General features: G+C 58.7%; 119 protein-coding genes, 1 tRNA gene and 1 pseudogene (1 of these 121 only partly in view). 37 read left to right on the plus strand and 84 right to left on the minus strand.

The window, feature by feature from the left end:
* Positions 1–503: 503 nt before the first annotated feature.
* Positions 504–1,457: a DNA cytosine methyltransferase gene (locus RWV98_RS00005; protein WP_317865802.1), complete on the plus strand. Its 954-nt coding sequence runs from the start codon at positions 504–506 to the stop codon at positions 1,455–1,457.
* A 55-nt stretch (positions 1,458–1,512) separates the two neighbouring features.
* Positions 1,513–2,619, plus strand: a complete 1,107-nt coding sequence (locus RWV98_RS00010) for an MvaI/BcnI family restriction endonuclease (protein WP_317862925.1) — start codon at positions 1,513–1,515, stop codon at positions 2,617–2,619.
* Positions 2,620–2,642: 23 nt separating this feature from the next.
* Here RWV98_RS00010 and RWV98_RS00015 read toward each other — a convergent pair whose 3' ends face one another.
* The 5 genes from RWV98_RS00015 to RWV98_RS00035 all read right to left on the minus strand — a co-directional run bounded on the left by RWV98_RS00015 (position 2,643) and on the right by RWV98_RS00035 (position 7,443).
* Positions 2,643–4,283 carry a recombinase family protein gene (locus RWV98_RS00015; RefSeq protein ID WP_317862927.1) on the minus strand — a complete coding sequence of 547 codons (1,641 nt, stop codon included), beginning with the start codon at positions 4,281–4,283 and terminating at the stop codon, positions 2,643–2,645.
* 231 nt (positions 4,284–4,514) lie between these two features.
* Positions 4,515–6,200, minus strand: a complete 1,686-nt coding sequence (locus RWV98_RS00020; protein WP_317862929.1) for a recombinase family protein — start codon at positions 6,198–6,200, stop codon at positions 4,515–4,517.
* Positions 6,201–6,351: 151 nt separating this feature from the next.
* Positions 6,352–6,549, minus strand: coding sequence for a hypothetical protein (locus RWV98_RS00025; protein WP_308589420.1), 198 nt, complete (start codon positions 6,547–6,549; stop codon positions 6,352–6,354).
* 104 nt (positions 6,550–6,653) lie between these two features.
* Positions 6,654–7,043 (minus strand): recombinase family protein, encoded by a 390-nt coding sequence (locus RWV98_RS00030; protein WP_317862933.1) that lies wholly within the window; start codon positions 7,041–7,043, stop codon positions 6,654–6,656.
* Between the two features lie 13 nt (positions 7,044–7,056).
* Complete coding sequence (locus RWV98_RS00035) at positions 7,057–7,443, minus strand: type II toxin-antitoxin system PemK/MazF family toxin (RefSeq protein WP_317862935.1); 387 nt, start codon at positions 7,441–7,443, stop codon at positions 7,057–7,059.
* A 367-nt stretch (positions 7,444–7,810) separates the two neighbouring features.
* Here RWV98_RS00035 and RWV98_RS00040 point away from each other — a divergent pair, with 367 nt between their 5' ends.
* Positions 7,811–7,987 (plus strand): hypothetical protein, encoded by a 177-nt coding sequence (locus RWV98_RS00040; protein ID WP_317862936.1) that lies wholly within the window; start codon positions 7,811–7,813, stop codon positions 7,985–7,987.
* Positions 7,988–8,092: 105 nt separating this feature from the next.
* Here the strand turns inward: RWV98_RS00040 and RWV98_RS00045 are convergent, their stop codons facing one another.
* The 3 genes from RWV98_RS00045 to RWV98_RS00055 all read right to left on the minus strand — a co-directional run bounded on the left by RWV98_RS00045 (position 8,093) and on the right by RWV98_RS00055 (position 16,272).
* Positions 8,093–8,503 (minus strand): sigma factor-like helix-turn-helix DNA-binding protein, encoded by a 411-nt coding sequence (locus RWV98_RS00045; protein ID WP_317862938.1) that lies wholly within the window; start codon positions 8,501–8,503, stop codon positions 8,093–8,095.
* A gap of 492 nt (positions 8,504–8,995) precedes the next feature.
* The gene (locus RWV98_RS00050) at positions 8,996–9,691 is read right to left on the minus strand and encodes a response regulator transcription factor (protein WP_317865804.1); all 696 of its coding nucleotides are present in this window, start codon (positions 9,689–9,691) and stop codon (positions 8,996–8,998) included.
* Between the two features lie 92 nt (positions 9,692–9,783).
* Positions 9,784–16,272 (minus strand): leucine-rich repeat domain-containing protein, encoded by a 6,489-nt coding sequence (locus RWV98_RS00055; RefSeq protein WP_317862940.1) that lies wholly within the window; start codon positions 16,270–16,272, stop codon positions 9,784–9,786.
* 305 nt (positions 16,273–16,577) lie between these two features.
* Here RWV98_RS00055 and RWV98_RS00060 point away from each other — a divergent pair, with 305 nt between their 5' ends.
* A complete protein-coding gene (locus tag RWV98_RS00060; protein WP_270810235.1) occupies positions 16,578–17,273 on the plus strand; it encodes a response regulator transcription factor in 696 nt (231 codons plus the stop codon).
* Here the strand turns inward: RWV98_RS00060 and RWV98_RS00065 are convergent.
* Positions 17,270–18,865, minus strand: coding sequence for a hypothetical protein (locus RWV98_RS00065; RefSeq protein WP_270810233.1), 1,596 nt, complete (start codon positions 18,863–18,865; stop codon positions 17,270–17,272). The genes RWV98_RS00060 and RWV98_RS00065 overlap by 4 nt on opposite strands.
* Positions 18,866–19,074: 209 nt before the next feature.
* On the opposite strand from RWV98_RS00065, the gene RWV98_RS00070 reads away from it, so the two are divergent.
* Complete coding sequence (locus RWV98_RS00070; protein WP_317862943.1) at positions 19,075–20,853, plus strand: sensor histidine kinase; 1,779 nt, start codon at positions 19,075–19,077, stop codon at positions 20,851–20,853.
* A 192-nt stretch (positions 20,854–21,045) separates the two neighbouring features.
* On the opposite strand, the gene RWV98_RS00075 is transcribed toward RWV98_RS00070, so the two are convergent.
* From RWV98_RS00075 to RWV98_RS00290, 44 genes and pseudogenes are all read right to left on the minus strand, one after another.
* Positions 21,046–21,303 carry a helix-turn-helix domain-containing protein gene (locus tag RWV98_RS00075; protein WP_317865806.1) on the minus strand — a complete coding sequence of 86 codons (258 nt, stop codon included), beginning with the start codon at positions 21,301–21,303 and terminating at the stop codon, positions 21,046–21,048.
* Positions 21,304–21,314: 11 nt separating this feature from the next.
* Positions 21,315–23,156 carry a VirD4-like conjugal transfer protein, CD1115 family gene (locus tag RWV98_RS00080; RefSeq protein WP_317862944.1) on the minus strand — a complete coding sequence of 614 codons (1,842 nt, stop codon included), beginning with the start codon at positions 23,154–23,156 and terminating at the stop codon, positions 21,315–21,317.
* A 12-nt stretch (positions 23,157–23,168) separates the two neighbouring features.
* The gene (locus RWV98_RS00085; RefSeq protein WP_317862945.1) at positions 23,169–24,191 is read right to left on the minus strand and encodes a toprim domain-containing protein; all 1,023 of its coding nucleotides are present in this window, start codon (positions 24,189–24,191) and stop codon (positions 23,169–23,171) included.
* Positions 24,192–24,205: 14 nt separating this feature from the next.
* Positions 24,206–27,029 (minus strand): annotated as a pseudogene (gene mobP3, locus RWV98_RS00090) (MobP3 family relaxase).
* Between the two features lie 18 nt (positions 27,030–27,047).
* Entirely contained in the window at positions 27,048–27,464 is a 417-nt protein-coding gene (locus RWV98_RS00095; protein ID WP_442872086.1) for a hypothetical protein, read from the minus strand.
* A gap of 369 nt (positions 27,465–27,833) precedes the next feature.
* Complete coding sequence (locus tag RWV98_RS00100) at positions 27,834–28,094, minus strand: DUF6103 family protein (protein WP_317862947.1); 261 nt, start codon at positions 28,092–28,094, stop codon at positions 27,834–27,836.
* 16 nt (positions 28,095–28,110) lie between these two features.
* Positions 28,111–28,947, minus strand: a complete 837-nt coding sequence (locus RWV98_RS00105) for a hypothetical protein (protein ID WP_317862949.1) — start codon at positions 28,945–28,947, stop codon at positions 28,111–28,113.
* Positions 28,948–29,024: 77 nt separating this feature from the next.
* Positions 29,025–29,306, minus strand: a complete 282-nt coding sequence (locus RWV98_RS00110; protein WP_317862951.1) for a hypothetical protein — start codon at positions 29,304–29,306, stop codon at positions 29,025–29,027.
* A gap of 77 nt (positions 29,307–29,383) precedes the next feature.
* Positions 29,384–30,430, minus strand: coding sequence for a C40 family peptidase (locus RWV98_RS00115; RefSeq protein ID WP_317862953.1), 1,047 nt, complete (start codon positions 30,428–30,430; stop codon positions 29,384–29,386).
* Positions 30,431–30,434: 4 nt separating this feature from the next.
* Positions 30,435–30,944, minus strand: coding sequence for a gamma-glutamylcyclotransferase family protein (locus tag RWV98_RS00120; RefSeq protein WP_317862954.1), 510 nt, complete (start codon positions 30,942–30,944; stop codon positions 30,435–30,437).
* A gap of 18 nt (positions 30,945–30,962) precedes the next feature.
* A complete protein-coding gene (locus tag RWV98_RS00125; RefSeq protein ID WP_317862956.1) occupies positions 30,963–31,559 on the minus strand; it encodes a hypothetical protein in 597 nt (198 codons plus the stop codon).
* A 33-nt stretch (positions 31,560–31,592) separates the two neighbouring features.
* Positions 31,593–32,657, minus strand: a complete 1,065-nt coding sequence (locus RWV98_RS00130; protein WP_317862958.1) for an amidoligase family protein — start codon at positions 32,655–32,657, stop codon at positions 31,593–31,595.
* Positions 32,658–32,691: 34 nt separating this feature from the next.
* Positions 32,692–33,480 (minus strand): hypothetical protein, encoded by a 789-nt coding sequence (locus tag RWV98_RS00135; protein ID WP_317862959.1) that lies wholly within the window; start codon positions 33,478–33,480, stop codon positions 32,692–32,694.
* Positions 33,477–35,240 (minus strand): VirB4 family type IV secretion system protein, encoded by a 1,764-nt coding sequence (locus RWV98_RS00140; protein WP_317865810.1) that lies wholly within the window; start codon positions 35,238–35,240, stop codon positions 33,477–33,479. Before RWV98_RS00140 ends, RWV98_RS00135 begins: the two co-directional genes overlap by 4 nt.
* Before the next feature lie 155 nt (positions 35,241–35,395).
* Positions 35,396–36,181 (minus strand): Fic family protein, encoded by a 786-nt coding sequence (locus RWV98_RS00145; RefSeq protein ID WP_317862961.1) that lies wholly within the window; start codon positions 36,179–36,181, stop codon positions 35,396–35,398.
* Between the two features lie 87 nt (positions 36,182–36,268).
* A complete protein-coding gene (locus RWV98_RS00150) occupies positions 36,269–36,862 on the minus strand; it encodes a hypothetical protein (RefSeq protein WP_317862963.1) in 594 nt (197 codons plus the stop codon).
* Positions 36,855–37,121 (minus strand): hypothetical protein, encoded by a 267-nt coding sequence (locus RWV98_RS00155; RefSeq protein WP_317862965.1) that lies wholly within the window; start codon positions 37,119–37,121, stop codon positions 36,855–36,857. Before RWV98_RS00155 ends, RWV98_RS00150 begins: the two co-directional genes overlap by 8 nt.
* A gap of 59 nt (positions 37,122–37,180) precedes the next feature.
* Entirely contained in the window at positions 37,181–37,489 is a 309-nt protein-coding gene (locus RWV98_RS00160; protein ID WP_308588742.1) for a 4-oxalocrotonate tautomerase, read from the minus strand.
* 130 nt (positions 37,490–37,619) lie between these two features.
* On the minus strand, positions 37,620–38,189 hold the full coding sequence (locus RWV98_RS00165) for a DUF7768 domain-containing protein (protein ID WP_317862968.1): 570 nt from the start codon (positions 38,187–38,189) through the stop codon (positions 37,620–37,622).
* Positions 38,186–39,088 (minus strand): conjugal transfer protein TrbL family protein, encoded by a 903-nt coding sequence (locus tag RWV98_RS00170; protein WP_308588743.1) that lies wholly within the window; start codon positions 39,086–39,088, stop codon positions 38,186–38,188. The genes RWV98_RS00165 and RWV98_RS00170 overlap by 4 nt, the downstream gene beginning before the upstream one ends.
* Positions 39,089–39,139: 51 nt before the next feature.
* A complete protein-coding gene (locus RWV98_RS00175) occupies positions 39,140–39,478 on the minus strand; it encodes a DUF3852 domain-containing protein (RefSeq protein WP_317862970.1) in 339 nt (112 codons plus the stop codon).
* A gap of 81 nt (positions 39,479–39,559) precedes the next feature.
* The gene (locus RWV98_RS00180) at positions 39,560–41,260 is read right to left on the minus strand and encodes a hypothetical protein (protein ID WP_317862972.1); all 1,701 of its coding nucleotides are present in this window, start codon (positions 41,258–41,260) and stop codon (positions 39,560–39,562) included.
* A 69-nt stretch (positions 41,261–41,329) separates the two neighbouring features.
* A complete protein-coding gene (locus tag RWV98_RS00185) occupies positions 41,330–41,920 on the minus strand; it encodes a DUF6550 family protein (protein ID WP_317862973.1) in 591 nt (196 codons plus the stop codon).
* Between the two features lie 96 nt (positions 41,921–42,016).
* On the minus strand, positions 42,017–42,565 hold the full coding sequence (locus RWV98_RS00190) for a hypothetical protein (protein ID WP_317862975.1): 549 nt from the start codon (positions 42,563–42,565) through the stop codon (positions 42,017–42,019).
* 22 nt (positions 42,566–42,587) lie between these two features.
* Complete coding sequence (locus tag RWV98_RS00195; RefSeq protein ID WP_374044788.1) at positions 42,588–42,995, minus strand: DUF4320 family protein; 408 nt, start codon at positions 42,993–42,995, stop codon at positions 42,588–42,590.
* Positions 42,989–43,369 carry a DUF3848 domain-containing protein gene (locus RWV98_RS00200; protein ID WP_317862977.1) on the minus strand — a complete coding sequence of 127 codons (381 nt, stop codon included), beginning with the start codon at positions 43,367–43,369 and terminating at the stop codon, positions 42,989–42,991. Before RWV98_RS00200 ends, RWV98_RS00195 begins: the two co-directional genes overlap by 7 nt.
* 13 nt (positions 43,370–43,382) lie before the next feature.
* Positions 43,383–44,252: a secretion protein F gene (locus RWV98_RS00205; RefSeq protein WP_317862978.1), complete on the minus strand. Its 870-nt coding sequence runs from the start codon at positions 44,250–44,252 to the stop codon at positions 43,383–43,385.
* Between the two features lie 7 nt (positions 44,253–44,259).
* Entirely contained in the window at positions 44,260–45,189 is a 930-nt protein-coding gene (locus tag RWV98_RS00210) for a type II secretion system F family protein (protein WP_317862980.1), read from the minus strand.
* A complete protein-coding gene (locus RWV98_RS00215; RefSeq protein WP_317862982.1) occupies positions 45,186–46,760 on the minus strand; it encodes a CpaF/VirB11 family protein in 1,575 nt (524 codons plus the stop codon). Before RWV98_RS00215 ends, RWV98_RS00210 begins: the two co-directional genes overlap by 4 nt.
* A complete protein-coding gene (locus tag RWV98_RS00220) occupies positions 46,754–47,566 on the minus strand; it encodes a nucleotide-binding protein (protein WP_317862984.1) in 813 nt (270 codons plus the stop codon). The genes RWV98_RS00215 and RWV98_RS00220 overlap by 7 nt, the downstream gene beginning before the upstream one ends.
* Positions 47,567–47,568: 2 nt before the next feature.
* Positions 47,569–48,417, minus strand: coding sequence for a Flp pilus assembly protein CpaB (cpaB, locus tag RWV98_RS00225; protein ID WP_317862986.1), 849 nt, complete (start codon positions 48,415–48,417; stop codon positions 47,569–47,571).
* 182 nt (positions 48,418–48,599) lie between these two features.
* A complete protein-coding gene (locus RWV98_RS00230) occupies positions 48,600–49,040 on the minus strand; it encodes an A24 family peptidase (RefSeq protein ID WP_317862988.1) in 441 nt (146 codons plus the stop codon).
* Positions 49,030–49,260 (minus strand): DUF6133 family protein, encoded by a 231-nt coding sequence (locus RWV98_RS00235; protein WP_317862990.1) that lies wholly within the window; start codon positions 49,258–49,260, stop codon positions 49,030–49,032. Before RWV98_RS00235 ends, RWV98_RS00230 begins: the two co-directional genes overlap by 11 nt.
* Before the next feature lie 39 nt (positions 49,261–49,299).
* Positions 49,300–49,650, minus strand: coding sequence for a SpoVG family protein (locus tag RWV98_RS00240; protein ID WP_317862992.1), 351 nt, complete (start codon positions 49,648–49,650; stop codon positions 49,300–49,302).
* A gap of 32 nt (positions 49,651–49,682) precedes the next feature.
* Positions 49,683–49,880, minus strand: a complete 198-nt coding sequence (locus RWV98_RS00245; protein ID WP_442872127.1) for a DUF6133 family protein — start codon at positions 49,878–49,880, stop codon at positions 49,683–49,685.
* Between the two features lie 92 nt (positions 49,881–49,972).
* Complete coding sequence (locus tag RWV98_RS00250; RefSeq protein ID WP_317862995.1) at positions 49,973–50,530, minus strand: YodL domain-containing protein; 558 nt, start codon at positions 50,528–50,530, stop codon at positions 49,973–49,975.
* Positions 50,531–50,534: 4 nt separating this feature from the next.
* Complete coding sequence (locus RWV98_RS00255) at positions 50,535–51,095, minus strand: hypothetical protein (protein WP_317862997.1); 561 nt, start codon at positions 51,093–51,095, stop codon at positions 50,535–50,537.
* Between the two features lie 3 nt (positions 51,096–51,098).
* Positions 51,099–51,386 (minus strand): AbrB/MazE/SpoVT family DNA-binding domain-containing protein, encoded by a 288-nt coding sequence (locus tag RWV98_RS00260; protein WP_317862998.1) that lies wholly within the window; start codon positions 51,384–51,386, stop codon positions 51,099–51,101.
* Entirely contained in the window at positions 51,373–51,810 is a 438-nt protein-coding gene (locus tag RWV98_RS00265; protein WP_317863000.1) for a hypothetical protein, read from the minus strand. The genes RWV98_RS00260 and RWV98_RS00265 overlap by 14 nt, the downstream gene beginning before the upstream one ends.
* Before the next feature lie 20 nt (positions 51,811–51,830).
* Positions 51,831–52,784 (minus strand): DNA adenine methylase, encoded by a 954-nt coding sequence (locus RWV98_RS00270; RefSeq protein ID WP_442872128.1) that lies wholly within the window; start codon positions 52,782–52,784, stop codon positions 51,831–51,833.
* Positions 52,742–53,185, minus strand: coding sequence for an LPD28 domain-containing protein (locus RWV98_RS00275; protein ID WP_317863003.1), 444 nt, complete (start codon positions 53,183–53,185; stop codon positions 52,742–52,744). The genes RWV98_RS00270 and RWV98_RS00275 overlap by 43 nt, the downstream gene beginning before the upstream one ends.
* Before the next feature lie 24 nt (positions 53,186–53,209).
* Positions 53,210–54,826 carry a hypothetical protein gene (locus RWV98_RS00280; RefSeq protein WP_317863004.1) on the minus strand — a complete coding sequence of 539 codons (1,617 nt, stop codon included), beginning with the start codon at positions 54,824–54,826 and terminating at the stop codon, positions 53,210–53,212.
* The gene (locus tag RWV98_RS00285) at positions 54,820–55,227 is read right to left on the minus strand and encodes a hypothetical protein (protein ID WP_317863006.1); all 408 of its coding nucleotides are present in this window, start codon (positions 55,225–55,227) and stop codon (positions 54,820–54,822) included. Before RWV98_RS00285 ends, RWV98_RS00280 begins: the two co-directional genes overlap by 7 nt.
* 47 nt (positions 55,228–55,274) lie before the next feature.
* The gene (locus tag RWV98_RS00290; protein WP_317863008.1) at positions 55,275–55,502 is read right to left on the minus strand and encodes a hypothetical protein; all 228 of its coding nucleotides are present in this window, start codon (positions 55,500–55,502) and stop codon (positions 55,275–55,277) included.
* Between the two features lie 649 nt (positions 55,503–56,151).
* Here RWV98_RS00290 and RWV98_RS00295 point away from each other — a divergent pair.
* Both RWV98_RS00295 and RWV98_RS00300 read left to right on the plus strand, forming a co-directional pair.
* The gene (locus RWV98_RS00295) at positions 56,152–56,442 is read left to right on the plus strand and encodes a type II toxin-antitoxin system RelB/DinJ family antitoxin (protein ID WP_317863010.1); all 291 of its coding nucleotides are present in this window, start codon (positions 56,152–56,154) and stop codon (positions 56,440–56,442) included.
* Positions 56,429–56,707 carry a type II toxin-antitoxin system YafQ family toxin gene (locus RWV98_RS00300; protein WP_317863012.1) on the plus strand — a complete coding sequence of 93 codons (279 nt, stop codon included), beginning with the start codon at positions 56,429–56,431 and terminating at the stop codon, positions 56,705–56,707. The genes RWV98_RS00295 and RWV98_RS00300 overlap by 14 nt, the downstream gene beginning before the upstream one ends.
* 61 nt (positions 56,708–56,768) lie before the next feature.
* Here the strand turns inward: RWV98_RS00300 and zwf are convergent, their stop codons facing one another.
* The 3 genes from zwf to RWV98_RS00315 are packed head-to-tail and all read right to left on the minus strand — an operon-like array spanning position 56,769 to position 60,564.
* Positions 56,769–58,157: a glucose-6-phosphate dehydrogenase gene (gene zwf, locus RWV98_RS00305; protein ID WP_317863013.1), complete on the minus strand. Its 1,389-nt coding sequence runs from the start codon at positions 58,155–58,157 to the stop codon at positions 56,769–56,771.
* The gene (gene gndA / locus RWV98_RS00310) at positions 58,154–59,566 is read right to left on the minus strand and encodes an NADP-dependent phosphogluconate dehydrogenase (protein WP_317863015.1); all 1,413 of its coding nucleotides are present in this window, start codon (positions 59,564–59,566) and stop codon (positions 58,154–58,156) included. Before gndA ends, zwf begins: the two co-directional genes overlap by 4 nt.
* 11 nt (positions 59,567–59,577) lie before the next feature.
* Positions 59,578–60,564 (minus strand): lactonase family protein, encoded by a 987-nt coding sequence (locus RWV98_RS00315; protein ID WP_317863017.1) that lies wholly within the window; start codon positions 60,562–60,564, stop codon positions 59,578–59,580.
* Between the two features lie 451 nt (positions 60,565–61,015).
* Between RWV98_RS00315 and RWV98_RS00320 the strand changes: the two genes are divergently transcribed.
* Entirely contained in the window at positions 61,016–61,984 is a 969-nt protein-coding gene (locus RWV98_RS00320) for a helix-turn-helix transcriptional regulator (RefSeq protein ID WP_317863018.1), read from the plus strand.
* A gap of 422 nt (positions 61,985–62,406) precedes the next feature.
* On the opposite strand, the gene RWV98_RS00325 is transcribed toward RWV98_RS00320, so the two are convergent.
* The 6 genes from RWV98_RS00325 to RWV98_RS00350 all read right to left on the minus strand — a co-directional run bounded on the left by RWV98_RS00325 (position 62,407) and on the right by RWV98_RS00350 (position 68,817).
* Positions 62,407–62,790, minus strand: a complete 384-nt coding sequence (locus RWV98_RS00325) for a desulfoferrodoxin family protein (protein ID WP_280961380.1) — start codon at positions 62,788–62,790, stop codon at positions 62,407–62,409.
* Positions 62,791–62,812: 22 nt separating this feature from the next.
* Positions 62,813–63,301, minus strand: a complete 489-nt coding sequence (locus RWV98_RS00330; RefSeq protein WP_280961381.1) for a deoxycytidylate deaminase — start codon at positions 63,299–63,301, stop codon at positions 62,813–62,815.
* A 35-nt stretch (positions 63,302–63,336) separates the two neighbouring features.
* A complete protein-coding gene (locus tag RWV98_RS00335) occupies positions 63,337–63,993 on the minus strand; it encodes an ABC transporter ATP-binding protein (protein WP_280961382.1) in 657 nt (218 codons plus the stop codon).
* A gap of 59 nt (positions 63,994–64,052) precedes the next feature.
* A complete protein-coding gene (locus RWV98_RS00340; protein ID WP_317863020.1) occupies positions 64,053–65,393 on the minus strand; it encodes an MATE family efflux transporter in 1,341 nt (446 codons plus the stop codon).
* A 401-nt stretch (positions 65,394–65,794) separates the two neighbouring features.
* Positions 65,795–67,288, minus strand: a complete 1,494-nt coding sequence (locus RWV98_RS00345) for a Na+/H+ antiporter NhaC family protein (RefSeq protein ID WP_442872087.1) — start codon at positions 67,286–67,288, stop codon at positions 65,795–65,797.
* A 107-nt stretch (positions 67,289–67,395) separates the two neighbouring features.
* A complete protein-coding gene (locus RWV98_RS00350; protein ID WP_317863021.1) occupies positions 67,396–68,817 on the minus strand; it encodes an alanine/glycine:cation symporter family protein in 1,422 nt (473 codons plus the stop codon).
* A 250-nt stretch (positions 68,818–69,067) separates the two neighbouring features.
* Between RWV98_RS00350 and RWV98_RS00355 the strand changes: the two genes are divergently transcribed.
* The 6 genes from RWV98_RS00355 to RWV98_RS00380 all read left to right on the plus strand — a co-directional run bounded on the left by RWV98_RS00355 (position 69,068) and on the right by RWV98_RS00380 (position 75,693).
* Positions 69,068–69,781, plus strand: coding sequence for a radical SAM protein (locus RWV98_RS00355; protein WP_317863022.1), 714 nt, complete (start codon positions 69,068–69,070; stop codon positions 69,779–69,781).
* A 2-nt stretch (positions 69,782–69,783) separates the two neighbouring features.
* Complete coding sequence (locus tag RWV98_RS00360) at positions 69,784–70,500, plus strand: queuosine precursor transporter (RefSeq protein WP_280961386.1); 717 nt, start codon at positions 69,784–69,786, stop codon at positions 70,498–70,500.
* A gap of 59 nt (positions 70,501–70,559) precedes the next feature.
* Positions 70,560–71,369: an NYN domain-containing protein gene (locus tag RWV98_RS00365; RefSeq protein WP_280961387.1), complete on the plus strand. Its 810-nt coding sequence runs from the start codon at positions 70,560–70,562 to the stop codon at positions 71,367–71,369.
* Between the two features lie 127 nt (positions 71,370–71,496).
* On the plus strand, positions 71,497–73,836 hold the full coding sequence (locus RWV98_RS00370) for a M13 family metallopeptidase (protein WP_317863023.1): 2,340 nt from the start codon (positions 71,497–71,499) through the stop codon (positions 73,834–73,836).
* Between the two features lie 22 nt (positions 73,837–73,858).
* Positions 73,859–74,545: a response regulator transcription factor gene (locus RWV98_RS00375; protein ID WP_317863025.1), complete on the plus strand. Its 687-nt coding sequence runs from the start codon at positions 73,859–73,861 to the stop codon at positions 74,543–74,545.
* Entirely contained in the window at positions 74,542–75,693 is a 1,152-nt protein-coding gene (locus RWV98_RS00380; RefSeq protein ID WP_317863027.1) for a sensor histidine kinase, read from the plus strand. Before RWV98_RS00375 ends, RWV98_RS00380 begins: the two co-directional genes overlap by 4 nt.
* Before the next feature lie 75 nt (positions 75,694–75,768).
* On the opposite strand, the gene rpsR is transcribed toward RWV98_RS00380, so the two are convergent.
* Genes rpsR through rpsF form a run of 3 tightly spaced genes read right to left on the minus strand, consistent with a single transcriptional unit; the run spans position 75,769 to position 76,844 of the window.
* Positions 75,769–76,035, minus strand: coding sequence for a 30S ribosomal protein S18 (gene rpsR, locus RWV98_RS00385; protein WP_280961391.1), 267 nt, complete (start codon positions 76,033–76,035; stop codon positions 75,769–75,771).
* Between the two features lie 20 nt (positions 76,036–76,055).
* Positions 76,056–76,535, minus strand: coding sequence for a single-stranded DNA-binding protein (locus tag RWV98_RS00390; RefSeq protein ID WP_280961392.1), 480 nt, complete (start codon positions 76,533–76,535; stop codon positions 76,056–76,058).
* Between the two features lie 12 nt (positions 76,536–76,547).
* Complete coding sequence (gene rpsF / locus RWV98_RS00395; RefSeq protein ID WP_280961393.1) at positions 76,548–76,844, minus strand: 30S ribosomal protein S6; 297 nt, start codon at positions 76,842–76,844, stop codon at positions 76,548–76,550.
* Positions 76,845–77,138: 294 nt separating this feature from the next.
* On the opposite strand from rpsF, the gene RWV98_RS00400 reads away from it, so the two are divergent.
* The 3 genes from RWV98_RS00400 (at position 77,139) to RWV98_RS00410 (ending at position 78,140) form a co-directional block, all read left to right on the plus strand.
* Positions 77,139–77,214, plus strand: a tRNA-Thr gene (locus tag RWV98_RS00400).
* Between the two features lie 56 nt (positions 77,215–77,270).
* Positions 77,271–77,441: a hypothetical protein gene (locus RWV98_RS00405; protein ID WP_317863030.1), complete on the plus strand. Its 171-nt coding sequence runs from the start codon at positions 77,271–77,273 to the stop codon at positions 77,439–77,441.
* Between the two features lie 231 nt (positions 77,442–77,672).
* Positions 77,673–78,140 (plus strand): Fic/DOC family protein, encoded by a 468-nt coding sequence (locus tag RWV98_RS00410; RefSeq protein ID WP_317865815.1) that lies wholly within the window; start codon positions 77,673–77,675, stop codon positions 78,138–78,140.
* Between the two features lie 73 nt (positions 78,141–78,213).
* Here RWV98_RS00410 and RWV98_RS00415 read toward each other — a convergent pair whose 3' ends face one another.
* From RWV98_RS00415 to trkA, 3 genes are all read right to left on the minus strand, one after another.
* On the minus strand, positions 78,214–79,134 hold the full coding sequence (locus RWV98_RS00415; RefSeq protein ID WP_317863032.1) for an AEC family transporter: 921 nt from the start codon (positions 79,132–79,134) through the stop codon (positions 78,214–78,216).
* 184 nt (positions 79,135–79,318) lie between these two features.
* A complete protein-coding gene (locus tag RWV98_RS00420; protein ID WP_317863034.1) occupies positions 79,319–80,764 on the minus strand; it encodes a TrkH family potassium uptake protein in 1,446 nt (481 codons plus the stop codon).
* On the minus strand, positions 80,761–82,137 hold the full coding sequence (gene trkA, locus RWV98_RS00425) for a Trk system potassium transporter TrkA (protein WP_317863036.1): 1,377 nt from the start codon (positions 82,135–82,137) through the stop codon (positions 80,761–80,763). Before trkA ends, RWV98_RS00420 begins: the two co-directional genes overlap by 4 nt.
* A gap of 309 nt (positions 82,138–82,446) precedes the next feature.
* On the opposite strand from trkA, the gene RWV98_RS00430 reads away from it, so the two are divergent.
* Together RWV98_RS00430 and licT are read left to right on the plus strand one after the other, a co-directional pair.
* On the plus strand, positions 82,447–83,193 hold the full coding sequence (locus tag RWV98_RS00430) for a copper homeostasis protein CutC (RefSeq protein WP_317863037.1): 747 nt from the start codon (positions 82,447–82,449) through the stop codon (positions 83,191–83,193).
* 28 nt (positions 83,194–83,221) lie between these two features.
* The gene (licT, locus tag RWV98_RS00435; protein ID WP_317863038.1) at positions 83,222–84,061 is read left to right on the plus strand and encodes a BglG family transcription antiterminator LicT; all 840 of its coding nucleotides are present in this window, start codon (positions 83,222–83,224) and stop codon (positions 84,059–84,061) included.
* 231 nt (positions 84,062–84,292) lie between these two features.
* On the opposite strand, the gene RWV98_RS00440 is transcribed toward licT, so the two are convergent.
* From RWV98_RS00440 to RWV98_RS00510, 15 genes are all read right to left on the minus strand, one after another.
* Entirely contained in the window at positions 84,293–84,748 is a 456-nt protein-coding gene (locus RWV98_RS00440; RefSeq protein WP_317863039.1) for a chemotaxis protein CheW, read from the minus strand.
* The gene (locus RWV98_RS00445; protein ID WP_317863040.1) at positions 84,745–86,652 is read right to left on the minus strand and encodes a chemotaxis protein CheA; all 1,908 of its coding nucleotides are present in this window, start codon (positions 86,650–86,652) and stop codon (positions 84,745–84,747) included. Before RWV98_RS00445 ends, RWV98_RS00440 begins: the two co-directional genes overlap by 4 nt.
* A 17-nt stretch (positions 86,653–86,669) precedes the next feature.
* Positions 86,670–87,605, minus strand: coding sequence for a GGDEF domain-containing response regulator (locus RWV98_RS00450; protein WP_317863041.1), 936 nt, complete (start codon positions 87,603–87,605; stop codon positions 86,670–86,672).
* Between the two features lie 24 nt (positions 87,606–87,629).
* Positions 87,630–88,115 carry a chemotaxis protein CheD gene (locus RWV98_RS00455; RefSeq protein WP_317863042.1) on the minus strand — a complete coding sequence of 162 codons (486 nt, stop codon included), beginning with the start codon at positions 88,113–88,115 and terminating at the stop codon, positions 87,630–87,632.
* On the minus strand, positions 88,105–88,728 hold the full coding sequence (locus RWV98_RS00460) for a chemotaxis protein CheC (RefSeq protein ID WP_280962974.1): 624 nt from the start codon (positions 88,726–88,728) through the stop codon (positions 88,105–88,107). Before RWV98_RS00460 ends, RWV98_RS00455 begins: the two co-directional genes overlap by 11 nt.
* A complete protein-coding gene (locus RWV98_RS00465; protein ID WP_317863044.1) occupies positions 88,725–89,114 on the minus strand; it encodes a response regulator in 390 nt (129 codons plus the stop codon). The genes RWV98_RS00460 and RWV98_RS00465 overlap by 4 nt, the downstream gene beginning before the upstream one ends.
* Positions 89,111–90,799 carry a methyl-accepting chemotaxis protein gene (locus tag RWV98_RS00470; RefSeq protein ID WP_317863046.1) on the minus strand — a complete coding sequence of 563 codons (1,689 nt, stop codon included), beginning with the start codon at positions 90,797–90,799 and terminating at the stop codon, positions 89,111–89,113. The genes RWV98_RS00465 and RWV98_RS00470 overlap by 4 nt, the downstream gene beginning before the upstream one ends.
* Positions 90,800–90,813: 14 nt before the next feature.
* Positions 90,814–91,200: a response regulator gene (locus RWV98_RS00475; protein ID WP_317863047.1), complete on the minus strand. Its 387-nt coding sequence runs from the start codon at positions 91,198–91,200 to the stop codon at positions 90,814–90,816.
* A gap of 69 nt (positions 91,201–91,269) precedes the next feature.
* A complete protein-coding gene (locus RWV98_RS00480) occupies positions 91,270–92,277 on the minus strand; it encodes a CheB methylesterase domain-containing protein (protein ID WP_317863049.1) in 1,008 nt (335 codons plus the stop codon).
* On the minus strand, positions 92,237–93,091 hold the full coding sequence (locus RWV98_RS00485; protein WP_317863051.1) for a CheR family methyltransferase: 855 nt from the start codon (positions 93,089–93,091) through the stop codon (positions 92,237–92,239). The genes RWV98_RS00480 and RWV98_RS00485 overlap by 41 nt, the downstream gene beginning before the upstream one ends.
* Positions 93,072–93,368: a chemotaxis protein CheW gene (locus RWV98_RS00490; protein ID WP_317863052.1), complete on the minus strand. Its 297-nt coding sequence runs from the start codon at positions 93,366–93,368 to the stop codon at positions 93,072–93,074. The genes RWV98_RS00485 and RWV98_RS00490 overlap by 20 nt, the downstream gene beginning before the upstream one ends.
* Complete coding sequence (locus RWV98_RS00495) at positions 93,365–93,847, minus strand: chemotaxis protein CheW (RefSeq protein WP_317863054.1); 483 nt, start codon at positions 93,845–93,847, stop codon at positions 93,365–93,367. Before RWV98_RS00495 ends, RWV98_RS00490 begins: the two co-directional genes overlap by 4 nt.
* Before the next feature lie 146 nt (positions 93,848–93,993).
* Positions 93,994–95,727 (minus strand): DUF342 domain-containing protein, encoded by a 1,734-nt coding sequence (locus tag RWV98_RS00500; protein WP_317863056.1) that lies wholly within the window; start codon positions 95,725–95,727, stop codon positions 93,994–93,996.
* A 34-nt stretch (positions 95,728–95,761) separates the two neighbouring features.
* Positions 95,762–96,385, minus strand: a complete 624-nt coding sequence (locus tag RWV98_RS00505; protein WP_317863058.1) for a late competence development ComFB family protein — start codon at positions 96,383–96,385, stop codon at positions 95,762–95,764.
* Positions 96,386–96,388: 3 nt separating this feature from the next.
* A complete protein-coding gene (locus RWV98_RS00510) occupies positions 96,389–97,156 on the minus strand; it encodes a ParA family protein (RefSeq protein WP_280962964.1) in 768 nt (255 codons plus the stop codon).
* Between the two features lie 207 nt (positions 97,157–97,363).
* On the opposite strand from RWV98_RS00510, the gene RWV98_RS00515 reads away from it, so the two are divergent.
* From RWV98_RS00515 to RWV98_RS00545, 7 genes are all read left to right on the plus strand, one after another.
* Positions 97,364–97,687, plus strand: coding sequence for a hypothetical protein (locus tag RWV98_RS00515; RefSeq protein ID WP_280962963.1), 324 nt, complete (start codon positions 97,364–97,366; stop codon positions 97,685–97,687).
* A complete protein-coding gene (locus RWV98_RS00520; protein WP_280962962.1) occupies positions 97,684–98,148 on the plus strand; it encodes a flagellar protein FlgN in 465 nt (154 codons plus the stop codon). Before RWV98_RS00515 ends, RWV98_RS00520 begins: the two co-directional genes overlap by 4 nt.
* Positions 98,149–98,188: 40 nt before the next feature.
* A complete protein-coding gene (gene flgK, locus RWV98_RS00525; protein WP_280962961.1) occupies positions 98,189–99,730 on the plus strand; it encodes a flagellar hook-associated protein FlgK in 1,542 nt (513 codons plus the stop codon).
* 22 nt (positions 99,731–99,752) lie between these two features.
* Complete coding sequence (locus tag RWV98_RS00530) at positions 99,753–100,793, plus strand: flagellin N-terminal helical domain-containing protein (RefSeq protein WP_280962960.1); 1,041 nt, start codon at positions 99,753–99,755, stop codon at positions 100,791–100,793.
* A 30-nt stretch (positions 100,794–100,823) separates the two neighbouring features.
* Positions 100,824–101,411: a DUF6470 family protein gene (locus RWV98_RS00535; RefSeq protein WP_280962959.1), complete on the plus strand. Its 588-nt coding sequence runs from the start codon at positions 100,824–100,826 to the stop codon at positions 101,409–101,411.
* Between the two features lie 72 nt (positions 101,412–101,483).
* On the plus strand, positions 101,484–101,918 hold the full coding sequence (fliW, locus tag RWV98_RS00540; protein WP_317863061.1) for a flagellar assembly protein FliW: 435 nt from the start codon (positions 101,484–101,486) through the stop codon (positions 101,916–101,918).
* The gene (locus RWV98_RS00545) at positions 101,912–102,160 is read left to right on the plus strand and encodes a carbon storage regulator (protein ID WP_280962957.1); all 249 of its coding nucleotides are present in this window, start codon (positions 101,912–101,914) and stop codon (positions 102,158–102,160) included. The genes fliW and RWV98_RS00545 overlap by 7 nt, the downstream gene beginning before the upstream one ends.
* On the opposite strand, the gene RWV98_RS00550 is transcribed toward RWV98_RS00545, so the two are convergent.
* Positions 102,157–102,807, minus strand: coding sequence for a hypothetical protein (locus RWV98_RS00550; protein ID WP_317863063.1), 651 nt, complete (start codon positions 102,805–102,807; stop codon positions 102,157–102,159). The genes RWV98_RS00545 and RWV98_RS00550 overlap by 4 nt on opposite strands.
* 97 nt (positions 102,808–102,904) lie before the next feature.
* Between RWV98_RS00550 and RWV98_RS00555 the strand changes: the two genes are divergently transcribed.
* The 11 genes from RWV98_RS00555 to fliI form a co-directional block, all read left to right on the plus strand.
* Positions 102,905–103,378: a hypothetical protein gene (locus tag RWV98_RS00555; protein ID WP_280962955.1), complete on the plus strand. Its 474-nt coding sequence runs from the start codon at positions 102,905–102,907 to the stop codon at positions 103,376–103,378.
* 74 nt (positions 103,379–103,452) lie between these two features.
* Positions 103,453–106,245, plus strand: coding sequence for a flagellar filament capping protein FliD (gene fliD, locus RWV98_RS00560; protein ID WP_317863065.1), 2,793 nt, complete (start codon positions 103,453–103,455; stop codon positions 106,243–106,245).
* A gap of 26 nt (positions 106,246–106,271) precedes the next feature.
* The gene (gene fliS / locus RWV98_RS00565; RefSeq protein ID WP_280962953.1) at positions 106,272–106,652 is read left to right on the plus strand and encodes a flagellar export chaperone FliS; all 381 of its coding nucleotides are present in this window, start codon (positions 106,272–106,274) and stop codon (positions 106,650–106,652) included.
* A 17-nt stretch (positions 106,653–106,669) separates the two neighbouring features.
* Complete coding sequence (locus RWV98_RS00570; RefSeq protein WP_317863066.1) at positions 106,670–107,017, plus strand: flagellar basal body rod protein FlgB; 348 nt, start codon at positions 106,670–106,672, stop codon at positions 107,015–107,017.
* A gap of 13 nt (positions 107,018–107,030) precedes the next feature.
* Complete coding sequence (gene flgC / locus RWV98_RS00575) at positions 107,031–107,480, plus strand: flagellar basal body rod protein FlgC (RefSeq protein ID WP_317863067.1); 450 nt, start codon at positions 107,031–107,033, stop codon at positions 107,478–107,480.
* On the plus strand, positions 107,477–107,959 hold the full coding sequence (locus RWV98_RS00580; protein ID WP_317863068.1) for a hypothetical protein: 483 nt from the start codon (positions 107,477–107,479) through the stop codon (positions 107,957–107,959). Before flgC ends, RWV98_RS00580 begins: the two co-directional genes overlap by 4 nt.
* Before the next feature lie 326 nt (positions 107,960–108,285).
* A complete protein-coding gene (gene fliE, locus RWV98_RS00585; RefSeq protein ID WP_317863070.1) occupies positions 108,286–108,582 on the plus strand; it encodes a flagellar hook-basal body complex protein FliE in 297 nt (98 codons plus the stop codon).
* Positions 108,583–108,635: 53 nt separating this feature from the next.
* Entirely contained in the window at positions 108,636–110,258 is a 1,623-nt protein-coding gene (locus tag RWV98_RS00590) for a flagellar M-ring protein FliF C-terminal domain-containing protein (protein ID WP_317863072.1), read from the plus strand.
* A complete protein-coding gene (gene fliG, locus RWV98_RS00595; protein ID WP_419196011.1) occupies positions 110,255–111,298 on the plus strand; it encodes a flagellar motor switch protein FliG in 1,044 nt (347 codons plus the stop codon). The genes RWV98_RS00590 and fliG overlap by 4 nt, the downstream gene beginning before the upstream one ends.
* Positions 111,291–111,983, plus strand: a complete 693-nt coding sequence (locus tag RWV98_RS00600) for a FliH/SctL family protein (protein WP_317863074.1) — start codon at positions 111,291–111,293, stop codon at positions 111,981–111,983. The genes fliG and RWV98_RS00600 overlap by 8 nt, the downstream gene beginning before the upstream one ends.
* On the plus strand, positions 111,970–113,196 hold the 5' portion of the coding sequence (gene fliI, locus RWV98_RS00605) for a flagellar protein export ATPase FliI (protein ID WP_419196010.1). Its footprint extends 93 nt past the window's final position; only the first 1,227 of its 1,320 coding nucleotides appear in the window; it begins with the start codon at positions 111,970–111,972; its stop codon lies off the right edge, out of view. Before RWV98_RS00600 ends, fliI begins: the two co-directional genes overlap by 14 nt.

A 113,196-nucleotide genomic window follows, 5' to 3' on the forward strand; every position in this document is an offset into this window, starting at 1 on the left:
GCGTTTTACAAATATGCTTCCAGCATGAAGCCGATATGCAGGTAAGGCGCGAAGATTATATTGCGGCGATGGAAAAGCTGCATGCGCTGGAGCTTTCGGCCAGCCAACGCGATTTTATGCAAAAAGCGTTATTGGAAAATAAGAACGACGTACCCAATCGCATGCTGCAAACGTTTTGCGCCGCCCTATCCGATATGTTTGTCGAAGCGTTCAGAAATAATAAGGAAACGCCGGAAGACGATAGAAACGTGATACGGCAAGCGCTGAATTTGATTGCAAGAGAGGATAACATCACCCATATCCGCGACAAAGTGAAGTTTGAGATCAACACCAGCCATTTGAACCGCAGCACGTACAAAGAACGCTTTGACCGCATCACCGATCACCTGAGCCTGCCGGAAATCGTTAAGATCGCAATCCAGCAATGCGATCTGATCGTGGCCTCATCCCATAGCGATAAGGCGGTCGCCGCGACCCGAAACATCAAATTGGCGCTGGAGATCATGTGCGAAGGCGCGTTTGCGACGCTGAACCGGGTGCTGACGATCGTCTCTACCTGCTGCGACCAAGCGACATGCGCTGAAATAAAAAAACTCGCGGATCGGGTCGCGCTCTATCGAATCGATAAAGAGATCGTCCTCAACGCCTCCGATTTTGGCGTTCCGCAAAACCGCATCCGCGTGGTGTTTATTGGATGCCGCAACGATCAGGAGCTGATCACCCATATCCCGGGCGCTGTGCCGGACGGACAAAAGGTCACCGTAGCGGAAGCGATCGGCGATTTAAACTATATTGGCATCGGCGATCATCAGCTCACGTATTCCAAAGAATTTTGGGATAAATTTACGCATAGCCCGGAAGGCTCGGTTCGCCGCGCGGTGGACGGCACGCCGCAAGCGCTGGCCGGCGCAAAACCATGCCTTACGTATGCGGAATGGAGCAAGCGCGGAAGGCTCGATGCCAGAAGATTTCCCGCGCTGAAGGATCATCCCCCCGCCTATACGGCGGCGAACGCCGCGGAAGAAATGCCGAAATGCAAAAAGCAATATGCGGAGCTGCATAACCATGAAACCTCCAAGCACAATGAAGAGGTGCAAAACCGGTATGCCTTGATCCGGCAATACGGCGATTACGCCGTCGCGAAAAGCAAGGAACCGCAAAATCCGTTGTTGCAGACGAACAAAAGAAATTACACATGCCTGCGCGCCGACCGGCCGAGCACCACCATCGTCACGCTGGGGGATGATTTTACGCACTATGGCGCGAACCGTTCGCTGACCGTGCGGGAGATGGCGCGGCTGCAATCCTTTGACGATAGTTTTGTGTTCCAAGGCAAACGAACGACCGGCGGCGACCGCCGTAAACTGGAAACGCCGCAGTATACGCAGGTAGGCAATGCGGTGCCGCCGCTTATGGCGCGCGCGATTGCCTCTGAAATTTTGAAAAAAATAAAATAACCGGGCAAACTCCCTAGACGAAGATGCTGATAGCTTTCATGAGGAGGCGCGCAAAATGATTTTTACCCCTTATCCAGATGAGATGGAGAAAATCAACCTGATCCAGCGATACAACAGCGGAGACTACGCGTTGCTTCGCTTGACGTTCACCATGATCGACAAAAACAATCTGGATGCAAACGGATTTTTTCGGGATATCCTGCTGCAAGCGGGCATTGTCGATTATGAAGCGCTCGATCACGGCGGCAAAAACGGGAAATCGGTCACGGCCGATTTCATTTTGCCGGGTAGGGTGGATGGCGTTAAAATGAATTTTTACCGCGTTGCAAACGCGCGCGGCGACCGGCGCTTTTCCATCGAGTCGATCCGGCAAAAGGCCAAAGATCAATGGATCAATGTAGGCGATCTGCTGTACTTAGCGTGTACAAAAGGGGGAGAGGGCCAGCCCAAAGTCATGATCATCAATCTGACGCATCATTTCCCCGCGGCGTCAGATCTGGAAGCGCGGCTGGGCGTGGATGATGTTTATCAGTATTTGGAGGAACTTCGGCCCAAGCTGGAAAGCATTGTGCGTTCCGGCTACCACGACAACGCAAAGGGCGCGGGGAAGATATCGCCCAAGGATGTGGGCGATACGCTGGAAGCGCTGCTTGGGATTGAAACCAATAACCGTTGCGACGCCGATTATAAAGGCCGGATCGAGATCAAAGCCAAGGCGGGAAAAACGCTGGATACCTTATTTACGCTCCGGCCGTGCTTTGAAGGCACGCCGATCGCGGCGTACGAGCCGAACGACCGCCAGCGCGTATCGGCCTTTGCCCGGTATTACGGATACGAATCCAGCAAGCATCCCGGCGCGAAAAGCCTTTATATCACAATAGGCTCCGAGGCGGCCCCACAGAACACACAGGGCTTTTACTTAGAGGTAAACGAAGAGGACCGGCGCGTGGAACTGCGCAGGACGCATGCGGCGGCGAAGAAGAGTGAACTCACGGCATTCTGGACGTTTTCGGCACTCAAAGAGGAACTATACCGCAAACATCCCGCCACGCTTTGGGTCGCGGGCAAGGCCCGCATGCACGGAAAAATCGCGCAATTCCAATACGAAAAAATACTGTTTTCCAGATCGCCGCAGTTTACCACATTGAACAAGTGTTGTTAAGGAAAGGTATGTAATGTTGTCGGCTATTCGTCAAGGGAGCCGACAAACTTGTAAACGATTTTTATGTCCTGCTGCTTTTTTCCGTCGATGACTTTGCGTTCACCGATCTCGATGTGGTCGATCAGTTCCTCTAAAAGCTCCCGGTCGATGGTCTTTAAGCCGAGGCAGTTTCGGATCAGCTTCGTCCACTTGGCGATGTCTAAAAACTTCTTTTGGATGGCCGCCTGTTTCTTCTCCAGTTCCGCCAGCCGTTCCCCGGCTTGCTGACGCTCCTGATTGTAATTGATCATCAGCAGGTCGAAGCTGTTCTCTGAAATCTTCCGCAGCACCTTATCCTCATAAAGGGTGGCAAATTTGCCGTCCAACTCCGCCAGCCGTTTTTTAAGCCCCATGATTTCCTGCTCCAGAAACCGCACGTCCGGCAGGTCGGTGCTGACTCGTTTCTGTAGTTCCTCCCGCACCTGCTGTTCGTCGCATTGTACCCGCGCGGCGTGTTTTTCCAAGTCCGCCCTTATCAGTTCGATGAGGCCCAGCTCGTAGATGGTGTGGCTGGAGCAGGCGGCTCTGCCGGTCTGGTAGTAAAGCGGGCAGTGGTAGGAGCGGTATTTAACCACCGTGCCGTTTTTGCGGCGTTGGCTCTCCGTGTTGCAGGTGAGCTTGCTGCCGCAGTCCGCGCACACGAGCAGGCTGGAGAAAAGGCTAAGCTGCGGGGCGGAAACCTTTATTGATTTCTTCAGGTCGATCTGCTGCACCGCGTCCCATGTGGTCTGGTCGATGATGGCCTCATGGATGTTCTCGTGGCGTATCCATTCGTCCTCGTCTTTTCTGATCTGCGTTTTGTCCTTGTAGGAGACTGTGCCGGTCACCATCTGTGTCAGGTGGCCGAGGTACACGTCGTTGCGCAGGATCGTTTTGACGGTGGCGTCGCGCCAGAGGTTGTAAGCCCCCTTGGCGTTCTCCTTGCCGTTTCGCCGGTTCCAGTAGGCCCTCGGCGGCAGGATGCCCTCGGTGTTGAGCTGGCGGGCGATGGCGGCGAACCCTGTGTTCTGGAGCCGCAGGCTGTAAATTTTCCGCACCACTCCGGCGGCGTATTCATCAATGATCAGCCGGTGCTTATCCTCCGGGCTTTTCTGGTAGCCGTATGGCACATAGGCCATCAGGCATTCCCCGTTTTCCGCTTTGCTCCGCAGGACGGCCTTGATTTTCCGGCTGATGTCTTTGAGGTAAAAATCACCGAGCAGGGAGAGGAGTGGCAGCGCGTCGCCGTCCTCCTGTTCGGAGTCGATGCCGTCCGACAGGGCCACGAACCGGCAGCCGATGGAGGGCAGCACCTCGTCGGTGTAGTAGCCGATACCGACCGAGTCCCTGCCAAACCGGGAGAGATCTTTGACCAGAATCAGGTTGATGCGCCCGTCCTTGGCGTCCTCGATCATGCGCTGGAAGCCGGGGCGCTCGAAGTTGCCTCCGCTGTAGCCGTCATCCGTGTATACCTGCCGGATAATCCAGCCCTGTTCCTTGGCGTATTCGGTGAGGATGGAAACCTGATGCTCGATGCTTAAGGAGGCGGTGACCGGACGGCTGACCTCGCCCGCTGCTTTTAAATCCTCTTTGCTGAGCCTGCCGTAAATGCCGACCTCATACAGCCTGCTTTGTGATGCCATCATCCGTTGCCACCGTCCTTTCCGCGAACCGCACTCTTGCGGCGCAGATTTTCTGGCAGCCTTATCTTTTGAAATTCGGGGTGTCTAAGGCTCTCCGCACAGCACTCTTTTGCTTGACGAATACTCCAGTCATGATTCCCGGCGCAGTCGGTCAGGAGAGAAATCTGATTCCCAATGCTGACGTCGGAAGCCGGTTCTATATTTTCTTTACCGAGTCTGCAGTAAACCGCGACCCTATACGGCCTGTTTTGTAATGCGCTCATTGGCTTCCACCGTCCTTTCCTCCAGCCGCACTCCGCTGATGTCGCCCACCATCCGGTAAACGATTTTGATGTCGCGGAGCTTCTGGCCGTTTATCACCTGTGTTTCCCCGACCTCGATGCGGTCGATCAGTTCCAGCAGGATGTCCTGACTGAGTTCTTCCAGAAAAACATATTTTTTAATGGTGCCAGCCCACGTCTGCACGTCGCAGACGTTGCGCTTGGCCTCCCGCAGCCGCTTCTGCATATCGCTGATGCTGTCGCGGCGCTCCTGCTGTTCCTTGTCGTACTTTTCCATCAGGCCCTGAAAGATGCCCTCCGGGATAGCGTTCTTCAGCCGATCCTCGTATAAGTTCTGGATCAGCGTCCCTAAATCGGACAGCCGGGTTTCGTTCATCTGGATTTCCCGCTCATACAGGCTGATCTGGTCGCTGTTTTCCCGGTCTTTCTCCCGCAGGATGCGGCGGATCAGTTCTTCCTCGTCGTACTGCACCATCCGGGCCTTTTCCCGGATTTCCTCAACCGCGATGGCAGTGAGCACCTTTTCGCTGATGGAGTGGGTGGTGCAGGCGGTCTTGCCGCTGCGGGAGTAATTGCCGCACAGGAAGGAAACGTACTTGTAATCGGAGCCGTCCTTGTGCTTGCCCCGCTCCACCTGCGCCCGCATCTTGAAGCCGCAGTCGGCGCAGTAGACAAGGCCGGTGAATATGCTGGTCTGGCCGTCCGATTTCTGCCTGCGGGTGCGGTATTTCTTCTCGTCCATGTCGCACACCTGATTCCAGACGGCGATGCTGATGAGCGGCTCGTGGGTTCCCTCCACCCGTATCCAGTCCTCCTGATCCTTTTGGACGAGCTTTCTGGATTTGTAGGAGAGGGTGCCGACCTTGCCCTGCACCATGTTCCCGATGTAGACCTCGCTGCGCAGGATTTTCTGGATCGTGGTGGCGTTCCAGAGGCTGTTTTCATTCTTGGGGTTCTTGGCCTTTTTCCTCTGGTAGTAGACCTCCCGTGGAGGCGGGATGTGCTCCGCGTTGAACTGGGTTGCGATGGAGCGGAAGCTCTTTCCCTCACAGCGCAGCTTGAACATACGGCGCACCGTGGGCGCGGTTTCCTCGTCGATGACCAGCAGATGCTTGTCATCCTCGCTCCTGCGGTAGCCGAAGGGAGCGTAGGTTCCGAGGAACTGCCCCTGCTCGGCGCAGGCTTTGCGGACGCTCTTGACCTTGCGGCTGGTGTCACGCGAATGGAACTCGTTAAAAAGATTCAAAAATCCCATCAGGTCGTTGTTGTTGCTGTCCCGATCCAGCGTGTCGATGTTGTTGTTCACCGCCACGAACCGGCAGCCGAAGGCGGGGAGTATCTGCTCCGTGAACTGGCCGACGAGCACATGGTTCCTGCCGAGTCGGCTTAAGTCCTTGACGATGACGAGGTTGATCCGTCCGTCCTTGATGTCCGCCAGCATACGCTGGAACGCGGGGCGGTCGAAATTGGTTCCTGAGTATCCATCGTCACAGTAGGTTTCGACGAGCACCCATCCCTGTTTCTTCACATATTTGGTGAGCAGTGATTTCTGGTTTTCGATGCTGACCGATTCTCCAGACCGCTCATCCTCGTTGCTGAGTCTGACATAGATGCCGACGTAGTATGTTTTGTTCTTCATCCTTATTTAACCTCCCGATGTCCAGTTTCCATACTGTGCGCGGCATACTCTTTTAGCGCCGGGCGTCCTTGGCGTGGGCTTCCCGGTACATCACACATTACCGCATCAGTTTGGAGAAAGCAAGCGGAGAAACGACAAATTTTCCCCACGGTTATCCATTTAAGGCCGCGCGGCTCCCGCGCTGGATTTCACTGAGCACCCTGCGCACCGCGAGCTGCTCCAACGTGCCTCCAAGCTCCTTTTCTCCGGTGTAAACGCTGGTCACCCGGTACAGGGTGCCGCCGATCTGTTTCTCCCTGTAGCTGGTCGTTTCCGGGGCCAGACGGTCTGTTTCCACTTTTCTTGTCAATGGTGATCCCTCCAGACATTGCAAATGGCGCATAGCATTCCTCCCTCTATGTTTATGACCGCACGGATTGTCCTCTTGCCTCTTTCCGTGAATGGTGAAACCGCCTATTTCATCTCCATATGAGAAAGGGCGTCCCGGATCACTTTCTGAAAAGTGAAATCCAGAACGCCCTCCATCGGCGAACAGGTCTGAACCCCCATCCGGCTGAGCTGCTCCAGATACTCCATCGTCTGGCAGGTATCCCTGCCGATGCGCGAAATATCCCGAACAATCAGCACATCCATCCGTCCGTTCCTCGCCGCCTCCGTGACTTCGTTCAGACCGGGACGGTTCCTATTCAGCCCGCTGGCCTGATCCTGCGAGCTGCCCGTTACCTCAAAGCCCATCTGCTCCGCATAATCCATGAGCTGTTGGCGCTGGCGCTTCAGCGCCCCGTGCAGATCCTCCGGCGCGTCGATCCGGCAGTAAATCCAAGCGCGTTTTGCTTGCTCCATTTTTTCTGACCTCCTATCCAAGAGATAGACACATCTGCTGAACAGGTTCCCCGGTCAGCTCCATGCCGAAGCTGACCGCCAGTCCCTGATTCACGGCACACATGATGCCACTATCCAGATGGCCTATGTATTCGCGCAGCCGGGAGCGGTCGATGGTGCGCACCTGCTCCAGTAGCACAGTGGAACTGCGGCGCAGGCCGCATTCCGTCCCGCCGATGGCCACATGGGTGGGCAGGGGATTCTTATTGGCGCGGCTGGTCACCGCCGCCGCAATCACGGTGGGGCTGTGGCGGTTGCCGATATCGTTTTGTATGATGAGCACCGGCCTGACGCCGCCCTGCTCGCTTCCAATCACCGGCGTTAAGTCGGCGTAGAACAGATCGCCTTTTCTGATTCGCATATCGTATCCCTCCTTTGGGTGTCTGTGCTTTCATGGCACATGGATGGCGGCGGACGCCATTGGGTATCATCTTTTAGAGACTTGGTCGCCTGTATGAGCGCCCGCCGCCGTAGTATCTGACATGAAAGTCTTGCTTGTTCTTCGTTTTCGCTTGCTCCTATTCGACACTACTTCCCGGAGCGCGGGGCCGGATTGCCCCACATGGGCAGTCAGCACAGGCGGGCCGTGGTTCACGCCGCGTTCATACGGCGTCGGCCCTCATGGGAATCTCACCCCTCCGAGGTTCTCCCGGAGCCGCCCTCATTGCGTGATCCCGCTGGCGCGGGGCTGTGACTGGACGGAAGTATCATTATGGGCTGTTCAGGTCTTGGCGGAACGATCCACCACGGATCGCTTTTGGAACGGACGCTTCTCGCTCGGCACCTTTGATGCTATCGTTTTGATGGACGGGCAGAGCCTGTCCACAGGTGGTCTTGGCGCGTTCTTCCATGCCGCTTTTCGGTTTCCCGCTGAACAGCGAATGTACCTGTGCTGCTGGATATGACCGCCTGTCGGCGGTATTTATCAAAGTACAGAGGAGGGAAATAATCCCCCTCACTTCTATAAAGGAATTTCTGACGGGGTTGAGCGGAACTTTTTTGAAATTTTTTCAGCTCTCCATCTGACGGCGCAGCTTGGCGAGGATTTTCCGCTTCCGGTCGTTGATGGTTTTCTGCGGCACGGCGATCATGGCGGACAGTTCCCGCTCGCTTTTGCCGTTGTAGAACAGTTCGTGGATCAGCAGCCGTTCCTCCACGGTGAGAGTCCGCAGGGCGCGGAGGAGCTGCTGCTCCTGCTCCAAAAGCACCAGCCTGTCCACAAAATCAGGAACAGCGCCGGGCCGGTACTCCACATTCACGCCGTTCTCCTGAAACCGTTCCAGAGAGTATTCGTTATCCGTGATGAGCTTGCGCTGGTAACGCTCGGCCTCACGGGCCTGATGATAGGCGTGGTAGACAGCCCCGCTGACCTCCACGCGCTGACGCTTCACAACAATCGTATAAATTTTTTCTTCTGCCATTTGGCTTGTCCTCCTTGATTTTCGTTGAGTTGGCGAAAACGGAGGACAAGCGGCGGGGAACGGCATCGGGGCAGACCGCCGCCGACTGTCAGAGAATGACAAGGAAAAAGCCACGCCCGGCCGCATTTGGGCGCGGCTGGTAAAATGCTGTAACTTGCCGGAGATATAAGAGGGGATGGCCGATTTCCTGTCGAATGAAAAAACGCCGCAATCCCCTTGTCAGAGATTGCAGCGTTTTTTAGTTGGCTATGTAATCGGCATGAAGTGTTCCGGCATGTTCGCAACGGCAGGTTCCCCCGGTATCCGGGAACCTTGGTGCGTCAATCTTTCAACGGCATACGCACTCGTATATTCCCATAATTTGTTATGCCGGGGATTATACAGGGGGATTATGACATTTCGCTTCCGTTTGACTGACATTAAAAGGACTTATATCGCAAGTTATGACAGAAAAATAGCCCGCTGAAGTTTTTAGCTTCAACAGGCTATTTCTTAATTATCTTTAGGGTTTAACCGGTAGCCGAGATCATGGACGGCTTCAATTTCAAGCCCCGGCTCTTTCTTGCGCAGGCGGCTGACGTGCTTGGAGATGGTGTTGGCGCTGCCCACATATTCCTCATTCCAGACCTGCCCGAATATCTGCTCGTAGGTATACACCCTGCCGGGATTTTCGGCGAGGAGCCGGAGCATGTCGTATTCCTTGCGGGTGAGGTTCATGGGTGAGCCTTTGAAAAAAGCCGTCCTCCGCTCAGGGTTCATGATCAGGCTGCCACAGGAAACAATCGAATAGGTTGGTTCGTGGATATGGTTCAGCTCTGTGTAGCGCCGGATCAGTGACTGTGTGTGCAACATGCAGTCCTCCAGATCGTCCGGCCCCTGTGGTTTTATGAGGTAATCGTCCGCGCCGGAGGAGATCGCCTGTGCTTTCTCAGTCAGATCGCCCTTGGAGGACATGGCTATAATAGGCAGCGTTTTCATCTTGCGAATTTCTTTTAACAGCAGCAATCCATCTGTTTCGCAGAGAGACACATCCATGATGAGAACCGTGTAATCCCGTGTCATCAGCTGCTTCAGCCCATCGTGAACCGAGGTGGCGTAGTACACGTCAGTCCAGTCGTTCTGCAGGTGGTATTTGATCCGTTTGCAGCTTTCCAGATCATCGTCAATAATTAAAATTTTATTCTCCATATGCACTCCTTTCCCCGCCCTGTTCATGGCAGTGGCTTCGTGTCTGAAACACTGGAGGGGACGGCAGTAAAAACCGCCGCCCCCGTTTCTGATTATTTTTCCTTTCTCGCGCCGTCCGCGCCGATCTCATAGCCGTCCACTTTTGTATTTACAGCCATTGTGCCGTCAGCGTTAAAGTAATACCATTTGCCGTCAATCTCTTTCCAGCCGATAGCCGCGCCCCCGGTTGTCCAGTAATACCACTTATCTGCCGTGGTATCCTGTTTCCAGCCCTCGTGCATCACGCCGTCAGCATTGAAGAAGTATCGCAGGCCGTCCACGGTCTGCCAGCCAGTAAGTGCTTTTCCGTCCTTGTAGCAGAGCCAATGACCGGAATCGTTCTTTGTCCAGCCCTGTGCGCTCACCGGGTCAATCACAAGCTCCACGAACCGGTGCAGTACCGCCGAAGCCTCGGCACGGGTAGCCGCCCCCTGCGGGTCAAAGCGGTTGCCGTCCCTGCCCATGAGGACACCGGCCTGCTGCATGATGGAAACGTCTTTTGCCGCCCACTCGCTGATGGAAGCGTTATCCGCAAAGGTCACAGCTTTATGCGGGGAGGCGATGGAATAGCCCATCTTCCCGGCGTAGTTCACCATGATGACCGCCATCTGCTCACGGGTGATTTCCAGATCAGGGCTGAATAATTTGTCGCCAGTTCCGCTTACGATGTTCTTCTGCGCCGCCCATTCCACATAAGGGGCATAGTAGGCATTCACTTTCACATCAGTGAAGCTGGAAGTCTTGTAGTCATTCGGGTTGATACCGGCCAGACGCCCCAAAGCGGTCACAAACATACCGCGTGTCATAGTGCTGTCCGGGGAGAACGTAGTCTTTCCGGTTCCGTTAAGCAGTCCACGGCTCGTCACATACTCAATATCCGATTTTGCCCAATGATTGGCAATATCGCCAAATGCCTGTGCGCTGGCCTTGTAGCCGACCGCATAAGTAGAATAGTGGCTGGTAATGACAACCGCCGCTTTCCGATTGGTATCGTAGGTAGAGAGCTGGCCATGAGGAACGCCATCCCCGTCAATGTAGTATACCTGCACATTTTCCGCTTTTTCATTTGCTCCCAGCGTGTAGGGGATCGCGATGTAGACGCTGCCCGTTCCAAAATCGGTGATACGCTTGCCGTCCCCATAGGTTGCCGTGAAGTCGAACACCGGGCGGGAGCCGATGAGCGTCTTTGCCTCGCCGGTCAGTTTGCTGTTATCTGCCTTTGCCGCTGTGATTGTCACATCGGCCTGCGCCTGACTGTTCATCTGCTGGATCGCTGTCTGGCTGAACCGTATGGTTACGGTATCGCTCTTAATTTCAACCGCGCCAACGTTGTTGCTAATCAGGCTGTCCTGCACAGTTTTCGGCAGGTTGGCGGTGATCTGCGTCGCGGCCTTGTCGGTTGCGACATTGATCACCACGGAAACATCCTTGACATTGACGCCCTGTTTCTGCGCCTCGGCCTTCGCCGCCGCAATCGCGTCATTGACGTTCTGGTTTGTCACGGTCACATTTGCGTTGCCGCTCCCGTCCACGGTCACATTCGTTGTGGTGGAGCCGGTCATGGATTGCGACGGTTTGTCGGTCTGGCTGCCGGAAGAAGAACTGCCGCCGGAACCACTTCCCCCACCAGAGGAACCGCCGCCGTTATAGCTAAAGGTTGCGGAAATCGTATGATTGGCAGTTACACCGCTAAAGGTATAAGTGCTGATTCCCCCTTGGTTTACGCCGTCAACAGTCACAGACGAAATGCTGTAATTGCTGTTTGCAGTAATCGTAAATGTTTGGTTTGCACCGTCATTTACGTTCACTGTGCCGCTCGGTGAAATAGAACCACCAGTCCCCGCACTTGCGGTAATTGTGTGAGATACGGCAACAGGCGAATCCTTATAGGTCGCTGCTACGGTTACGGCCTTTGCGGGCATCGTAATCGTTGTGGTGGCACTGGCTGCGTTTCCGAAGCTCACGCCGTCCGCGCTTATCCACTTGTCAAATATTTGTCCCTGCGGTGCTGGGCCTGCCGTAATCGACACCACCGCACCCGCTTCATAGCTGCCTCCACCTGTTCCATTTGTAACTGTTAAAATATACTTCGTGACAGGAGTGCTTGTCACAGTTACCGTGGCCGTCCCGCTCTTTGTGGTGTCCACAGTGGACGTGGCGGTTACGGTAAGGGTCGCCGCCGTTTCATCAGACGCTACGGTCAAAAGTCCGCTGGTACTGATACTTGTGCCAGCTTTGCCGCCGGTTACCGTCCATGTCACGGTCTGTGCGGGGCTGTCCGTTCCTGTCACGGCTGCGCCAAATTGCTGTGTCATTCCTTTTTGCACACTTGCGGTTTTTGGCGTTATCTCCACGGAGGTGACGGTAGGTGCGGGGATGCCGCCGGAGTAAACCGGCGTGACTGTGATATTCCAGTCCAGTGTGAATGTCACCGGGTTTGAGGTATCGTCGGTCAGCGTTGTCCCGCTTGCCGTCCATTTTTCAAAGGTATAGCCGTTGTCAGCCGTTGCCTGTAATTTCACGGATTTGGAGTTGTGTGTGTAACTGGTCAGCATAACTGTCCCGCCCTCCGTGGCGGGAACGGTCAGGCTCAACGTATCTGACAGCTTGAGGGAAGCCAATGGGTTCTCTTCGCAGCCCAGATAGGTCAGGCTCATCAGGCCGGAAACATCCAGCGCCGTCAGATGGTTATTGGAGCAGTCCAGCTCGGTCAGGCTCGTCAGGCCGCTCACGTTCAGCGCCGTCAGCTGGTTCTTGTAGCAGTACAGCTCGGTCAGGCTCGTCAGGTCGCTCACGTTCAGCGCCGCCAGCTGGTTTTTGGAGCAGTCCAGCTTGGTCAGGTCCGTCAGGCCGCTCACGTCCAACGCCGTCAGCCGGTTATTGGAGCAGTCCAGCTCGGGCAGACTCGTCAGGCCGCTCACGTTCAGCGCCGTTAGCTGGTTATTGTAGCAGTCCAGATAGGTCAGGCTCGTCAGGCCGCTCACGTTCAGCGCCGTCAGCTGGTTATCGTTGCAGGACAGACCTCTCAGGCTCGTCAGACCGCTCACGTTCAGCTCCGCCAGCTGGTTATAGTAGCAGTACAGATAGGTCAGGCCCGCCAGACCGCTCACGTCCAGCGCCGTCAGTTCGTTAAATGTGCAGTTCAGCTCGGTCAGGCTCGTCAGGCCGGACACACCCAGTGTCCCGGTGAGTGATTTGTTATATAAGTTCAATACGGTAATTCTTTTAGGACTGCTGCTGTCCCATGTGGCAAAGTCCCATGTTGCCGGATCGTCCTTTGTGGCGGACAATCCGTTACTGTCAATCATCGCATTGATCACCGCCACGTCGCCGTCATGGTAGCCGTCTTTGTTGGCATCGTTGGGGTCACTGCTTCCGTCATCATAAACCGGGGTGATTATGATATTCCCGTTCAGTGTAAATGTCACCGGGTTTGCGGTATCGTCGGTCAGCGTCACGCCCTCCACTGTCCATTTTTCAAAGGTATAGTCGGTATCCGCCGTTGCCTGTAATTCCACGGATTTAGAGCTGTGTGTGTAGCTGGTACATTCAACCGTCCCGCCCGTCGTGGCGGGAACGGTCAGGCTCAACGTATCTGACAACTTGAGGGAAGTAAGTGGGTTAGAGTTGCAGTACAGCTGGGTCAGGCTCGTCAGGTCACTCACGTTCAGGGTCGTCAGTTTGTTAACGATGCACTCCAGCCTGATCAGGCTCGTCAGGCCGCTCACGTCCAACGCCGTCAGCTGGTTATTGTTGCACACCAGATGGGTCAGGCTCGTCAGGCTGCTCACGTCCAGCTCCGTTAGCTGGTTGGAGCTGCAGTCCAGCGTGCCCAAGTTCGTCAGGTCACTCACGTTCAGCGCCGTCAGCTGGTTCTTGTTGAAGTTCAGCCTGGTCAGGCTCGTCAGGCCGGAGACATCCAGTGTCCCGGTGAGGGACTTATTCCGTAAGTCCAGCTCGGTAATTCTTTTAGGGCTGGTACTGCTCCATGTGGCAAAGTCCCATGTTACAGGGCCGTCCTTTGTGGCCGATAATCCGTTGTTTTCAATGATCGCATTGATCGCCGCCACATCGCCGTCGTGGTAGCCGTCGCCGTTGGTATCGTCGGGGTCGGTGCTTTCGTCAGCATATACCGGCGTGACGGTGATATTCCCGTCCAGCGTGAATGTCACCGGGTTTGCGGTATCATCGGTCAGTGTCACGCCCTCCGCTGTCCACTTCTCAAAGGTATAGCCGGTATCAGCCGTTGCCTTTAATTTCACGGATTTAGAGCTGTGTGTGTAGCCGGTACATTTAACTGTCCCGCCCTCCGTGGCGGGAACGGTCAGGCTCAACGTATCTGACAACTTGAGGGAAGCGAATGGGTTATTCCCGCAGTACAGCGCGGTCAAGTTCGTCAGACCGCTCACATCCAGCGCCGTCAGCTGGTTGGAGTTGCAGTACAGCTCGGTCAGGCTCGTCAGGTCGGACACATCCAGCGCCGTCAGCTGGTTGGAGCTGCAATTCAGCTCGGTCAGGCTCGTCAGGCCGGACACATCCAGCGCCGTCAGTTGGTTGGAGTTGCAGTATAGCACGGTCAGGCTCGTCAGGCCGGAGACGGAAAGCGCCACCAGTTGGTTATAGCGGCAGTCCAGATAGGTCAGGCTTGTCAGGCCAGAAACGTCCAGCTCCCCAGTGAGGGATTTGCTGGATACGCCTAATTTTGTTATTCTTTTGGGACTGTTGCTGTCCCATATGGTAAAACTCCAATCTGCCGGGTCGTCCTTTGTGGCAGACAATTCGTTGCTGTCAATCATCGCATTGATTACCGCCACATCGCCGTCATGGTAGCCGTCGTTGTTGGCATCGTCCTCGGAAGGCTGCTGAATTTTATCTGCCAGAGCTTTCCAGTTGGTGCTGGCAGTAGTACCGGTGTATCCGGTACCGTCTGCAGGGACTATAATTTTGAGCGACGCAGAGGTACCTGAAAACACGTAAAGTCCTAAAGTGGGGGCGTTCTTCCCAGTGAATGTAACTTCCGCAAGGAGCGCACAGCTATCGAACACTTCATTCCCGATGGATGCCAGAGTGCTTGGCAGCTTGACTGATTCTAAGCCTCTGCAGCTATAAAACGTCTTTCGCCCAATAGAGGTCAGGCCAGTACAGCCAGACAAATCCAGAGATGTAAGTGCCATAAGGCATCCGTAAAACGCCATCTCCCCGAGAGAGCTCAGGCTATTGGGCAGGTTGATGGTTTCTAGTTTCGTACAATTATTAAATGCGTTAGTTTCGATAGAGGTCAGGTCAGTACAGCCAGACATATCCAGAGATGTAAGCTTCCGACACTCGCTAAACGCACGGTTCCCGATGGAGGTCAGCGTGTTCGGCAGTTGGATATTCGTCAGCCCGTCAAAGCAATAAAACGTATATTCCCCAATAGAGGTTAGGTCAGTGCAGCCGGACAAATCCAGAGATATTTCCCCATCTTGGGAACAGTAGCTGAACGCACGGTTCCCGATGGATGTCAGCGTGTCAGGCAGTTGGATACTTGTCAGGTTCGTGCAATTGGAAAACGCATTGTCCCCAATGGCGGTTACGGTATCCGCCAGTACAACAGAGAGTACATTCGGGTATTGATTGTCCGTTGATATTTGGCTATCACTCCTCCATGCCGTTGTGCCATCATCGCTGCTGATGGTCAGTTCGCAACTGTCCGGGTCAAAGGAATAGCCGTCACCGGTAATAGGCGTACCGGCAGGCATCGACGCATTCAGTAGCGTAGGGAGAGCGCCGCAGTCCGATGGAACCGCACCCTCGGCCCCGCAGACGGGACAGGCTGTGTTCATATCCCCCTCCACACATGGCTCATCACAGTCGCAGACCGGCGGCTGAACATTTTGTCCGGAATTGCCGTTGTCCTGTGCAGCACACAAGTCGCAGGTATAGCCGCAGGGCGTATCCGCCACTGCCTCCACATAACCGCAGGCGTCATCATGCTCATGAGGGCAGTCCTGCACCTCGGTCACGCAGCCTGTTTCCTCGCTGCAAAAATGGGTGCATTCCGTAGGTTCTTTTTCTGTCGCATCTGACGGAGTGGCGTCATTGTCGGATACGCTGTTGTCATCTGGGTAACATTCTGCGGTGTGTTCATGCACACACTTTGTCACTTCTTTATAGCAGTCCTCGGTATGGCCCAGGCCACCCTCTCTGTCGGCTTCGCCGCCATTCACCTTGTGTTCATGGGTACAGGGCGACCCGTCTGTCCCCTCCGAGTAACCGCATTCCTCCGTGTGGACAGGGTGGTGCTCACATAAGCCGCCGCTTTGTCTCGCTTCCGCCGCAAATGTCTGAATCGGCATCATGGTGAACACCATGCAGACGGTCAACGCCGCCGCCATCACCCTGCGCCGCATGGTCGGGCGCGCCAGTGTTCCCACTGCGTCAATCCCACGGCAGACCGCCGCCATCAAAAGGAGCAGCAGCAAAATCGGATATTTTAATCCTTTGTGTTTTTTCCCGCTTTGTACCAATGACTGCGGGAGTTTCCTAAACCAGTTGTTCATAGTAAAACCTCCATTTCAAATTAATTTTATAGCCATATAGCATTTCACATCTTTCTTATAGCGAACTGTCGCAGGGACGCTGCATATGTCCTCCCGCACATCGCACGATATAAAATCCTCCTTCCCCCAATATGCAAAAAGGAAGCGCTCCCGCGCTCCCGAATCCTTGCCCTGATTATATCAATTTCCAAACAATTTGTGGCGGAAAAGAAGAAATCTTATAACATTCTTATAATTTGTATCTATGTGTTTTCCCCCTGCCCGTGCTATACTGAACCCATAAGCAAGGAAAGGAGGTACGGCGATTGGCGTCTGTATTGTTTATCGACGATGATATGAGCTTTCTGCGGGTCAACCGCATTTATTTTGAGAAGCATGGCTTTCGGGTATTTACGGCGAAGAATGTTTCGGAAGCACGGGAAATCTGGACAGGCGAAGCTCTGGACTGTATTGTGCTTGATATACTGATGCCGGAAACGGACGGATGGGAAATCTGCCGCCAGCTTCAGGAAAAAGAGATGCCTCCGGTCATCTTCCTCACCAGTCTGACCGAGCAGGAGTGTATTTATCGGGGATTTGAGCTGGGCGCAGCGGATTATCTCACAAAGCCCTACGAACTGCGGGAATTGGAACTGCGCGTGAACGCACGCATTCGGGGAAATCATGGCATCCGGCGGGAGCTGCTTTCATTCGGGCCGCTGGTCATCGACGGTAGTCTGCGGCGGGCGATGGTAAACGGAAGTGCGCTCGCGCTTACTGCTTACGAATTTGACATCCTGCTTCTGCTGGCCCGCCAGCCTGAAAAGATATTTTCCTTGGACGAAATCTACCGCGAGATTTGGAAGCTGCCTGATCTGGGAAATGTGCAGACTGTGCGTACCCATTTGGCGCGGATGCGCTGCAAGCTGGAGGACGCGCTCCCCGATTATCAGTATATTGGCCGACGGTGGGGTAAAGGATTTTATTTCCGTCCAAACGGAAAAGAGGAAGAAGCCGATTAAGACTTCTTCCTCTTGAACGATTTGATTCGCGTGGCTGCCCATATGATACCGCAGAGTACCAGCGTGGCAGCAGCCGCCAGTCCGCCTCTGGCGGTACTGTCCGGCGTGACTTTTTCTTCTTTCTGATCAGACTGTCCTGCTACAAGGACACCTTCACCGGCAGAGGAAACCGCCTCTTCGTCCACGGCCTGCGCCTGTTCTTCCACAGAAGCCAGTGGTTTATCTTCGGTTGCCTGTGACGGAGAAGCATTTGTTCCTGCCTGTGAGGAATCTTGCAAAGTGGATTCCGTTTCGGTATGCGGCGCGGAGGGCAAGGGCGATTCTGTCACGGTGTTTGGAGTGGACGGCAAAGGCGGTTCTGTCGCTGGCGGTGCAAAAGCATCCGCTCCCGCTTGGGGTGAGAGCGGAAGGTTGGATTCAGCGGGCAGTGCCGTTCCGGTAAAGGCTTCCGTCTTTTCCTTTGATGTGGCGGGCAAACTGCCGCCGCCAGAAGATGCGGCCTCTTTCTGTGCCTCCCGGTCAGATGTCCCCTGACCGCCGCCGCCCCGGTTGCCTTCGTTATCCTCGTAATCGTCGCTTCCCTGATATTGGCCGACAGGCGGTTCTGTCAGTTGAATAGGATTGCTGACCGTTTTTGTTCCGTCCGCACCGGTTACCGTGACGCGAAGATAAAAGGGCGCGCCGGACAACTTGGCAAGGTATTGAAAATCGGTTTTGCTTCTGTCGCTACGGTTTTTACTGCCAAGGATTCCAAACTGCCCGTTTTCCGATTGAAATTCCTGATCGTCTTTATTCCAGCGGAAAACATATTCCGCATTCCATGTCAGGGAATCCCGGCTGCGCTCTATTGTCACCGATTCTGTGATGAGAGGGTCAACAAACGGGACAGTCAGACGGGCGGACAGCACTCCTTTTTCCGTCACCTTGAGCACCGATCCCTGTAAGGACGGTTTTTCAGCGGGAGGTTTCTCGTCCACATCGTTCTCCAGCTTGTCCGATGCGTCCGGCTGGGGATTGGGTGCCGTTTCCGGCACAGCAGATGTTTCTGTTTCACCGGTGGGCGTTTCCGTTTCCGGCTCTACGATTGGCGGCAAAATGTTCGGAGGCGGATTTTGATTTTGCACCACGCCGTCCGGGAGCGTGACGCCGTTTTCGAGCAGAAGCGTTCCTCCCTTTTCCACCACGATTGCGCCGGTCGGCATAGCTTCGCCAGACAGCGCGTTCAAACGGCGGATTTGCAGTACGCCGCCCTTTTCCACCACGATCACCGGAGGCGGCCCCATTAATACCAGATTCGGATTATCAACCGTCAGCTTTGAACCTGATGGGATATGTAAACCGTTGATAAAAATAATGTCAACGCGGCAGGAGGTCGGCTCTAAAACGACCTCGCCCGAACAGACAGCGGGAGCGGTAACACCGCACTCTTGCAGTCCTGTGCCGGTCAGTCCGTGATACCATGTAAGCAGCTCACGCATCGAGGATACCTCCTGCGGCTGTTCGGCTGTCATAGCCTGACATGGCAGGGTTCCGAACAGCAAAAACGTGATGGCAAGCAGTAAAACTCCCTGTTTTATTTTACGTCGTTTCATACTACCTCCAGAAAGGATGTGACTCTATGGCAAAGCAAAGACGGACATTTTTACCGGGTATTCTCTGCGGTCTGCTGGTACTGGCCGCGCTTTTTACAGTGCTCCAGCTTACCACCCGATACGACAATAAATATACCGCCGGGCCGCCTTATGGAAAAGACGGGGTATTCGCCTTTACCGGACAGGATTTGGAAAAGCCGTTGTTCTTGGTGGACGGCTGGCTGCTCTCGGTAGACGGCGGAGCGCAGTCCGAAACATTTGCCGGACAATACTCAAACTTTGCTTTTCCGGATCGGGAACACAGCCCGTTTGGAAGCGCGGTCTACCGCCTGTCCCTTCAATGCCCCGGCACCCACGCACTGCTATTAGAACTGCCGGAGATTTTTACGCGGTACAGCCTTTCCATCAATGGAACGACGGAAGCGACAAATGGCAGTGGCAGCATGGTGAGCTTTGTGCTGACCGATGAAGCAGAACTGACGCTCACGGTGGAGAACCGGTCGCACTATTACAGTGGCTTATACTATCCGCCGATTCTCGGTGCGCCTGACAAAATCGCGGAACTGGCGGGAAAGCGCACCGCGCTTTATACCGCGTTTGCTGTATCGGCGCTGACGTTGGCACTCTTTTCAGCCGTATTGTGGTTCTCCCGCGCACGGGACGGGCTGTTCCTCCACTTTGGGCTGCTGTGTCTCGCTTTTTCCGTTACCTGCCTGCATCCCTTCATTTGGAAATTGGGGCTGAACAGCACACTCTGGTATGCAATCGAAGATTCCGCCCGAATGTTTATGCTTGTGCAGGCGGTGGAAGTAGGCGCGGCGCTGGCAGGGTGGTCTGACCGAAAGTGGTTTTGCAAGGGTACCCGCATCGCTCTATACAGTGTCTGTATCATTTGTTTTGTGACTGTCTGCTTCATTATACCAAGAGCGGGCGGGATAATCAACTTATATGGCGGGGTTGTCGATTTTGCCTATTTGCTTGGCTGGCTGTTCCTTAGCGCCAGCGCCGTGGGAAATCTGCAAAAAGGCTCCCCCGGTTCGGCGTGGCTCGCCGGTGGCTGCTGTGCCTTTGGTATGGGCTTTCTCGTCAATCTGGTCAACAACAATCGGTTCGAGCCGATTCACGGCGCGTGGCAGACCGAATATGCAGGCTTTTGTATGGTGCTGCTGTTTGGCGCGGTCATGATCTGCCATAACAGGGAGATGATTCTGCAAAACCGGAAGTTGGTTTCCCATATGGAAGAACTGATTGAGCAGCGCACGTCCGAACTTCAGACCGTACTGTTGGAGCGCAAGAATTTCTTTTCCGACATGGCGCACAATCTGAAAGCGCCCATTGAAGCGGTGCATGGCTTTATCTCCATGATCCGGGAGGGGAACCTATATCTCGATGATGAATTGCAGGAATATATCGGGTACATTGAAAGTGAAAACGATGAAATAAGACGCCGGGTACAATCGCTTTCCGTGCTGAATACCTTTGACCGGATAACCGCCCCCGTGACCGTGATTGAATTGGATTCGCTGTTGGAAGAAGTAGAGCGTAAAAACAGGCCGGAAACCGAAGCCGCAGGAATTTATTTAACCACCCACAAGCTGGGCGTTCCTGCCTCTGTCAAAGGGCAGAAGGAGAAGCTGTTAATTCTGTTTGAAAACCTCATCTACAATGCACTGGCCTTTACCTCGCCTGACGGGAAAATCACGATTGAACCGCGTCTTGAGAATGACCTTATGGCAATCATCACGGTGTCCGATACCGGCTGCGGTATCGCACCAGAAAAGCTGCCGCATATCTTTGAACGGTTCTATGTGGGACGGGAAAATAAAAACGAGGGCAGCGGATTGGGACTTTACATCGCAAAACTGACCGTGGAGGAAATCGGCGGCAAAATCACAGTACAGTCCACACCCGGAGCGGGGACTGTGTTTACGATCTGCCTGCCGTTAGAGAAGGAAAGGGAAAATGCTTTTTCTCATTCTTTGGTCTGACACACCCAATGACTTTTTATTGTGTCGAAACAAGGATATATACTGCATCAGAAAAGGGCCGAAATCTTAATAATCTTTCTTCTGTCCTTAAAGTATTTCTTCAAATATTCCGTTCCCTGCATGGGCCATGATGAACCATACCACAGACCACCAAGAGGGCAGAGCTTCCCCTTGGCGGTCGGGTATGGTTTTTCACTGCCTCAGTTTGTAAAGCAGGCTGCTTTTTCCGCCGTTGTCTCGCCACCGCTGTTCCTTTTCCAGATGGCCGGTCTGGATCAGATCGTCGATGGCGCGTTTGACGGTGCTGCGGGAGAGGTGCAGCTCGCGGGCGATGGTGCCGATGGCGGGCCAGCACTTGCCGTCCTTGTCGGCGCGATCCTTGAGGTACATATACACCGCCTTGGCGCGGTGCGGGAGTTCCTCGGCGTAGATGGAGGAAAAGTAACTCAGACGATCACCTCCTATTCCTCTTGCCGCATGGTGCGCATGGGCGGCCTGCGGGGAGCGCCGCGATGTTCTTTCGGCTCCGGCGCGGGCGAGTGCTGCATTCCGCCGCTGGTTCCCGTGGGCAGCTCCGGCGGAAGCTCATCGAAGCCGTCCTCGTAGGCGTCATTGCGGCAGACGATCTCCTGCTCCAGCTCGAAGCGGTCGGCGTAGGCCACCCTGCGGGCGGCCCGTTCCTCCACCACATACTCCCGGTCGAAGGTGATCCCCCACTTGAAGAACAGGGGCAGCGTGGTCTGCATGGGACAGCAGCCGGTTTTGGCGAGGATGAAGTGGCCTTTCGGTAGCGTTTTGAGTTCGTCCGGCGTCATCAGCGGGCGCTGGATCATCTGCAGGCTCTGGCTGGGATCATTCTTCCCCCGGCTGATGGAGCCGGACAGCACCGTCCGGTTGCCAAGGGCCTTGGAGAGAATGTCGGCGCTGTCGGAGCTGGGCGCGAAGCCGCCGAACAGGATGTCCTGACAGTTGTCGATGATGATGGCGGAACCCTCCTTGCCGTAGTTCTTCTCGAACTGCGCGTAGGATTGGATGATCGGCACCATGCTGAGCCGTCTGGAGCGCCCGCTGGAAAAAATCATTTCCATCGACTGGATTTTCGGGATGGTGCCGACCTCGTCGGCGTAGATCATCACGCGGCCCGGCAGCTTGCCGCCGTGCTCGTCGGCCACCGTGAGCATCTCCCGGTAGAGCTGCTGGATGAACAGCGACACCATAAAATATTTCGTGTTATCTTCCTCCGGCAGCACGATGAAGATGGCGGATTTCTCGTTGCAAAAGGTTTCCGTGTCCAGCGAGCTGTCGAAGCACAGGATTTGCTCCATCTCCGAATCCAGAAAGGCATTGAGCCGCGACATGGCCGTTGTCAAAATGGAGGCCATCGCCTGATCGGCGGAGTTGAGCGCCGCGCCGGAGAACCACCGGGCCTTGTGCTCCGGGGGCAGCTTCTCCATGATGAGCTGGAACTGCGATTTGTTCTTCACCGGCGACGGGGCCAGCAGGTCTTGGATCAGCTTGAACACGGAGACAATGTGCCGCTTTTCCGGCGCACAGTATTCCGCGAGAAGCAGGATGACCGAGGTGAGCAAGCCCTCCGCCGAATCGTAAAAGAATGCGTTTTGTCCATAGCTGCTGGCGTCCTCGCCGCTGGAGCAGATGATGGTCTTGGCGGTGATCTTGGCGTACTTCTCCGCCTTGGCCTTGAGCGCCAGATTCTCCGGCTCTGCAAGCCAGGCGTCCATGTACTTGTTGACCATCGACAGAATGTTGTCGCCGTCCGAGCGGGTGGGGTTTCTCAGATCCAGCACGGAGATGTTGTAGCCATAGCACTCCTTGGCGATCCCCGCGTAGTTGCGGAACAGGTCGCCCTTGGTGTCCGTGCAGACAAAGGACATGCCGCTGGCGCAGGCGTATTCGATGTTGGGGTATAGAAAGTTGGCGGTCTTGCCAACGCCCGCCGCGCCAATCATCAGGCAGTGGATGTCGCCGGTGTCCACCAGCGCGGTGATTCCGCCCGCGTGTGACCGGCAGCCGACCACGAGGCCCTGCACAGCGTTTCCTGCGGAATCGCGGGGCAGGTTCTTTCCCCGCCGCCATTTCTGCGGCTCGTAGGGGACGATGGTATATGTCTTTTTGATTTCGTCCTCGGTGGCGAAGCGGGCGGTGCCGTACTGGCCGTCGCCCACCGTCTTGGATTTGATGCCGTTTAGCGTATAGTAATGCGCCAGCATGGCAAGCCCGCCGATCACGGCGAACATACCGATGCCGGACGCCAGTAAAAGAAGCAGCTGTGACGTCTGCATGAAAACACCTCCTTATGCCATCGCCTGCACCACCTGCTGCGGCACAGATGATGGTTCTTCTGCGGGAATCGCCTCCAGACCATGAGCGGCCTTGATATCCTCGTTCCAGTCTTTATGGACGGAAAAGAGCGGGAACACATTTTGGTATCCCCGCTCCGCCAAAATTCCGGCGATCCGTTTGTCCGCCTTGATGCCCGCCTCGTCGTGGTCGAGGCACAGCCCGATCTTGCTGATCTGCGGATGATCGGCGAGAAGCTGCAGGAGCGCGTGCTCCGCCACGCCGCACAGTGCCACATAGCTGTGCCGCTGCCAGTCCTGTTGATAGAGACTGATAAAAGACAGCATGTCAATCGGGGCCTCGAACACATACACTGTGTCGCTGGTTCCGGCATAGTGGAAGCTGAAGTGCGGATCGCAGCCCTCCACGTTGCCCTTGTAAGCATCGCCGCCCGTGTACGACTCGCCAAGAGCCGCCGCTTCGCGGCGGTTGCTCGCTTGCACGCGCCTGCGGGCGCAGTAGGTGCCGCGTTTATGTGCGTGACGGGCGACGCCCTCCTTGTCGCGGCCCACGAACACCGCGTTGTGATACTGCGCGTCCTCGTAGAGCAGACCCGCGTGGGCGAAATGGGACACCACTTTTTGATCCAGCAGCCTGCTCTTGATGAGATAGGCGAACACCCGGCGCATGGTATCATTGGCGGGCGGCAGAGCAAAGGCTTTCTTCGGCTCCGGCTTCCTGTGCTCGCTCTCCCGGTAGCCCTGTCCCTGCTCTCCATTTAAGAGCATGGTCACGGCCTCCGGGAAGGAAAGGCCGTAGTGGTACTGCACAAAGTCTATGGCGAGGCCGCCTTTCCTCGCGCCCTCGGCGTGGTCGAACCACTCGCTGCCGCGCACGGTAATGCTGTGGTCGCTGGCCAGACGTTTCTCCGGGCCGGATTTGATGAGTTTTTCTCCCTGCCGTTCCAGAAAGTCCACCAGATCCACGGCGTTGGCCCGCCGCTTCTGTTCGTTGGTGAAATAAATGTATTCGGACATTTTTCTGCCTCCCGTCAAAAATGGATTTGTTGTTGCTGTTCGTGATCGTCGCGGGCATGGCCCTGCGCGATCTGTTTTTCCCGAAGTTTTCGGCGGCGCTTGCGGTCAATCTGGAAGGAGCCGCCGCCCGTGGCCCGCCTGTAGTCCTCCCGGAACGCATTGCCGATCCGGTGCAGGAGCCGCGTGGCGGCCAGCAGCACGGAGGGATCGCGGAAGGAGTCCAGATGATCGAGCAGAAATTGTGCGTAAATGTTACCCTGCGCCGCCGACGCTTCCAGCAGCGGGATGGCTTTCTCTTTGTCGCGGGGAACGTCGTGGCCACAGAGATACAGCTTGCCGAGGGCATACTGTGCAAACTGATTGCCCTGCTCGCCGGACGCGGTAAACCAGCGGATGGCCGCGTCCACATCCTTGGGGGCATCCGCTCCGGTGAGATAAAGTTTGCCGAGGGCATATTGCGCAAACTCATTTTTCTGTTCTGCTGATTTTGTGAGTAGGTCTATCGCCTTGGCGATATCCTTGGGGACATCTTCCCCGGTGAGATAAAGTTTGCCGAGAGCGTACTGCGCGAAGGGATTGTTCTGCTCGGCGGAAATTGACAGCCAGCGGACGGCGGCGTCCACATCCTTTGGGAGTTCCTCTCCGGCGAGATACATCCTGCCGAGGGCATAGGCCGCGTATTCATTCTTCTGCTCCGCAGCCAGTGTGAACAGCTCCACGGCCTTGGCAACGTCACGCTCCACATGCTCGCCGTCGCGGTACAGCTTGGCGAGGGAATACTGCGCCGCCGCGTTTTTGGCCTCCGCCGCTTTCCTGATCCACGCCACCGCCCGCGCCGGATTGCCGGTGCCGGTTTCCAGCCACAGCTTGCCGAGGGCGTACTGTGCATTGGCGTTGCCCAGCTTCGCCGACTTCTCAAAGCAGGTCATCGCGGCGGCGTCATCCTTTTGGGTGCCGGTTCCGGTGTGGAGCATCTGGCCGAGGCGGTATTGGAGCTTATCGTCGTGGCTTTGCTGCTCCAACTGATAAAAGCCGGTGAACGCATCTGTAAAATGCACACCGGCTTTTTCCATATCCTTTTTGGTGCCGATCCCGTCCCGGCACATCTTGGCCAGTTCGTAGCTGGCGTAGGGATTTTTCTGTCCGGCGCTGCGCCCATAGAGATCAAAGGCTCTTTCATAATCCTGTGCCACGCCATGCCCGCGATAATAAAGCGAGGCGAGGGAGTATTGCGCGTACTTGTGATTGGCGGCCACGGCTCGTGAGAACCAAGCGGCGGCCTGTTCATAGTTTTGCGCCGTGCCGAGGCCCGCCGCGTACAGCTTGCCGATGCGGTACTGCAGATAGGTTTGCTGCCATTGCTCGGCGGACGGCTCCACGGCGAGGAAGGCGGCGAGGGCCTTGGCGTACCACTCTTGAGAGGCCGCCGCGTCAGGTTCCATGCCCAAGCCATCCGCGCACATCCTGCCGAGGTCGTGCATGGCCAGCCCGTTGCCGGATTCCGCTTCCGAGAGAAACAGCCGATAGGCTTCCGTGAAGTCCTGCTCCACATTTTCTCCGCCATAGAGATACTTGCGAGCCAGCTTGTACTCCTTGCTCCAGTCCGCGCGAAAGTCCGCGCCCGGTTCGTATGGCTCCGGGAAATCCTCCGGCGCTGTCGGTTCCGGTGTGGCATCCTGCTCCGGCAGCTCCCGCGCGGCCTCATCCTCAAACGTGAAATGGCGACCACCGATTTTCATTGCCTCGGCGATCACCATGTTTTTGATGCTTTTAAATTGTGGCTGGCGGGACAGCGGAGGGAGCGGCTGCAGCTTGCCGGTGTAGGTTTTCAGAATCTCATCCTGCCACTTGCTCCATGCGGCGTAAAGCTCCGCCACGCGGGCGTCCTGGGCCAGTTCATCCACGATCTGATCCACCAGTGCCTTAACGTCGGCTTTTAGATATCCGTAGACTTTTTTCCCTCCGGTGTTCTGCAGGCGGCCCGCGAGCCGCTGTATTTTTTCTTCGATCACCTTGTCCTCACACACGCCGGACGCGATCTGCCGGAGCAGCTCATCCATAAGATCGGCCGCCCCCTGCTTCCAGACCGGCGCGGGCCTGATTCTGTTCCTCGTAAATGTGGGCGAAGTCCTGCCGGAAGATATCATGGGCCAGCTCCGAGCGCATGGCTTCAATGGATTCTTTGGTGAGGTAGCCGTCGTTATCCTTTGCGGAGTAGACCATGATGTGAACATGGGGGTGATGGCTCTCGTTGTGGAACGCGGCGTACCAGCGCAGGTTTTCACTGTCGATCTTCATGTGCTTACTGAACATCGCCCGTTTGGAGCGCAGCAGCGCCATCCACTCTTTGCCGCTGTCGTAGCCAAGCCGGGCGGCGTCCTCACGGCGCAGGGAAACCACATGCGTCCAGACCGGCCCCTTGTGGCTGACCACGTCGTTCTGCACCTGAGAGAGCACCACCGGCACACCGGCGTCGGTAAACAGGCCGTGCTCGCCGACGCGCTCCACGCGGGGACGGTTTGCGATGTAGTCCACATAGTTTTCCCGTTTGCCGACAAAGTCGAGGTTCTGTTCCAGCGCCCGCGTGATCAATTCGGAGGCGTTGCCGATGGTGGGGTGCAGCTGATAATCACTGTACTCCAGCATCTCCCGGCTCTCCGGGATATCGCGCACAAGCTGCCCGATGAGTTTCCGCTGTTTTATGGTGGCGGGGAGCAGCGCCTTGCTCTCGTCGATCTTCTCCACGCCCTCGCGGGTGCCGATGTACTCGACATAGTTTTTCAGGTGCTCGGCGGGCGCGTCCCGCATGTAGTGCGAGGTAAATATAATCTTGGGCATGGGCTTCCTCCGTTTGGGCTATTCTTTTTTCTGGTAATACTCACGGGCGCTTTCAAATTCCACCGCGCCGTTGATCCGTTTGACTTCCTCCACGCATTTTCCGTGGAGCCATTTCATATCCTCCGGATCGACTTCGTGGGTGTAAGCGATGACGTGCGCCAGCTTGGAAAGCTCCACGGCGATTTTGAAATCCATCCGCGCCAGCCGGTTCTCCGTATCCTGCACCGTGCCGGTGAGCACGGAGGAGAGCGCCCGCAGCAGATAGTTTTCCGACCGGCGCGAGGAGAGGTATCCGCAGTAAAAGCGGAGTGCCTCGGTGACAAACTCGTTGCGGGATTTCACGCCCGCCTGACTGAGCAGGCTGTCGCACCAATCCAGCACGTCTTTCTCCACATAGAAGCCGGTGCGCGTCATGACTGGTTTCTTCTCCGCCACTTGGGCCTCCTTTCTCCGGCTGTCCCGCCGGTATGCAGTGAAAACCCCGGTACAGCGGTCTTTTGAGGCTGTCCGGCATAACAATTTTTCTTCCGGGGCGAAAAGGTATGCAAAACGCGATCCCCGCACGGCTTTGCCGGGCGGTGTTTTCCGGGGTTGGGCTGCGAAAGCAGCATAACCCCTTTAACCTGCACCACTTTCGACCCATGCAAATCCCGCCCCTGAGAGGGTAAAATTCACGGATTCCGGGCCTTTTTCCACAGGCCCGCGACACCGGCTGGGCGCGGGGCGGCAGATCGGCGAGGGGACACGGATGCCACCCCGCCGTCCAAAAGCCCACACGCGGCCTCACAGGGGCCGACACAGCCCTCACGCCCCGGTCGCTTCCTCCGTGGATGCGGCGGCGGGTGCGGAACGGGCCGGACGGCGGGGCCGCTCCTTGGCGGATTCCTCACGGGCGATCTTATCGTCGAGGTACTCACGGGTGGCCTGCGGGACGTATTTTTCGTAGAGCTTCTGGATGGTGTCGTTCAGTTCCGCAGGCAGATCGGCCTGTTTCTTGCCCATGTGGTAGGTCAGGGCGTCCAGCTTTTCCGTGTTGAACGAGACGGTCAGGGTGGTTGTTTTCATCTTGCATTCCTCCGTTTCACAGTTTCATCTGTGGGGAGAGAGCCGGAATTTCCTCCGGCTCCACCACCCACTTTTTATAGTTTTCCGCTGAACAGTAGCCCGCCAGCATCTCGGAAAATCCCTGCAGGCGGGAAGGGTTTATCCCGTCCAGCTCCACCTGCAGGCCATAGGCTCCCTGATACACGCGGCACACTTTGGCATCCAGCACATCGGCCCACGCCTCTTTTCCGGCGTCGGTCAGGGTGTTCTGATCCAGCTCCACGATGGTGGCAGGCTCGATCTCCACGTCCCTGTGCAGCAGGTGGATGTCCTCCCACCGGGCGTGGAGCAGCTCCCGGAGCGTCTGTTTTCCCGCTTCCGGTTCCGTGTCACCAGCCTGCTCCGGCTCGCGGTTTGGGCAGTAGTCAAGGTAATAGACCACGTCAAGGCAGTCTGTGTCAATATGCAGATCCGCCACCTCCGGGCGTTCACAGAGCATGGTGCCGATGAGCTGCCGGAAAAAAGGCTTGTCACTTAAGTCCAACCCTGTCTGCTTTTTCAGCTCGTCAAAGGACAGTATCCAGTTCCCACTGGAGGTGTTCGCCGCACCGTCCATGACGATAAATTCCACCGCTGTGCGGGCCTGCCGCTCCAGTTCCTCCAGTGAAATGTACCGCTTGTCATTGGCGGCGGCCAACTGCGCCGCCTGCTCCGGCTGATAGTATTGCTGCAGCTCATAGCCCGCTTCTTCGATTTCCGCGTTGGTCATGCCGACGAAATTGTGCAGGCAATCGTACAGGCTGTCGCCGCTTTCCACATGGCTGATATATTCCAGCGCCTTATAGAGCAGGGCTTCTTTCCTTTTTTCGTGCATGGGAATTCTCCTTTCAAGCATTGGCAGAACAGAAGAAAGCCGCCACCGTTGTGACGGCCCGCCTCTGAAAACATCGGTTATGGTTCTTTCAAAAACCAGAGGAACATCTGAATTCCATCTCTTAATCCGGCCCGGTAAAATATTTCTTGGGCATCTTCAGAGAGAATGTGCTGGTCAACAAGGAGCTGATCCATCCATTGCCGGTCAGCTTCCGACAGCGTGAACAGGATTCGGTTCACCTGTTCGCATCGCTTTTCTATTTCGGATTTTGCCGCCGCTCCACATCCGTCCGCCTTGACTTTGATCTGTTTCAGCCTGTCCGAGAGCAGTGTTTCCATCTGTTCTGTCCACTCATCCATCCGATCCACCTCCTTTCAGCGACACAACATACCGTAACGCGCCGCCGAAGTCCATAGCAGAAACCACTAAATATTTTCTACACACCCGGCAGTCTGCCTATCGCGTAGAAGTGCTCCCGCCAGTAGTTGGATTCGATATTCGCGTAGCCGATGGGCGACCCGCAGTGCAGCATCTGCCCGCCGCCGACGTAGATTCCGACGTGGCTCACCGGCCCGCTGCAGGCATAGGTGCGGGTAAAAAAGATCAGGTCGCCGGGCTTGGCCTCCGCCTTGGGGACGATGGCACATTGGTTATAGATGCCGGTGGCCGTGGTGCGCGGCAGGTTGTAAACGCCGGATTGCGTATAAACCCAGCACACAAAACCGCTGCAATCAAAGGAGGTCGCCGGGGTGGAGCCGCCCCACACATAGGGGAAGCCGATGTATTTGGTGGCCTCCGCCATCAGGTCGGCGAAGGTTCCCTCGCCCATCTCCACACCGGGCGGCAGGCCGCTTCCGCCACCGGCCCCGGCTGCCGATCCGTACAGCGCGAGGATATACACACGCTGCGCGTTGGCCTGATCGTCCGGGGTGATCGTCCGGCCAAGGGCGCTTTCAAGGTTTGCGTACACCGTGCCGAGGTCGGTGATGGGGATGGCCACGGTGTAGGTTTCCTCCGATTCATTGCCGTCCGCATCGGTAACGGTGCGGGTGCGTTCCTCGTACCGGACGAAGCAGTCCGCGAAATTCCGGTAGTCCCCGCCGTCCATGCGGAGGTTTTCCGAGCCGAAAAACAGAGCGTAAAAAATGGCTTTCATCCGGGTATCGTCAAGGCTACCGTCCTCGATCATCGGCGTAATTTCCGACACAGCCCCGTCCAGCCCGGTGAAGCTCTCCCGCATATCCTCGATGTACTGCCGGTATTCGGGCGGCACCTGAGAGGAGATGACGCCGCCGTGAAAGGACAGCTCCACGGCGGCGCTGTTGTGATCCGCAGTCCCGGAACAGAGGGCGCAGATCACCACGATGATGAGGATGACCGGCGAGAGGATGGCGGCCACCGTCCAGCCCACCGCCTTTCGCGCCCGCTCATCGGAGAGGATCGCGGCGGCGGCCTTGGCTATCGCGGCTACAGGGACAGCCATGCGATCACCACCATTTCTGTCCGAACAGCGTCTGCTGGAACGGCTCCGCCGCCTGCTGTTCCTGTGCCAGACGGATGGATTTCTCCACGGCCCTGTCTAAAAAATCAGTATCAAAGCCCGCCGAGCGGTAGCCCTCCAGTATGGTGTTCAGATAAAAATCCGAGGGCGCTCCCAGCCCACGGCCATCGTTCATGACGTAAACCATCGCGGGAACCGTCTTTCCGCCCAGCTCCACATCCATCATTTCCTTGCGGTAAAAGTTCGGATAGCCCTCGTAGCGGTCGAGGGCTTCCTCGTCCTTGGGCTTGATCTTCCACAGGAGCACAGGCACGGAGCTGTCCTCCAGAGGCTCCACCGTGGCCACCGCGCCGCGTCTGCCTCCCCGGAACAGCAGCTCGTATCCCCTGATCTCGCTGGTGCCGACCACCGTGGCGGTGGGACAGCGGTGCGCCATCTGCGGGAGGTTTAGATTGCTGCCGTAGGCGATATAAAGGGTGTCTTTTCTTCTGCTCATAGCGTTCTTCTCCTTTTCTCAGCCCATCCGCATATCCATGCCGCCCCGCACGGCTTCCTGCTGAAGCATCTGCTCGGCGTGGTCACGGATGAGCTGTTCAAACACAGTTTCATTTACTTCCGCCACGGCGTGGGGATGGGAATTCATTTCCTTATCGAACCTCGCGCACTCGGCACATTCCGAGAGCAGCGAACCGCCGAGTTCCTCGTGATTCCCGTAAATGGGGAGTTCCACATCGGGCAGGTCAAGCCCCGGACAGTCCCGGTTAAACACAAACCCCACCGTCCCTCTGTCCAGATCGAGGGTGATGTGGAACGGGATTCTCTCGTCGGGGACGGTGCGGCCAAGGTGGGCCGCCGCTTCCGAATCGCTGACGGCGCGGAACAGGCGCAGGCCCTTGGCCGCCTCCGGGAAGTGATCATCCCCGGTGAGCTGCGGGAGCAGCGCCGCCACACACAGCTTTTCTCCCTCCGGCCTGCGGCTGTTTACGTCGGTATCCAGCCGGGACAGCCAGTCCCCCACATGGAACGGATAGCTGAAGCCGCCCGCACAGTAGGAGTAAAAATGGGATTCCAGCCCGTGCTGACACACAGTATAGATTGCGGTTGTCGCCATATCGGTTTTCTCCTTTCATGGTGCCGCGCGGGTTCACATCCGCATGGCAAGGGCCGGGGCTTCCTCGGAATCCCCGGCCTGAGTGGCGTGTTCTTCGATTGGGATGGGTGCCTGCTCCGCCCCGGCTTCCGCCTGTGACTGCCGGGCCTGCTCCAGTTCTCTTTCTTTTTTCTGCCTTAACCGCTCCTTTTGTGCCTCCGCCTGCGCGGGATCGCGCCACGCGATGCAGCCGTCCAGATGCTCTAAAAGGTGGAGTCTGGCGGTCTTGAACTCGTCGCCGATCAGGCCGAGCCGCAGGAGCCATGTGCGGAAGGTGTACTTCTCGTTGGTGGTCTGCGTCTTTGTCCGGCTGGCGCTGCGCTGGTTGAGGGCCTGCGCCCCAATGGCAAGGCAGAGCTGGATATACGCTTTGATTTTTCCCGCGTGGAGGGTGCCGTTAAAGAGCCGGAACTCCACCGTCCCTTTCTGAAACACCGAGTGCAGGTTCAGGCAGTGATACCGGGAATCGTCATAGTGGGTGTGGCTGCGGTCGCCGCCGTTGTACCAGATGCGCTTGACCTGATCCAGCGTCTGCGGCCTGCGGCTGTTGATCTCGTCCAGAAACCGCTGCTCCACGGGCCTGCACCAGCGGTGCTGCCTTGCCACCGTCACCTGCAGCGCCTTATAGATCAAGTCCTCCTTGGCCGCCATGATGTTGGTGATGTTGCGCAGGGTGTTCGCGTTAAAGGGCGAGGCGTCGATGTGGACGTGGATGCCGCAGCTATTGTTGGTGATGGCTCCGGCCTCTTTCAGCTTGCGGATGATCTCCTGCACGGTTTCGATGTCCTCATACCGGCAGATGGGGCTGACCATCTCCGTCCGGTACTCATCGCTGGCGGGAACCTTTCTCCGGCCCTCCTTTCTCTGGGGAGTCAGGCTCGCGTCGCTCATGAATTTCCACTGGCGGCCCTGACCATCCAGCGCCGCGTAGGCGTCGTAACCGGAGCCGATGTAGCGCGACGAGGTGCCAAAATAGGCGGCGGCAACCTTGGCGGCCTGCTCGCGGGTGACGCCGGTCATCTCAATCTCAATGCCGAACCGCTGGTCTTTCATATCCATTCACTTTCACCTCCAGTTCCAATTTGCCGCCGTTTCAGTCGCCGTCGTAACAGCCGCAGGGCATATCCGTTTCGGGGAACAGGCCGCACATGGACACCTGATTTTTGTCGGCCTCCACGAACTCCCGCCATGACCAGCTCCGCCCCAACCCCTTGACCGAGATGAGATTCGGCTGCGCCTGATCCTCCATTACGAGCGCCCTGTCGAACAGGTCGCGGTGCTGGTGGTACAGGGTGCGGATTTCATTTTTCTTCATACTGGGGCAGAAAAAACAGGAGGATTTGCCCGGCAAGGGCAGCCCCTCCTGTAAAATGGCCGCGATGCAATCCTCCCGGTACCAGCCCCAATCGATGAGAGGATATTGCTTTTTGTACTTCTTATCTTGGATGTCATAGACAAAGGCGTGGTCGCGGCGGCGTTCCTCCCCCGCGTCATAGCCGATAAACTTGACCACCTTTTCGCCCCGCGCCCACACCTCCTGACAGGGAGGGTAATGGTTGCAGAACTTATCCTGCGGCCCGACCTTGTGCTTGAGGGAACACTTTTTATAGCCGTAAGCGATGGCCGGAAGCGTCCCGGAGCGCAGGCATTCGTCCTCCAGCGTCAGGCGGTCGCCGTTCTGATCCGTGTACCGCACCACCGTGATCCCCGGCATGGCGTGGGCTTTCAGCCACTTGTCCATCACCGGCAGATAGTCATAGGTGTGGGGCTGCTCGCCGCCCGTGTCGGAAAACAGGATCAAATCCACGGGGATGCCGCGCTGGTGCATGCCGATTAAAAGGGCGGTACTGTTCGTACCGCCGCCGTACCCCACGATATTCATCGGCCACCCGCCTTTCCGAACAGCCGGGCCTTGTGCTCCGGCGCGATCACCTTTAGGTTGTACCGCTCGTTGCCGCATTTGTAGAGGCACACGCCCCGCTGCGGGAAGCGGATCAGGCCATATTCCGATTCCTCAAGCTGGAGGGTGTCGGTGTAGAACTTGGCGTCGATGCTGCCCGCGTTGAACAGGAACTGATGCGTGGGGATGGAAAACAGGGGCTTTGTGTACTCCCGGACGCCGTCCAGATTGAAATCTTCGAGGTTCTGGCTGGCGATGATCACCGCCGAGTCTTTCTTTCGCACTCGCTTCATAAAGTTGCGGACATACTCCACGGCGGTCAGGTTGGAGAGGAACAGGTAAAATTCATCCAGACTGGCCACCGTGTTGCCGGTGGTGAGCAGCTCGTTGCTCATGAAGGAGAGGATGTTGAACAGCAGCGCGTTTTTCAGGTTCCGGCTGGCCTGTAAAAGCCCCTTGACGCCAAAGGTCACGAACATGGCGTCGGTGATATTGGTGTGGCCGTTGAAGAATTTGGCCTCCGCGCCCACACACATGGAGTGCAGGCCCAGCAGGATGCTCTGGAGCATTTCGGCGGTGTAGAGCTGGCGGCTGTCCGCGTCGAAGTGCTGGTACTCGTCCTCGATGAGCGCGTACAGGTCAGACAGGATGGGGTAATCCTCCGGCCCCATGCGGGAGAAATCGCTCCGGTCACTGATGTCCCACTTGGCGTACAGCTTCTGGAGCATAATCTCGATCACGTCGATCTCCCGGTCGGCAAAGTCCTTGTAGCTTCGGAAGAAGTCTTTTAAGAAGCTGATGTGTTGGCTGATCCGGCTGCTGATGCGGAAGGTCTGCGGTGCGTCGGCATCCTCCGGGCTGCCGTTTTCGTCCCACACCTTGGGTTCCAGCGGGTTGATGAGGTATTCGCCGGTCATCAGGTCGATGAAACAGCCGCCGAGATTGTGGGTGATATCCTCGTACTCCATCTCCGGATCGAGGGCGCACACCCGCATCCCGGCCTCCCGGAAGTTAGAAAGCAGGAGCTTCAGCAGGTAGGATTTTCCCTGTCCGCTGTTGCCGAGGATCAGGACGCTGGCGTTGGTCTTATCATCGGCGCGGCGGTTGAAATCCACCAGCACGTTGCTGCCGTATTTGTCCCGCCCGATGTAGAAGCCGTGGGGATCGGTCTTGCCGCTGTAGTTAAACGGATACAGGTTGGCCACGCTGCTGGCCGGGAGCACGCGCTCGAACTGATCTTTGAACACGTTGTGGCCGGAGGGCATGACGCACTGGAAGCCCTGCTGCTGGCGGAGCATGAGCCGGTCGACGTTGAGTTTCGCCCGGATCAGTTCGGTGAGCACCTCGGTCTGGAGGAGCTTTAGCTGGTCGAGATCGTGGGCGCACAGCTCGATATAGACCGCCGAATGGAGCAGCGGCTCCCGGTTGCGGTGCATCTGCGCCACGATGGTGGCCACGTCCTGCAGGTTGCTCTCGGCCAGCACATTCTGCTGCAGGTCATTGGAGTTGCTCCTGTCCATGCGGTTTTTGTTGGCTGCGTTTGAGATGATTTTCTTTTCCTCCACGGCGGTGACGTGCCGGGTGTAGATGCGCAGGGTGACGCCGTCCTTTTCGCCCAGATGCGAGAGGATGGCCTGCTCGTCCGTGGCGGTTGGGTACTCTCTGAGCGCCCACACGCAGCGGAAGGTGTTGCCGCAGATGAAATGGTCGGTGTTGAATTTCACGATGGAGGGCGCGATCATATCGAGGAATTCCTGAATGCGCACGTCCTCCACCGGCCCCTGCGGGGCGGTTTTTGCTTTTTTCAATGGCTGACCTCCTGTTTTCGGGCATGAGAAAAGCGCCAGAATACCGTGTGGTATCTGACGCTTTCCATTGTTCTTTTATTCTGTTTTTATTACTGCTGCTTCATGGATGGCCCGCCATCCGGCCCCTGCTCCAGCTCCATATCCGGCGCGGCCAAATCAAGATAGCGGTCAAGCTGCTGCTCCGTAAGCCCCGCGATCATCTCCGCAAATGGAGCGAGATTCCCCTCCACCGCATAGGCTTCCAGCGTGTTAAAATACGCCAGCCGGTTTTCTTTGGCGATGGAAATGGCGGGGAACCCATTTGCCAAAAGCTGATAGTTCATGATAAGCCTTGAAGTTCTCCCGTTGCCGTCAATGAAGGGGTGGATTTTCACAAATTCCGCGTGCGTCCATGCCGCCAGTTCAATGGGATTCAGCTCACGGCCTTTCCACATCAAGTCCGCATAAAAATCTTTGACCTGCCGGTACATTTCATTGGGGGACGGCGGCGTATGCTGTGCGCCTGAAATGTAAACGTCCACGTTCCGGTAGACGCCGCCCACGAGGATGTTCTCCATCAGCATGGCGTGAATGTCCTTGATGATTTTTTCCTCCAGAGGCAGTCCCTTGGCGATACAGTCTTTCACATAGCGGTACGCTTTCCGGTGGTTGACCGACTCGTAAATTTCCCGCAGGTTCTTTCCGCCGATGGAAATTCCATCCTCCAGCAGCACCTTGGTTTCTATGAGTGTCAGGGTGTTGCCCTCAATAGCGGTAGAGTTATGGGTATATTCCACTTCAAACGCCTGCTCAAAAGTGAACAGCGTATAATCCGGTATGGATGCCCTGCTGGCTTGGTATTGTTCTTTTTTTCGTAGCAGTTCTGGATAATCCAAGCGATCCGCTCCTTTCTTTTTACTGATATCCACAGTATACCACAGTTTCGCCGGATAGTAATCACCAATTTCTTAACATATCCCACATCAATCATCCGGGATAATCCAGCGTTCCCCGTCGAAGTCCTCGAACCGCTCCGTGGTGACGTTCTGCTCGAAATACACGGCCAGCAGCCGCTTGATGTCCTCCCTGTCCGCCCGCTTGACGGAGAAGCCCTGCTCTTTCAGGGATTTCTCAATGCGGGAGAGGTAGGGGAACACCTCGGATTCCTTTTCGGCCCGGAGCCGGATGACGATCAGGAATTCGCGGGCCGTGGCCATCTGCACCTGTATCCGGTCGAGGAACACGAGGTCTTTTTCCAGCAGGCCCCGCACCACGGGATTGTCCTCCCGCTCCATGCGCTCCCGCAGGTACCGCTTGTTGTCCTCGAAGTTCTCCCGGCTGTTGAGGCACAGGATTTCGATTTCGGCAATGCCCTTGAGCACGGTCATGAGGGCGTAAATCCGAGCGCCCACGCTGGCCTCAGACAGCACGGAGATGTTGCTTGGCTTGACAAGGAAGAACACCAGCTCGCCGTGGCCGTAGGTCACAAGGCTGTACTCGGTCACCGCCTTGGTGCCGATGAGCTGGCGGGTGGAGGCCCGTCTGGCCGACTCTTTCTTTTCTGTTTTTTTACTCATGCGCCATCCTCCATTCGTAGAGCTGCTGCCTGCCGATGAAAAAGGCACAGGCATACCGGAGAAAATCCAGTATGCTGGTGTCCTCGAAGCGGATCGTCAGAAAGGCATAGGCAGCGGTGACCACGATGGGCGGCAGGAAGCCCGCCTGCGTCACCGCCAGCACGGAGACGAGCGCCCCCACGCCGATCACGCCGATGTCCCGGAGCTGCCAGAGCCACAGGACGGCCTTGGATTTTAAGTTGTCAGGGTAAATATACATAGCTTCCCTCCAAAGGAAGAACCGCCGCGTATCCTGCGGCGGTTCTCATGAATGTTTTGTTATTCGGCTGCGGCCTGTGCGTCGGCCTCGTCCAGCGCCTTTGTGATCAGGCCGATCACAAACTCTTTCTGGCTCAGGCCGGGATGCTGGGCGAGGTGCTTTTTCACCCGCCCGAAGAGTTCCTCCGGTACCTGAAACGCCAGCGTCCTTGTTCCGCTTTCCATCGCTTTTCCACCTTTCTGAAAGTGTTCCGTCAGCACCATCTCCACATACTGGCTGAGCGTGAGCGCCAGTTGCTCCTGCTCCGTCCTTGCCCGCGTGTGCAGTTCCTCCGGGATCATGGCGCAGAGGTTTTTTCTGTTTTCCATCCGGCGCGGCTCCTTTCTCCTGTTTTTTTACAAGCCAAGTATACCAATGGTTTGATGGAATAGCTATCACGGAAACCGACAAAGATTACGTCGGAAAAGACGCAAATGCACTAAAAACGCACGGGCCTGTTCAGCACAGCTTCATCCCCATGCGGGGAGCCGGTGCCAGTTCCGGCCCGGCCTCCTTGGGGTAGTAGTGAACATTGGCGGTGCAAATACCAGCGTTCAGTTGTTCCGCGTATTTGGACGCCTGCTCCATCGTATCGAAGCGGAGCGGCTCGCCGTCCTCCTTGAGCCACGCTTCGGCGGCCCCGCAGATGGAGGCCGCGCCGCGCACGGCCCACACACCGTATTTCTGTTCCATTGAGATGACCTCCGTGATTTCAGATTCCGGGATTTGCCGGATGGGGATGCCCAGCCGCTCGGCGGCAGCCAGCTCCGCGTTCATTCCACGGGACAAACGGTCGCCGCACAGCCACAGCTCGTCGCAGGCTTCCAGTACCCGCAGGCCCATGCGGACGCCTGCCTCCCGCTGCGCGGGATCGGAATCGTCGAGGAGCTGCGGGTACAAAAGATGCACGGCCACCGGGGTGCAGTCCTGTCTTATGGCAAACAGGCAGGCCGCCTTGGCGAACCGCACGTTGCGCTCCACCTCTCCCGCGTAGGGGGAGGCGATATAAACCATCTTATTTTCTGTCATTTCGCCACCGTCTGTACGATTGTTTTGGTAAGGTTCACGGCCCCCTGCGCGGCGTAGACCGTCCCCATGAGGTTGGCCTTGGCGCTGGTGTCCAGTCCGAACTGCCCGGCGATGCGCGGCACCTCGTTGGCCGACAGCATCAGGCCGAGGCCCAGCAGGGCGTGATCCTTGATAGTCATCAGGCCCGCCACCAGCAGCGTCGCCTGTAAAAAGGCGGTCAGGCACAGCCCGACCACCTGCTTGCACCAGCCCACGAAGCCGTCGATGTAGCCTCGCGGGACGCTGAACATATATAAGCTCCCCACCGCGATCTGGATGAGCAGGATGCCGCCGCGCTTCAGGTTCCCGAAGAACACCTTGATCACGGCATAGCCCATGAGGATCAGGAGGAAGATTAAAAAGATCGGATTGGTGATGGTGGAGAGGCCGCCGAACACGCCGCTGCCCAGCGCCTGATCCGCGCCGCCCGCGTCCTGCAGGGATTGCACGATGTTGCTGGCCACGGTGCCGAGGTCGGTGCCGTAGCCGGTAAGCCCCGCCGAAAATGCGGCCTGCAGGGACACCGCCAGCTTGTAAAGCTCCACCGGCACCGTGGTGAACAGCCCCACGGCCATGAAGCCCTTGACGGCGTTGAGCGCCGTGTCCCGGATGCTGCCGCGCCCCGACTGGCATTCGATGGCGCACTCAAAACAGGCCACCACGATGCCGACGCCATAGAGCGCCCACGCCAGATAGGAGAAAAACAGCACGATGGATTGCACCCAGCTTAAGCCGAACAGGTCGGCTCCCATGTTGCCCATCGTGGCAAAGAAGTCGCCGAGGAACCCGATGATCTGGCCGTAGATCCAGTCTACAATCTGGCCGAGCACGGTGTCGGCGACAAAGTCCCAGATAAACACTTGATTTGCTCACCCCTTTCTTCGGAAGATACTTTTCATAACTCACCTACCTTAAATTCCGACGATCTGCCAGATATAGAGCGGACAGGTCAGGGTGAACACCAGACACGCGAACAGGATCGCCGGTGCGGCCCATTCAAACTGTCCGTGCTTCCGATAATCAAAGTACGCCGTCGCCAGTTTGCCGAAGAAGAACACGGCGAGGATGAGGTCGATGGCCGGGAACACCACCTTATCCACGACAGACTTGATCTGCGTGGAGGCCGTTCTCCAAGTGCTCTCCACGGCTCCGGCCACGTCGCCGGTTCCCGCCGCGTAGGCCGTGGTGCAAAACAGGCAGCCCAGCAGGGCCGCCACACAGAGCATGGTAAGAATTCTTTTTTTCTTCATAATGAAATCCGCCTTTCTTTCAGGGTGCTGGAAAAAGGACAGGGCGGTGGATCACTCCATCTCCTTGTCCTTTTTCTGCTGTTAATCTGGTTTCTGCGGCGCGATGTGCCAGTCCTGCCACAAATTGCCCCGAACCGTCAGCGACCGATCCGCGTTTTGGGAGAGCATCCCGGCTGGCGTCCAGCAGTCGATGAGGGTGGTGTAAACCGTGTAGCTGCCGTCCGGATACCAGATCGGTACGAAGTGCGTCCGATTGTTGTAGGTGCTGTAGGGGTTCTTCTGGAACTCGAACACGGCGGAATAGCCTCCGCTGGTGCGCTCCAAAAGCCGCCAGTAGGTCTGGTAGCCGAATTCGGAGAAGTAGGACACGGCGGTCTGCGCCGGGGTGACCGCCGAACTTTGGTTGGTGGATACGGAAGCGGTCAGCTTCTGGTTCACACCGTAGCCGGATTTCATCACGCTGCCGGAGGCCGTGGGATTCTTGGAGTCGCACTGGATGGTCATGTCGGAGCGCAGATCGGCGCGGTAGCGGTCGAGGTCGAACTCCCACCATCCGTGATCGCACCACCAATATCCGTCCTCGCTGTTCCCGTGGCGCACCCAGTGCTCCTGCCACCAAGGCCGCCACACACTCCAGTTGGCCGTGGTCTGGGACGCCTCGCGGGGCGGGGAGACCATGCGGAAGGCGTCGTTGCGGTCATCCGCCTGCGGATCGGGCGGGGGATTCTTGTCCAAATCCACAATTTGGGCCGTCAGGGTTCCCTGACTGACGCTGCCGCCGCCCGACACGGAGACGTGGATGGTCATGGTCTGCTCCGTGGCCGGTGTTGTCCAGCGCACCCACGCGAGTTGGCCGTCGCCCTCCGGGTAGTAGACGTTCCCCACATGATAGCTCCTGCCGCCTATGGAAAACGTCACGGATACCGGGTGATCGGGATCGGATTGGCCGCCGCTGACCTGTACCGCCGAGATGACCTCCGTGTTGACGCGGTACACATAGTCCACGGTATCCACGGCTGGCGGCTCCGCCGGGACGCCGTTAAACTTCACGACGCCGAGGCCGAGGGATGATTTGATGGTCGCGTTGGTGGCCGCCGTGGTTCTGCTTCCCGTCCACGCGGGATAGCCGAGATCGGCCACTTCGAGGAACATGGCCAGCGGCAGGTTCTTGTGCGACAGGGACACCATCCTGCGGCGCAGCAGACCCGACGTCTGCTCATCGTACAGGGCGGCCTCGGTGGCCGTGGTGGCGATCATAACGCCCTCAAATTTGTAATACGCGATTGGCTCAATCAGCAGCTTGTAGTCGCCGCCCACGAGGATATCGAAGTCCATTCCGGTGAGGCCCGCGATGCTGCGGATCACCTGTTCGTCAGTGAAATAGCTGCGGATGGCAGCGATGCTGCTGGCGTAGCCGCCTGAGCTGACGATCCGGGGAAGCGCCTGCGCGGGGTTTCTAAAGGTATAAGCCGTAGCCGATGGAGAAAGCCCTCGTCCCTGCGTATAGGAGAGTTTGCTGACCGCTCCAAAGTGCAGGCGTACATTTGTGGGGGATTTATTAGTCAGATCAATTGGAACAGTTACCACGGCATGGTCGCTGGCCCGTACCACTGTGACGCGCACACCGTCCATGCCCGGCGTCCATGAATTTGTGCTGGTTCCGCTGCCCATCCCGCCACCGCCGCCGTCCACATTGGGATCGCCGGTGGCATAGGCCGAAATGGAGAACAGCATGGAGCACACGAAAAAAAGCGCCAGTACGGCGCTGAGTTTACGCTTCATTTATGACCTCCTGCAAAGGAAAAAGCACGGCGTTTCCGCCGTGCTCATCCGTGATTATTTGATTAACCGTCAACCCATGTCGCCGATCTTGTTGCCGTTCTCGTACATATCATCCACAGTGGAACCTTGCCCATCGCCGACATCGTCGATCCATCCGAAGCCCGGCACATAAATCTTGCCGTCTTTCTGACTCCCGCCCTGCGGCTCATCGGGATTTTTGGGTTCCTCCGCAGGCGGCGTGTAGGTATCGTGATCCACTACCTCCGGTTCTTCAGTAACCGCTTCGCCATTAGGCTTCTGCGTCATGTCTTTCTTCTGTTCCTCGGTGACCACCGGCTTCGTCGCTTCCGGCTGGATGCTCTGCTCGGTCTGATCCGTCTGCGCGGGCCTGCTGTCCACGGCCTGAGAGGATTCGGGCGCGGCGGTGGTGGGCGGCACGGTCACGGTGACCTCTTTTTCTTCTGTGGATGGTGCGGTGGTCGGGGCGGTTTCGGGCGGAGCCACCGACACATCCGAGCTTTCCGTGCTTTTGGGCGGCAGGACGTCCGCCTGTGTCGGAGCCTTTTGAAACTGCAGCCCGATGGCCGCCGCCAGTGCGATCCCAATCACCGCGCAGCCGCCGATGGCCAGCCGCTTCTTCATTTTTTCATTCATTTTCATAGAGTAAGACCTCCTTTTGTCTTGGTCGAAACTTCCTTTTGTACGTCACACGATACCGCATCTTTTTCCGGAAGTCCAGCGATTTTTCCAAACTTTTCAGAAAACCTCGATATAGCCCGCCTGCACCTTGAGGGTGATGTGCATGGAGGGCAGGAGCTTTCCGCCAAACCGGACGGGTACCTCCAGCCGCACCAGCGCATCGGCCTCGAACCGCTGCGCGTTCCGGGGATCGGAGGGAGCCAGCGGCGCGTTGCGGATGCTGACCGACAGGCCGGTGACCTTAAATTCCACCGCCGTGCCGCTGTCGCCCGCATATTTCACACGCGCCCCGCCCCGTTCCTCCGTGCCGAGCACACTGTCCAGATAGCTGTAAATGTCGCCCTCGGTGACAGCCTGCTCCCAAGAGGAGGAGCCGTCCGTCTGGTAGCCCCCGGAATAGCCCTCGCGCGCGCCGTGATAGACGCCAGCATAGTTGTCGTTTACAGTGGAGATGATCGCGTCCTGCACCGCCTCCCGCACACCGGAAGCGATGATCTGCAGCCGGAAATACTCGGACAGGCCGCACAGCAGGATCACCAGCACCAGCGTGACGGCGATCACCAGAGGGAAAGACAGGCCGCGCCGGTCTTTCAGGATGTTCTTCAATTTTTCAGCCGTACCGCTCACCTCACTTCCAGTATACTTCGGATTTCCCGCTGGCCTGCGCCCGCAAAGTGACGGGGAACGAGCCGAAGCTGTCAAACAGGCCGATATTCATCCGCAGGGTGACCGTGACGGTCACCTCCTGATTAAGCTGCAGCTCCCCGGAATCCGACCATGTAATGTCGGGATCAATGCCGGTCTTTTCCCGCAGGACGGCAGCCCGGCGATTGGTTTCACCGCCCACCCGCCCGCTGATCTCGGCCTCCCGGCACAGCTCGGTGGCAAAGGTGTCGAGCTGCTGCTTGGCCACGAACACCGGCAGCACCTTGAGGCAGAGAGCCAGCACCAGCATGGCCACGAGCACCAGCAGGCAGATGTCGATATAGCCCTCGCCACGGCGGTTTTTCAGAGCAGACCTCGCTTTTGTCAGCACATGGTCACCCCCTGTTCCAAGGTGGATGGTTCTTGTTCAGCACCGATGAGCGCGTATTCTTCCGCGAAGTAATCAATCCCTTTATTCCAGATTCCCCAAAGTACATGATCCACGGCTTCTCTGTGATCGATCAGGTTCTCGTTGATCCATTGATCCTGTAACAGTTCCAGAGGATTTTCAAATTGGAGCAGAAAATCGGCGTAGCCTGATAAATCCATATCGGCCATTGTGTTATACACCAATTTTGCGGCGGCGATCTCCGAAGCCATCTCGATCAGGTCGGGCGCGGGTTTGCTCTGGAGCTGCCGGATATAGGCATCGTAGTTGGCCTTGACGCGCTCCCGCAGCTTGGTTTCCTTTTCTCGTTCCGTCATATCGTTCACCCCCCTAAAACATCCCGCCGAGGGACGTCAGAATCACATAGCCGATAATGGCCAGATAGGTCAGCAGGAAGCACATGAGCATGAGGAACGAGAACACCCGGATTTTGCCGGGGATTTTCTGCGCCTCGCTCTTTAGCTTCTGCAGCTCCAGTTGCTTGAAATCGTGGGCGAGCATCTGAAAATACATCGCGCCGTCATCACCCCGGAGCACACCCACCAGCCCGCGCACCACGTCGCTGAGCATGGGGGAATTAAGCCGAGCCTCGAAGCGCACGAGGGCGGCCTCGTAGTTGGAGGAGCGCATATCCGCCACAAGGACGTCCAGTTCCCCGGCAAAGACCTGCCCGGCATTTTTCTTGAAGTTCTCCAGCATGCCGAGCACGTTGCGGCTGGTTTTCAGCTCCTGCTCCACGGTGGCCACGAAGCGGGGCAGCTCGTTCTCGATCTGCCCGCGCTTGGCCTTGAGCTTCTCGTCCGCTTTCTGCGTTTCCTTGAAATAGACCATCACCGCCATGAACACCAGCACCGGCGAAAGCAGCGGGAACACCAGCAGACAGGGGATGATGCCCAGCAGCACGGCCCCGGCCTTGGTCAGCGCGTATGCCTGATAGACCTCCGGTGTCATGCCCATGCCGGTGGCGTTTAAGATGTTCGCCATGCGCCCGCGTTTGTATTCGTCCATGCGGATATACCGGGCGAGCCGGACGGCCAGCGTCATCAGGTAGGCTTCCACGCTCCGCGCGGCTTTTTTCTCCCGCCTGCCGGTGTTCAGCATGGCTTTGGCCGTGCCGATGGTGGGGAGCTTCAGGAAGCTGGCGGCAAGGAAGAACAGCCCCGCCGCCAGAAACACGCCGAATAATACGAGTAATCCCATACCGTCATCACCTCCTGAATTCGATGGGTTTTGTGAGCTTGATTACAAATGCCGTGGACACGAACACCACCGCCGCCGTGATGGCCAGTATGATCTGGCCGAGGGGCGTGAACATCAGCGTGTCATACCATTCCCGGTTGAGCATATACATCAGCGGGATATTGCCCACCACGAACAGCACCATGATGATGAATTCCTTGCGCGGCTCGGCCAGCATGAATTCCAGTTCGGCGTTCACCGTCCGGGTGTCGCTGAGCTTAGACACGATGGGCGTCAGGGTGGTTTTCAGGCTCCGGTCGTGCTGGCAGTCGCACATGGCGTCGCACCATTCCCGGAAGACTTCGTTGTCGATCTTTCGGCGCAGGCTGCGGATCGCCGCTTCCACATCCGGGTTTACCAGCTTGACCTGTGTGATGAAATCCCGGAACACGCTCTGCACGGGCGGGTTTAAATAGGCCATGTTTTCCTCCACGGCGCTGAGCAGATCCTCCGAGCGCAGGTAGGCCGTGGTCACGATGGACAGCGCCGTTTCCAGTTCGGCGGCGATATTCTTCTTATAGTGGCTGGCCGTGAGCTGCACATACCAGAAGGGCAGGAACAGGAAGCCCACCGCCATGACCGGAGCCAGAAAGTAATTCCCGATCAGGATGGCGATGGAGCCGCCCACCACGAACAGGAGGAGCGAGGCCGCGCAGATGAGGGAGAAGCGGCTGCTCCGGCCCGTCATGGCGAGGACGTCCTGCGCCTCCGCGATGGTGCGGCGGAACACGCCCGGCTTTTTTCTTCTGGTGGTTTCGTTGATTTCGTCGCGGATGCTCTTTTTCCGGTGGAGCAGGAAGCCGAACAGGCTGTCCGTGAATTCCATCGGCTTTAGGCCGAGCAGTAAAAACGCGCCGGTGATCATCCCGGCGCAGGCTAACAGTTGGATAAAGGTCACGCGGTTTCTTCCCCCTTTCCTTGGTCGGACGCGCCGCCCCGCAGGCGGTTCAGGAGTTCCAGCGGCATGCCGTTTTCGAGGAAACGGCGGGCGAGGCTGTCCGAGATGGGATTTACTCGCCGGTGTTCGCCCTCGATGATGAAGTTGCCGTCCTCCACCCGGTTCTCCCTGATCTGATACTGGAACAGGGGCCGGAACCTGCGGGTGCCGTCCGGCAGGATTTCACATTCCATGATCTCCATCAGGCGGCGGTCTTTGTTTTCAAGCTGCTTGCAAAAGGCCACGATGGGGTAAGCCTCGGTCACAAAGCCCATGAGGGTTTCGTCGGACATATCCACGGCCCGCTTGCACAGGGAAACCATGCGGCGGTAGGTGGCCTCGCAGCTCATGGAGTGGATGGTGGTGACCACGGCCACGCCGGTGCGGGCGGCCTCCTGCGCCGCGTTGGCCTCCGGGCCGCGCATCTCGCCCACCACGATGATGTCGGGATTAAAGCGCAGCGCCATGTCCAGCAGGGCGATCTGATCCACCCGCTGGCGCTCGTTCTCCGCGTCATGGGCGAGGGTATGGATGACGGAATTGGTCACGCTGCCGCCCTGTTCCCGCACCAGCGCCAGCTCGCGGGAGCCGGATTCTATCGTATAGATGCGCTTGCCGTCCGGGATGGTGGTTAAGAGCCAGCCCATGAGGGTGGTCTTGCCGGAGCTGGTGGCACCGGCCACGCACACCGACACGCCGTAGCGGACGCACTCGGATAAAAAGTCCAGCATTTCGCCGGTGGCGGTGCCGCCCCGCACAAAGTCCTCCTGCTTCATATTCTGCGGGTTGACAATACGGATGGAGGCACACACGCCGACGTCGCTGTCCACCAGAGGGGTTTTCAGCACGGCGATGCGGACGTTCTTCGAGAGATGGCCGAGTACGGCGGGGCTTGCGTCGTCCAGCACCATGCCGGACACATGGAGCATCCGGCGCACCACGTTGATGGCGTGTTCCGGAGAGTCGAAGTGCTCCGTGAGCTTCTTGGTCACGCCGCCCGCGTACTGGATTTCAATGTCCCGCCAGCTATTGACGTCGATTTCCTCGATGCCCTCGCCGCCGATATACTTGGTGAGAAAGGAATACTCCGCCATCTCCGTGTAGAGCGCGTCCACGAGCTGGCTGGCGGTCATGCCTTTCACGGCCACCCGGCGATCCTGCACGAATTTGCCGATGTACCGCTTGATCTGCGCCTTGGCTTCCTCGCCGTCATCCTCGGTGAGCAGGCTGCTGTATTCCTTGGAGACATATTCCTGTACATCCCGCAGAATCGCACCAAACTCCCGGCCCTCGTCGGAGGGGGTAAAGAACAGATCGCTTGCGTCCACCACGCCGGAGCGGCTGCCGGGAACGGAAGCCGCAACGGGCGCGGCGGGAGCTTCAGCAGATGGGGCAGGCGTTTCGACACAGAGAACAGGCGGGGCCGCTTCCGGCGCGGGCTGCGGCTCCGGGGCTTGGGGAACAGCCGGAGGGGATACCGGCGCGGCGGGGGCCGCCTGAAACAGAGAGGCGTTGCGTTTTTCTCCTAACATCCGAACACCTCCCTTGTGATTTTCTCGATCTCTTTTCGGAAGCCCCGACTATCCTTGAGGGCCAGCTCCCGGAACAGGTCGCCCGCCAGCGTCTGCTCCGCCAGTTCGGCGGAGTGCGGAATCCGGAACGCCACGCTGCCCAGCACCTGTTCGATGTGCTCGCTGGCCTCCACGGGCTTCACATTGCTGGCCACCCGGTACTGCTTCTCCGCGTCCCATTTGCTGTCCTTTAACAGCGGGAGCTGGCTGGAGAGGTAGCTCACCGATTTTAAGTCGCAGTTTACCAGCCGCAGCACCGCGTCGGCTTCCATCAGCGACACCGCCGAGAGGACGTCGTTTGCGATATAGCTGCCGCAGTCGATGACGATATAGGGCGCGATCTCCCGCAGGCAGCCGATCAGCTCGGACACCTGCCCCGCCGTGTAGGGCGGATAGGTGTATTCGTTCTCGCCCTTGCGCAGCCCAAGGATGGTCAGATGGCTCAGTTTTTTATGGGTGATGCAGTTGTGGCTCACCAGCGTCTGCGTGATATGGGGCGCGGCGAGGACGCTTCCGAGGGATCGCTCGCCGTCCAGATCGGCGGGCGGGCAGACGCAGGGCAGCATGGGCGCGGTCATGTCGCACAGCACCAGCGCCACGTCGCGCTTCTGATCCGCGAGACGCTTGGCCAGCTTTACCGCCACGGTGGTCTTGCCGCTGCCGGGGCTGCCCCACACCGCCAGCACCTGATTCTCGTTTTCCGGCTCCAGCTCCGGCGCGTCCTCATGGCCGTGCCGGGTGAAGATACTGTTTTTCAGAAAGTTCATGCTCAGTCGCCCTCGCTTTCGGCAGGGGCTTCGGTATCGGATGCTGGCGCGTCGGTGCTGGCCGTTCCCTCGCTTTCCGCAGGCTCCTGAGATTCTTTTTCTTCTGTGGATTCCTCCACGGGATACAGTTCATCCAGCACGGCCTGCTGTGCCTCCACGAATTTGGCGGCGTTTTCCCTGCTCCCGCGATAGACGAGGGAGAGGTGCGGCTTGCCCTCTGCTTCCAGCTCCGCCAGCAGCTTACTCTGCTCCGGGGTGGCCAGCAGGGTGACCGTGCCGGGCAGCTCCTTTTCCTCCTGATCCTCACCGGCCTGCTCCCCGGTGTTCGCGTCATAGCCGCTGGTGGCCGTCACCGCGATGACCTCCACATACTGAAGTTCGGGTGGGATCACCGTCGCGCCCTGTTTCCGGTAATCCGGGGCGATGACGGACACCACATCGCCGCTCTGCAGCTTGCCGGAAAGGCCTACGGCGAGGGATTTCACCGATATGGAGATGGCCTGCTTGGTGCCGTCGAGGCTGTAGAGATAGGAGTTTTCCGCCGCAGGCTCGTCCGCCACCTTGGTGGCGATGATGTAATCCCCGGCTGCCAGATCGGCGGAGGCGTATTTGCCCACCACGGTGTCAAGGTTCCTGACCACGGTGTCGGGCAGGTTGTAGCCGCCCACCTCCACGGTCTTGACCATGTCGGCTGTGATTTCATCGCCCAGCCGGATGTCCTTTGTCACGCGGACGATCTCGGTTTTCTGTGCCAGTTCCTGATTGAACAGCGGCGTGACCGCAAAGCAGATGATCAGCGCCAGTACGATGCAGATCACGCCAATCACCGTTCTATTTTTGAGAAAGCTCATGTTGTTGTCCTCCCTGATTTTGAAATGATAAAGGCGGGCCGCGTGTGTTCACGGCCCGCCCTCTGAAACTTACAGTCCGGCGTAGGTCTTGCGCCTGCGGCGGATGAGGATGGCGGAAATGGCCGCCACGGGGACGGCGGCGCACAGGATGCGGACGATGGTTTTCTTCTTGCTGATTTTCTTCATAGGATGAGTCCTCCGATTTTCATAAAATAGGCGGCGAGACAGCCCGCCGCGAGAAACGGCCCCAAGGGGAACGGGATTTTCTCCCGCCGTCCGTGGAGCCGGTGGATGAGTGTCAGGGTGCCGCACACCGGCAGAATGGCCGTGAGGCCGAGCACGGTGGCAGCGAGCCCGCCCGGCAGGCCGAGCACGAGGCCGCTGGCCGCCATGAGCTTGACGTCGCCCCCGCCCATGCCGCCGCAGGTGACGGCGGCAATCAGGAACGGCAGGCCGGTTAGGATGCCGGGGAGGTTCCACGGGGAAAAGGAAAGCAGGGCCGTCAGGGCGATGGCTCCGTTCAGCAGATCCGGGATTTCCCGCTTCCTCAGATCACACGCCGACGCGGCGAACAGCAGGACGGTAAAAATGACCGCCTGCACGGCGGCCAGCTTACCCGGCATAGTTGAACAGCTCGGTGATGCGGCGGGTTAAGGTGGGCAGGATCGTGTCGCCGAACAGGGCGTAGAGGCCCGCGAGGATCAGTGCGCCGATGACCACGGCCATCAGGATTTTCAGCGCTGTGTCCACAAAGCCCTCCGCGCGGCGGCTGCACAGCGCGTTCTTGGCGGCGGAAACCTTGCGGGAGACGGCGCTGCGGGTGTTTTTGATCAGATTTTTCATATTGCATTCCTCCATTTTCGGTGATTGAGTGGTTTGTTCTTACATCCCGGCCATCTGCATGCCGGTGGGCTGTTCCGTGGGTGCCTCTGCGGGAGCGGCCTGCTGCGGGGTGTCGGCCTGCGCCATCGTGAGGGCCTGCCGGTAGGAGTCCAGCACGGCGGAGTGGAGCTGCTCCCGGAACTCGGCAGTCACCGGGAAGCAGACTTCCTTGTAGCCCTCCTGCGTTTTGCGGCTCGGCATGGAGACAAACAGGCCGTCCCTACCGCCCTCGACAATTTTGATTCCCCGGACGGCAAAGCAGCCGTCGATGGTCGCGGACGCATAGGCACGGGTTGAGCCTTGGGTTCCGGGTGGGTACATGGAAGTGATTCTGATATCCAGATTTGGCATGGTTTTTCCTCCTGTTTTTCTTCTTCATGGCGTTACCCGGCATAGTTGAACAGGTCGGTAATGCGGCGGGTGAGGGTGGGCAGGATCGTGTCGCCGAACAAGGCGTAGAGGCCCGCGAGGATCAGTGCGCCGATGACCACGGCCATCAGGATTTTCAGCGCCGTGTCCACGAAGCCCTCCGCGCGGCGGCTGCGCAGCACGGTCTTGGCGGCGTCGAACCTGCGGCTCATGGCAATGTAGGCTTTGTTGATACAATTTTTCATAGGGGGTTCCTCCTTGAGATTTTGATTTTGGGCAGAAAAAAAGCAGCCGAAGCTGTCCGTCATAGCTGCATGGATTGGCACATGGTCTGGCCGGGCGGTGCAAAGTCCACCTGTTTGAAGCCGAAGCGGTCGACATAGTGGAACTCACTTCCGGCGTCATCGTACAGCTCCAGCACATCCGACATGGACAGGGAGTAGCCCGTGTAGCCGGGCGGGCGCTCGTCCGCGTTGAATTTCGCATACAGCCCCTCCAGATCATTGGTGTCCACCTCTCCATCGTAGACCACCTGATAATTGGCGGGGTCGGGCGGGCCGTAGCGTTTGAGCATTTCGTCGTACCCGATGAATTTCATCCCGATGTCCACGTCGGGCCTGAGCTGCCACACACGGCAGTTCTTGAGGAGCTGGATTTCGTGGGTTTCCTTTTGGCCGCTCATGAGCCGGTCGAACACACCGTCCACCCATTTGACCTCTTTGACCTCTCGCTGGCGGTCGAGAAAGGCGGACAGTTCCTCTCCCTGAAACATGGGATCAACCACGGCCCGGCCCTTGGAGACATATCCCGCCGCGTTGCCGTAGAACAGGATGGTGCCGTTTTCGATTTTGATTCCGCTCATGCTTTTACGTCATCTCCATTCCTCCGCTCTGCTTTTGTTCTCCCTGCCGGAAGGCTTCCAGCGCCTCCGGCGTGGGGTAGATGAGTTGTCCCTCCACCACCTCCATCACGGCGAAATCCTCCCGGTCGCAGATCAGGACGCGGTGCTGGTAGGGCTTCTGCATCTCCACATACTCCATGACCTCCTGTGGAGTACACAGCCAGACGCCCGCCGCATAGCGCCCATCGGGCAGGAAGCTGTAGCCGCTGAACGTGGGATCGTTCAGCTCCAGCGATAACGCGCCGGTGGGCCGGATTTGGGAGAGCTGCAGCTTCGCCGAGTCCGGGAGCCGCTCCGGCTTCAGCACGCCGATGACGTCGCTGCGGTCGAAGCGGTGAAACTCCCCGTTTTTTAAGGACACGCCAAAGGCGGCGCGGCCCGTCTGGCTGGCGGCGGCCCCGTTCCCGCCCGTGCAGTAAAAGAGCGGATCGCCGCTGTCGTTAAGCGCCACCACCTTGCCCGCGATGGAACAGGCGGGGCCGGTTTCCACGCAGTCCTCCTTGGTATAGCGTTCTTTCGCATCCATCGCTCAGCCCTCCTTTTTCTGCCGCATCAGCCCCGTCAACTCGGCGATGAGGCCGAGCCGGGTATTGTCCGGCATGGTCTTGAACGCGGCGCGGACATAGGCTTCCACGGCTTCCGGCGACTGGTCGCCGACTTCGATCACATCCACCTTGCGCACGGACACCCTGCCGCTTTCCATGCCGAGCCGTACAATGTCGCCGTAATCCATCCCCGCAGCCGTGCGCAGCTCCTTGGGGATGAGCACACGGCCCTTGCCGTCCACCAGCTTATAAATGGGCTTACCACTGTTCATCCGGGAACCCTCCTTTCTCCAAGACTTTTCTAACTGCTTCCGGCTGAATACCAAGATCGGTAAACAGCTTCATAAGCGGTTCCGGTACCGTGTCCAACGGGTCGGCGATGCCGATGATGATGCCGCCCGGCACTGTCCGCACCTCCAGCTCCCCGTCAGGCGGCATTCCCGCTTGGCGGAGCAGCTCGCCCGGCAGGGAGATGCTGGCTCCGCGCGGCCATTCCACCGGCCCGGTGATCTGATCGACGCCGTTTTCCGTGAGGAAAAACTCACCGAAACTGTTGACCGGCTTCTCCGGGTGGCGGCTCAGGTAGGCAAGGCGGACGCTGTCGCCCGCTTCCATACGCATATTCTCCAGCACACCGGAAGGCAGGATGATGCTTCCGTCCTCCGCGATCCTGCCATTCGTTTCCACAATTCTCATAGTTCCTCGCTTTCCGGGCCTCACAGCCCTGTCACCTGATAGCAGTCCTCGTCATCGTCAATGCTGGCGAACAGGTTGAGCTGCCTCGGTTCGTTTCTTTTTTCATCCTTGGGATCATAGTTCGTGATGATGACCTCCGGGTATTCACAGCCGCCGTCGTACCGCTGCCGCAGATTGTTGATGCGGGTGACTGAGTGGATGTAATATCCGGCGTACAGCTCCCGGATGTATGCACAGTCGTTATACGACACCATCCACCGGCCCCGGCAGGCGGCCAGCGTGTCCCGCAGCCGCACATGGTCGGTCTTGGGGAAGCAAACGGCGTAGTGATCCTCCGTTTCATAGTAGGGCGGATCACAGTAAAAAAAGGCGTCCTCCCCGTCGTACTGACGGATCAGCGCCTCGAAGTCTTTATTCTCCACCACGGTGTTCGCCAGCCGGTCGGACGCCTGCCAGATGGCGGCGAAGCAGCGGCGGATGTCGAAGGGCTGGCAGCCGTAGGAGGTACACCCGCTGCCGTAGCTGTAGCGGATGAGCTTGAAAAACGCCGCCGCCCGTTTGACGTCGGTCGGCTCGGCGTTCTCCAGAAGCAGGGCCTTGATTTCCTCAAAATCGGGCGGCGGCAGGTGCTTCTCCGCCAGCTCCAGTTCCTCCTTGAGATATTCTTCCGTGAATTCCTGCTTGTCGATGAAGCGGCGGAGCACGGAGAATTCGTCCCGGCTGTTTAAGGGCAGGAAGCCAAGCTCCCGCAGAAACGCCAGCGTCCTGTGCTTCACGCAGTAGAACAGGGTGGCGAGATTGGAGTTATAGTCGTTGTACACCTCCATTGCTTTCGGATTGGGCGGCCTGCCGAACAACACCCAGCCGCCCCCACCGAAGACCTCCACATACTTTCGGATGGTCTTGGGGAACAGCGTGTAGATCGTTTTTCTCAGCGCCTTTTTGCCGCCCACCCAACTGATGATGCTGTTGATGTCATACCACCTCCCTCGGTGTGTGCTGGGCGCTTCCAGCCCATTACGATACCGGACATCGGGGGCCTGCCGCCTGTCGCGGCTGCCAGTTGCTCCGGCGCGGCCCGCATAAACTCCGCCAGCGTCATGGAATCCTCATAGCCCCAATCTTTCGGGTAGTAGCTCCCGTGCTCATCCAGCGGGAATGGCTCCCGGCTCAGGATCGTTCCCCAATGGTTGACCATGACATAAGGTTTGACCTCGGCCATACTGCCGTCGAGGTAATCCGAATCCCGGACGTCATAGCAGAACAGGCCCTCCGGGACGGTATCACGGTCGAGCCGCATATTGGTAAACAGGACGGGCCTGTCGTCGATCTGGGCCAACAGGTAGCCCTCTTTGGTTGCGTCGAAAACCGCCATTGCACTTTTTTCCTTTCTCTGGTTTTATTGCATGGTCATGCCGGGCCGCTGCTCCGGCTGGCTTTTCAGTTCCGCCTCCGGCTGGATCACAAAATCCCCACCGGAGTGCCAGAAGCTGACGTTCAGCTCGCCCTGATCAATTTTGATTTCCCGCTGCTCGAAGCCCTCGCCCCATCCGTCGCTGCACTGTCCCGACCATTCCTCGGTCAGCTCCCGCAGCTCGCCCTCGGACAGCTCGCCGCGCGTCTGTACCTCCAGCACGCCCCACGGCCTGCCGTCCCATTCCTCCACGGTGGGGTTCATGCCGTAGACCTTGCGGCCCAGCAGTGCGTTGCGCAGATAGACCGCGAGTCCACGGTCGCCCTCGGTGTCGAGACGGTTTTTCTCTATGGCTTCCAGTATCTCGTCCTGATAATCACACAGCTCATGGGCGCTCATTTCCTCCGGCTCCCAATTCAAATCGCCGTACTCATCGCGGGTGAATACCTGCGGGTACAGGGGGCTGAACAGCCGGAGCGTGGTCAGTTCCTCCGGGAGCTGCCGGATGTAACGGTCATACCGCTCCACAATGCCGAAGCTGGTAAGCGCCACGCCATTCTCTTTCATCATGGCCTTGCCCAGCGCGTCAAAGTCCACAAAGTCGGCGGTGAAACCGTCCACATAGTAACGGTCGCCGTCCTCCGCCAGCACATGGTGGGCATAGTCCTCCGGCGTTTTGATCTCCGGCAGGAGGCGGTATTGGCACAGCGCGTCGGTGATTTCCGGCAGCTCGAACATGCTGCCGGGAACCTCCGCCTCCATTACGGCCATGAACAGCCGGTTCTGTTCCTCGTCCGCTCCGAGGTATGCGGCGGCCAGATTCAGACATTCCAGCCCGTCGTAATTGGGCAGATGCTCCAAAAGGCCGGGGATGGAGCTGGTGCAGGAGGCGTAGCACTCATCAAAACTTTCGACACCGAGTTCCTCCAGCGCGGCGTCGATCCGCTCACACGAGGCGGGGAAGGTAAGGGTGACACGGTTGGGTTTGCCCTTGGGATTCAGCCGCACAGTGATGACGCCATCCGGATCGCAGTACGGCTCCGGGAGATTTTTACCGTCATAGACCATTTCCAGCCGCTCACCATTCCGGGAGACAAAGCCGGAATCGGTGAACACGCCGGGGTGATCCGCCAGATACCCGTTTGCCACCTGATCATAGGCCACGCAATCCGCGATGCTGTCCGGCACATGGATGCCGCGTTCTTTCAACAGATGCCGTCCCATTGTTTCCTCATCCTTAAAGCCGGGGGTGAGCTTGTATTTGTGCAGGTTGCAGGTAAGATTGACGATATCCCGGAGGCTTTGGGGCTTCTCCAGTTCGAGAGCGCCGGTCAGCGCGACCCGCTCCCCGCCGCACAGGCCGCCGATCCTGCGGGCGAGAAATTCCAGCTCGTTCAGCTCCTGTTCGTCGATCTCCATGCCCGGCAGGATACCATCCAGCCTTTCAATGGAGGTGTCGGCGGAAATGATGGCGGTTGTGACGTCCCGCGAGCGGATGGCCTCCAGCGTGGACAGGGTTTCCTCACTTTCATCATACGGGCCGGGGAGCTTCAGCACAGCTTCCTGTCCGTTGTCGCCTCTCATGATAGTAATGTTCAGCATTCGGTATCCTCCTTAAAAATAGAAATAAGCGCGGCTCCATAGCGGCGGATGAGGATGGCGTCCACAATCAGGCGGAACACCTCGTCGCCGATCACCTCCGGGTCGGCCAGCTCCGACAGGCTGATGTGTTCGGTGCCGCAGTAGAGGTCTTTAGCGGCGTGAAACAGCGCGTAGCCGTCCACGTCCATTCCGTGGAGCCGGATGTCCTGAAACCGGACGGCGTGATCCGTGAGCGCCGGTTGCGCCGCCTGCCACAGCGGCGGGTGGGCGGCGAGGAGGTAAATGGCCGCGCCGCAAGCCGGGGACATATTGACTGTTACCGTCCGCTGAAAGCGCAGCCTGTGGGACGCATCCACGAAGAAGCCGTGCGGCTCCCGCGACAGCGCCTCCACGCGGGCCACAAAGGCCCGCTGGCCGCTCCCTGCGGTAACAATGCGCCGCAGGTCGTTTAAGCCGACACAGCCCGTGACAAGCCGCTCACGCAGGCAAACGCAGGCCGGGCAGGGAGTTTTTCTTTTTCTGCCCGTTCCGTGCAGTACCCGCAGTCGCAGTCTGCGGCGGTGTAAAGATACCGGCTCACGGCGAGGCCGCTCTTGCGGGGCCGGAAGCCGGGGATCAGTTGCATCTCAAATTCTATTTGGGAGAGCGGGGTTCCGCTCAGAAATTTTGCAGTCATTGTTCTCATTCCTTTCTGATGGGGATTCGGCAATCTGTTTTCCGCAGGCGGGCTTTTCTGAAAAAGGGCGCAAAAAAAGAGCGGCGGAGTTTTCTGTTACGAAGAACTCCGCCGCTCTAAAAATGCCGGTTCAGTCTTGCCGCTTGAGGTGCCGGTTATATGGAAAAGAGGACAAGCCTTTTCTTGGGGCTTGTCCTCTGGATTTTCGATCTGCGCAGGCTGTTTCGCCTGTTTTTCTGTGCCAATTTGTCTTTGCCGCTAAAAGCCGTATGCCTGCAAACCCGCATGGTTACTGGGTTTCTTGTGCTTTTCTCATACCCTACACTAACAACCTGTGTTCTTCCTCACATTGATCAAAGAGGGCGTCGTGACCTACGATTGGCGCGGCTATACTTCCGCGGATGGGGAGTATCAAGGCAAAAACCATGGCAACGCATGGCGGATCAAGGCAAAACGCAAGGATGATTTATTCGGCACATTGGAAACTTTGGCAATATAGGAACAGGGGGACGTTGCGGCGTCCCCCTTGATCTTCATCCATTTCCCTTATGCAGTTGCGGGCGGCTGTTGCCGATCTTTTGTTATTGCATTGCATATGTGTATGAATCGTGATACAATTCATATAAATAAGAATAGGAGGTAAGTGACCATGCCCAAATCAGAAACATTGCATATTCGTATCGATCCAGAGATTAAAACCAGCGTAGATGCAACTTTAAAGCCCTTAGGCTTATCTACCACAGAGGCTATCAATATTTTCCTCCATCAGGTTGTATTAAACGGCGGCCTTCCTTTTGCCATAAGAATGCCAGAACCTAATATGGAAACGATCGCCGCTATGAAGGAGGCACAAGACATTTCCTCTGGCCGCATCAAAACAAAAGCTTACCACAGTGTGAAACAACTGATGGAGGATTTGTGTAGCGATGCTGACGATTGAGAAAACCACGCGCTTTAAAAAAGATTTTAAAATGATAGTAAAACGTGGTTATGATCCTAAGCTATTTGAGTATGTTGTAACAGAATTAGCCAATCAGCATCCTCTGGGTGCGAAATACAACGACCATGCGTTGTCGGGAAATTGGAAGGGATTCCGAGAATGTCATATGCAACCGGATTGGTTATTGATTTATTTAGTGGAGAATGAACGTTTAACTTTAACGCTTGTTCGCACAGGAACGCATGCAGATTTATTTTATGCTTGATCGTAAAAAAGGGAAGCACTGCGGAAATTCGCAGTGCTTCCCTTTATTTGAAATTGGCGGATCAAGAAAACCACCGGTGCCCAAACCGGCCGAGAAGCGCGTCTGCTTCGAGCGGGCCGGGGGTGCCGGACTTATAGGAAACCACGGGCAAGTGGTCCTCCCGGTACAGGCGGCGCAGGTTTTCAATATAGTTCCATCCCGTCTCGATCTGGTCCCACTGGGAAAACCAGAACCGCTCGCCACGGATGCACGCGCCGAGCAGCCGTTCATAGGCTTCGGGCGTGTTGATGCGGTTTTCCAGCACGCAGGATTGGCAAAAATCCATTTTGGCTTGCGTGATCTCGTCCGTGTCGCCGGGCTTCTGAATGTTGAACTGCAAGTACACGCCCTCGGTCGGCTGAATCTTGATGATCAGCACGTTATGCGCCACATCGGGGCGCGGACGGCGGAAAATAACGGCTACCTCCATTTCCCGGCGGCCCAGCTTTTTGCCGGTGCGGATGTAGAAGGGCGCGCCGCGCCAGCGGTCGTTATCGATAAACAGGCGCAGGGCGGCGTAGGTTTCGGTCTGCGAATAGGAACCAACCTGCGCCTCGGTGCGGTAATCATCGTACTGGCCGAGCAGCAGCGTGTCGCGAATCGGCTCCGCACCCGCCGGGCGCAGCTCGCGCAGCACGCGAAGCTGCTCGGCGTGCATATCCGCGCCGGAAAACTCATAGGGCCGCTCCATCGCAACAATGGAAAGGATTTGGAACAAGTGGTTTTGCACCATATCCTTTAAAGCGCCCGCGCCGTCGTAATAGCCGCCGCGCGTTTCCACGCCGACGTCCTCCATGGCCGAAATCTGAACGCATTCGATAAAGCGGGAATCCCACAGGTTGGTAAACAGAGGGTTGGAAAAGCGGATGGTCTCGATATTGCGCACCATTTCCTTTCCCAGGTAATGATCAATGCGGTAGATACGCTCGCTGGTAAAAATGGCTTCGAGCCGCTTGTTAAGCGCGCCCGCGGCCGCCAAGTTCTCACCGAACGGCTTTTCAATGATGACCTTGCCCTGCGGCGCACCCTGCACATGGCTTAATCCCTCGGCAATGATGCCGAAGAAGCGCGGCGCGACCGCGAAATAGAAAATATGCTCGCTGATATTCTGCGCGCGGTAATACTCGTCCAGCGCCGGGTAATTCGCGCTGTCGGAAAAATCCATCCGGAAATAATCCACCCGCGCCGCAAAGCGGTCGAACGCCGCGTCCTCATAGGGCAGGCGGGCAAATTTGCGCACCCAGTCGCGCGCGAGCTCGCGGTACTGCTCGCTCGTATATTCCCGGCGGCCAATGATGATCACGCGGTATTCGGCGGATTCCGCGCCGAGCACGCTGCCGTTATACAGCGCGGGCAGCAGCTTGCGAAAGGTCAGGTCGCCGGTGCCGCCAAAGATGGTCAGCGCCTTCATATGGTTTTCCCCCATTCGTGGTGGAATGTGCCCTCGCGGTCGGTGCGCAGGTAGGTGTGCGCGCCGAAGCAATCGCGCTGGGCTTGGATCAGGTTCGCGCCCACATGCGCTGCGCGGAACGCGTCCAGATAGGACACGGCGCTCGTCATGGCAGGCAGAGGCAGGCCGCTTAAAATACCGGTCGCCGCGATTTCGCGCAGGCTATTCTGGTTCTTCTGGATACGCGCGCGGAAAAATTCATCCAGCATCAGGTTTTGGAGAGCGGGGTCGCGCTCGTAGGCGGCGGTGATATCGTTTAGAAAGTCGGCCTGAATGATGCAGCCCGCGCGGAAAATACGCGCGATCGCGCCCAGATCGAGCGACCAGCTGTAAACGGCCGAAGCGTCGCGCATCAGGTCAAAGCCCTGCGCATAGGCCGCGATCTTGGCGGCGTACAGTCCCTCGCGCACCTGCTCGGCAAAGGCCGCGCGGTCGCCCGCTGTTTTGGGGGCGGGGCCGGTAAGCAGTTCAGCCGCTTTGGCGCGCCGCGCAAGCTGGTTGGAAAGCACGCGCGCGCCCGCCGCCGCCGTGATCATGGAAATATCGACGCCTTGCTTCAGCGATTCGATGCTGGCCCAGCGGCCCGTGCCCTTTTGCGCCGCGCTGTCCACGATATGGTCAAGCAGCTCGCCGGTCGCAAGATCGTCCTTTTCGCGGAAAATGCCCGCCGTGATGCCGATCAGATAGCTTTTCAGCTCGCCCTCGTTCCACTTCGCAAACAGGTCGGCAAGCGCGGCGTTGGAAAAACCGCCCACGTGCTTTAAAAGCAGGTAGCTTTCCGCGATCAGCTGCATATCCGCGTATTCAATGCCGTTGTGCACCATTTTTACATAGTGGCCCGCGCCGTCCGGCCCGATATAGGTGCAGCAGGGCGCGCCGCCCGCCTGCGCGGCAATGGCTTCAAAAATGGGGCGCACGGTTTCGTAGGCCGCCGCGTCGCCGCCCGGCATGATGGAGGGGCCGTTGCGCGCGCCCTCCTCGCCGCCGGAAATGCCCACGCCGAAATAAACGATGCCCTGCGCCTCCAGCCCGTCGCGGCGGCGGCGCGTGTCCTCGAAGAAGGAATTGCCGCCGTCCAAGATCATATCGCCGGGCTCAAGCAGCGGCACGAGCTGGTCGATCACAGCGTCCACCGCCGCGCCCGCTTGAATCATCAGCATGACCTTGCGCGGTCGCCGCAAGGCTTGCACGAGTTCTTGCAGCTCGTAAAACGGCGCGAGATTTTTGTGCGGATGCTCACGCATGACCGCGTCGGTCACCGCGCGGCTGCGGTTGTAACCCGCGACACGGAAGCCGTGATCCGCCATATTGAGCGCCAGACTGCGGCCCATTACCGAAAGGCCGACCATGCCGATATCAAATAATTCCATATGAGTACCTCCTATACTGGTTCGGTCATTGATGCGTCAAACAAAATACTTACTGCTTCGGGCGCGGGCACGCGGCAAAGCTCTTTCCCGATCAGTCCGGAACCCGTATCCACGGCAAAGCTGACAAGCTCGCCCGAAAACCGGTTGGCCGCGAGCAGCAAGCGTCCGTCCGGCGAAAGCGCGATATCGCGCGGGTGGTCGCCGCCGCTGCCGGTCAGCTGAAGCAGCGCGAGCCGTTCGCCCTCCACCGCGAGCACCGCGAGCTGGTTTGCGCCCCGCACGGAAACGTACAGAAACCGTTCGTCCGCCGAAAGGCGGATGGCCGCCGCCGTGCTGCCCGGAAACGCGCCGGGCGGCAGCAAAACCACCTGATCCGCATAAGCGAAGCCGTTTTGCGCACGGTAACTATATACCGCGCATTCCTTTTCCGCCACCACAAACAGCCGTTCATGCGCCCGGTCGAACACGCCGTGCCGCGGCCCCGTGCCGGGCGCAAAGGCGATTTCGCCCGCCTGCGCAAAATCCGCGCTTTTATCGATCAGGCAAATGCGGTCCTGCTCCATGCAGGGCACCAGCAGGATATCGCCGTGCACCAGCACCTGATGGCAGCCCGCGCCCGCGCCAAAGGAAAGCCGGGTGTGCAGGGAAAGCGCACTTTCGGCGCGGTGGTAAACCGAAACCGTGCCCGCGTGGAAATTAGCGGTGTAGATATAATCGCCGTCAAAAACAACGTGGCAGCCGCCGCTTTCCTCGGTCAGCAGCGTTTGGGCGCGCGGCGCTCCGGCCGTAAGATCAATCAGCGCCAGCCCCGCGCCGTTGTCGCCGCGCACGGGCGCGGCCAGTGTTCTATCCCGCAGCGCCAAATATTTCGCGTCCGGCGCGTCGCAGAATAGCGTGGGCACGGAAAGCGCGCCGGAATCTGTTTCCACCGTGAAGCGGAACACGCCCGCGCTTTTCGGCGAGCGGTAAGTGCCTAAATAACCGGTCAGGCGAGCCATAACGGTATCCCTTCTCTCCTTTGGTTTAGCTTTTCGCGCAGCGGCCGTTTTATCCGGCGGCGGCGAATAAACAAAAAGCATCTTCTATCTGTAATTATAGTAGTTACAGATAGAAGATGCAAGGACTTTAATTGATAAAGATTACTAAATAAAACATACGATTTTTGTGGGGATTTACAGAAGGGGCAATAGCGCGGTTATTTGCTGGAAGCATTGCCTTGTCTGGCAAGCGGATCGCGCTTGTTCCATTGCAGCACGCTTTTGGTTAGATCGTCATACCGGGCGGCGACGACGCTTTTAAAATAGTTCATAATGGATTCTCCTTATCAAAGTTATGAGGGCAGGGGGCAGTCTATGCGGAGAAAACGGCGTTTGTTCCATCCGTTTTTTTCTTGGCGGTTTTGGCCTTTTCTGCTATACTATAGAAAAACGGACCAAGGGGGGTATCGCCGTGCCGCAGCATCAGCCGCTCAATGTACAGTGCTTTGTAAAGCGGAATTTTGAGCCGATCTTTACCGCCGAAAACGATCCAAGGCTGCTTTACGTCTGCAAAATCCCGCCGGACGCGAGCGCGCACCCGCGCGTCATGCACGCGCATCCCGATTTTGTGGAGATCGTTTTGATCTACAGCGGCCTGAGCGAATACCTGATCGACGATAAAAAGCAGTATATCCGCGCGGGCGATCTGTTGGTTTACAATTCCGGTCTGGTGCACGATGAGATCTCCGGCCCGGATATCGCGGTGGGCAGCTATTGCATCGCGGTGGGCGAGCTGCACATGCCCGGTCTGCGGGCGAACGCGCTCCTGCCCGAAGATAAGGGCTGCATTTTCCACGCGGGCGATAGCTTTGAGGAGCTGCGCGCCATCTGCGAACTGATGTTCCACAGCCTGTCAACGGACGAGGCGCGGACCGAAGCGTTCTGCCACAGCCTGATGCACGCGCTGCTGACCAAGGTGCTCGCCGTGACCGGCGGCGCGGCGGCCGAGGCCCCGGCGGAAACGCCCGATGTACTCGTCCGGCGCATCAAGCAGCATATCGACGCGCACTATATGCAGCCCATCACCCTGCAAAGCATGGGCGAGACCCTGCATATCAGCCCTTACTACCTGTCGCACGTGTTCAAGAAAAAAACAGGGTACGCGCCCATGCAGTACCTGCTGCGCCGCCGCATCGGCGAAGCGCAAACGCTGCTGCTGACGACCGATCTGCCGATCGCCCGTATCGCGGAGCTGGTGGGCTATGATACGCAAAGCTATTTTAATCTGCAATTTACAAAGCACGTCGGCATGCCGCCGAAGCGGTACCGGCAAAACTACATCGTGCCCGCGCCGGGGGCCGCCGGAGTAGAGAAGAGCAAACGGAAAAAGCAAGGGGAGGACACAGAACCGATCAGCGGTAGTCGTACTCCTCGCCGGTAAACGGCGGGGCGGGGGACAGGCGCGCCGCAAGCGCCATCTGCGCGAATAGGACAGCGGCGGAAAAAATAACGAATAACATAGGGGGTCACACTCCTTTATTCCCGCGCGCCGGCGGCGCCGCCGGCCGCGCTGTATCTTTGTTGTACTCAATATAACAGCTTTTAGCGCTTCTTTCTTTCAAGTTCATGCGAAGCCGTCGGCACAGCAACATGTTGCAAAGCCGGGGCGCTAAGCGCGTGCACGCGGGGGAAGGGCCGCGCAATATCCTATAAGATCGCGCGCGGCAGCCGTCAGCGTCCGACCCGCCGGGACGGACGGAGAACCGCGTTTTTATAAGATTTTGAGATTCGCACGCAAAAAGCCCCCGGAAACAGAAGGTTTTCTGTTTCCGGGGGCTTTTTTTCCGGTTTGTATCCGCGCGCTTACAGGTCCTTTTTCCAAAGGCCGTGCAGGTTGCAGAATTCGTATACCGCGATCGGCTTTTCACTGTGCAGGCAGAAGGTCGCCACGGGCTCGCCGTCATGCGGCAGCTTGCGGCGGTAAACGCCCTTGTCGGTCTCCAAAATGATCCAAGAGATGTGGTGCTCGTCGCCCATCGGGTGCGTCACCTCGCCGACCGAGGCGGTGACCTTGTCGTTTGCCACCGTTACCACCGGCACGTGCTTTTCTTGCGCCGCGTCGGTAGAACCGGCCTTCATCAGGTCCATCTTTTTGCCGCAGCACATCAGCGGCACGCCGTGGTCCTCCACCATTTCAACGATGTTGCCGCAGATCGCGCAGCGGAACAGCTTTAATTCGGTTGCCATAAATGTTCACTCCTCTCGGCGTTTAGTATCCCCGTTTCCCGTCCAAAATATCATCGTGGTAGATCCAATCGCGCACGGGGATTTCATCGTATGTATCGGCGGAGCGCCGGACGACGACCGTCTCGATGCCCGCGTTGATGATCATGCGTTTGCACATGGTGCAGGAATTGGCGTCCGGCATGATCTCGCCCGTTTTCATATCCCGCCCCACAAGGTAAAGCGTCGCGCCCAGCATGCGTTCGCGCGCGGCGGATATGATCGCGTTGGCCTCCGCGTGGACCGAGCGGCAAAATTCGTACCGCTCGCCGCGTGGGATATTCAGCTTTTCGCGGATGCAGGAGCCAAGGTCGATACAGTTTTCGCGGCCGCGCGGCGCGCCCGTGTAGCCGGTGGAGACGATCACATCATTTTTGACAATGACCGCGCCGAAGTTGCGCCTGAGGCAGGTGCCGCGTTCCAGCGCGACCTGCGCCATGTCCAGATAGTAGTTTGCCTTGTCCCGTCGCTTCATTGTTGCCGCCTCCTGAAATTTTCAAATTGGTTTGATTAGGAAAAAAGCTTGCCATGCTCCAGCCGCAGGCGGCGTTCCGCCCGCTGCGCCGCCGCGCGGTCGTGCGTGATCAAAATCACTGTGTTGCCCCTTTGGTGCAGCGAACCAAGCAGATCGAGCACGTCGGCGGCCGCGTCCGGGTCAAGCCCGGCGGTGGGCTCGTCCGCCAGAAGCACGCTCGGTTCCGCAATGATCGCCCGCGCCACCGCGACGCGCTGCTGCTGCCCGCCGGAAAGCTGGCCCGGCCGGTGCGCCGCGCGGCCCGAAAGACCGACGGAGGCAAGCGCCTGCTCGGCCCGGCGCAGCCGTTCGCCCTTGGGCACGCCCGCGAAAACGAGCGGGAGCGCCACGTTTTCCAACGCGCTCATGCCCTCCGCCAGCTGGAACCGCTGGAACACAAAGCCGATCTTTTGTCCGCGCCGCCGCGCCAGCTCCTTGGGATGCAGGTGCGACACGTCCTCGCCGTCCAGCAGGTACTGCCCGTCCGAAAGGGTGTCCAGCAGGCCGAGCACATGCATCATCGTGGATTTACCGGAGCCGGAAGCGCCGATAATTGAAATGTATTCGCCGTTCTGGGCGGAAAAATCGATCCCGTCCAGTGCCTGCACGCCGCTCTTATCATATATTTTACTCGCATGAATGAGCTTTATCAAGGTTTATCCCCTCCCTAATTGCAGTTTGCAAAAAAGGAGGGGATTTATACACAGTTCTCTTATAAAAGAGGCAGGTTTTTCTTCCACACGCCCTTGCGGTAAAAATAAACCGAAAGCCCCGTACCGAGGAACCAGCCGAGCGGCCAAGACAGCCAAATGCCGAATTCGCGCCAGAACTGGAACAGCACGATCGAAAGCACGACGCGGATGATCAGATCGGAAAAGGTGGTGATCATAAACGGCCGCATCGCGCCCGCGCCGCGCAGCACGCTGTCGCACACGAATTTTATGCACACGATTACGTAAAACGGCACGACGACGAACAGATACTGCCGCCCCACCGCGATCACGCCCGAGGTGGAACCGGCGGGCACGAAGACGCCGACCAGCTTATCCGCGAACAGCAGGTAAACGGCGGTAAAAACAACGGCCAGACCGATCGAGTACTTAGCGCCCGCCCGCAGGCCGGGGCCGATGCGGTCCAGCTTGCGCGCGCCGATGTTCTGCGCCACAAAGCTCGACAGGCCGCTTGCAAACGACATGCAGCACATCAGCGCGAACGAGCCGATCTTGATCGCCGCTGAATAGCCGCCCATAACGGCCGCGCCGCAGCCGTTCACCAAATACTGAATGATTACGTTGCCGACCGAGACAAAGCTTTGCTGCGCGATCGAGGGCACCGCGTAGTTAACCAGCCGCCGCAGCATTTCCGTGGAAAACAGCAGAAAGTGTCCGCCGGTCTCAAATTTATGCGTGCGGCGCAGCAGTAGCAGCAGCGCGAGCACGCCCGCCGCGCCCTGCGCGATAAACGTCGCCCAAGCGACGCCCGCCACGCCCCAGCGGAAGCCCGCCACGAACAAAAGATCGAGCGCGACGTTCGCGATCGAGGAAAGAACGAGCAGAATCAGCGGCGTTCGGCTGTCGCCCATGGCGTTGAAAATACCGGTGCACACATTATATATGAACAAAAACAGCAGGCCGAACACATAGACCCGTAAGTACAGCGCGCCGTCCGCGAACACATTCGTCGGGGTCTGCAAGGCGGCCATGATGCCGCCGGTGGCAAACACGCCGATCACCGTCAGGATAAGCGCGATGGCCACGGTCGTGAGCAGGGCCGTGGATACCGCGCTTTTCATGCGCAGGTATTTTTTCGCGCCGAACAGCTGCGAAACCAGCACGCTCGCGCCAATGTTCACGCCCGTCGCCACCGCGACGAAAAGCTGGGTGATCGGAAAGCTCGCGCCGACCGCGGCGAGCGCCAGCTCGCCCGCGAACCGGCCCGCGATAATGGAATCGGCCATTTGGTAAAGCTGCTGAAAGGCGACGCTCGCCAGCAGCGGCAGCGAGAACCAGAACAGTTTTTTCGAGGGCGACCCCTCGGTCAAGTCGGTAATCAAAGAAATTCCTCCAAGTGTAGTTTGTATTGCGTTTTGCAGGATAAAAGAGCTCAAAACATCCGGGCACGCATAAGCGTACCCGGATGTGAGACTGTCAAAAACTATTTTTGACAGTCTGTCGATCGAAACAAAGCCCCATTTCGATCGAGAATTCCGGCTTCTGCGCGCGCCTTACAGGCACACTTGAAGTCGGTTTGAATAGCCCGTAGGCCTCTATCCACTGACCGCCGCCGTGCGGCGATTAAATGAGAGCAAAACCACGCACATGTCGCGGCTTTTTATGGATTTTACCGCAAGCGGCAAAATCCTATTTTATGCGCGCTGCGGCGCGAGGGGATTCCTTGACAAGCTGACATCCGGGCACGCTTATGCGTGCCCGGATGTTGCAAATTGTCAAAAGCCTATGAGGAGGCCTTTTTGTTCTTCGCTGTCAGGAGTATCGCGGTAACGACCAGAAGCGCAGCGCCCACAGCAAGGGCGATATAGCCGCTGCCGGTCAGGCCGCCGACCAGATAGCCGATAAAGCAGATCACCGCGATCATCAGCGCGTAGGGCATTTGCGTCGAAACGTGGTCGATATGGTTGCATTGCGCGCCCGCGGAGGCAAGGATGGTCGTATCCGAGATCGGCGAAACATGGTCGCCACAGACCGCGCCCGCGAGGCAGGCCGCGACCGTCATCACCAGCATGTTGCTGGGCGAATCGCCGAACACCGCCACCGCGATCGGGATTAGGATACCGAACGTGCCCCAGCTGGTGCCGGTGGCAAACGCCAAACCGAGCGCGACCAGGAAGAAAATGGCGGGCATCAGCATATGAACGACCGAATCGCCGCCCACCACGCTCTGTACGTAGCCGCCGATGTTCAGGTAATCGCCCGAGCACACGCCGGACAGCGTCCAAGCGAGCGTAAGGATCATGATCGCGGGCACCATGGCCTTGAAGCCCTCGGTAAAGCTTTCGCAGAACTGGCCAAAGGTAAGAATTTTGCGCGGGAGATACAGCAGGAAGGTGAAAATAAGCGTGGTAAATGAACCGAGCACCAAAGAGGTCGAGGAATCGCAGTTGGCGAACGCGTCGACAATGCCCACGCCGTCCATGATGCCGCCGGTGTACAGCATGCCGCCGATGCACAGAACGATTAGCACCGCGATCGGCAGAATCAGGTCGAGCACCTTGCCCGCGCCGCCGACAACGTGGGTCTGCTCCATATGGGAGAGGTCGTCGCCGTTATGGGCGCTTTCGTATTTTTTCATCGGGCCGAAGTCGAAATCCGCCGCCATCAGGAAGATGAGGAAGGCGAGCGTCAGCAGGGCGTACAGGTTGAACGGGATGGTGCGCAGGAAAAGCGAAAACCCGTCCATTGAGCTGCCTTCGGGCAGGGAAGAGCCCACGGCCGCCGCCCAGCTTGAGATCGGCGCGATGATGCACACCGGCGCGGCGGTCGCATCGATGATATAGGCGAGCTTGGCGCGCGAAATACGGTACTTGTCCGTAACCGGGCGCATAACGGTGCCGACCGTCAGGCAGTTGAAATAGTCGTCCACAAAGATGAACATGCCGAGGAACGAGGTCGCGAACGACGCGCCGCGGCGGCTTTTGATCTTGCGCACGGCCCACTCGCCGTAAGCGCGCGACGCGCCCGATTTGGTAACGAGCGATACCAAAATGCCGAGCAGCACCAAAAAGATGCAGATGTTGATGTTGCCGCCCAGCTTGTCCCCCATGACGGTGAACGTGGTCTCGAGCGCGTGCAGCGGATGGAAGCCGCTGAAAAGCAGCGCGCCGGTCAAAATGCCGATCAAAAGCGAGGAATAGACCTCCTTGGTGATCAGCGCCAGCGCGATCGCGATGATCGGCGGCAGCAGGGTCCAGACAGTTGCAGTCAGATCCATATCGAAATTTCCCCCTTTATTTTGGGCCGCGGCGCGGTTAATCCCCCCGGCGCCGCAGCCTATTACTTTATTTTACCCTGCTTTTCTCTATCTGACAAGGTAAAATTTCACGGGTTTCGCCTAAATAGGCCGCTTTTTGCAAGGCGTTTTTGGTACCTTTTCCATTCGCGAACGACTTCGCCCGAAAGAGCGAGCACGCCGAGCACGTTGGGCAGGGCCATCAGGCCGTTGAAGGTGTCCGAAACCGCCCAAGCGAGCGAAAGCTCCATTGTGCAGCCCACCACGGTCATGCAGACGAACACAAACTTATAAACAGGCGCGATCCGCTCGCCGAACAGGTATTCGGCCCCGCGCTGCCCATAATACGACCAGCCAAGCAGGGTGGAAAACGCGAACAGCGCGAGCGAGACCGATACGAACGCGCCGCCGAGCGAGCCGAACACGGTGGAAAACGCCGTGGCGGTCAATCTGGCGCCGGTGGCAAGCGAGGACATGAGCGGCGTGCCCGCCGCAAGGCCGTAACGGACCGGGTCGTACGCGCCGCTCGACAAAATGACCAGCGCCGTGACCGTGCACATGACGATGGTATCGAAAAACACCTCAAAAACAGCCCACATGCCCTGCTCGCAGGGCTCGCCCGCGCGCGCCGCCGTGTGCACCATGACCGAGGAGCCCAGCCCGGCTTCGTTGGAGAACACCCCGCGCGAGACCCCGCATTGCAGCGCGCGCATCATGCCGTAACCGGCGGCGCCCGAAACGCCCGCCCGCAGGTCGAAGGCGTCGTGGATGATCTGCCCCAGCGCCGCGGGCACGGCGGCGTGGTGAATGACCAGCACCGCCGCCGCGCCGCCCATGTAAAACAGCGCCATGAGCGGCACCAGCCGTTCGGTGACCGAGGAAATGCGGCTAAGCCCGCCCAGCATCACGAGCGCGATCATCGCCGCGGTCGCCAGCCCGGTGGCGAGCGGAGGAACGCCGAAGGTGCCGGAAAGCCCTTCCGCGATTGAGTTGCACTGGCTCATGTTGCCGATGCCAAAGGAAGCCAGCACGCAGAACAGCGCGAACGCGCCGGCCAAAAACGGGCTGCCCAGCCCGTTTTTCAGGTACAGCATGGGTCCGCCGCGCGGCGCGCCGTCAGGGCCCGTTTCTCGGTAGAGCATGCCGAGCGTGTTTTCGGCAAAGGCGGTCATCATGCCGAAAAACGCGGAGACCCACATCCAAAAGATCGCGCCCGGCCCGCCGAGGGTGAGCGCGGTCGCGACACCCGCGATATTGCCCGTGCCGACCGTCGCGGCAAGCGCCGTGCACATCGAGCCAAAGGGCGAAATGCCGCCCTCGCCGCCCTTTCTCGCCGCGCCGCCGCCAAAGCAGGAAAATATTGTTTTGCGCAGGCACAGCCAGATATGGCGCACCTGAAAAAAGCCGGTGCGCACTGTGAAATACACCCCCGCGCCGACGAGCAGCGCCAGCATGACCGGCCCCCAAACAAACGAGCGGATCAAATCGTTGATCGCCGTGAGCTGTTCCATTGGCATCCACATCCCTTCCGTTCGGGATACTATATGCCTTGACTTTTTGGTTCTTTCCGATTAAAATAAATTAGCTTGCAGCAAAGCGGTGCAAGCCGCCAATTACATAAAGGACAGTTCGCAACCATCCTGTCCCTAAACAAAACTATGGAACAAAGCGGTGCCGTTTGTTTGCGGCACGGCGGTTTGATGGTGCGCCCGTTTTTGGGCACGCCTTATTTTTTTGCCAAAAAAGGAGCATTCTAATTTTATGGACGAGCTGACCCGATACTCGGTCGTCACCGATAAAAATCCGCGCGAGATCGCCCTGCTGCGCGGGCGCGGCTGCGCGTGGCGCAAATGCGCGTTTTGCGATTACCATCTGGACTGTTCGCCGGATGAAAGCGAGAACTTTGCGCTCAATCGCGCGGTGCTGCGGCAGGTCACCGGCCGTTTTGCCCGGCTGGAAGCGATCAACTCCGGCTCGTTCGCCGAGTTGGATGGAAATACCGTGCATTTGATCGAGCAGGTGTGCCGGGAAAAGGGGATAGGCGATCTGCACATCGAAAGCCACTGGCTGTACCGCGACGCGCTGCCCGCGCTGCGCGAACGGTTTGCGGCGCAGGGAATCAAACTGCACGTGAAGATCGGCGTGGAAACCTTTGACTACGATCACCGCGAGCGGGTGCTGCGTAAGGGCGTCTCCGAAGCAGACCCCGCGCGGATCGCCGCCCTGTTCGACGATTGCTGCCTGCTGTTCGGCCTCGCGGGCCAAACGGCGGAAAGCATGCGCCGCGATGTGGATACCGGCCTTGCGCACTTTGACCGCGTTTGCATCAATTTAATGACGCCCAACACCACGGCGGTCTCGCCGGATGGGGCCGCCTGCGAAGCGTTTCTGCGCGAGGTCTATCCGCGGTATCAGGCCGAACCGCGCGTGGATATTTTGCTGCACAACACGGACTTTGGCGTGGGAGGGGTGTAAAAATGCCGGTCAATGAACTTTTGCTCGCGGCGGCGGTCGTCGTCATTTTCGGCTCGGTGCTGCTGTGGTACCGTCTGTTCGGCGATACGGGGCTGATGGCCTTTACCGTGTTCGCCACCATCACGGCCAATATCGAGGTGCTCATTTTGGTCGACGCGTACGGCATGGAGATGACGCTCGGCAACATCCTGTTTGCCAGCACCTTTCTTGTAACCGACATATTAAGCGAGGTTTCGGGCAAAAAGGCCGCGGAGCGCGCCGTGCGGCTGGGCATTTTGACAAGCGCCTTGTTTATCGTGGTTTCGCAATCGTGGCTGCTGTACCGGCCCGCGCCGAGCGATTGGGTATCGCCCGCCATGCGCGAGGTTTTTTCCAACACGCCGCGTATGATGATCGCCTCGCTCGCGGTGTACGCGATCGCGCAGGTGTTCGATGTTTGGCTGTATCATAAATGGTGGGCGCTGACCGAGCGCCTGTCGGGCGACCGGCGGCGTTTTTTGTGGCTGCGCAACAACGGCTCTACCCTGATCAGCCAGCTGCTCAACGCCATTTTGTTCACGCTTTTCGCGTTTTACGGCACGTACGACGGTAAAACGTTGGTCTCCGTCGTTTTGTCCAGCTATGTCATCTTTATCGTCACCTCGCTGCTCGATACGCCGGTCGTCTATCTAGCGCGGCGCATCGCGGAAAAGCGCGCGGATGGACAAAATACGGTTTGACACCCGCCCCTCGCCGCCTGTATACTAAGGGTAATGAATGAAAGCAGAGGAATATATGTATGGCAAACGATAGCCGGTTCGCCGTTTTGATCGATGCGGACAACATTTCCGCCAAATATATCAAGGTAATTTTAGACGAAATATCCAAAGACGGCGTGGCCACCTACAAGCGCATCTACGGCGATTGGACCAACCCGGCTCTAATCTCGTGGAAATCCACGCTGCTGGACAACTCTATCCTGCCGTACCAGCAGTATAGCTACACAACCGGCAAAAACTCGACCGACTCGGCCATGATCATCGACGCGATGGATATCCTCTATTCGGGGCAGGTGGAGGGCTTTTGTCTGGTTTCCTCGGATTCGGATTTTACCCGTCTGGCCGCGCGTCTGCGCGAATCCGGCATGACGGTCGTGGGCATGGGCGAGCGGAAAACGCCAAAATCCTTTATCGCTTCCTGCAACCGTTTTAAATTCCTCGACATTTTGGCCGATGTGGAGGAAAATGAGGAGCGACACGCCGAGGACGAGCCCAAGCCCGCCAAAGCGGAAAGCCGTCGCTCCGGCCGCGCTAAGGCGCAGAAGGAAGCCGAGCCCGCCGAGCCGCCCCGCGCGGAGCCTACGCAGTCGCAGACCAGCCTGCGCACCATCAAGCGCGCGCTGCGCTCGATCGTCGCCGAGAACTCGGACGAGGACGACTGGATGTTCATCGGCAAAATGGGCAACCTGCTGATTAAGCGCTACCCGGATTTCGACGTGCGCAATTACGGCTATTCCAAGCTGACGCCGTTTGCCGAATCGCTGGGCCTGTTTGATTTCAAAACCGAGGGCGAGGGCGGCAAGCGCAACACCTATGTCCGCCTGCGATAAAAGTTTGTATTCGCGCAAACGATTGGCAAAACTAACGATAATCTAACGCTGCATTTGGTATCCTTTCCTCAGTACTTCGCGATCACCGGCCACGGGGCCGGCGCGGAACAGGAAAGGATATTCATTTATGATCAAAAAATTTACAGCGAAGCTGACCGCGCTTATGCTTGCGGTCACATTGGCGCTCAGCGGCTGCGCCGCCCCGCGCGCCGGGCAGGAGCCGGCGGCGGAAGCCTCCGCGACGCTTGGACAGCTCGCGGACTATTTTATAAAAGCGGCGGATGATTACAAGGGAAACGCCGACCGCGCCGCGGTGCTGGAAGGTTTTTCGGAAAATGACCGCGCCACGCGCCTGCAAATGCTGGTGCTTGCCGGCCGCGCCTTTGGAAAGCTGCCCGCGCCAACGGGCCACGCGAAAGACCTAACGCCGCCGAAAGCCGATCTGATCCACGCGCCCGACTGGGCGCGGGAGCAGCTGCAAAACCTATCCCACGGCGGCGTGCTGGCGCCGTCCGATCTCGAGGCGCGTGCAGCCGAAAAGACGGTCACCCTGCGGGACGCGGAGATCCTCGCGGCGCGGTTTTTCGCCCGCTATGGCAGCAACCTGAAGGATGATTTTTACACTGCTGTGAACAAAGCCGCGCTTGAGACCCTCAAGGTGCCCGCGGGTTCGACCATGACGGGCGACTCGGCCACGGTGGCGGCGAACACCGACCGTCAGCTGCACGAACTGATGAAGGAGATCGTAAACAGTGAGCAACCCTATGCCAAGGGCAGCCCGGAGCAAAAGATCCGCGACCTTTACCGCAATGTGATGAATATAGAAGCGCGCGACAGCGCGGGCATCGCGCCGCTTCGCAAATATCTCGACGCGGTCGACGCGGCCGGCGACTTTACCGAGCTGTACGCCGTGATCGCGCAGGCGGTCAACGAACTGGGCAACGCGGCAAACGGGCTGTTTCCCATGGTGGCCGTTACCGATACCAAGGACAGCACCCGCCGGGTAATGCAGCTTTTCACCATAACGCCGATGATGCAGCAGAGCGATTACGACGATCCCAATAACGAGATGCGAATGGAATACCGTGAAACAACGATTAACCAGCTTATGGCGGTGGGCGAAAGCCGAGCGGACGCGGAGCGCCACACGGATGAACTGCTCAAGATCGAGCGGGCGCTGGCCGGTCAGGCGATGAGCGCCGAGGAACTGGGCGATCCGGAACGCAGCGGCGCGCGCTATACGCCGCGGTCGCTCGACGAACTGATGCCGCGGGCGAAGCCCTCCCAACTGTTTACCGCGATCGGCCTGCCTATGGACACGCCGATGCAGGTGTTTGATAAGAAGCAATTCGCGGCCTACGCCGGGTGGTTTACCGAGGAAAATCTCGATATTTTCAAATCCACTCAAAAAATCGCGCTGCTTGTGGGCTATAGCCCCTATTTGAGCGTATCGCTCGGGCAGGCCTATGGCTATCAGAGCGGCACGGCGGAGGAACAGGCCAATGAAGCGGTGCAGAGTATGCTTTCGGACGAGCTGGGGCAAGTATATGTCAACCGGTATTTCCCCGGCGATTCCAAGGCCGCGGTCGAAAAAATGGTGCATCAGATGATCGAGGCCTTCAAGACCCGCATCGGCCGCATCGATTGGATGCAGGAAAGCACGAAAAAAGAGGCGGTCAAAAAGCTGGATTCGCTGACGGTGCTGATCGGCTATCCCGATACGTGGGATATGAACCCCGCGGAGATCGCAAGCGCTGCCGAGGGCGGCAGCTACTTTGCAAACGCCGCCGCCTCGGAGGGCGAAAAATGGAAAAAAACCGTGCGGTCGATGAATGAACCGGTCGATCCGCGCCGATTCGCGCTGGCGGCGTTTACGGTCAACGCGGCAGCCAGCCGGAACACCAACACGCTGATTTTTCCCGCCGGTATTTTGCAGGCGCCTTTTTACGATAGGAACGCCCCTTTTGAAGAAAACCTAGGCGCGATCGGCAGCACCATTGCCCACGAGATCACCCATATGTTCGACGACGGCGGCGCCAAGTACGACGCGGCGGGCAATATGCGGGATTGGTGGGGCAAGGAGGATTACGCGCACTTTCAGGCGCTTTGCGAAAAGGCACAGGCGTTTTACGAAGGCCGCGAAGCCGCCCCGGGCATACCGGCGGATGGGAAAGAGACCTTGAGCGAGAATATTTCCGATATCGGCGGCATCGCCTGCGGCTTGGAAGTGCTGTCTACCATGGAAAACCCGGATTACGACGCATTTTTCCGCAGCTTTGCCCGGCAGTGGCTGCGCGTTTCCGGGTACGAGGAGAAAAAGGAGCAGGCGGTAATCGACCAGCATGCCCCCAATAATCTGCGCACCAATCGGGTGCTCGCAAATTTTCAGGAGTTTTTTGATACCTACGGCATCGGCCCCGGCGACGGCATGTATGTAGCGCCGGAGGACCGCATGCAGATCTGGTAACAGAATAGGAGGACCGCGCGACATGAAATTGCTGCTGGTGGAGGATGAAGCGTTATTGTCCAAATCCGTGGCCAAGGGGCTGGGGCTGCTGGGTTACGCGGTTGACTGCGCCTACGACGGCGAGCAGGCGCTTTACCTGTATGGGCTGAACGAATATGACCTGATGATTCTGGATTTGAACCTGCCCGGACTGGACGGCATGGAGGTGCTGCGGCAAATACGGGAGAAGGATGCGGATTTTCGCATTCTGATCCTGTCCGCGCGCAATTCCCTAGAGGATAAGATCAGCGGTCTGGACAGCGGCAGCAACGATTATTTGACCAAGCCCTTCGAGTTCGCGGAGCTGGAGGCCCGCATCCGCAGCCTGCTTCGGCGCAGCTTTACGACAAAGGATGTAACGCTTCGCTGCGGCTTTCTGCGGCTCGACACCGCCGCGCGGCAGGTGTGGTACGGACAGCGGCAGATCGAATTGACCCGCAAGGAATATACGCTTTTGGAATATTTGATGACGCACGCCGGGGAGACCGTCGCGGCGGAAACGCTGATCGAGCACGTGTGGGACAGTGAGACCGATCTGTTCTCCAACTCCTTTCGGTTCCACATCCACTCGCTGCGAAAAAAGATGGAAACGGCCGGCGCGGGAGACTATATTGTGACAAAAAGGGGACAGGGCTATCGCCTGCAAGCCCCGGAGGAGGGCGCGCCGTGAAAAAATACACCTTACGGCTGCGGCTGACGGCGATCGTCGGCGTGATTCTGCTGGCGGCCTGTGCGCTGCTCACCACAAATTCTCTCTTTGCCGCGCACGCCTATTACGGGGATTACGCGGCGCTTTTAGACAGCGGGCTTGCCGATATCGACCCCGCGCTATCGGGAGAGGTCGAGATCGATCCCGTGATCAAAGCGCCGGAAACCTATTTTCACGCCGCTTCGCAGAAATTTTCCGCGCAATCGCTTGCGGCCATGGCGCTGATCGTGGCGCTGGCGCTCGTCGGTACCTATTGGGCCACGGGGCGGGTGCTGCGGCCGCTGAAAAAGCTGACGCAGTCGGTGCGCGCGGTGGATGACCGGCATCTGGACCAGCGCGTGGCCGTAGAGCAGGCGCGGGGCGAAGTGCTGGCGCTGACGGAATCCTTCAATCATATGCTCGACCGGCTGGAGGACGCGTTTCTGATCCAGAAAAGCTTTGCATCCAATGCGGCGCACGAGCTGAAAACCCCGCTGGCGGTCATGAAATCCTCTTTGCAGGTGCTGGAAATGGACCCGCATCCGGAAACGGCGGATTACCGGGAATTTATGCAGGATACCGCGCAGAGTCTGGAGCGTATTATAAAGACCGTGGATGGGCTGCTGGCGCTGGCGGATATCGGCGCCGTGCCCGCGGAGGAGACCGTTCCGCTGCGCCCGCTTTTGGAACAGGCGCTGCGCGAGCTTGCCGCGCGGGCAGCGGAACACGGCGTGCGGCTATCGCTCGATAACGAGCAACAGGCGGCGGCGACCGGAAACGCCAGCCTGCTTTACCGCGCGTTTTTCAATCTGATCGAAAACGCCATCAAATACAACCGGCCGGGCGGCAGCGTCACGCTGTCGCTGGAACCGGCGGGGGATACGGTGCGCGTCCGTGTCGCGGACACCGGTATCGGCATGACGCCGGAGGAGCTGCGCCATATCTTCGAGCCGTTTTACCGCGCCGATCAGTCGCGCTCACAGCGCATTCCCGGTTCGGGGCTGGGGCTGCCGGTCGTGCAAATGATTTTGCAGCGCCACGGCGGCGGCATCGCGGCAACGAGCGAGCCCGGTTCCGGCTCCGCGTTTGTGGCGACACTGCGCGCGGCGCACGGCGCGCAAACCGAATAAAGCGCATAAAAAAGATCCGCACGGCGAAACGCCTGCGGATCTTTTGTTGTATCCTTATGAAATGGGAACGGGTAATTACTCCGCCGTGTAGGGCAGCAGAGCGATATGACGGGCACGCTTGATCGCGTCGGTCAGCTGGCGCTGATGACGTGCGCAGGCGCCGGTCATGCGGCGGGGCAGAATCTTGCCGCGCTCGGACATATATTTGCGAAGCTTGGCCACATCCTTGTAATCGACGCAGTCGATCTTATCGACACAGAAATTGCAAACCTTTCTGCGGCGACGGCCGCCGCGCTGCGGACGGTCGGAACGGGGCGTATATTCTCTCTTGTTTTCTTCCATTGTCACTTTACCTCCTTAGCTCAGAATGGGACATCGCCGTCATCATCGGCAAGCTCCTGAAAATCCGAATCGCCCGAGGGCAGATCGAATGCGGGAGCCACCTGCGATGCGGCGGGTTCGGGCCGCATTTGCGAACCGTCGCCGTAGCCGCCGGCATAACCACCGTTTGTTTCGCGGGACTTTTTGGTCTCGCCGAAGGAAACTTCATCGCAGTTTACTTCGATTGCGGTGCGGTTGTTGCCGTTCTGGTCCTGCCATTGGCGGGACTGTACGCGGCCGACTACGATCGCCATAACGCCCTTCGCGAACCACTGCGCGACGAATTCCGCCTGACGGCCCCATGCGACACAGTCGATGAAGTCGGTCTGGCGTTCGCCGTTCGGGCCCTTGCGGTCGCGGTCGATCGCAAGGCGGAAGGAGCATACGGCCATGTTGCTCTGCGTGTGACGCAGCTCGGGATCCCGGGTCAAACGACCCATTAAAATCGCCTTATTGAGCATGCTGCACCCGCCTTAGTCGTCCAGACAGACGATCAGCGAACGCATCAGGCCATCCGTGATCTTGTAAATACGGTCCAGCTCAGCCGGGAAGGCCGGGGCGGACTCGAAACGGATCAGGGTGTAGTAGCCTTCGGTCTGGTCGTTGATCGGGTAGGCCAGCTTGCGCTTGCCCCAATCCTCAACCTCAACGTTCGTGCCGTTCGTCTCGACGAGAGCCTTGAACTTGTCCGCGACAGCCTGAGCGGCCGCCTCCTCCAGCGTGGGAGTGACAATGAAGATTGTCTCGTACTTGCCAGTAATCTTTGCCATGCTTTTAGCACCTCCTTTTGGACTATAGGCCCATATCCACTGATATGAGCAAGGATACCTTTCTATTATAACGGAATGCGAGGAAAAGTCAAGAAAAAACTAAAAAAAGATTGACGAGAAGGAAAAACCATGGTACAATATCAAGGCTGACAAAATGATAGCGGTTGAAATAGTCAAGCACAAAAATGCTTGCGCAGGTCATCGGCTATTCATAAAAGGCATTCTTTTCAAACCGCCAAATCCGTGGTATACTAACAAACAGAACGAGGCGGAGATGGCCTGATTCTCATAAATGCTTGTGTGGCTCAGTTGGTAGAGCAGCGCATTCGTAATGCGCAGGTCATCGGTTCGAGTCCGATCACAAGCTCCAAAATCTCCGTCGTGGTTTCACGGCGGAGATTTTTCTATGTCTGGAGATTGACGATTATGAGCGATAAAGAATATATTGAACTGAAAAATGCCTTGGCCTCCACTCGTATGGAGGGTTACGCTGTTACAGAGCAGACGGAGCACGATTGCGCGCGCCTTATGCTTGGTGAGATTTCCGTTGCCGAGCTTGTAAAGGAGATTTTAAGTCGACCAGCAAGGGCGGTGTGATATGGGATACAGCCTTGACCTGATTTCGGACAATTGCTATCCGGGAACGGTGGTACTAATCAATAAGTTTGACATACACGATGAAGCCAAGTTGGATGAAGTGGAAACTGTACTAGTATCCACCCGTAACGCCGAGTGGCTCCAGCAGCCACGCACAAATACCTTTGACTCCCCCATTACTGCGCAATCCACCATTTCCTATTCTCTGATTTATACGATTGGGCGGGGCAAATCCGCACAGTGAATATCAGCAAAAAGGGCACGTCCTTTTGCCCCGCTGAGGAAATCGGGCGGCAGGCGCGGCTGGTGTTCCAGCGATTGGCGGATCGTAATTTCTTTCGAGGCTTGCCCCACGCCGCCTTTGTGGATGAAATCGTGGACTTTTACTGCACGACGAATATGCTCCACCCGTTCAGAGAGGGCAATGGCCGCGCCCAGCGAGCGTTTCTCACGCAGCTTATCCGTGCCGCCGGGTATGACATCAACTGGGCGGAGGTAGACACCGACTTACTGATGTTCGCCACCATGCAGTCGGCAAACGGTGTGGCGGATTTGCTAAAGAAAATTTTGAGCGACGCAATTAGGCTCCGGAAAACGTATAGTTTTCCGGAGCTCAGCTTGTCAAAAAGCCCTTCGCACCGCAGCGCGCATGAAATAGTTTTGCCGCAAGCGGTAACATCCATAAAAACCGGGATTTAGAAGCCGGAACCTCGGACAAAATGGGGCTTTTATCACGTATTCCAGCTGCCGGTTGGAGGTGCGCCGGGCGGGCTTACCGCAGCACGGCGAGCAGCACCGCGACAACGACCGGAAGCGTTATAATGGCGAGCAGGTTGCTCAGCACCACGCCGCGCCCGGCAAGGTCCGCGTCCGAACCGTATTGCTGCGCGAACGAAGCCGCGGTGAGCGCGACCGGGGTCGCGAACAGGATGACGGGCACCGAAACCAGCATTTTATCCAGCCCCAGCCAGACGAGCGCGGGGATCATAAGCGCGGGAAACAGTACGAGCCGGGTCAGCGCGCTCAGCCAAATGCCGGCGGGGCGCACGACCGTGCGCAGGTCGGTGCGGCTCATGCGGCTGCCCAAGATCAGCAGGGCGAGCGGCACGGTCATATTGCCCAACCAGTCGATCGCGTGGTGCACGGGGTAAGGCAGCGTAAACGGGCACAAAAACAACAAAAAGCCCACGGCCGTGGCGATCAGGCCGGAATTGCGGAATATTTTACCCCACTGCGCCTTGGCGCCGCGGTGGAACAGCGTGATGGAGTAAGAATACAGCAGCAAATTGTGCGGAATTACGAACATCGCCGCATATAGCAGGCCGGTGCCGCCATAGATGGCTTCGATCACGGGAAAGCCCATAAAGGCGCAGTTGCCCACCAAGATCAAATACTGATAAACGCCAAGCTTAACCGGATCCAGCCGGGAGAATTTGCGCCATATTTCCAGCGCGGCGATGACCGCCGCGAAGCAAACCGCCGCGATCATGATGAGCGCCAAACTGTTGTGCAGCAGCTCCCACGAAAAATCCACATCCATGGAAGCTAAAATAAGGGCGGGCAGCGTCAACTGAATGACCAGCGTGTTGAGCCCGGCGGAGAACGTTTCGGTCAATAACCCGATCCGGCCGCAAACAAAGCCCGCGCCCAATATCAGCAGCAGCACCAAAAGCTGCGAAAACACCTGTTGCATACGTTTTTCCTCCCCCGCGGCCGCCAAGCAAAGGGCCGCTTATCCGCTAAGACTATTGTAGAGCCTGCGTGGGGAATGTGCAATATGCAATATGGGGGCCGGGCCCAAAGGCGGCCAAGCCCATGTTGCGCAAAACCGGCGCTCTTGGCGGCTTGAACAGCCGTTAAGAGCGCCGGTTTTTTTCTTATCTGTTTTTCCGCCACGTGGCAGGGGTGAAGAGCAGGAGCATGGGGAACAGCTCCAAACGGCCCGCCAGCATGTCGAACATCAGCACAAGCTTGCTGATGGGCGGGAAAAAGCCGAAGTTACAGGTCGGGCCCACGCCGACAAGACCGGGGCCGACGTTGTTGAGCGTCGCCGCGACGGCGGTGAAGTTGGTCACCATATCTTCCCCGTTCAGCGAAAGCAACAGGAAGGAAGAAATAAAAATAAGCAGATACGCGATCAAAAACACGTTGATGGAGCGGACGATCTCGTGCGCGATTCGGTGGTTATCCATCTGGTTGATGCGGATGGAACGCGGGTGGATCAGGTAGTGCAGCTCCTTTTTGACGCTTTTCAGCATCAAAAGGATACGCGAGCATTTGATGCCGCCGCCCGTCGACCCGGCGCACGCGCCGATAAACATGAGCAGCACCAGAATCGCCTTGGAAAACGCGGGCCACAGGTCGAAATCCGCGGTGGCAAAGCCGGTGGTCGTGATGATCGAAGCGACCTGAAACAGCGCGTGGTGCAGGCTTTGAAAAATATTATCGAACGATGCGCGCACGTTGAAGCCGATCAGCAGCGTGGACAGCGCGATCACGCCCAGATACAGGCGCAGCTCTTCGCTTTTCAGCGCCTGCTTCCACTTGCGCGTCAGCATCAAAAAGTATAGGCTGAAGTTGACGCCGAACAAGATCATGAATACCGATATGACGCCTTGCAAATAGTAGCTGTTGTAGTGCGCGATCGAGTCGTTCCACATGCCGAAGCCGCCCGTGCCCGCCGTGGACAGCGCCACGTTGACCGAATCGAAAAGCGGCATGCCGCCGATGGCGAGCAGCACGATCTCCAGCGCGGTCAGGCCGATATAGATGCCGTAAAGGATCATCGCGGTATCGCGCAGGTGGGGCGACAGCTTGCTCACCGCGGGGCCCGGGCTTTCCGCGCGCATCAAATAGATGGTGTGGCCGCCTGCGAGCGGTAAGATTGCGAGGATGAATACCAGTACGCCCATGCCGCCCAGCCAATGCGTTAGGCTGCGCCACAGCAGCGAGGCGTGCGACAGCGCTTCGACATTGCCTAGAATGGTAGCGCCGGTGGTGGTAAAGCCGGAAATGGTTTCAAACACCGCGTCGAGGTAGAAGGGGATCTCGCCGCTAAAATGCAGCGGCAGCGCGCCGGTCAGCGCCAGCACGATCCAGCACAGCGCGACGGTGACAAAGCCCTCGCGCGCGTAAAAGCGGGTGTTTTTCGGCTTGCGCATGGATAGGAGCAGCGCGAAGAACAGGCAGATCAGCGCCGCGAACAGGTAGGCAAAGCCCGTGCTTTCGCCGTATACCAGCGCGGTAAGCATGGGCAGCAGAAGAAAGGCGGCCTCCACACCCAGCATCCAGCCGAGCAGGTACCGCACCATGGCGAGATTCATTTCGTTACGGCCCCCGTCTCATCCTGCTTTAGAAAGATATCGCCGAGATCGGTCATGCCGGCGTGGGTGGAGACCACGATCACGGTGTCGCCTTCCTTTAACATATCCTGACCGCGCGGGATGATGCGTTTGCCGTGGCGGTTGATGCAGCACAGCAGCACATCCGGGCGGATGGGCATATCCTGCAGCGGCACGCCGGTCAGGTGGTTGGTGCCGACGCGGAATTCCAGCGCCTCCGCGCCGTGCAGCTGGTGCAGGGTTTCCACGTTGGAGCCGAGCGAGTTTTGCATCGCGCGGATATATTGGCTGATCAGGTCGGCCGTGGTCTGCTTGGGGCGCACGACCGTGCCGAGCGGCAGCCCGGCTATGACCTCTTCAAAATTGACGCGGTTGATCTTGGTGAACACGCGGGCATGCGAATGCTGCTTTGCGTGCAGGGCGAGCAGAATGTTTTCCTCATCCATGCCGGTCAGCGCGACAAAGGCCTCGCAGGTGCCGAGGCCCTCTTCGTCCAAAAGGCTGCGGTCGGTGCCGTCGCCATAGATGATGGTCGCGCCGGGCAGCAATTCGGATAGCTGCTCGCACCGGTCCAGCCGGGTTTCAATGATTTTGACCGCGATGCCCGCGTCCAGCAGCATGCCGGCGAGGAAAAAGGAGATTTTGCCGCCGCCGATCAGCATGGCGGAGCCGATGTGGTCGTTTGGAATGCCGACCTGCTCGAAAAAGTAGGCCTGCTCGCGGGGCGGGATGATCACGGTGATATCATCGCCCTTTTCCAAAATAAAATCGCCCTTGGGAATGAAGGTCTGCCCCGCGCGGTGCACCATGCACATCAGCACATTGCAGCGCAGCAGGTGGCTCACCTCGCATACGGCCATTCCGTTCAGGCGCGAATCATCCGGCACGTGTATTTCCAGCAGCTCGATCCGGCCCTTGGCAAAGGTGGAAACGCGTATGGCCGAAGGAAAGCGAATGAGCCGCGAAACCGCGCGCGCGGTCGAAAGCTCCGGATTGATTACCATGGACAGGCCCAGCTCGTCGCGGATAAAGCCGACCTCGGAAGCGTATTCCGGGTTGCGCACGCGGGCGATTGTGTGACAGCCCGAAGCCTTCCGGGCGATCATGCAGGCAAGAAGGTTGATCTCGTCCTGCGTGGTAACGGCGATCAGCAGGTCGGCGGTCTTTACACCGGCTTCCTTTAATACGCGGAAGTTGGTGCCGCTGCCGGTAACGCTGCTCACGTCGAGAGAATTTGTCAATTCGTCCAGCCGTTTGGCGGATAGGTCTACAAGCGTCAGGTCGTGGCCCTCCGCCGAAAGCTGCTCCGCAAGCGCCGAACCGACCTTGCCGCAGCCTACAATAATGATGCGCATGGTGCGCCTCCCCAGTTTCCTTGATACGATCTTTATATCTCTACCGTGATTATAGCGGGTACAGAGCAAAAAAGCAAGCATGAAAGGCCGTATGTATAGAATGTACGGTATCCTTCCAGAAACGCCGGTGTGTATTATTTGGAAATCCCTTGGTTGACCGGCCTAATGGGCCATGGTATAATAGCCGCAAAGCGGCTATTATACCCGGATAAAATTAATTATACCAGCAGCGGCCCTTGGTGCGTTCTAGCACTTCGCAAATGCTTGCCGCTGTGGTATACTATTTACATATGTAAAGGAGGGCTCCGGATGGATTTCGTTTTGGAGGCCTGTGTTGATTCGGCCGCTTCGGCTGAAAGCGCCGCGCGCGGCGGTGCAACGCGGCTTGAGCTTTGTGAGAATCTGGTGATCGGCGGCACCTCGCCCAGCGAAGAGCTGTTCGATCTGGTACAGGAGCGGGCCGGGCTGCCGGTCCGCGTGCTTCTCCGCCCCCGTTTCGGCGATTTCTGCTACACGGAGGATGAATTTGAGATTATTTTGCGGCAGGTAAAGCGGTTTTCCCGGCGCGGGGCGGACGGCGTCGTCATCGGCGTTTTAAAGCCGGACGGCACGCTGGACGAGGAACGCATGGCCCGGCTGATCGAGGCGGCGGGGGGCGTGGGCGTTACGCTGCACCGCGCGTTCGACGTATGCCGCGACCCGTTCGAGGCGCTCGCCGCCGCCGCGCGGCTGGGGGTGGATACCATCCTTACCTCGGGCCAGCAAAACGCGTGCGAGGAAGGGGCCGAGCTGCTCGCCGCGCTCGATCGGGCCTCGGGCGGAAAGCCGCGGATCATGGCGGGCGCGGGGGTGAGCGCCGAGGTGATCCGCCGCATCGGGCCCAAAACGGGCCTTACCGCCTTTCATCTGTCCGGCAAAAAGACCATGGACAGCCCGATGGTTTACCGCCGTTCGGGCGTGAGCATGGGGCTTAAGGGCCTGAGCGAGTACGAGATCTGGCGCTGCGACGAAGCGGCGATCCGCGAAGCGCGCGAGGCGCTGCAAGCGCTCGCCTAACGGCGGGCGCAACATGAGGGGGGACGACATGCGCGTTGAGAAGGTTCTAAACAACAATGTGGTGGTCGCGCTGGATGATAAGGGCGTGGAGACCGTGCTGATGGGGCGCGGCCTTGGCTTTTCGCGCAAGGTGGGCGATACGCTGGAAGAGGCGGGCATAGAAAAGCGCTTTACTCTGCACAACGAGCAGCTCTCCGATAAATTCCAACAGCTCATTACCAATATCCCGCTGACGCATTTTATGATGAGCGAGCGCATTATAAACCACGCGAAGATCGCGCTCGGCAAGCAGCTTTCGGACAGCATCTATGTGACCCTGCCCGACCATATCTCGGCCGCGATCGAGCGCTACCGCGAGGGCATCACGCTGCCCAATCCGCTTTTATGGGATATCCGCCAGTTTTATAGGGATGAATACGCGGTCGGTCTCAAGGCGAACGAGATCGTGTTGGAGGAGACCGGCGTGCAGTTCACCGAGGATGAAGCCGGGTTCATCGCCATGCATTTCGTCAACGCGCAGGTGGGCGGCGAGATCCGCGAGGTGTACGACATGACCCTGCTGATGCAGGAGGTGTTCCGCATCATTGGCGAGGAGTTCGGCACAAAGCCGGACGAGGAATCGCTCGACTACTACCGCTTTGTCACGCACCTGAAGTTTTTTGCCCAGCGCATCATGAGCGACCAGCAATATGGCGACGACGAAGCCGATTTGCTTGAGGTGGTCAAATTCAAATATCCGCGCTCGTACGCTTGCGCGCAGCGGGTGTGCGCCTATGTCGAAAAGGAGCGGGGCTTCCGCTCGGGCCAGAACGAGCTATTGTATCTTACCATCCATATCGCCCGCGTAACGGGCAAGGGCGACGATTAGCACATAAAAAAGGGGCTGTAAAATAAGTTCTTACAAATGAATAGAAAACTGTTGCAAAGCGAAGAATGCTACCAATTTTGTCATTCTGAGAAGCGAAGCGACGAAGAATCTCGCGCGAACGCGCGTTCCCAGCGTAAATTCCGCGCGTTCGCGCGAGATTCTTCACTTCGTTCAGAATGACATTTGGGTATTCTTCTGTTTTGCAACAGTTTTTTTACAGCCCCTTTTTTGTTACCGGTTTACCACGAGGCGTTCCAGCGTGGCGGCGGCGTCCACGGCGAGCACGACGCCGCTGTCCGTGGCGTAAACCGCGTCGACCACGCAAAGCGGGCCGGAAAGCTCGCCGGCCGCTTCCCGCACCAGCCTGTCGGGGGAGACGGTCAGCAATACCGGCTGCGTTTCTGTGAGAAAGCCGCATTCATACGCGCCGCATTTGACGATGACCGTGACCGGGTGCCCTTCATCGGCGGCCTGCGCGCCGCCTGTCATACGGCGCAGGCTGACCACCGGCAGGATGGAGCCCTTGCGGTTACACACGCCGCAGTAATGCGGCGGCAAGCAGGGGAACGGGGTAATCTGTACGCGTTGAAGCGTTTCGGTAATCATATCCAGCGGAAAGCCATAGTACGCGCCGTCCAGCGGCAGGCACAAAAGCTCAAAGCTGTTTTCCGCACTTTTTTCCGTCATTCCCCGCGTCCCTCCAGTGCCGATTTGATCAGATCCTCCACGTCCAGCAGGGCGCAGATGGTGCCGTCCCCCAGAATGCTGCTGCCAGCAATGCCTGTTTTCTGCTTGAAACGGGGGCCGAACAGGCCGGGCAGAGGCTTATCCACCAGACTTTGCCGCCCGATGACATGATCGGCCAGCATACAGGCGGAACGGGTCGCGCCCCGCACGCAGATCAGCTGCTTGCGCGCGTTTTCCCGGCGTTCCAGCCCGTAAAACTCGCAAAGGGACAGCACCTGCTGGCAGCGCTCCTCGAAGATCCAGTGCCCCCGGCCGCCCTGTACCCGGTAACAGGGGCTGGACGGGTCGAAGGGGGAGAACTGCTCCACCTGATAGGCGGGCACGGCGAAGATCTGGCCGCCGGCCTCAAATTTGAAGCAGTCTATGATGGTGAGGCTCAAGGGCAAGTGCATGGTAATGCACGTGCCCGCGCCCTTTTCGCTTTCAATGCCCAAATGACCGCCGAACCGCTCGATCATGGCCTTGACCACGTCCAGACCGACGCCCCGGCCCGAAAACTCGGTCGCGCTTTCCCGCGTGGAAAAGCCGGGCAAAAAGCAGGTCTCCAGCAATTCCTGCCGGGTGTAGCGCTCCTCCGGCTGGGTGAGCAGGCCCCGTTGCCGGGCCTTCTTGCAGACAAGGTCGGTATCGATGCCACGTCCGTCGTCGCTGACGGTGCAAAGCACCTCGCCGCCGTGGCTCTCAAAATGGATGGCGACCCTGCCGGCGCGTTTTTTGCCAAGGCCTTCGCGCGTTTCCGGCGGCTCGATGCCGTGGTCGATCGCGTTGCGCAATAGGTGCATCAAGGGGTCGAAGATGCTGTCGACGATGTTTTTGTCCACCTCGACCTCTTGACCGGTCATGACAAAGGCTACCTCTTTTTTCTCCTTTTTGCACATGTCCCGCACGATACGGTTGAGCTTGGGGGCGATTCCGCTGAACGGGATCATACGGATGGAGATCACAATGCCTTCCAGTTCGCCCAGAAGCTGATCAAGCTGGTGCACGGCGCCGTCGGACAGGGCGGCTTGCCCCGCGCCGCCGTCGCCCACGGCCGAAGCCGCGATGAGCAGCTCGCCGGTCAGGTTTTGCAGCTCGTCCAGCCGCTCGACGCGCACGCTGATATATTGGCTGCCCGGCTCGGCATGGCCCTGCGCTTCGGGTTCGGGCTCCTGCTCCTTTACCGGGATCTCATCCACCACCCGGCACTCCTCGACAAAGAGGGCCCCGCGCAGCAGATCGAGCACCTGCTCGCGGTCCTCCGCGATAAAGCTGATATAAAAGCCGTTTTTCCGGATATAGTCGGCTGTTTCAGGGTTCTTTTCCACATCCTCCGGATAAAGGCGCATGTCCGTACAGAGCTGGCGGACCTGCCGGGCCACCATGAAGGCGCGGACGTTTTCCATTTTACAGTCCTTCTCAAAGCGCAGCCGCACCACTACGCGGCTGCCGCTGCCCAGCTTTTGCGTGACCAGACCGATCTGCAAAAGCAGCGCCGAGGCGCGCTGCGGCTGATACCCCTCGTTTTGCATGGCCGCAAGCTCGGCCCGTATGAAATCGGAAGCCTCGAAAACCAGATCGAACACGTCCTTTTCCACGCCTTGCAGCTTGCCAGCGTCCTCCCGGAAAACGGCGAACAGGTCTTCCAGCTTGTGGGCCAATTCGGAAAGGTCATGCAGCCCCATCATGGCGGAGGAGCTTTTCGTGGTGTGCATGACCCGGAAAACGCCGTTGATCTCCTCCTGCGTCAGCAGGCCCGCCTTTTCCGCGTGCAGCAGGATCGCGTCGAGCTGCTCGAGCAGCTGGCTGGTTTCGAGCAGATAAACCTCGAGCATGGATTCCATTTCCTGATCAAAAAATGACATGTAAGGCCTCCCGCCTCCTACGCATCGCCCTCATCGCTCCATATGCAACAGTTTTTGCCGCTCTTTTTGCCGCAATACAGCGCGCGGTCGGCGCGGTCGATATTCTGTTTGATGCTTTTTCCCCTTTGGTAGGCGCTGACGCCCAGCGTCACGGTACAGAAAAAAGTCACGTCTTTATAAAGCATCGGGAATTCGGCGATCTCCACGCGGATCTGTTCGGCGATCCGCATGGCCTCTTCCCGGTCCGCGTCCATCAGCACGATGAGGAATTCCTCGCCGCCCCAGCGGATGACCCGGTGCCGCCTGCAAATGCTTTCCATAATGCTGGCGATGCAGACCAAAACCGTGTCGCCCGCGTCGTGTCCGTAGGAATCATTGATATGCTTGAAATTGTCCACATCGATCATGATGAACGCGTCCTGCCGCGCCGCGGTTTCCAGCTCGCGCTCCATCTTTTCGGCAAAATAATGGCGGTTGTACAGGCCGGTCAGCTCATCCCGGTATACCATGGTGCCCAGCCGTTCCATGCTGGCGCGCAGTTCCTCGTTCAAATGCTTGAGCTCGTCCTTCTGCCGCTTGGCGGATAGGTGGGCGATGACCCGGCTTTTCATCTCTTCCTGCCGGAAGGGCTTCTTGATATAATCGCTCGCGCCCATGGAAAAGCCCCGGATCACGTCGCGCTCGCTGTCCTTGGAGGTGATGAACACGATCGAGGCGTTGTTGCGGTCGCGCTCCTTGATCTTGCCGAACAGCTCATACCCCTCCATATCGGGCAAAATGATATCGAGCAGGATCAGATCGGGCTGACACTGCTCCATCAGGGCCAGCGCGTCCCGGCCGTTATGCGCGATATGGATATCAAGGTCCTCGTTTTTCAGCGCGGCTTCGATCTGCTGGCAGATCATCAGGCTGTCGTCCACCGCCAGAACGGTCCGTTTGTTGCTTAATTCCATAAACTATATCGCTCGCTTTCTTTGTTAGAGCATGCGCTCGCCGGCCCGGATGGACTTGACTCGCAGCATGCCGGTCCTAACGGAGAAATAGATGCTTCTGCCGTGCTCCGCGCCCACATCCTGCGCGCGGATCGGGATATGCAGCGCGTAAAGCGCCTGCCGCACGGCCAAGACGTTTTTATCCCCAACGGACCGCTGTCCCTCCGGCACCTGAAACATTTTCGCGCCGCCCGCGATCTTGGCCGTCAGCGCCGCGCGCACGGCGCCCATGCGCTCCATGGCCAGCACCAGCGCTTCGGTTCCGCTGTCGGCGAATTTATAGGGGTTGGTTTTTTCCGTGGCCAGCGCGCGGCTGGGCAGCAGAATGTGGGCCAGCCCCGCGATATGCCGCGCCCCGTCGTACAGGCAAACGCCCACGCAGGAACCCAGCGCGTAGCTGATCAGTTCGCCGTCCCCTTGGGCCACCTTGCCCTCGGCTATGCCTACGATCAGCCCGCTTTCATGTTTCATAGGGCAGATCCAGCGCCTTTAGGATTTTTACGATCGAATCGACTTCCGGAAGGAACAGGATATGGCTGACCACGTTGGTCTCGTTCAGATGGTACTTGTTTTCGATCAGCAGCATTTCGTCGCTGAGATTTGCAAAGCGGATCATCGGCACGCTGAGCAGCGCGCCCAGCATATCGCTGCACATACGCGGCACCGATATTTCCACCGTCACATCCATCATCCGGGCCAGCGCGTTGATATAGGAGCAGCACATGATGTTGCCCACCTCGCAAATAGCCGAGCGGTCCATTTCGGAAAGCTGCGTGCTGTCCGTAGGCGCTTCGCCCAGCAGGCCGGTCAGCAGGGCGGCGGTAAATTCCTCGCTCAGCAGGAACATGAACATGCCGTTGATATCGCCGGTCGTTTCCAGCAGGATGCCGACCTCCAGCGTTTCCGAACCGCCCAGCTGGCCGGGCACGTCGCGGTAGGGCAGCAGCCGGATCGCGGGCAGCGCCATATCGATCTGCGCGCCCAGCATGCTGGAAAGCGCGGCAACGGCGTTGCCGGTGCCGATATTGCCTATTTCGGCCAGCACGTCGCGCGCGTCCTCGCTCAGCTCCGCATAGCTTTTCATGGATGCCCCTCCTTGCCTTGCCGGTGGGGGAAGGCCGCTTGCACCGCGCGGAGGATTTGTTCGGGCTTAAAGGGCTTTACGATGAAGTCCACCGCGCCGCCCGAGATCGCCTCCATCATCATGCTGTCCTGCCCGATGGCGGAGCACATGACCACGCGGGCCAGCCTGTCGATTGAGCGGATTTGACGCAGCACATCGATGCCGCTCATGCCGGGCATGGAGATGTCGAGCAGCACCAGCCCGGGGCGCTCGCTCTGATAAAGCCGCACGGCGGTGGGGCCGTCCGGCGCTTCCAGTATTTCCAGCCCCTCGGCTGCGGACAGCGTCTTGCGCAGCATGGCGCGCATGAACAGCGCGTCGTCCACGATCATTACTTTATCACTCATGATACTTCAAATTCCTCCACCAGCTTTTTCAGCAGCTGTGCCTGCGCGGAAAGCTCCTCGCTGGCGGCGGCGCTCTCCTCGCTGGTCGCGGAGTTGCCCTGCACGATTTCGGAGATCAGGTCGATGCTCTGCCGCACCTGAATGATGGAATCCGCCTGCCGGAGCGAGGCGTCGGAGATCCGGTCCATCATGGCGGAGACCTTCTGCACGCCGTCCACGACCTTTTTCATGGATTCCGTGGTTTTATCGGCCGCTAAAGCGCCTTCGTCCACCGTTCGGGTGGTCTGCATGGCAAGCTCCGCCGTCATTTTAGAGGCCTCGGTGGTCTTGGAGGCCAGATGGCGCACTTCGCTCGCCACCACGGCGAAGCCGCGCCCCGCCTCGCCCGCGCGGGCCGCCTCGACCGCCGCGTTAAGCGCCAAAATATTGGTTTGAAACGCGATATCCTCAATTTCCTTGACGATCTCGGTGATCTGATAGGAATTTTGCTTGATCTTTTGGATGATGTCGCTCATCTGGGTCATCTGCGCGTCGCTGTCGAGCACCTTGCCGCCCACCTCGTCGGCCAGCGCGCTGGCGCTCACGGCGTCGTCCGCGTTGCCGCGCACGGAGTCGGATATCTCGTTGACATTGGCCGCCAGCTCTTCAATAGAGCTGGCCTGCTCCACCGCGCCCTGCGAAAGCACCTGCGCGCCGCTGGCCACCTGTTCGGCGCCGCCCGCGACCTGCTCGGCGCTGTTGCCGATCTGCAAAATCGCGCTGCTCAGCATGGCGGAAATATGATCGAGCGATTCGCCCAGCACCTTAAAATCACCCTTGAAGTCCACCTGCGTCTGGTAATTCAGCTTGCCGCTGCCCAGCGCCCGCATGCCCAGCTCGATCTCGGATATGTACAGCTTGAGCGTGGTGACGGTGCTGCGCATGCTTTCGGCAAGCGAACCGAGTTCGTCCTGCGACCGGTATGTGATCGCCGCGTCCAGATGGCCGTCGGCCAGCTGGCGGGAGACCGCTTCCAGCTCGCGCACGGGGCGGGTGATGCTGCGCGTGATCTTGACACAGAGGAAAATCGTGATGGCGAGCAGCACCACGGCCAGCACGACCAGCATGACGGTGATGTCCTGCTTAATCTTATGGCTTTCCTCTATATAATCGCCGGCATCCTGCTTGGCCTTCGTTTCCACCTGCTTGAGCAGCTCGCGCGTGCTGGAGGCGATCGGCTCATACTGTGTGCTGTACAGCGCCAGCACCTCGGCTTCTTTATCTTCATCCAATAGGGTGAGCAGCTGATTGCGAATGGGGGTAAGCTGTTTGATGCTTTCAGACACCTGCGACAATAGCTCGGGATCGGAGACAAAGTTTTTTTCCAGCTTTGCAATACCGCTTTCCACCAGTTCAGAATAGGTTTTTGCTTCCGCGATATAGGCCGCGTCCGCCGCTTCATCCGTGTTGGTCGCCGCGCTTAAAATATCGCGTCCGATGCCTTGGATCGCAGCCCGCACGCCCTGCGCGGAGCTGGTCATTTGAAAGGAAGAATTATAAAAATTGTCCATGGTGCTCGCCACGGTATGAATGCCCAAAAGGGACGCCGCAACCGTAACGATATAAAAAATCATGATGACGCCGTAGGCGCTCATCAGCTTTTTGCCGACCTTCATGTTGTTCAGCCTGTTCCGCTTCATATCCATTTTTTGCTTCCCCTTTATCTGTTTTGCGTATCGGCTTGCGGCAAAATGGCCTGACCGACCGCGTTGATCAGTTCGCTTTGGACAAACGGCTTGCGCAGAAAGCCGCAGGCGCCCTGCTGCTTGGCTTGGGCGGCCACGGTTTCCTGCCCCACCGCGGAGCACATGACGATCTTGGCCGCAGGATCGAGCGAGCGCAGATCGGACAGCACTTCCATCCCCGGCTTGCCCGGCATGGTGATGTCGAGCAGCACCAGATCGGGACGTTCGGCCCGGTACAGCGCGATCGCCTGCTCGCCGTCCGCGGCCTCTATGATATCGTGATAGCCCCCCTCGGCCAGCATACGCCGCAGAAGCCGCCGCATGAACTTGGCGTCGTCTGCCACTAGGATCTTAGCTGCCAATCTGATCATCTCCCTATTTATCATTTTAACCCAAGCGCGCGGGAATGCAAGAAAAGAAATACAAATGCGCTATGTTTGACGAAACGGCGCGTGGGGCGAAGCGAAAGCGAACCGCCGGATGCGCTCGGCCAGCGCGGCGGGGGTAAGCTGTTCCTCCGCGCCGCCCAGCCGCGCGGCCTCGCGCGGCATGCTGGGAGCGGCGCAGCTGCTTTCGCTTTGCGCAAGCCCCTGCCCGCCCGCCTGCCGCAGGTGCAAAAGCCCCTCGGCGCCGTCGTTTCCGAGGCCGGTCAGCACGATGCCCATGGCGCTGCCGCCCGCCTGTGCGGCAAGGCTTTCAAAGAGCCGGTCGGCCGAGGGGCAAAAGCCGTTCACCTTTTCCCCCGGCAGGCTGCGCAGGCGGTAGCCGTCCGGCTGGCGGACGACGGTCAGATGGCGGCCGTCCTCGGCTAAATAGACCGTGCCGTCCTCCACGACTTCGCCGTTTTCAGCCTGCTTGACGCGCATGGCGCAAAGCTCGTCGAGATAGTCGGAAAAGCGGGAGGAAAACCCGGTGCTGAGATGCTGCACGATGAGAATCCCGCAGGTATCCGGCGGCAAGTCGTTTAGGATGGAAAGCAGCACCTGCGGGCCGCCTGTGGAGGAGCCGATGCCGACAAGCCGTCCGCTGGGCCGGCGCGTGGGAACCGGTCCGGCGGGATCGTCGCGGTGGGCGGCGACCGATTTTACGCGGATCAGCAGCGATTTACGGAACAGGTCCATCGCGCGCGCATCCTGCGCTTCCGGGAGCGGCAGGATTTCGCCGTTTGCAACGCCGCCGAGCCAGTCGGGCGCGGCGCGGCAGATGCAGACGATCCGGCCGCCGCGACGCGCCAGACGGAGGAGCGCGGGCCGGCACCGCCCCCAAAAGTTGGGTGCATTGCCGATAAAGATCGCGAGGTCCGGCGTTTGGGCCGGATTTTCGCCGGCCCGCAGCAGCGAGAAGGCGAGCGCGCCCCGCTGCGCCGGGCCAAGAACGTCCAGCACCAGCTGCTGCAGCTCAGCCGATTCCGCCGCTAACGCGGCGCTGACCTTTCTCATGTCCATCTCTCCTTGCCTTTTGATAGATCGCCGGGCGGACGCAGGTCAAAAGCGTTTGCTCCGCGGGAAGCAGTTCGGTATGGCCGATAAACAGGTAGCCGCCTTTTTTCAGGCTGCCGGCTAGGCGCTGCGTCAGCTGTTTACGGGCGGCGTCGTTGAAATAGATCATGACGTTGCGGCACAGGACCAGATCATACTGCTCGTGCCCGGCATAGGGCCGCATCAGGTTCATTTTGCGAAAGGAGATCATTTTGCGGAGATCGTCGCGCAGGGTAAAGAAGCCGGTTCCGTCCGTCCGGCAATAGGTGCGGCGCCATGCCTCGGGCAGCTGTTCCAGCGCCTTGGAGGGATAGCGCGCCTCCATGGCCACCCGCAGCGCCTGTTCGGAGATATCGGTGGCCAGAATACGCACGGGCGGCAGCCAGCCGCCGTGATCGCGGTAAGCGGCCAGCAGCATGGCCAGCGTGTAGCATTCCTCTCCCGTGGAACAGCCGGCGCACCAAATTTGAAAAGAGGCGGCGGCAGGGGACAGCTGGGGCAGGATCTCTTGCTCCAAAAAGTCGAAATGGGCTTGCTCCCGCAGAAAAAAGGTGTAATTGGTGGTAAGCCGGTCAATCAGGGCGGCGGCGAGCCTGCCGGTCTTATCCGCCCGCATTTGGCTTAAAAATTCGGTCAGCGAAGAGATCTGCCGTTTTTCCATTTCCAGACTCATCCGACATTCCGCCAGCGTTCGCTTTTTGCTCAGATCGATCCCGTAGCCTTCGCTGATGTATGCCGTCAGGCGCTGAAATTCTTCATCGGTAAATTTGATCAATGTTCTCTTCCTCGAACACAAATTTTTCTGTTACCTCGTCCACGGCCAAGCCGCGCAGCGCGCCGCCGTCCCGCACCAAGACCACAAAACGGCGCTTGCCGGCCTTGCCGCGCGCCTCCGGATGTTCCAGCACGGGCACGATTTGCCCCCCATAATGCACCAGCCCGATTACACCCGCGGGCGCTTTGGGCACGTCGAAAACAGCCGGGTCGGATAAAATCTGTTCCACCTGCCGCCGGTCCAGCCCGTGCCATGCACCGTCTATTCTGATCATCATATCGCTTGCCCCGCTTCTTGACCCGAAATGGACAGCAGCAGTTCCGGCTCGGTCAAAAAAGCCGGCGCGCCTCGGTTTTCCATCCAGATCAGGCCTTGTAAAAAGGTGTTTTCCGGGCTTTTTACCGCGTCCGGCAGCGGTAGAATCGTATATGCGCCGGCGCTTATGGTATCGGTCACCTCGTCTACCAGCAGGCCGCACAGCGCGCCGTTCGTTTGCAGGATCAGGGCGTGCCGCTCTTCGTCCGCGCCGGGGCGGCCGAGTAGCCCGCGCAGAGAAAATACGCCGATGCGGCGGCCGTCCAGCAGCGCCACGGGCGCGTCGCGGGGGTCTTTTCGCTCCACCATAGCGTCGCGCAGCATATGGCTGGAAGTGATATACAGCAGCTGATCCATCGGCAGCCAAAAGAACAGGCTGCCCGAGCGCACGCAAACATAAGCGTTTTCATTGGGGGCTGATCCCATTTGCTTCACCGCCATTCGACAAAACCTTCTTGACCTATAGTATACAGGAAAATGCTTGCATTCTCAAGACATGCAAAAATAACATATATTGCAAAAAACCGCTGCCGGACAGGGCCGGGACAGCGGTTTTTTTTAATTCGGGTAGGGGTGCCGGACGCGGGTCAAACCGCGCCCAGCGTGATGCCGTCCGCGCCGAGATACAGGCGGCACGATTGCTCGATCGAGGTGATGTGCCGCGTTTCAAGCCCGATGGAGACCTTGACGCCGGGGAAAATGGTTTGCGCCTTGACATAGCAGCTTTTCATGCCGGCAAGCCGCCGGTCCATCTCTTCAAGCTCCTGCGCGCGCCTCCCGTGCTGGATGCGCAGCACCGACCGGCGCAGCTTATTCTGGTTGTACTTCGCGGTTTGGGCGGGGGAAAGGGCGTCCAGCCCGCGCAGGTAGGTAATGTTCCGCTCAAGCTGTTCGAGCTCGCGCGACATATCCTCCACCGCCAAAGAAGTTTCGGCTAGGCTTTGCAGAAAATCCGGGGTGGAGCCCACCACGATGCTGGTCGCCCGGTGGGAATTGGTGCCGATGATGCGGGCTTCCACGCCCTGACAGGCGGTGATCTCGCCGCCGATCAACACGCCGCGTCCCTGATTCGCCAGCACCTGCCCTTGGCTGACGACGGTGCAGTTGATGATGCTTTCGCTGCGAATGGAGCCGGTGGCGTCCACCGTGCAATTTTCCAAAAATTTAGCGGTCACCGACCCGCCCGCTTGGATCACGCCGCGCTGGTTGCCGTTGATGCCCCGGTAAAGGGTGACGTTGCCGCCCGCGATCAGCGTGCAGCCCTCCGCGATGCCGCGAATGGTGATATCGGCCGTGGCCTTGACCGTATAGCCTTCCAGCACGTCGCCGCCGATCACCACGCTTCCGATCACATCCATATTGCCGGTCGCGGCGTCCACGTTGCCGGGCACGGTGAGCACGGATTCCACGTTGAATTTGCCCGCCGCAAAGCTGATCTGGCCGTCTATCTCGGAAATGAGCGCGGTCTTTTCGCTGTTCAGGCGGGTGTGCCGCCCCATGGGCACCGTGGGCGGCTGGCCCTCGCGGCCGGGCAGGGTGGTGCCTTCCACGTCGCGGCCGTCCTGCGGGGGCACCGCCGCGACGATCTCGCAGATCGTATCGCCCGCGGCAATGTGATCGATCAGGTTGGTCTCTTTAAAATTGACCGAGCCGTCCGCGTTTTCGGTAAAGGAAATCTCCTTTGTGCGCGGCACACGGTCGATCACGTAGCCGTCCACGCCGTCCACGGGCAAACGCCCCCGGGCGACAAGGGCCATTTTCATATAGATATGGTCCTTCGCCATGGTATCGAGCAGCGCTTCATCGGTGCCGAATACCACGCCGCCGCCCTTTAGCGCGGAATCCACATCGTCCCGCGTCAGATCGGCGCCGCCGCCAAGGGGCGGAAAAAGGAACAGCCACGCGGAAAGCCGGTCGTCCGACAGGCGCAGGCTGTAGGTGGCGTCCACCGGGATACCGCACGAAGGGGCGGAGTTCTCCTCCGCGCCGTCCGGCGCGGGGGTCAGGTACTGCTCGGCTTCCTGCCGGAACTGATCGAGCGCGCGTTTTTCCTCCTGCGAAGGCGCGGCGCTATTCAAAAAGAAAAAACCGGGCTCCCATGCTTCGTCCGGCAATTCGCCCTTCCATGCTTCGTATAGGCGCAGCAGCGCGCCCGCCGCCGGCAGGGGCGCGGGGAGCGGGGCCGGCGCCGGCTCTTCGTCCGGCGTCGTTTCCGCCGCGGGCGGCGGCGTTTCCAAGCTGGGGCTGAAAAGCGCGGCGAGCCGGCTTTTCAGCGAGCGCCCCGGCTTGCCGCCGGGTGCGGATTCGTTTTGCTCTGTCATAGGAATCTTCCTTCCGTTTGGCGAGCGGTATTTTTTAGTGGTGCGGATTGGCGCGGACCTTTAAAACGGCCTTGATTAGCGCGTCGTACACGGTTTTGGCGGGGATGGTCTCGGCCATGGAATCCAGCCGGTCGGGGTCGGCCACCACGTATTTGGGCGGCAAATGGTTGAGCGAGCACGCGGCCACGTCGCGGCGGCAGCGGTCACAGCGGCAGCAGTTGAAGCGCTGGATCACCGTGTCCAGATGGCGCAGCACCAGACTTTCCATCAGGTTGACCGTGGATACCTGCTCTAACCCGGCTTCGGCGTTGTCCGACCGGGCGAACAGCCGGGCGCGCAGAACGGAAAGCTCGTCGCTCTCCTCCGGCGCGGGCGCGGTTTGGGTAAAGGGCGCTTCCGCCAGCGTTTTGCAGCGGGGCTTTGCCGCCGGTTTGGGTTTTGCGGGCGCGGGGACGACCGGTTCGGGCGCCGCCTCAGGCACGGCGGCCGGTTCGGGCGCCGGGGCCGCCTCGGGTTCGGGCTGCGGCGCGGGCGCGTCCGGCTCTTCGCCGAGCAGCGACGCTTCGGTCACGGGAGCGGAGAAGGGATTGTCCGCCAGCGCCGGCATGATCTTGCGGAACATCATGTCCCGATCCAGCACCTTTTTCGATTTCGCCATGGATTAGAGGAGCCTCCTCTCGAACAGCTCTTCGACCAGCTGGAGATAGTCCCTCACGGCGTTATTGCGCGGCGCGCATTCGACGATGTCCTGCTGCAGGGTCGTCATGGCCTTGCTGATCACGTTGCTGTGGCGGATTTTGGTATCGAGCAGGGGCATGCCCAAATGCTCGGCGATCAGCTGCGCGGTTTCGCAGGTGATGCGGGAAAGCTCCTCGCGCGGGTAATAGCGCACCAGAAACATGCCGCCTATGGTGAGCGTGGGGTTGAAAGCCCGCTGCACGCGCACGATGGTCTCATGCACCTGAATGATGCCTTGCAGGCTGTAGCCGTCCGCCAGACCGGGAATGAGCACCACATCGGAGGCCACCACGGCGTTGACCGACAGCGGCCCGAGCTGGGGCGGGGAATCGATCAGGATGTAATCGTAAAGCGGGGCCACGGTCTTGAGACAGTCGCGCAGGGCGCGCTCGCTGCCGGGGCCGGTAAATTCCCGCTCAATGTTGCCGAGCAGCGCGTCCGCCGGGATGATGTCGCAAACGGGAGCGTGCTGCACCGCGTCCTTGCAGGATACCTGATGCTTGAGCGCATCGTAAATGGAGGGGTGCTCTCTGGTATCCGCCCCCATGCTGAAGGTGAGGTAGCCCTGCGGGTCGAAATCCACGCTGAGCACGCGGTAGCCCTTGTGCTTCAGGCAGACAGAAAGGGCGTTGGTAGACGCTGTTTTGCCCGCCCCGCCCTTTTGGTTGATGAGAGAGATAATTTTGGCCATATCTGCACCGCTTTCCGGCGGGCCCCGATCGGCTGGGCCCTGCTATGATAATATTTTCAATTATAATATAAAAGCCGCGAAAAGAAAACAGGTACGGCGGATTTTTTGACGAAAAACAAAAAATTCCGCCGCGACCCTTTCATTTTTAGACGGTCTGTGTGATAATCTGAACAGAAGGGTTATGCGGCCTGAAAGAGGTGTTATTTTATGGATATTAAAGGTGTGCACGATATATACCAGCTGCGTTCGACGCAGAACAAGAACCTGACCGCGCGCCGCCAGCAGGCGGAGGGCGCGCAGGACGCCGCCGCCACGAGCGGCGACGTGATCGAGATCAGCCCCGAAGCGGCGCTGCGCGCAAAGCTCGGCGCTACTGCCAAGCCGGGCGCGGCCGAGCAAAGCATGGACGCCCGGCGGCTGCAAAGCCTGCGCCAGAAATATTTGGGCGACGCTTGCCCGGTTCCGGGCCGCGACGTGGCCGCCGCGCTGCTGAACCGGAGCATGCCGGAAGATAAGGACGGTGCCGAATGACGACCGAACTGCGCGAATATCTGGACGCCACCGCCCGGTGCGCCGACCAATGCGAAAGCATGCTTGGGAGCGAGCGCGAAAAGCGGCAGGCGCTGCTGGCGGGCGGCGGCCCCCGGCTGGAAAGCGTGATCAAGGAACAGCAGGCCGCGGTCATGTCGCTCGACGTGCTCGAACGCAAGCGGTTGGGCGCGCAGCAAGCGCTGGGCTTTTCGGAAGGGGCCACGGGCGACGAGATCGTCTCTTCCCTTGCCGATGAAGCCGCGAAAAGCGAGCTTGCGGCCCTGCTCACGCGGCTGCGCGCCGCGGCGAAGGAGCTGCGCGAGCTTAACCGTACCGCCATGGAGATCGCGGAAAAGCAGTTGCAGTTCCTCGGCCGGGCAAACGACGGCCCGACCTACCGGCCCGGACAGCAGCCGGGGCAGAATTGGAACGGCGGCGCCTCCTTTGAACAGAAGATTTAAATCATGACCGTACCTACTTATATAGATCGGGGGAATCACCTTGCGTCCATCTTTTCTTGGGCTTGAAACAGCCAAAAGCGCCATTTTCACCAACCAGAAGGCCTTGGATATCGTCGGCAACAACTTGGCCAACGTCAACACCAACGGCTACACCCGCCAGCGGGTGGATACAAGCTCCATCGCCTCCACCGCGTTCCGCACCAGAACGGCGGCCGGCCGGGTGGAGCTGGCGGGGCAGGGCGTGGAAGCGCTGGGCGTGTCCCAGACCCGCGACTCCTTTTTGGACAAGCGCTTTCGCGACGAATACTCCAAAACCAGCTACCACAGTCAGGCGGCCGGTATATTGGGAGAAATCCAAAGCGCCCTTGGCGACGGCAGCGACCTAACGGCCGATTCCGGCCTGCTGGGCGCGATTCAGCAGCTATACACCAGCTTAAACGATTATGCGGGCGACCCGACCATGGATACGCAGGCCAATCTGGTGCTCTCCGCTTTTCGCAACGTCACGCAGGTATTGCAGCAGATGGACAGCAAGCTCACCGGCGTGGCCCAGCAGCAGATTTACGACCTTGGGGTCAACGCGGACCGGGTCAACGATATCGCCGCGCAGGTGGCGAGCCTAAATCAGCAGATCGTGGGCGACGCCGCGGCCACCTCCGGTCTGGACAACGAGCATTACCGCGCCAACGAGCTGCTCGACCAGCGCAACCTGCTGCTGGACGAGCTGGCCGGCTACGGCGATATCAGCGTCAAGCAAAAGTCCGACGGCTCGGTCGACGTCGATCTGGCGGGTCACGCGCTGGTTTCGGGCGGCGACTACAACAAGGTGTTTCTCACCCAGAATGAGGACGATACCGTCAGCCTCAAATGGCGGGGCAGCGGCGAAAACGTGCGCCTGTCCGGCGGCTCGATGCAGGCGGCGCTCGATTACTTGAACGGCCGGGGCAGCAATGTGCAGAGCCCGAACGAGACCTCCAAGCAGGGCGTTTTGTATTACCGCGACCGGCTGAACCTGTTTGCAAACCAGCTCGCCAAGGCGGCCAACAATACCATTCCAGAACTGGGCGCGGACGGCAAGCCCCAAGTGGATGGGAACGGCAACACCGTTTATAAGACCCTGCTGACCGCGGGCGGCTCGGACAACCCGAAAACGCAGGTCTCGGCCGGCAATATCTCAATCAGCGAACAGTGGACGAATGGCGGGGCCGGGTATTTCATTTACAATAAGCAGGAGAACGCGCCGCAGTACGCGCAGCAGCTCGTCACCGCCCTGACCGGGCAGGACAGCACCTTTGTTTCGTACGGCGAGCAGTTCACCGGCACCTTTGAAGAATATGTGACCGATTTTATCACCAAGCTGGGCGCGGATCAGGCCTTTGAGACCGGACGGCGCGACGCATCCGCCGAGGTGGCGGACGATTTCCTCAATCGGCGGGACGAGATCTCCGGCGTGTCCAAGGACGAGGAGACCACCAACATGCTGATGTACCAGAAATCCTATGAGGCGGCGGCCCGCATGATGACCACCATGGACGAGCTGCTCGACGTACTCATCAACCGCACGGGCCGCGTGGGCCTGTAACTTTGGACAGGAGCGAACGAACATGAGAGTAGCCGATCGCAGCACGGCCAGAAATTATCTGACCTATTTGAATAAGGCCAAAAACGACTATGCCAAGACCAACGAACGCGTGGCGTCGGGCGTGCGGTTCAAGGATATTTCCGAGGACGTTTCCGCGGGTTCGCGCGTGATCCGCACCAAGACCGACCTGTATAAAGCGCAGAAGCAGCTCGACAACGTCAAGGGCGTGAACGAGGAAATGACCACCACCGAAAACGCCATGACCGATATTTCCGATATCCTAACCGAGATCCATAACGTCAAGGTCACGGCTGCCAAAAGCGAAAACGCCGGCGCTTCGGGCCGCTCGGTCATCGCGGGCGAAATCAAGTCGCTCCAGCAGGAGATCTTGCAGTTCGCCAACACGCAGTACGGAAAAAAATATGTGTTCGGCGGCACCAACAGCTATACCGCGCCCTTTACGCAGGATAAGGATACGGGCAAGCTGCTCTACAACGGCGTGGACGTGGACAGCATCCAGAAGGACGACGCGGGCTATTTCTACGAGGTCACCGATCCGGACACCGGCGACAAGGTGCGCAAAGAGATCCCCATGGATGGCGATGTGTATATGGACGTGGGCCTCGGCATTAAGATGAGCGGTCCGAACGTCGATCCGGACACGGGCTTTTTGATTTCCTTCTCCGGCTTGGACTTTTTGGGCTTCGGCACGGACGCGGACGGCCTGTCGAACAATATTTTCAATATCCTGAACGAGGTGCGCGAGAGCATCGGCACGTACGACGCGGAAAAGCTGGACGCGGCGGACGATAAGCTTTCCAAGCTGACCGACGGCTTCCGCACCCACCTGACCGATATCGGCGCGCGCACCGGCTTTCTGAGCACCATTGAGGGACGGCTGAGCGACACGGTGGACAGCTATTCCCGCCGTATCAGCGACCTGATCGGCGTGAACGACGCCGAGGAAGCCACCAACCAAAGTATGAACGACTATGTGCTCAAGGCGGTCTTGCAGATGGGCTCCCGGATCTTGCCGGTATCCCTGATGGACTTCTTGGGTTAACGCCCGCGCTTTTCACTGTGGGGTGATGAAATGCAACTGTTAGAGATCACGACAACGCCGGTCCAGTACGAAATACAGGTGGAGCACGCGCGCCTCGAACGGCGGCAGGATCACCTGCCCACGGCGGAGGTGGAGCACACGCCCGCCCGGGTCGAGCTGCACAGCCAAAACGTGCAGCTGCGGCTGGACTCCTATGAAGCGCGCCGCTCGCTCGGCATCGAGCGGGTCGGGGACCGCATCCGCGCCCGCGCGCAGGAAGGCATGCGGCATGTCCGGGAAAAGACCCGGGAATACGTCGAGATGGGGCAGGCCATGTCCCGCGTGGAGGACGGCGCGTCCATCAAGCAGATCATTCGGCAAAAGCTGAAAAGCGGCGCGGGCGAAATGTATACCGCCTTTTTGCCCAGCGCCGGCGCCGAGATATCTTGGGTGCCGAACCGGCTGGAAACGCGGGTCGATCCGGGCCAGCTGCATTATGATTGGAACGAGATGCGCCATGCGCTGAATTATGTGCCGGGAAGCGTGCGGCTTCAAATTTTGCAGTATCCCAGCGTGGATATCCGCTACACCGGCACGCCGCTGTACTTCCCGCCGTCCTCGGCGCCGGAAACAGCCTAAAGGATATTTATTATTGAATGGCGCGCTGCGGCGCGGGAGTTTTTACACACGCTGCGTACAGGAGGATGCCCCATGACCATAGAGACCCGAGAATTCGGTTTGATCGATTTGGACGAAGCGCGGATCGTGGAATTTGTCCAGCCCATGTTCGGCTTTGAGGACCGCCGCCGCTTCGCGCTGCTGACCGATCCCGCGCTTGGCCCGCATATCGGCTGCCTGCAATCGCTGGAAACGCCGGAATTGTGCTTTGTGCTGATGGACCCTTCCGCGCTGCGCGTGCCCTACGCGCCCAGCATTCCGGACGAGGCCGCGCGGGCCTTGGGCGAGGGCGAGTACGACTGCTGGGTCGTGACGGTGCTCGGGGCGGATATACAGCATTCCACCGTGAATTTAAAAAGCCCCGTTCTGGTCAACTGGGCGACCGGACGGGGCATGCAGCTGATACTGGATCAGGATTATCCGGTCCGCTGCCCGCTGACAGGGGAAACGGAGGCGGGGCCATGCTGATCCTGACGAGAAAGACCGGCGAATCCTTTTTGCTCGAACTGCCGGGCGGCGAGACGGTGGAGATACAGGTGGCCGAGCTGACGGGCAATCAGGCCCGGCTGGGCATCACCGCCCCGGCGAGCTGCCGCATCTGGCGCGCCGAGCTTTACCAGACCGTGCAGGCCAACCGGCAGGCGGCCGAGGGCGTTTCCGCGCTGCGCGGCCTTGCGCGCCAGCTAGGCGGCAAAGAAGGGCCCGCCTAAAAGCACTTGCACGCGGTCTGCGCCCACTGCCGCAGGTAGGCTTGCAAGGCCGAGGATTCCTCGGCGCTCAGGCCGGACAGCGCGCAGCGGTAGGCGGGCGTGGGCCCGAACAGGATCGACCGGATGACGCGCGCCTCGCAGGCGGGCAGGCCGGTCGCGGGTTCAAAGGCCAAATGAAGCGCGCTGCCCTCCTCGAGCGGGGGCCTGCAATCAAGCAAAAATTCGGCCTCGCGCCGGGTCAGCGAGGTAACGGTCACCTCGTACTGCCGCTCCTTCGCCGGGCCGGAAAACAGGCGGCGCAGCAGGCCGGGATCGGCCCCCGCCGGCACGGTGACGCGGGCGGGCAGGGATAGGCCGGTGCAGTATACCTCCTCCGCGCCGGGGAGCACCTCGTCCTCCACCGAGACAAGGCGGAGCAGGTGTTTGTCCGAAAGATAGGTTTGGCCGAAAAAGCGGTGGATCTCCCGTCCGCCGTTTACGCGCACCACCTGCATGGGCGTGCCGACCGGATAAAGCGGCACAAAGTCCGCGGTGAAGGTGACCGTGCGGTCGGCGCGGGAAACACGGGCGCGTCCTTCTGCAAGCGGCGCGCCGTTTTCATCTTTTAAATAAGCGGGAAATTCAGTTTCAATGGTTCCATGCAACATGGGACGCCTCCTGCGAAAGTGGGATAGATTTACCCAAATCATAACACAGCGGGGCGGAAATGAAAAGCCCCCGGCCGGGGAAAAGGAAGGGAAAACTGTGGACGGACGGAACAGGCTGCTGGCGCTGCTCGCGGAAAAACGCGAGCGGATGCTGGAATGCGAACAGGCAACGGAAAACTTATGCGCCTGTCCGGCCGAAGAGCTGGAGGGGCAGGTCGCAAAGCGGCAGCGGGCGCTGGACCGGATCGCCTCGCTCGATCTGGAAATACGGGCGCTGGCCGTTGGGGACGGCGCGGCGCGGGCCGCGCTCAACCACACCTGCGGGCGCGGCGAGCTGCCGGACGAATTGGCCGAGCTGTACGACGCGTCGCTCGCGGTAAAAACAGTGGCCAGCCGCATTTTGCGGGTGGAGGAGACCGTCCGCCTGCGGCTCGAAAGCGAGCGCCTGCGCGCGCTCGAGCAGCTGCAAAAGATGAACAGCAGCGCCTCCGCCGTGGCCGGACGCTATCACCGGTCGGTGCAGACCGGCGTGACCCGGCCGCCCGCGCCGGGGCGGGAGAAAAAAGTGTAAAACAGCCTTTCGTTTTTGAAAAAACGGAGGATAATCCTCATATCAAGAATTGATCGATAAGGAGGCGCCGCAATATGGATATCAGCTCTTCCAACTATTTCAGCGTCAGCGCCAGTACGAATAAGGGTATGTCGGGCATGGTCTCGGGTATGGACACCGAAAGCATGGTCAAGCAGATGCTCGCTGGCACACAAAGCAAGATCGACAAGCAGCTCGGTCTGAAACAGCAAACGGAGTGGAAACAGGAGATCTACCGCGATATCATCTCCTCCATCAACGATTTTCAGGCCAAGTATCTGGATACCTCCTACGGCTCGAGCCTGACCACGAATTTCGCCAGCACGGCCTTTTTCAACTCCATGATCTCCTCCGTCACCGGCGGGGACGGCGTGCGCGTGGTATCCACCGGCACCTCCGCCGCGGAAGGGACCACCAAGGTCAAGATCGGCCAGCTCGCCACCGCGGCCACGCTTGGTTCCTCCAAACGGGTCAGCACCGGCAGCATCGTCGGCGCTGTCCTGAATGAAGATACGCTGACCGCCAAGCTCGATAAGAAGATCGGCTTTACCGTGGGCGCGGATTCCGTGCAGGTAGATCTGAACGGGATCACCACGGACGATGGCATGGTGAAGGCCATTAACGACGCGTTCGCCGCGCAAAGCCTTGATGTAAAGGCCGAAATTTTCGACGGCCGCCTGCGCCTGATCAGCGATGAAAGCGTCGCGGTCGGCGTGGACGCGGATAAAACGACCTCGCTCGGCCTTTCGATGACGGGCCTGAGTTCCTATTCGACCGGCAAGGTGACGGACGCGGACGGCAACGACCGCCGGATGCTGCGCGGCAGCTATGCGAACGCGGCGGCGGGCCCCAGCTTCACCGTCACGCTGGACGGGGTGCAAAAACAGATCACGCTCAATTCCGTTACCACGACCGGCGGCAAGGTGACCGCGCAGGATGCGCAAAAAGCGCTGGATACCGAGCTGAAAAAAGCTTTTGGCGACTATGTCGCCGCTTCGCTGACGGCGGACGGCAAGCTGACGCTCACGACCAGCTTTCCCGACAACGGCAAGGGCCACGAGCTGTATGTCACCGGCGTGGACGCCAAGGTTCTCGGCATCACCCCGGGTTCCACCACCGCGCTCAACACCGGCACCAAGCTCAAGGACATGGCGACGCTTGGGCTGACCGGCGACAAATATGAATTCACCATCAACGGCACGAACTTTTCCTTCACCGGCAACGACTCCGTCGGCACGGTGATGAATACCATCAATAACAGTGGCGCCGGGGTGCGCATGACGTACTCCGCTTTGACCGACAGCTTCCAGATGGAAGCCACCGCCACCGGCAAGGAGTACGGCATCAAGATCGAGCAGACGCAGGGCAACCTTTTAAGCGGCATGTTCGGCGACAGCGCGGTGCACGCCGCCGGAAGCCTGACCAGCCGCGAGCTGACCGTCGACCATGTGGACGGCACGGCGATGCAGGACGACTACTCCGCCAAGAGCGGCGCAAGCCTGAAATTCAGCGTGGACGGCGTGAACTACACCTTCACGCTGCCGCAGGTGAACGGCGAGGCCGTCACCTATTCCAAGGACGAGATCGCCGGGCAGTTTAACGCGTGGCTGGCAACCAATTTTCAGGACGATTCCGGCAACGCGCGTCTTACCTACGATAAGGACACCGGCGCGCTGAACGTGACGGACGACAGCGTGGTCAAGTTCGCAAAGACCTCGGTCGATACGTACAATTCCACCGCGCTGGCGGAGGCAAAAAAATCCGACCTTGGCCTTGTGATGGGTTTTACGTTGGAGGGCGCGTCCAATGTGGCGACAAAGGACAATCTGGCGGACGCGGTACAGCTCGCCGGGCTGACCATCACCCCCGAGCTGTCCGCCGCCTTTAAGGATGGGCGGCTGGTGCTCACCGGCACGGTGCCCCCGCTCGGCTCCTCGCAACTCACCGAACTGTTCGGCGCGTCGGCGGTAAACGGCGCGGGCGGCCTGATCGTGGGCGACGGCCAGCTGGCGGCGGACGCGGTTGCGCAAGGCAAGGATCTGGAAATGACCGTGAACGGCGTGGATACCACGCGTTCCAGCAACACCTTCACCATCGACGGCATCACGATGGAGGCCGTCAAGGAAGGCGCGGAAACCACGATCGGCACCAAGCGCGACACGGAGACCATCGTCGACGGCTTCAAATCTTTTGTGGAGGATTACAACAAGCTGGTGAAAAAGCTCACCGATCTGGTGGATGAAAAGCAAAGCTTCCGCGAATACGCGCCCCTGACGGACGAGCAGAAGGATAAGATGAGCGAGCGCCAGATCGAATTGTGGGAGGAAAAGGCCAAGGAAGGCCTGCTGCACCGCGATTCGGCTGTGGACAGCTTTCTCAGCCAGATGCGTCTGGCGCTGTATACCAAGCCCGCGGGCGCAAAGCTTGCCCTGTACGATATCGGCATCGAGACCACCAAGTGGGAGGACAAAGGCCAGCTCAAAATGGACGAGACCGCGCTGCGCAACGCGCTGGCTTCGGACCCCACGAGCGTGATGACGCTGTTCACCTCCAAGACCGACGGTCTGGGCGCCGTCCTGTCCGATATTATCAAGGACGCGGCCAACCCCAGCGCGGCGTCCCCCGGCACGCTGGTGCAGATCGCCGGCGTGAAGGGCTGGGCCAGCGAGACCAATAACAATTTGACCAATTCGATCAGCAGCATCGCTTCCCGCATCAAGGATCTACAGGCAAAGTACGAATCCGAGCGGGCGCGCTACTGGAACCAGTTCAACGCCATGGAAAGCGCGCTGGCCAATTTTAACTCGCAAAGCAACATGATCGCCCAGCAGTTCAGCTCCGGCTATTGAGACCGCGGAAGAGAGGGAAACGCAAAATGATGAAAAATACCTATCAGGCCTATCGCCAGCAGTCCATTATGACCATGACGACCGGCGATATGCTCACGACTCTATACGACGGCGCGCTCAAGGAGCTTGGCCTCGCGGAGCTGGCCTTTGAACGGCAGGATTGGCCCGAGGTCAACCGCGGCCTGCAAAAGGTGCAGCGCATCCTGAACCACCTGAAGAGCACGCTCAATTTCAAATATGATATTGCAAAAAATCTGGACGAGCTGTATACTTACTTTATCCACCTCACGGTTCAGGCGAATATCCATAAGGACCCCGCCGGGCTGAAAGAGGTAACAGGCTTTATCACCGAGCTGCGCGACGCCTATATTCAGGCCGACCGGCAGACACGGGCCAAGGAGGCCTGACAGAGAGGGGCGGAACCATGTTCTTTCAATCCGGCGCGTTCAAGGCCTTGGAAAACGGCACGGCCGTCACTTGGCAGCAGCAGCAGCTTCATTTGCAAAATCTGGCCAACCTCGAAACACCCGGCTATAAAGCCAAAAGCATGGTGTTTGAAGAGGTGCTGGAGGATGCGCAGGGCGGCAAGGTCTATCAGGCCAGAACCGTTACGGAGGAAAACACCTCCATCCGGCCCGACGGCAACAACGTCGACGCGGATAAAGAAGGCGTCGAGCTTTATAAGGCTTACGCCCAGTACAGCATGCTGCTCGATAAGATGAAAAGCGAATTTACCAATTATAACGCCGTGATTAACAACGGCATGAAGTAAGGAGGCGGTTCCCGTGGGTTTTTTAGGTTCAATGGATATCGTGGGCTCCGCCCTTACCGCCGAACGGTACCGCACCGATGTGATCGCGCAGAATTTAGCCAACTATAAAACCACCATGACCGAGGACGGCGAACCCTACCGCCGCAAGCAGGTGGTGCTGGAGGAACGCCCCATGACCTTTGGGGACGCGCTGGAAACGGCGGGGCAGGCCTACCGCGCAACGGCCGGAACCTCGGGCGGCGTGCGCGTGGCCGAGGTCGTCGAGAGCGACCGGGATTTCCGGCTGGTGTACGATCCGAGCCACCCGCAAGCCGACGCAAACGGCTATGTCAGCTATCCCAACGTGGATACCACGGAGGAAATGATCGATCTGATGGCGGCCAGCAACGCCTACGATACCAACCTGACGGCGCTCGGCGTCATCAAGGCGATGGTGAATAAAACGCTGGAGCTGAGCAAATGAGTATGGAGTGGCCCATGGACGCGGAATATTTTGCCCAGCACATCCAGTGCTCCCGCAAGGATAAAGAGGAATGCCTGCGCATCATCCCGGCGCTCGCCACGGTGGCGTTCTCCGCGCAGGGCGGCGTAAAAACGCTCGAAGAGCTGATGGACGGCCCGTGGTCGCAGCAGGCGACGCCCTTTCTCAAAAAAGCGGTTCAGCTTTATATGGATGTGAAAAACGTCGAGCAGATCCGCCGCATCCTCTACCAAACCATTTTGGCTTCCGGCTATGCGGGGCCTCAGTTTTTGGAGGCCGTGCTCATCACCGAGGTGATGGCCGCGCTGTTTCTGCGCGAAGCCGATCCCGGTTTTATTTTCGGCTATCTCGCGCCTTCGTTTTTCGGTATCGAATACGAGGATATGGTGACCGATTGCTATCAGGCGTTTCGCCGCGAGTGGTTTGCCGCCAGAGAAGGCGGCGCGCCGCAGCAGGCGTGAACCGATCGCGCGGGCGCGGAACAAGTAAAAAGGTAAAAAACAAAGGCAGCCGAAGCTGCCTTTGTTTTTTACCTTTTAGTGGTATTTTTTACCTCGGCATGTAAAAATTTCGGCATAGTCTACAAAAACATCGACACGTTTCAACAGTTTCTCTTTACAAAATGTTGAAATAAGCTTATACTTATTGAAGATACATAAAAATATCGCCTTCATTGCAAAAGTGAACGAGTGTAACCACTATAACAAAAAAGCTTTTTTTGTGTAAAACAGTGGTTTCATGCAATGGCGGCCCATTTTTTTGAGTTTTGGAAAGCGAGGCGGCCAGAATGGTATTTATTCCGATCACCCCGATGGATCCGATCAAAACAGCGGCAAAGCCGGAAACCATTCGGCAGCAGACGCAGATTCCCTTTGAAAACGTACTGGAAGACGCGGTGACCGCGCTGCAGCAGGCGCAGGCCACGGCCGAGGGGGACGCTTATCGTTTGGCGATCGGGGATGTGGACGATTTGGCGCAGGTACAGGTCAACATGCTCAAGGCGGAAAGTATGGTTCAAACCACTGTGCAGTTGACGACACGGATCGTGAACGCCTACAAGGAAATCATGCAAATGCAGGTGTGACCAAAACCGGGGGGAAACGCGTTTTGGTCTAACGATTCATAGGGGTGAGTGAAGTGGCTGCGAAGGAACACGGGAATACCGTAAAGGATTCCGTGATAAATATTAAAAATTACATTATCGCACTCCCCAAGAAACGAAAAATTTTTTGGGGAGCTTTTATCGTTGCGCTTTTGGTGTTCGCCGTGATCGTAACGGTCGCGCTGAACAGCAAAAAGAGCGACTATCGCGTGCTCTATTCCGGTCTGGAAACCGCCGAGGCTTCCTCTGTTTACAGCCGCCTGCAGGAGATGGGCGCGCAGCCGCAGATGGACGGTAACGGCGATATTTTGGTGCGCGCGGAATTGTACGACAAAAGCCTGCTGCAGCTTGCGAGCGAGGGCCTGCCCAAAAGCGGCCTTGCCTACGATGTGTTCGACAGCCATTCCGGCTTGACCACGACCGAGGCGCAGATGGATCAGTACAAGCTGTATCAGCTGCAGGACCGCATTCAGGATACGCTGAAAAAGATCGACGGCGTGAGCGGGGCCGCGGTGACCATCACCCCCGCGCGGGAAAGCGACTATATTTGGCAGCAGGCCGCGGAGGACAGCAAAGCCACGGCCAGCGTGCTGCTCACCCTGAAAAGCGGGGTGGAGCTGTCGCCCGCGCAGGTGCAGACTGTAAAAAATCTGGTTTCGGCCAGCATCTATAAGCTCGCCTCCGCCGATGTCGAGGTGGCGGACGCCGCCACCTTGAAGGAGCTCACCGGAACGGACGAGGAGCAGAGCGGCTACTCCGCCGGCAAAAATCTGGAGCTGGAGCAGATGGTGCAGCAGCATATCGAGGATAATATCGTGCGCCTGCTCACGCCTATCTACGGCAAGGACGGCGTGGTGGCCGTGGCCAAGATCACCCTTGATTTTGACGCCATGATGACCGAAAAGTACGATATGAGCGGCGTGCCCGACAAAAACGGCAAGCCGACGAATAACGGCTATGTGACGCACAGCAGTCAGGCGGGCGCGGTGAACGGCGAGGTATCGCTCTCCAAGGGCATCGCGGGCGAGGAAAACAACACCGATATCCCGGGCTATGTCTATGCCGACCCGGGCGCGGACGGCGGGGGCACCCGCTTCAGCCGCGATGTGACGATTGATTACAACTATATCAAGACCCAGATCGAGAAGGGCAACGCCGTGATCAGCCGCGCGACCATCGCCGTCATGGTGGACGATCCGACGCTCAACAACGTGCGCCGGCAGGAGCTGATCGATAACATTTCCAAGGGCGCGGATATCCCGCCCGCCCTGATCAGCGTGGGCACCTTCCGCACCGCTGCGGCGGATGCGCCGGGCACGCCCGCGGAGGATGAAAACCAAGCGCTGACCCTAACCGGAATTCCGTGGTGGGTCTGGGCGATCGTGGGCGGCGTGATCCTGCTTATCGTCATTTTGGTAACGGTCCTTTTGCTCGTCCGGCGCAAAAGGCGGCGGCAGGAGGACGCGCTGCTGGAAGCGGAGCTGGAAGCCGAACGGCGGCTGGCGGAGGAGACCGCCCAGCGGCAGCCCGCCCCCGAAGTTGTCAGCGAGGACAGCGGCAGCGAGATCATCAACGAGGTCCGCAATTTCGCAAAAACCAACCCGGAGATCACCGCGGAGCTGCTTCGCACTTGGTTAAAGGAGGCGGATGAATCGTGAGTGAGGAAACGATACAGGCCGCCGTGCCGGAGGAAAGCGGCAAAAAGGGCCTTTCCCCCGTGACCAAGGCGGCGGCGGTCGTCGTGGCGATGGGCGCGGAATCGGCTTCGTCCGTTTATAAATACCTGCGCGAGGATGAGATCGAAGCCATCTCGCTCGAGGTAGCGCGGCTCAAGCACCTGCCCACGGCGGAGCTGGAAGCCGTTATGGAGGATTTTTACGGCCTCTGCGTCACGCAAAAGGTCATTTCCGAGGGCGGCGTGGATTACGCGCGCAATATTTTGGAAAAAGCCTTCGGCACGCAGCGCGCCGGGTCCTATATGGAGCGCATCCGGCAGGCCATGCAAAAGCATCCCTTTGAATTTGTGCGTAAATCCAGTTACCGGGGCCTCATGATGATGCTGCAAAACGAGCACCCGCAGACCATTGCGCTCATCCTGTCCTACGCCCGGTCGGAGCAGGCCTCGCAGGTCGTCTCCGCGCTTCCGCGCGAGGTGCAGCTCGATGTGATCCAGCGTATCGCGAGGCTGGAAAGCGTGTCGCCCGAAATTGTTCATATTGTGGAAAAGGTGCTGGAAAAGCGCTTCTCGGGCATTGCGTCCGACAATCTGGCCGAGATCGGCGGCGTCAACTACGTGGCCGATATCATGAACCACACCGACCGGACGACGGAAAAACGCATTTTCGACGAGCTGGGTCAGAAGGATCCCGAGCTTTCCGAAAATATCCGCAAGCTCATGTTCGTATTCGAGGATATCGTCAAGCTGGACGACATGGATATCCAGCGCTTCCTGCGCGAGGTCGACAGTCAGGATCTGGCGATCGCCATCAAGGGCTCCAACGAAGAGGTCAAGAGCATCCTGCTGAGCAATATGTCCAAGCGCGCGCAGGAAAATATCCTGACCGATATCGAATACCTGCACAACATCCGCATGCGCGATGTGGAGGAAGCGCAGCAGCGCATCGTGAACATCATCCGTTCTCTGGAGGAGAGCGGCGAGATCACCATTTCCAGAGGAGGGGATGAGATCATTGCCTGATATCCTGAAACAGGCGGCCTTCCGGGAGTGGGAGGATGCGGTGTGCATCCCGGATATCGACCTTTCCCCGCCGCCCGAACCCGAACCGCCGGAACCGGAAGAAATACCGCCCGAACCGCCCACCCCGCCCACGCGGGAGGAAATGGCCGTTCTTTTTGCAGAGGAACTGGAAAAGGTCAAGGCCGAGGCGGCCGAGCGCGCCTACGCGGACGCGATCCATCAAAAGCGCGGCGAGCTGCGCGAGGCGCTGGACCGTGTGGACGCACTGCTGATCGAGCTGCAAGAGCAGCAGGATCAATACATGGAACAGTACGCCAGAGAGCTGAAATATCTGGCGGTGGACATCGCCGAAAAGGTGATGCTGCAAAAGCTCGCGGAGGACGATCTGGCGCTCGCGCCGCTGGTGTTAAAGACGGTCTCCTCCGTCAAGCACTCCCGCTGGCTGACCGTGGACGTGTCCGAGCGGCTGGTCGGTCTGGTGGGTTACTTAAATGAAGAACTGAAAAAACCGGAATACCGCGGCACCGCGGAGGTCGCCCCCACGCCCAGCCCGGACGACACCTGCCGTGTGAATACAGACGAAGGCACGCTGGTGGCCACGCTGACCGTGCAGACGGGGCACTTGCGCGAGGCCTTTGCCGATATGGACGCCGGTACGGGAGAGACGCGCAATGAAGCACCATGATTTGGATATGAGCCGTTTCCGCCGTATGGTGCATTTGAGCGATCTTTTGGATCACGAAGGGCGCATCAGCAAGATCGCCGGTATGACGCTGGAAGCCACGGGCCTTGCCTGCAGCATCGGCGATATCTGCACCATCCGAAGCGACCGGGAGGATAAAACGCTGGTCTCCGAGGTCGTCGGGATCGCGGAAAACCGGGTCTATCTGATGCCTTATCAGGAAACGGACGGGATCGGCTTCGGCTGCCCCGTGCGCAATACGGGCCGCAAGCTGACCGTTCGGGTCAGCGACGAGCTGATCGGCCGCACCGTGGACGCGCTGGGCGTGCCCATTGACGGCGGCGGGCCGGTCACAGGCGGCGACACCATCTCGATCGGCGGCACGCCCGCCAACCCGATGGAGCGCCCGCCCATCAGCGAACCCATGGAGATGGGGGTCAAGTCGATCGACGGCCTGCTCACCATCGGCAAGGGACAGCGTATGGGCATCTTCGCGGGCAGCGGCGTGGGCAAGTCCACGCTGATGGGCATGATCGCGCGCAACGTCAAGGCGGATATCAACGTGATCGCGCTCGTGGGCGAACGCGGGCGCGAGGTCGTCGAATTCATGAACCGGGATCTAGGGCCCGAAGGGCTGGCCCGTTCGGTGCTGGTGGTGGCGACCTCCGACCAGCCGGCGATGATGCGCTTCAAATGCGCGATGACCGCCACCTCGATCGCGGAATATTTCCAGCGCCGGGGGCGGCATGTGCTGCTGATGATGGATTCGCTCACGCGCTTTGCCATGGCCCAGCGCGAGATCGGGCTGGCCACCGGCGAAGCGCCCGTGGCCAGAGGCTATACCCCTTCGATCTATTCCGCCCTGCCCAAGCTGCTCGAGCGCTCCGGTAATTTTGAGACCGGATCGATCACCGGCATTTACACCGTGTTGGTCGAGGGCGACGATACCAACGAACCCATTTCCGATACCGTGCGCGGCATTATCGACGGGCATATCATCCTGTCGCGCCGCCTCGCGGCGAAAAACCACTATCCCGCCATCGACGTGCTGGGCAGCGTCAGCCGTTTGATGAACGAGATCGCCTCGCCCGAACATGTGCAAACGGCGGGACAGATTCGCAACATGATGTCGATCTACCGCGATAACGAGGATCTGATCTCCATCGGCGCGTATAAAAGCGGCACCAACCCCGAGCTGGACACCGCCGTGGCCCAT

This window comes from Agathobaculum sp. NTUH-O15-33 (genome assembly GCF_033193315.1).
Classification (GTDB): Bacteria; Bacillota; Clostridia; order Oscillospirales; family Butyricicoccaceae; genus Agathobaculum; species Agathobaculum faecihominis_A.

Coding starts and splice junctions, on each gene's coding strand:
- RWV98_RS00005 (WP_317865802.1), top strand. CDS start 504: ATGTGCGAAGGCGCGTTTGCGACGCTGAACCGGGTGCTGACGATCGTC.
- RWV98_RS00010 (WP_317862925.1), top strand. CDS start 1,513: ATGATTTTTACCCCTTATCCAGATGAGATGGAGAAAATCAACCTGATC.
- RWV98_RS00015 (WP_317862927.1), bottom strand. CDS start 4,283: ATGATGGCATCACAAAGCAGGCTGTATGAGGTCGGCATTTACGGCAGG.
- RWV98_RS00020 (WP_317862929.1), bottom strand. CDS start 6,200: ATGAAGAACAAAACATACTACGTCGGCATCTATGTCAGACTCAGCAAC.
- RWV98_RS00030 (WP_317862933.1), bottom strand. CDS start 7,043: ATGGAGCAAGCAAAACGCGCTTGGATTTACTGCCGGATCGACGCGCCG.
- RWV98_RS00035 (WP_317862935.1), bottom strand. CDS start 7,443: ATGCGAATCAGAAAAGGCGATCTGTTCTACGCCGACTTAACGCCGGTG.
- RWV98_RS00045 (WP_317862938.1), bottom strand. CDS start 8,503: ATGGCAGAAGAAAAAATTTATACGATTGTTGTGAAGCGTCAGCGCGTG.
- RWV98_RS00050 (WP_317865804.1), bottom strand. CDS start 9,691: ATGGAGAATAAAATTTTAATTATTGACGATGATCTGGAAAGCTGCAAA.
- RWV98_RS00055 (WP_317862940.1), bottom strand. CDS start 16,272: ATGAACAACTGGTTTAGGAAACTCCCGCAGTCATTGGTACAAAGCGGG.
- RWV98_RS00065 (WP_270810233.1), bottom strand. CDS start 18,865: ATGAAACGACGTAAAATAAAACAGGGAGTTTTACTGCTTGCCATCACG.
- RWV98_RS00080 (WP_317862944.1), bottom strand. CDS start 23,156: ATGCAGACGTCACAGCTGCTTCTTTTACTGGCGTCCGGCATCGGTATG.
- RWV98_RS00085 (WP_317862945.1), bottom strand. CDS start 24,191: ATGTCCGAATACATTTATTTCACCAACGAACAGAAGCGGCGGGCCAAC.
- RWV98_RS00100 (WP_317862947.1), bottom strand. CDS start 28,094: ATGAAAACAACCACCCTGACCGTCTCGTTCAACACGGAAAAGCTGGAC.
- RWV98_RS00105 (WP_317862949.1), bottom strand. CDS start 28,947: ATGCACGAAAAAAGGAAAGAAGCCCTGCTCTATAAGGCGCTGGAATAT.
- RWV98_RS00110 (WP_317862951.1), bottom strand. CDS start 29,306: ATGGATGAGTGGACAGAACAGATGGAAACACTGCTCTCGGACAGGCTG.
- RWV98_RS00115 (WP_317862953.1), bottom strand. CDS start 30,430: ATGGCTGTCCCTGTAGCCGCGATAGCCAAGGCCGCCGCCGCGATCCTC.
- RWV98_RS00120 (WP_317862954.1), bottom strand. CDS start 30,944: ATGAGCAGAAGAAAAGACACCCTTTATATCGCCTACGGCAGCAATCTA.
- RWV98_RS00125 (WP_317862956.1), bottom strand. CDS start 31,559: ATGGCGACAACCGCAATCTATACTGTGTGTCAGCACGGGCTGGAATCC.
- RWV98_RS00130 (WP_317862958.1), bottom strand. CDS start 32,657: ATGGATATGAAAGACCAGCGGTTCGGCATTGAGATTGAGATGACCGGC.
- RWV98_RS00135 (WP_317862959.1), bottom strand. CDS start 33,480: ATGAATATCGTGGGGTACGGCGGCGGTACGAACAGTACCGCCCTTTTA.
- RWV98_RS00140 (WP_317865810.1), bottom strand. CDS start 35,240: ATGATCGCGCCCTCCATCGTGAAATTCAACACCGACCATTTCATCTGC.
- RWV98_RS00150 (WP_317862963.1), bottom strand. CDS start 36,862: ATGAGTAAAAAAACAGAAAAGAAAGAGTCGGCCAGACGGGCCTCCACC.
- RWV98_RS00155 (WP_317862965.1), bottom strand. CDS start 37,121: ATGTATATTTACCCTGACAACTTAAAATCCAAGGCCGTCCTGTGGCTC.
- RWV98_RS00160 (WP_308588742.1), bottom strand. CDS start 37,489: ATGGAAAACAGAAAAAACCTCTGCGCCATGATCCCGGAGGAACTGCAC.
- RWV98_RS00165 (WP_317862968.1), bottom strand. CDS start 38,189: ATGACAGAAAATAAGATGGTTTATATCGCCTCCCCCTACGCGGGAGAG.
- RWV98_RS00175 (WP_317862970.1), bottom strand. CDS start 39,478: ATGAAGAAAAAAAGAATTCTTACCATGCTCTGTGTGGCGGCCCTGCTG.
- RWV98_RS00180 (WP_317862972.1), bottom strand. CDS start 41,260: ATGAAGCGTAAACTCAGCGCCGTACTGGCGCTTTTTTTCGTGTGCTCC.
- RWV98_RS00185 (WP_317862973.1), bottom strand. CDS start 41,920: ATGAAAATGAATGAAAAAATGAAGAAGCGGCTGGCCATCGGCGGCTGC.
- RWV98_RS00200 (WP_317862977.1), bottom strand. CDS start 43,369: ATGACGGAACGAGAAAAGGAAACCAAGCTGCGGGAGCGCGTCAAGGCC.
- RWV98_RS00205 (WP_317862978.1), bottom strand. CDS start 44,252: ATGGGATTACTCGTATTATTCGGCGTGTTTCTGGCGGCGGGGCTGTTC.
- RWV98_RS00215 (WP_317862982.1), bottom strand. CDS start 46,760: ATGTTAGGAGAAAAACGCAACGCCTCTCTGTTTCAGGCGGCCCCCGCC.
- RWV98_RS00220 (WP_317862984.1), bottom strand. CDS start 47,566: ATGAACTTTCTGAAAAACAGTATCTTCACCCGGCACGGCCATGAGGAC.
- cpaB (WP_317862986.1), bottom strand. CDS start 48,417: ATGAGCTTTCTCAAAAATAGAACGGTGATTGGCGTGATCTGCATCGTA.
- RWV98_RS00230 (WP_317862988.1), bottom strand. CDS start 49,040: ATGCCGGGTAAGCTGGCCGCCGTGCAGGCGGTCATTTTTACCGTCCTG.
- RWV98_RS00235 (WP_317862990.1), bottom strand. CDS start 49,260: ATGAAAAATCTGATCAAAAACACCCGCAGCGCCGTCTCCCGCAAGGTT.
- RWV98_RS00240 (WP_317862992.1), bottom strand. CDS start 49,650: ATGCCAAATCTGGATATCAGAATCACTTCCATGTACCCACCCGGAACC.
- RWV98_RS00245 (WP_442872127.1), bottom strand. CDS start 49,880: ATGAGCCGCAGGTTCGACGCCGCCAAGACCGTGCTGCGCAGCCGCCGC.
- RWV98_RS00250 (WP_317862995.1), bottom strand. CDS start 50,530: ATGAGCGGAATCAAAATCGAAAACGGCACCATCCTGTTCTACGGCAAC.
- RWV98_RS00255 (WP_317862997.1), bottom strand. CDS start 51,095: ATGGATGCGAAAGAACGCTATACCAAGGAGGACTGCGTGGAAACCGGC.
- RWV98_RS00260 (WP_317862998.1), bottom strand. CDS start 51,386: ATGAACAGTGGTAAGCCCATTTATAAGCTGGTGGACGGCAAGGGCCGT.
- RWV98_RS00265 (WP_317863000.1), bottom strand. CDS start 51,810: ATGAGAATTGTGGAAACGAATGGCAGGATCGCGGAGGACGGAAGCATC.
- RWV98_RS00275 (WP_317863003.1), bottom strand. CDS start 53,185: ATGGCGGTTTTCGACGCAACCAAAGAGGGCTACCTGTTGGCCCAGATC.
- RWV98_RS00280 (WP_317863004.1), bottom strand. CDS start 54,826: ATGCTGAACATTACTATCATGAGAGGCGACAACGGACAGGAAGCTGTG.
- RWV98_RS00290 (WP_317863008.1), bottom strand. CDS start 55,502: ATGACTGCAAAATTTCTGAGCGGAACCCCGCTCTCCCAAATAGAATTT.
- RWV98_RS00295 (WP_317863010.1), top strand. CDS start 56,152: ATGCCCAAATCAGAAACATTGCATATTCGTATCGATCCAGAGATTAAA.
- RWV98_RS00300 (WP_317863012.1), top strand. CDS start 56,429: ATGCTGACGATTGAGAAAACCACGCGCTTTAAAAAAGATTTTAAAATG.
- zwf (WP_317863013.1), bottom strand. CDS start 58,157: ATGAAGGCGCTGACCATCTTTGGCGGCACCGGCGACCTGACCTTTCGC.
- gndA (WP_317863015.1), bottom strand. CDS start 59,566: ATGGAATTATTTGATATCGGCATGGTCGGCCTTTCGGTAATGGGCCGC.
- RWV98_RS00315 (WP_317863017.1), bottom strand. CDS start 60,564: ATGGCTCGCCTGACCGGTTATTTAGGCACTTACCGCTCGCCGAAAAGC.
- RWV98_RS00325 (WP_280961380.1), bottom strand. CDS start 62,790: ATGGCAACCGAATTAAAGCTGTTCCGCTGCGCGATCTGCGGCAACATC.
- RWV98_RS00330 (WP_280961381.1), bottom strand. CDS start 63,301: ATGAAGCGACGGGACAAGGCAAACTACTATCTGGACATGGCGCAGGTC.
- RWV98_RS00345 (WP_442872087.1), bottom strand. CDS start 67,288: ATGGATCTGACTGCAACTGTCTGGACCCTGCTGCCGCCGATCATCGCG.
- RWV98_RS00350 (WP_317863021.1), bottom strand. CDS start 68,817: ATGGAACAGCTCACGGCGATCAACGATTTGATCCGCTCGTTTGTTTGG.
- RWV98_RS00355 (WP_317863022.1), top strand. CDS start 69,068: ATGGACGAGCTGACCCGATACTCGGTCGTCACCGATAAAAATCCGCGC.
- RWV98_RS00360 (WP_280961386.1), top strand. CDS start 69,784: ATGCCGGTCAATGAACTTTTGCTCGCGGCGGCGGTCGTCGTCATTTTC.
- RWV98_RS00365 (WP_280961387.1), top strand. CDS start 70,560: ATGGCAAACGATAGCCGGTTCGCCGTTTTGATCGATGCGGACAACATT.
- RWV98_RS00370 (WP_317863023.1), top strand. CDS start 71,497: ATGATCAAAAAATTTACAGCGAAGCTGACCGCGCTTATGCTTGCGGTC.
- RWV98_RS00375 (WP_317863025.1), top strand. CDS start 73,859: ATGAAATTGCTGCTGGTGGAGGATGAAGCGTTATTGTCCAAATCCGTG.
- rpsR (WP_280961391.1), bottom strand. CDS start 76,035: ATGGAAGAAAACAAGAGAGAATATACGCCCCGTTCCGACCGTCCGCAG.
- RWV98_RS00390 (WP_280961392.1), bottom strand. CDS start 76,535: ATGCTCAATAAGGCGATTTTAATGGGTCGTTTGACCCGGGATCCCGAG.
- rpsF (WP_280961393.1), bottom strand. CDS start 76,844: ATGGCAAAGATTACTGGCAAGTACGAGACAATCTTCATTGTCACTCCC.
- RWV98_RS00405 (WP_317863030.1), top strand. CDS start 77,271: ATGAGCGATAAAGAATATATTGAACTGAAAAATGCCTTGGCCTCCACT.
- RWV98_RS00415 (WP_317863032.1), bottom strand. CDS start 79,134: ATGCAACAGGTGTTTTCGCAGCTTTTGGTGCTGCTGCTGATATTGGGC.
- RWV98_RS00420 (WP_317863034.1), bottom strand. CDS start 80,764: ATGAATCTCGCCATGGTGCGGTACCTGCTCGGCTGGATGCTGGGTGTG.
- trkA (WP_317863036.1), bottom strand. CDS start 82,137: ATGCGCATCATTATTGTAGGCTGCGGCAAGGTCGGTTCGGCGCTTGCG.
- RWV98_RS00430 (WP_317863037.1), top strand. CDS start 82,447: ATGGATTTCGTTTTGGAGGCCTGTGTTGATTCGGCCGCTTCGGCTGAA.
- licT (WP_317863038.1), top strand. CDS start 83,222: ATGCGCGTTGAGAAGGTTCTAAACAACAATGTGGTGGTCGCGCTGGAT.
- RWV98_RS00440 (WP_317863039.1), bottom strand. CDS start 84,748: ATGACGGAAAAAAGTGCGGAAAACAGCTTTGAGCTTTTGTGCCTGCCG.
- RWV98_RS00445 (WP_317863040.1), bottom strand. CDS start 86,652: ATGTCATTTTTTGATCAGGAAATGGAATCCATGCTCGAGGTTTATCTG.
- RWV98_RS00450 (WP_317863041.1), bottom strand. CDS start 87,605: ATGGAATTAAGCAACAAACGGACCGTTCTGGCGGTGGACGACAGCCTG.
- RWV98_RS00455 (WP_317863042.1), bottom strand. CDS start 88,115: ATGAAACATGAAAGCGGGCTGATCGTAGGCATAGCCGAGGGCAAGGTG.
- RWV98_RS00460 (WP_280962974.1), bottom strand. CDS start 88,728: ATGAAAAGCTATGCGGAGCTGAGCGAGGACGCGCGCGACGTGCTGGCC.
- RWV98_RS00465 (WP_317863044.1), bottom strand. CDS start 89,114: ATGAGTGATAAAGTAATGATCGTGGACGACGCGCTGTTCATGCGCGCC.
- RWV98_RS00470 (WP_317863046.1), bottom strand. CDS start 90,799: ATGGATATGAAGCGGAACAGGCTGAACAACATGAAGGTCGGCAAAAAG.
- RWV98_RS00480 (WP_317863049.1), bottom strand. CDS start 92,277: ATGAGAAAGGTCAGCGCCGCGTTAGCGGCGGAATCGGCTGAGCTGCAG.
- RWV98_RS00490 (WP_317863052.1), bottom strand. CDS start 93,368: ATGATGATCAGAATAGACGGTGCATGGCACGGGCTGGACCGGCGGCAG.
- RWV98_RS00495 (WP_317863054.1), bottom strand. CDS start 93,847: ATGGCGGTGAAGCAAATGGGATCAGCCCCCAATGAAAACGCTTATGTT.
- RWV98_RS00500 (WP_317863056.1), bottom strand. CDS start 95,727: ATGACAGAGCAAAACGAATCCGCACCCGGCGGCAAGCCGGGGCGCTCG.
- RWV98_RS00505 (WP_317863058.1), bottom strand. CDS start 96,385: ATGGCGAAATCGAAAAAGGTGCTGGATCGGGACATGATGTTCCGCAAG.
- RWV98_RS00510 (WP_280962964.1), bottom strand. CDS start 97,156: ATGGCCAAAATTATCTCTCTCATCAACCAAAAGGGCGGGGCGGGCAAA.
- RWV98_RS00515 (WP_280962963.1), top strand. CDS start 97,364: ATGGATATTAAAGGTGTGCACGATATATACCAGCTGCGTTCGACGCAG.
- RWV98_RS00520 (WP_280962962.1), top strand. CDS start 97,684: ATGACGACCGAACTGCGCGAATATCTGGACGCCACCGCCCGGTGCGCC.
- RWV98_RS00530 (WP_280962960.1), top strand. CDS start 99,753: ATGAGAGTAGCCGATCGCAGCACGGCCAGAAATTATCTGACCTATTTG.
- RWV98_RS00535 (WP_280962959.1), top strand. CDS start 100,824: ATGCAACTGTTAGAGATCACGACAACGCCGGTCCAGTACGAAATACAG.
- fliW (WP_317863061.1), top strand. CDS start 101,484: ATGACCATAGAGACCCGAGAATTCGGTTTGATCGATTTGGACGAAGCG.
- RWV98_RS00545 (WP_280962957.1), top strand. CDS start 101,912: ATGCTGATCCTGACGAGAAAGACCGGCGAATCCTTTTTGCTCGAACTG.
- RWV98_RS00550 (WP_317863063.1), bottom strand. CDS start 102,807: ATGTTGCATGGAACCATTGAAACTGAATTTCCCGCTTATTTAAAAGAT.
- fliD (WP_317863065.1), top strand. CDS start 103,453: ATGGATATCAGCTCTTCCAACTATTTCAGCGTCAGCGCCAGTACGAAT.
- fliS (WP_280962953.1), top strand. CDS start 106,272: ATGATGAAAAATACCTATCAGGCCTATCGCCAGCAGTCCATTATGACC.
- RWV98_RS00570 (WP_317863066.1), top strand. CDS start 106,670: ATGTTCTTTCAATCCGGCGCGTTCAAGGCCTTGGAAAACGGCACGGCC.
- RWV98_RS00580 (WP_317863068.1), top strand. CDS start 107,477: ATGAGTATGGAGTGGCCCATGGACGCGGAATATTTTGCCCAGCACATC.
- fliE (WP_317863070.1), top strand. CDS start 108,286: ATGGTATTTATTCCGATCACCCCGATGGATCCGATCAAAACAGCGGCA.